The sequence below is a fragment of the Streptomyces zingiberis genome (assembly GCF_012034935.1).
In the GTDB taxonomy this organism is placed as follows: Bacteria; Actinomycetota; Actinomycetes; order Streptomycetales; family Streptomycetaceae; genus Streptomyces; species Streptomyces zingiberis.
The window spans coordinates 229871-345213 of record NZ_JAATEN010000002.1 but is presented as its reverse complement, the minus strand read 5'-3'; the positions used below and the strand labels follow the sequence as shown (position 1 = coordinate 345213).

The following is a 115343-nucleotide window of genomic DNA, read 5'->3' as shown; positions in this document are numbered from 1 at the left end:
GAACGAGGAGGAGAACATCGCGGCGGCCCTCGGGTCGGTCATGGGCCACTTCGAGGCGGTCGCCGTGGTCGACTCGGACAGCACCGACGACACCCGGGCGATCGCCACCAAGCTGGGCGCGGAGGTCGTGCCCTACCGGTGGGACGGCACGTACCCCAAGAAGAAGCAGTGGTGCCTGGACCAGGTGCGCCCGGAGATCCCCTGGGTGCTCTTCCTCGACGGGGACGAGCGGCTGAGCCCGGCGCTGCTGGCCGAGTTGCGGGACCTCTTCTCCCGCCCGGTGGAGGCCGCCGCGTTCGACATCCCGCTCGGCTACTGGTTCGGCGGGAAGCGGCTGCGCCACGGCTACACCATCGTCAAACGCGCCCTGATGGATCGCAACCGCGCCTACTTCCCGGTGCTGGGCGATCTGGACGCGCCGGGCATGGGCGAGCAGGAGGGGCACTACCAGCCGATCGCCGATCCCGTGCGGCGGTTGCGGTCCCCGATCGAGCACGAGGATCTGGACCCGGTCCGTACCTGGTTCGACCGGCACAACCGCTACTCGGACTGGGAGGCGTGGCTGGAGCTCCACCCGGCGGTGCGGGAGGAGATCCGGCTGGCCAAGACCCGGCAGGGGCGCCTGTTCCACCAGGCGCCGTTCAAGCCGCTGGTCTCCTTCGGCTACGCCTACCTCTACAAGCTGGGCTTCCTGGACGGACGGGCCGGCCTGGACTACGCCCTGGCCATGAGCTTCTACCGGTGGCAGATCGGGCTCAAGACCCGGGAGGGGCGCCGGACGGGCCGCACGGGCTGACAGCCGAGGCGGCCCGGGGGGCCGGGGGCGGGACCCGGCCACCGGCCCTGGCCACCCGCACTCCCTCGCCGGCCCGCCCGGCCCCGTCCGGGCGGACCCGGCGGAGAGGGGCTGGCGCGGGGCGCCCCGGCCCGCGATCAGCGCCGGTGGCCGGCGACGACCTCCTCGTACAGCCCGTGCAGATCCTCGACGACGGCGTCGATGGAGAACTTGTCCCGGATGAGGTTCCAGGCCGCGTCGGAGGCCTCCGCGTTGGCGGCCGGGTCGAGCAGTTCCAGGATCGCCTGGCCGACCAGCGGCCCGTTGTCCGCGTCCGGGCGGCTGTCCACCACGCGGCCGGCGCCGGCCGCGGCCACGTCCGGCGAGAGCCCGCCCGTGCGGGTGACCACCACGGGCAGCCCCACGGACATGGCCTCCAGGATGGAGACGGCGAAGGGCTCCACGATCGACGGCAGGACGTAGACGTCGGAGCTCCGCAGCCGCTCCATGACCTCGGAGTGCCCGAGCGGACCGACGTACTCCACGGAATCGGCCACCCCGAGCCGGGCCGCGAGGGCCAGCATGTCGTCGGCGAGCGGACCGGTGTCCGGTCCGGCCAGCACGAAGCGCGCGCCGGGGTACTTGGCGAGGACGACCGGCATCGCCGAGATGAAGTCCTCCGGCCGCTTGCGGGCCTGCACCCGGGCCAGGTAGAGAATGGTGGGCGGGCGATCCCCGGAGGTGGCGGGCCGGCGCTCCTGGGCGGGTACGCCGTTGACCAGCCGGTGGGTGCGGCGCAGCGGGCGGGGCACCGCGACGGCCTCGACGTCCTCCCGCTCGCTCTCGGTGAGGTGGAGCACGGCGTCGGCCTCGCGGAGCACCTTGCGGAGCCCGAGGAGGTCGACGAGTTGCGCGACGCGCTTCTCCGTCGGGTCGATCATGCCGTGCGTCTGCAGCACCAGCGGGGTGCCGGTGCGCAGGGCGGTGAGGGCGATGGGCAGGGTGACCAGATCCCGCATCAGATGGACGTGGACGAGGTCGGCACCGGCCACCATCCGGCGCGCGCGGGCCAGCATGGCCGGTGAGGTGATCCCGCTGACCTCGAAGGCGGGCAGGACGTGCCGGGCCTGGTACAGCCAGGTCGGCACCCCCTCCACGGAGTCGGGCAGCGGCCCGTCGAAGCGGTCGCCGAGCGCGGTGATCCGGGCGTCCACCCCGCGCCGCCGCAGACCGCGCGAGAGATTCAGCGCGACCCGGGTGGGCCCCCCGAAGTCGTGTGTGGGCGTGTGCAGCGTGACCGCGTGCAGGACCTTCACGTGGTATTCCTCCCCCCGATGCCCCCCGGCACCGTGGCGGTCAGCGTATCCGCGGGCCGCGCCGGCCCGCAGCCGTACGGGGAGGAAGCCCGCGCCGGGTCCGCGCGGGCCGCCGCGCTTCTAGACTGCTGGCCGGAGGGCGGGCGCCGGGTGGCGCCCCTGGGGGCCTCAACAGCCGTAGGACAGGGGGGACATGACCACCGACGCACCGGCCGCACCGGCCGGGCCGGCGGAGGGCACCGCTCCGGGCGGCGGAGGGGGGCCGGGGGCGCGCGAGGCGTCCGCGGAGGCCCGTCACGCCCCGCGCGCCGTGCTCTCGCGGGCGCTGTCCGTCCCGCTGATCCTCGGACTGGTCTTCGGGCTGCCGGCCGTGGTGGCGTCCCAGTACGGCGACGGGGTGCGGGACGAGGCGTACTGGTTGCAGCTCGCGCTCACCTGCTACACGGGCGCGCGGCTGTCCGCGATGGTGCTGACCGCGCGGCGGCGGCTGATCCAGGGCGCCTTCTGGCTGTTCTGCTACATCGCCATGGGGGTGGCGCCGCTGGCGCAGGCGGTGCTGGGCCGGACGCCCACCCCCGTCGTCGGGCCGCGGTCGGACACGGTGCTCGCGCTGGTGCTGGTGCTCTGCGGCTGTGTCGCCTTCGACGTGGGCGCGCTGCTGGCGCGGCACCGCCCGTCGCTGCGGATCCGCTGGTCACCGCCGACGGCCTCGGTGGGGCGCCGGCGGCTCTACCTGCTGGTCCTCTTCGCCTGTGCCTGCAGCGCGGTGTTCGTCGTCCAGCTCGGCGGGCCGGCGGTGTTCTTCAGCAGCCGGCAGGAGATCAGCGAGTCCATCGGGGCGAGCGCGTCGGGCGGCGCCGGGGACTCCAACGTGGGCTCGGCGTTCCTGCGCGGCTTCGGTACCGTGCCGGCACTGCTGGCCCTGCTGTTCCTGCTGCGCTGGATGGTCACCTCCAAGGTGCCCCGGCGGAGCCCGCTGGTGCTGCTGATGCTCGCCGGGCTGGTGGCCGTCAACGTCGTCGTCAACAACCCGATCTCCAACCCCCGGTACTGGTTTCTGACCGTGGCGTTCTCGATCCTCTTCACGGCCTTCCCGAAGAGCCCGGTGATGTACCGGACGTCCCTGGCGCTCGGGGTGATCGCGGCGCTGCTCCTCTTCCCGTTCATGGACCGCTTCCGCTACGACGAGGAGGGCCGCAAGGAGGTGCAGTCCTCCTCGTTCGTGGAGCCGCTGACCCTCAAGGACTACGACCAGATCGGCATGTTCGCCAACACGATCACCTTTGTCGATTCCGGGGCGGGGCACGCCTACGGGCGCCAGCTGACCGGCACCGTGCTCTTCTTCGTGCCCCGCTCGGTCTGGGACGGCAAACCGCTGGACTCCGGGGTGCGGGTCGGCCAGTGGATGGGGATGACCAACACCAACCTCTCCTCGCCGCTCTGGGCCGAGCTGTGGCTGGACTTCGGCTCGGTGGGCATGACCGGCGGCTTCCTGGGGCTGGGGTACCTCTGCGCCCGCGGTGACCGCCGGTACACCCTGCGTACGGTGGACGACGAGCGGCCCGGGAACATCATGGCCATCGTCATCCCTCTGATCGCCGGATACTCGTTCATCCTGCTCCGCGGTCCGCTGCTGCAGGCGGCGGGGCGCATCGGCATCGCGCTGTTCTGCCTGGCGCTGGTGACGACGTTCCGCTCGGACACCCGGAAGCTGCTCCGCTGAGCGGACGCGCAGGCGGGTCCGGGCGGTCCGGGCGGTCCGGGCGGGGCCGGACAGGGCCGGCGGCCGGGCGGGAGTCGCGGGGGCGGCGGCCCGGGTGCCCCGGGGCGGGGACGGTGGCGACCTGAGAGCCGGGGGTGACGATGGGCCGGGGCCGGGGTTCCCGGACCGCGCCAGGAGGGACAGGGCCCCGGGGCGGGAGGCAGGCCGGGGGCAGGGGCCCGGGCCGGGACGGGGGCCCAGGCGGGGGCCGGACGGGCGGGTGGTTCCCCCTTGACGGTGTGATGATCGCTCTTTTCGGGCGATCACCGCCGGAGGCCGGTGAACCGGCCGCCGCGGGGTGGGAGGGCTCTGCCGTCACCGTGCCGGCGTCCCAAGGCGCCGGAGAGGAGAATTCCATGCCTGCCACCCCCACCCGTGCCCTCGCGGCGCTCGCCCTGGCCGCGGCCGCTGCCCTGACGGCCGGTGTCACGGCCACCGCCGGAGCGGCGGCACCACAGCACCCCGCTCCCCCGTCGTCCCCCACCCGTCCCCCCACCGCCCCCGCGCCCGAGCCGCTCGCCCTCTCCACCGTCGCGGACGCGGAGACGGCCATGGGCGGAGAGTCCTTCGCCAACGCCTCGTACCGCTTCTTCGCCGCCCAGGCGCAGCGCGAGAAGCAGCCCGAGGCCGCTACCGCGTTCCGCCGGACCGCCCGTACCGAACTGTGGGAGCACTTCTCCGAGCTGGCCGAACTGGTGGACGCGGTCGGCGACGACGAGTCGAATCTGCGCAAGGCCATCCAGGGCGAGACCCACGAGGCCCGGGAGATGTACCCCGACTACGCGGACCAGGCGCGGCGGGACGGCGACGAGAACGCGGCGGAACTCTTCACCGAGATCGCCGCCGACGAGAACGAGCACCGCGAGGCGTTCACCGAGGCACTGGAGGCGATCACCGGGAAGGGCGGCCGCGTCCCCGCGCCGCCGACGGTCGACCCCGTCGAGGTTCCGGCGGGCGAGCCCCAGGTCACCTCACCCCGGACCCGGGCCAACCTGGAGGCCGCGCTGCACGGTGAGGCCCTCGCCAACGCCTCGTACCTGCTCTACGCCCGGCAGGCCGAGCGGAGCGGCAACCACGCGCTGGCCCGGCTGTTCCGGGGCGTGGCCCAGGTCGAGCTGCGTGAGCACTTCGCGTCCGAGGCCGCCCTCGCCGGCCTGGTCTCCGACACGAGGAGCAATCTGCGGACCGCGATCAGCGGCGAGCGCTACGAGTCGACCGTGGTCTACCCGGCCTACGCGGAGCGCGCCCGGCGCGCCGGGGACGAGGAGGCCGCGGCGCTCTTCACCGACATCGCCGGGGACGAGCGCCGCCACGCGGAACTCTTCACCCGGGTGCTGCGCGGCATCGGCCACCCCGGCCACGGTCACGGCCGGCACGGGAACCACCCCCAGGGCGGCACCGGGCAGGCCGCTGGCTGACCCCGCGCCGGGCTCTCCCGGCCCGTCACGCACGGAAGGCGCCCCGCCCGCCGCGGGGCGCCTTCCGCGTGAGACCGGGGCGCGGAGTCACCCGCCGGCCGGACCGGCCGGGGCCTGGGGCGCGGGGGGAGGCGTGTTCCGCAGCCGGATGGCGCGGGTCCAGGCCGCCGTGGCCTTGAGCGCCGAACCGAGGCACAGTCCCCAGGCGGCGCCGAGCACCCCGCCGAGCAGGTGACCGCCGATCAGGAAGCCGACCGAGAGCAGGGAGAAGACCACCTGGATCGGCAGGGTGGAGCGCGGGCTGAGCACCCGGAGGGTCAGCAGCGCGCAGGTGCCCAGGGCGATGGCCGCGTACTGCGCGCCGGTGGCGGGCAGCAGCGCGGCGGCGGCGGCCCAGGTGTCACCGAGCAACTGGCGCCCCGCCCCGTCCGGCAGCAGGACGAGCACCCCGGCCCAGCAGGCGGCGACCACCGCGAGGACGGCGGCCAGGACGGCGGTGGCCCGGACTCGTCCGGCGGTGGAGGCGACCCGGTTCAGCAGTGGCGGGCCGAACGACGTGGCGGCGTTGAACAGGACGTTCATCGGGCCGAAGAGGGCGACCGCGCCCCGCAGGGCCCCGACGGCCAGCGGGTTGGCGAAGACGCCGAGTCCGATGATCGCGAGCTGGCCGGCGGCGTTGCCGACGGCGAACTCCAGTACGAAACGGCGTCCGAGGTGGCCACGGCGGAGCAGCCGGCGCGGGTCGCCCTGGGCTCCGCGCAGCCGCGGCCGGAGCAGCGCGGCGCCCAGCACCAGGGCCGGCAGGGCGGACAGCCCCCACACGGCGATCAGCCGGCTCGGCTCGCTGCCGTCCGGCTGGAGGACCAGCGCGGGGACGACCGCCACGAGCCGCACCAGATCGGTGACCAGGGCGAGATGCGGCAGCCGGAGCACCGAGAAGCAGTAGCGGACCGCGTCCTGGGTCAGCACCACCGGCAGGACGAGGCCGAGCACCGCGAGCCCGCGGGCGGTCTCCCCCGGCACGAGGACGAGCGCGGCGGCCATGAGGGCGCCTGCCGCGGTGGACGCCACGGCGGTGAAGCCCACGGCGGAGCGGCAGGCCGAGCGGACGGCGGACGGGGCTCCGCGCTCCAGCACCAGCGCCTGCCCGACATAGGCGACGGTGAGGCCGAGCAGGACCGTGAAGACCGTGTAGACGATGGAGAAGACGGAGAATCCGGCGGCCGTGGAGAGCCGCGCCGCCATGATGAGGACCGCGATGTTGGTGAGCGCCGACACCCCCTGGTCGGCGACGGAACAGAGCACGGCGGCCCGGGTCCGCAGCCCGCCGTCCCCGGAGCGTCCCGGCGGTCCGTCCCCGGGCTCCGCACCGGACGGCCCGCCGCCGGCAGGCCCAGGGGTGGGCGCGGGCGCGGGTGCGGGAGTGGGCGCGGGTGCCGAACGCGGTCCGGGGACCGGACTCCGCGGGGGCGCCGGGCCCGGCCTGGGAGCCCGGCCCGGCCCGGGAACCGGACCCTGCCCGGGAGCCGGTCCGGCCCCGGAGGGGCTCTCAGCTCCTGACGACGACTCGGCCCCGGAGGACGACTCGGCCTCAAAAGCCGGGTCGGGCCCGGAGGACGGCCGGGCCCCGGAGGACGCCGGGTCCGGCCCGGGACCGGGTGGGTGATCGGTCACCGGTGGGCCGGGCCGGCGGGGAGGCCGCCGTGGCTCCCGGCACCGCCGCTCCCCGCCGCCCCGCCCGGGGCACCGGGCCGTCCCGAGCCGGACGGAGACGCTCCGGCCGTTGTACGGTCGGTGGCGGAGGCCGCGGAACCGGCACCGCCGGCCGGCTCCGGGACGGCCGCCCCGTGCTCCGTATCGGACGGGGCCGCGTGGCGCCGGCCGCGGCGCAGCGCCGGGACGCGGCTGCGCCGGGCGGACTCCTCGGAGTGCAGCAGCGCCCCGAGGACCGTGCCGCCCGCGCCGGAGACCAGCTCACGGACGCGGGCGAGGTCGTCACGGCGCACCTCGCGCGGGTCGCAGACCACGAGCACCCCGTCCACCCGGTCGGCCAGCGCGATCGCGTCGGCGTAGGAGAGCACGGCGGGCGCGAGGACGACCACCACGGAACCGGGGGTGTCGGCCGTGGCGAAGAGCTGGGTGGCGTGCCCGGAGGTCAGCGCGCGGGCGACGTTGCGGACCCGGCTGCCGGGGACGAGTTCGAAGGCGCCCGACTCCCCGGCGTCGATGGGGATCTGGAGCCCGCTGGGCCAGACGTTGTCCCCGCGGGCCGGCGGGCGGGCCCAGCCGGGGCGGATGCCCTCGGCCGAGCGCAGCCGCGCGGAGAGCTGCGGATTCCGCAGGTCGGCCTCGACGAGGACGACGTCCCGCCCCATCTCGACGAAACAGGCGGCGAGGTTGACGGAGGCGGCGGCCGCGGTATCCAGGGAGCCGCGCGGGGCGACGACCAGCAGCCGGCGGCGCTCGGCGAACTCCTGGTCGTAGGCGAGGCGGAAGGCCACCGAGCGGTACTCCTCGGCGACCCGGCCCTGGGCCAGCAGGGTGCGCGGCTGGCCGCGCCGGGGGCGGGGCAGCGTGCCGAGGACGGGCGCGCGCAGAGCGCGCACGACATCGCCGACGGACCGGGCGGTGGGGTCGAAGACCAGCCGCACCCAGGCGGCGACCAGGCCGACGCCCACGCCGACGGCCGCGCCCAGGCCCAGCAGCACGAGCAGGCCGGGCCCGGAGGGATCGGCGGGAGCGGTGGCGGTGCGCACCACGAAGCCCGGGGTGGTGTCCACCGCCTTGAGGCGGGTGATGCTGCTGTTGAGTTCGGAGATCCGGCCGATGACCCCGGACTGCACGGAGAGCGTGGTGTCCAGGGCGCGTCCGGCGCCGAGGCCCTCGATCTGCTCGGCGAGGTCGTCGCGCTGCTCCTTCAGCGGTTCGAGCTGCTCCTCGTACCCCTCGATCATGTTCTTGATCACGGATCGGGTCTGGGCGCGCCGGTTGTCGAGGTACGCCTGGGTGAGGACGTTCGCGGTCTTCGCGGCGCGGGCGGGGGAGTCGTCGGTGTAGGCGAAGCGGAGCACCAGCGTGTTGGGCGGGTTGGTGACCTGGAGTCCGTCCTGGAGGCGCTCCACCTCCTCCGGGTCGTCGGGCGCCCCCAGTTCCGCCGCGGCGCGGGCGGCGACGGCGTTGCTGAGCGCCGTCTGCCGCTCGGAGCCCATGCTGATGTCCTTCTCCGCGGAGCCGCCGCCCGGGGAGAACGGGTCGAAGGTGGCGGACCGGACCGTCACCTCACTCGTGGCGACGTAGGCGGAGCCGCCGGCCAGGCCGACCCAGGCACCGCCGAGCAGTCCGAGGACCACGCCGGCCACGATCAGCGCGCGGTAGCGGAGCAGCTGGCGGAACTGTTCGCGCAGCAGGTCCGGCTCGTCCTCCTGGGCCGGCCGGGCGCCGGGCTGTACCACCGTCATCGGGGGGTACCCCTCCCTCTCGCGGGTGTTCCCAGCGCCTCGTCGAGGAGGCCGGTGATCCGGGCCAGCCCCGCCGCGCGGCTGAGATGGGTGTCGACATAGGCCGGGCCGCGGGCGCCGAGCGCGTCCGCCCCCGCGGGGTCGGCGGCCAGGCGGCGGACGGCTTCGAGCAGTGCGGAGGGGTCCTCCGGCGGGACGAGCACGCCCGCGCCGGACCGCCGCACCTCCCCCGCGGTGCCACCCTCCGCGGCGACCGAGGCCACGACGGGCCGGCCGGCGGCGAAGTACGAGGTGAGCTTGGACGGTATGGACATGTCCAGGACGGAGGCGCGCTGGGTGACGGCGAGGACGTCGGCCGCCGCGAGCACGTCCGGGAACTCCGCCTCGCCGGCCGGGGGCAGGAAGCGCAGATTGGGCACGCCGCGGCCCAGCTCGGCCAGGCGCGCGCGCTGGTTGCCGTCGCCCATGAGGATGATGTCCACGCCGGGTTCGGCGCGGGCGGCCTCGACCAGCACCTCCAGCCCCTGCTTCAGCCCCATGTTGCCGGAGTGGAGCAGCACCGTGCGCCCCTCGGGCCAGCCCAGCCGGGCACGGGTGGCGGCGCGGGACGCGGAGGGGCGGGCGACGTGCGACCAGTTGGGGACCAGCCGGACGCGGTCCCGCGCCACCCCCATGGCCACCACCCGGTCGGTGAACGTCTCATGGATGACGCCGACCAGCGCCGCCCGGCGCAGCACCCGGCGCTCGACGGCGGCCGCGGCCGCGGCCGCGCGGCCGCCCCCGCGGATGCCGCTCTGCGCGGCGGCGGCCCCCATGAGGTCCTGCACCACGGGGACGTAGGGGACCCCGTGGCGCCGGGCGACGCGCGCGGCGAGGAGACCGCCGGCGAGGCTGGGCACCTGGGCCACCACGGCGTCGAGCCGCCCGGTGCGCGGCGGGGCGAGCAGCCCCCCGGCGAGGATCGAGGCCTCGTACACCGCCCTGCGCAGCGCCGTCTGCCGGGACGGGACGGTGTGGCGGCGGCGGTGCACCCGCACCCCGGCCCGTGTCTCCTCGCGGCGCCACACCCCGCGGTAGGCGGGGTCCACCCGCCAGGCCGGGTAGTGCGGCACCCCGGCGAGGACGTGGACCTCCCAGCGTCCCTCCGCCGCCCAGTGCTCGGCGATCTGCGTCGCGTACGGGCCGATACCAGCCTGTTCGGGCGCGTAGTTGGTGGAGACGAGCAGCACCCGCCCCGCCGCGTCCGTACCGGTGTCCGGCATGGCGCGTCCCTCCCCCCGGAGTCGAATCGGTCAAACCCTAGCCGTTCACCGCCGGGGCGCGCCCAGTCCCCGGTCGGGTTGATCCTTCGTCATGTGGCCCTGGCGGCAGCCCCGGTCCGGCTATCGTCGGATCGGCGCGCCGGGGGGCGCGACCGGAAGGGGGGAACCACCGTGACGACCGTGACCCACACCGTCGGTTACGCACCGGGTGTCTACGACCTGTTCCACGTGGGGCATCTCAACATCCTCAGACACGCCCGCGCCCACTGCGACTATCTCATCGCGGGCGTGGTCTCGGACGAGATGGCAGAACTGGCCAAAGGACGGCGGCCCGTGGTGCCGCTGGTGGAGCGGCTGGAGATCGTCCGTTCCATCCGCTTCGTGGACGCCGCCTTCGTGGAGACCGTGCCGGACAAGCTGGAGACCTGGCAGCAGGTCCGCTTCCACCGGATCTTCAAGGGCGACGACTGGCGGGGCACCCCCAAGGGGGAGAAGCTGGAGCGGGACTTCCGCACGGTGGACGTGGAAGTCGTCTACTTCCCGTACACCGTGCACACCTCCAGCACCCAGCTGCGGCGCGCCCTGGACACCCTGGCCCAGCCCGTCACCCCGGGCGTATCGCGCTCGGTACCCGGAGCTCCCGGAACCACTTCGCCATGAACGCCACGAGGAACAGCGCATGCGCGGCGAACAGGACGGTGTAGCCGGTGAGGAACACGGTTTCGCTGCCCAGCAGCAGGAAGACCGCGCAGAAGACGCCGTAGTCGACCGGGAGCAGCGCCACCGCGCGCAGCCGTGAGGGCGGCGCGGACGGCGCGGGCCCCGCGGGCGGCTCCCCCGGGCCCGGGCGCGCCGCCGGGACCTTCGGCCGGAGCTTGTCCGCCAGCAGCCCGCCCGTGAAGATCAGCACGGCGGCGAGCTGGAAGCCCAGCGGCACCAGCAGCCAGCCGGGGCCGGGCAGTTCGAAGAAGCGGTGGAAGGAGACGAGCACCGCGGCGTGCAGCGCGGTGATCTTGGCCGCGTCGACCACATGGTCCAGCCACTCGCCCGCCGCGCTGCTCTCCCGGCGGAGCCGGGCGAGCTGACCGTCGGCCGAGTCCAGCGCGAAGCCGACGACGAGCGCCGCCCACACGGCGGCGGCCAGCGCCCAGGACGGCGGGAGGACCGCGATCGCGGCCACCCCCGCGAAGCTGAACGCAGCGCTGACCAGCGTCACCTGGTTGGGCGTCAGCCCCGCCCGGTAGGCGGCGGCGGCGAGCACCCGCCCCGCCGGGCGGTTGATGTGGCGGGAGTAGAGCGACACCCCCTTGGCCGCCTTCTGCGCGCCACGCAACTCGCGCAGCGCGGCCGTGTATCCCATGGTCCCGGTCATCATCCCCCCGGATGTCCCCGTCGGTTCCCACCCCTCGTGGGCGGTCGCCCACGCACGGTGCATGATGGCACGCGCCGGCGACAGCCGCCGCCCGCTGTGGACAACGGCCGGCGCCACGCACCGTCCACCGGTGGGGCCGTGTCCTCGGAAAGCCCACGGGGAGGGCACAGGGAGAGGCGCGGCGCGCGACGGCGGACCTCCGCACACCCCCGGGCCGCCCGGCGGGGCGCGCCGGACCGCGCCCCGTACCGGAACCCGGCGGTCCCACCGGGGCGCGCCCCCGTCCTCACCCCGGCTCTCACCCCGTGAAGCCCCCGTGGAGAAGCCCTTCGGGGACACAGCCCCGGCCGGGGCCGTCGGTGGGGCCCGGTAGGGTGGCGCCGAATCGAGCAGTCCGAAGGAGCATGGAGCGCCATGAGACGCAGGTGGTCCGGTGTGACGGCGCTCCTGTCGGCCACAGCACTGCTGACGCTGACGGGGTGTGTGACGGTGCACGGCGAGCGTGCCGTGGTGCCGGCCGTGACGAAGGCGGAGGCCGCCAAGGCGCTCGCCCGGTTCACCGACGGCTACAACGAGGCGAACCGCGAACTCGACCCGGCCCTCACCACCCGGGTGGAGACGGGCGCACTGCTCACCATGGCCCAGGCAGATCTGAAGGCGCGCCGGGTGAAGAACCCCGACGGGCTGCCGGACTACCCGCCGCTCGAACTCACCGACGCGCGTTTCTCCGTCCCGCGGCAGGCGGGCTGGCCGAAGTTCTTCCTCGCCGACACCGAGAGCAACCGCGACGACAACCGCTGGCTGCTGATCTTCACCCGCAACCGGGCCGCCGACCCGTGGAAGGCCGCGTACCTCTCGATCCTCAGCCGGGACGAGGTGCCCGAACTCGCACTGGACGAGGAGGGTTACGCCGACCCGCTCACCGGCCCGAACGGCGCCGGCCTCGTCACGGACTGGCCGGAGATCGGCCGTTCGTACACCGACTACCTCCAGAAGGGCGAGCCGGCCGATCTCTTCGGCAAGGGCTACGCCACCACCACGCAACGGGAATTCCGCGAGCGGGAGGCCAGGACCCCGCGCTACTGGACCCAGTTCGCCGACCAGCCCGCCGAACCGCCGCAGTACCGGACGGTGGCGCTGCGCACCGCGGACGGCGGCGCGCTCGTCTTCTTCGCCGCCCACCACACGCAGAAGCAGACGATGGCCGAGGGCTTCACCATCAACAAGATCAACGACGCCAAGGCCAACGCGCTGCTGACCGGGAAGCCCGAGAAGCACCTCACGCTGGTACGGCTGACGCAGTCGGCGGTGAAGATCCCGTCGAAGGAGGAGGGCGGCACGGTGGTCTTCCTCAACCGGCTGGAGGGCCTGACCGCCGCGCGCGGCAGCTGAACTCCACGGAGATCCGCCGAGATCCGCCGAGATCCGCGGAGGCGGGACCGCTCGGCACCGGAAAGCCGGAGAGCAGGAGAGCGGGGAACGGGACCGGGACACCGGCAAGCGGAAACTCCGATGAGCGGACCGGACGGGAGCCCTTCCCGGAGAGCGCGCCTCCATGGCGGTCCCCTCCGTCCTGCCGCCCCGGCCCCGGGCCGCCCACACGCACCGGCCCCTCCTGCGCCGAACCGGCGGAAGGCACCCGGGGCCGCCATCGGCGCGGCCCGCTCCGGATCCGGCCGATCCGGCCACGGAAACCCGCTCCGGGAAGCGATCGAGACGGACCGCGCCGGGCGGACGTGGTGGACCGGGTGGGAACTCAGCGGCCGAGCGGCCAGGCCGGGGCCCCGAGGTCGGCGCCGTCCACGTCGGCGTAGCGGGCGCAGGCGTCCGTGAGGGACTCCAGCAGGGTCAGCGGGTCGGGCAGCGGCCGTTCCGGACCGCGCAGCCAGCGCACCGTCCCCCCGGCGGGGAGCTCCGCGGGCGGGACGAGCACGTAGCTGCCGCGGCAGTGCCAGCGGAGCCCGGGGTGTTCGTCCATCGTCTCGGGGTGGCAGTCGAGTTCACAGGGCCACCACTCGTCCTCGTCCTCCGGGGTGCCGCGGGTGGCGGTGAAGAACAGTACCCGGGCGAGGGAGCCGCCCCCGCCGCTCTCGGCGACCGGGCCGACCTCCACCCCCTCGGCCTCCAGCCGTTCCAGGGCCTGGTAGCCCGCCTCGGCGGGAACGTCCAGCACGTCGTGGTCGATCCCGGTGGCGGTGACGAAGTTGGCCGGGGGACGGGCGCGGAGCAGACGGCGGACGCGGTCGGCGTCGGTGGTGGCCTGGGTCTGCCAGGCGAAGGAGACGGGGTGGCGGCCGGGGGTGGGGCAGCCGATCCGGTCGCACGAGCAGCCGTACCCCTCCGGAAACGCGGCCTCGGCCAGCGGGAAGCCCGCGGCCACGGCCGCGAGCAGCAGGTTCTCACGCTCGGCGGCGGCCTCCTCGGCCGCCGCGGCACCACGTCCGCCGCCCCTCGGGCGACGACGCAGCCACTGGGAGAACCCTTTTTCGCGTTCCATCGAGCCCCTCACTTCGACCGGTGCGGTCAATGCTGCCACCTTCCCGGTCCGGAAGTGGCCGGTGTGCCCAACCGGGACGGCGGGCGTGACGTGGGTCATGGTGCGCCCTGGGCGCCGGCCTCCGTGCTGCCCGCGCCGTGCGCCCCCGCCTGCGCCGCTGTCCACCCCCGCGCTCCCCCGGGAGCCGAAGGTGCGGCGATGCCGTGGTGGAGGGGCACGGCGGGAAGGACCGAAGGGCGAAGCCAGGGGGCAGGGAGGAGACGGGGAGCCAGAGAGACAGGGAGACGGTCCCTCTCCCGGGCGGCGGGGCCGGGCCGGCCGAGGGCTAGTCCCGTTCCTCCTCCGGGGCCGGGCCGGGTTCCGCCGGGGGCCAGAGATCTCCCCAGCGGGTGTCCCGGGCCACGCGGTAGCGGGCACCCTGCCGCTTGGTGACCGTCTCCCGGCGCAGCGCGCCCTCCGGGGTGCACAGGTCCAGCAGCACCTGCCCCTTGCGGAGAAGGGGATGGCGGACGACCCGCGAGGGACCCGCGCCGTCCTCGCCGCTCCCGCCGCTCCCACTGGTCCCGCCCGCAGGCCCGCCGTCGCCGCCGGCCGTCACCCCGGCCCGTACGGCGGCGACGTAGGCGAACTTCTCGTCCTCGTGGCCCAGGGTGCCGCCCTTGACCCGGCGGTGCAGGGAGGAACGGCCGACGCGGACGGCGAAGTGGCACCAGTCCCGGTCCGGCTGGACCGGGCAGCCGGCGCTGTGCGGGCAGGGCGCGGCGATCCGCAGCCCGGCCTCGACGAGTTGCTCGCGTGCCACGCGGAGACGCAGGTGGCCCTCGGGTGTGCCCGGTTCGACCAGGACGACGGCACGGCCCGCGCGCGCCGCCTCGGCGACCACCGCGCGGCGGTCCCCGGCCGTCACCTCCCCCAGCAGGTAGGAGACGGTGACCAGGTCGCTCTCCGGCAGCCGCGGCCCGGCGCCGACGTCCGCGCGCCGCCACTCCACCTCGCGCGGGGCCTCCGGCCCGGCCGCGGCCACGAGTTCACGGCCGAGGGCAAGCGCCGGTTCGGCCCAGTCGAGCACGGTCGTGCGGCGGTGGCCGCCCGGGACGCCCCGGGCCTCCGGGGCGTCCGGCCACAGCTCGGCGGCCGCCCAGACCGCCGCTCCCGTGCCGCCGCCCACGTCGGTGTGGCTCGCCGGCGCCCAGCCGGGCACGGCGGTACGGAGGGCGGCGAGCGCGGAGCGCACCGCTTCGAAGGTGGCGGGCATCCGGTACGCGGCGTAGGCCACGGCGTCGGCCCGGTCCCGCAGCACCGGGGCGTCGGTCGGGGTGCGGCCGCGGTAGGCCGCGATGAGCCGCTCCACCGCCTGGGCCGCCTGCCGGGGCGGCAGCCCGTCGAGGAGGCGGGCGAGGGCGGCCCGCAGGCCGTCCCCGGCGGAGGCGGTCCCGGCCGGGGAGGAGGGGAAGGCGTGCATCCGGCCGATTCTAGTGGGGCGGGCGGGGTGGCCGTTCCGGCGGCGGGCGAGCCCGCTCAGGGCCCGGCCGGGCCCGGTTGCGTCTGGCGGGCCGTGGCCTGCCCCGCCGGGGGCACCGCCGTCTGCCCGGTCTCCCCGGCCGCCCCCAGCTCCGTCGCCCTCGTCCCCTCGGCCGGCGGCCGGGGCCGCCAGGGACGGCAGAGCAGCAGGAAGGCCGCGCCGGCCGCGAGCGCGCAGACCAGCTGGACGACGGCCATCGGCACGGCCGTCCCCTCCCCGGCGACGCCGACCAGCGGTGAGGCGATGGCTCCCGCGAGGAAGGTCGCCGTGCCCAGCAGCGCGGAGGCGGTGCCGGCGGCGTGCCGGGTGCGCATCAGCGCCTGGGCGTTGGTGTTGGGCATGGCCAGGCCCATGGCCGACATCAGGACGAACAGCGTGGCGGCCACCGGCACCAGCCCCACCTCCCCGAACACCCCGGCGGACAGCAGCAGCAGGGCGGTCGCGGCGGCGGTGATGACGGCCAGGCCGGCCGCCAGCGCCTTGTCCAGGCTGACCCGGCCGACCAGCAGGTGCCCGTTGATCTGGCCCACCCCGATCAGGCCGATGGAGTTCAGCCCGAAGATCAGGCTGAAGGTCTGCGGGGAGGCGCCGTAGATCTCCTGGATGACGAAGGAGGAGGCCGCGACGTAGGCGAAGAGGGCGGCGAAGGAGAAGCTGCTCGCGAGCAGGTAGCCGGTGAAGACCCGGTCGGCGAGGAGGCCGCGCATGGTGCGGAGCGTCTCGGGGAGGCCGCCGGCCGGCCGGCGGTGCTCCGGTGGCAGGGTCTCCCCCAGCCACCGCCAGACGACCAGGGTGAGCAGGGTGCCGACCACCGTGAGGACGACGAAGATCCCGCGCCAGTCGGTGATCCGCAGCACCTGCCCGCCGATCACGGGCGCGGCGATCGGGGCCACTCCGGAGATCAGCATGAGGGTGGAGAAGAACCGGGCCATCGCGTTGCCCTCGTACAGGTCGCGCGCGACGGCGCGGGCGATCACGATGCCCGCCGAGCCGGCCAGCCCCTGGATCAGGCGGAGCACGACGAGCGTCGTGGCGTCGGGCGCGAGGACGCAGAGCGCGGTGGCCACGACGTAGGCGACCAGGCCGGCCAGGAGCGGGCGGCGGCGTCCCCACCGGTCGCTCATCGGCCCGACGAGGAGCTGGCCGAGCGCCAGCCCCAGCAGACAGGCGGTGAGGGTGAGCTGCACGGTCGTCGCGGAGCTGCCGAGGGAGTCGCCGACGGCGGGCAGCGCCGGGAGGTACATGTCCAGGGACAGCGGCGGGACGGCCGTCAGCCCGCCGAGGATCAGCGTCACCAGCAGGCCCGTCGGGCGCCCGCCCGGCGGTCCGCTCCGCGCGCCGCCGCCCTTCCGGCCCGCCCCGGCCCGCGGGACCGGGTCCGTCGGCGGCCGGTCCCGCTCGTCTCGGCCGGTCCGCCCGGCACGGCGGGCACCCCGGGTCTCGGTCCGCCGGCTGCTCTCCCGCATGACACCTCTCCGTCGCTCGTTCCTCGTCGTTCCCGTCAGGTCTCGTGGACGCCCGCCGTCGCGGCGGCTCGCCCCTCCACCGGGTCCCGGCCGGCGGATGAAACCGCTCCCATATTCTCGCAGCACCAATCGACGGCCGACAGGCGGGGACGACGGTAATGGATCAGGTCAGATGGGGCATTCTGGCGACCGGTGGCATCGCGTCCACCTTCACCGAGCAGCTCGGGCGGATGCCGGACGCGGAGATCGCCGCCGTGGCCTCGCGGAGCGCGGGCACGGCCGCGGCCTTCGCCGAGCGCTTCGGCATACCGCGCGCCCACGGCAGCTGGGAGGCGCTGGCGGCCGATGACGGCGTGGACGTGGTGTACGTGGCCACCCCGCACTCCGCGCACCGGGCGGCGGCCGGGCTCTGCCTGACGGCGGGGCGCGCGGTGCTCTGCGAGAAGCCGTTCACGCTGAACGTGGCGGAGGCCACGGAACTCGTCGAACTGGCCCGGTCGCGGGACCGCTTCCTGATGGAGGCGATGTGGACGTACTGCAATCCGGTGGTGCGGGAGGCGCTGCGGCGGATCCGGGACGGCGCCATCGGCGAGGTGCGGGCGGTGCAGGCCGACTTCGGGATCGCCGGGCCGTTCCCGGCGGGCCACCGGCTGCTCGATCCCGCGCAGGGCGGCGGGGCGCTGCTGGATCTCGGGGTCTACCCGGTGGCGTTCGCGCAGCTCGTGCTGGGTGAGCCCGCCGAGGTGCAGGCGCGCGCGGCGCTCACCGGGGAGGGCGTGGACACCGACACCGGGATGCTGCTCGGCTGGGACTCCGGCGCGGTGGCCGTGCTGAGCTGCTCGCTCACCGCGCGCACCCCGACGACCGCCGCCGTGACCGGCACGGCCGGCCGGATCGAGTTCCCGCGCGGCTTCATCGACCCGCGCCTCTGTGTGCTGCACCGGCCGGGCCGCGAGCCGGAGGAGATCACCGTGGCCGGCGAGCTCAGCGGGATGCAGCACGAGGCGGCCGAGGTGATGCGCTGTCTGCGCGCGGGCGAGCGGGAGTCGCCGCTGGTACCGCTGGACGGCACGCTCGCGGTGATGCGCACGCTGGACACCGTGCGCGAACGGATCGGCGTCCGCTACCCCGGGGAGGGATGAGCCGCGCCTCCCGGGGAGGGGCGGGCGGACCCGCCGGGCGCCGGCCCGGAACCACGCCCGGAGGCGCGGGACGGCCGCGCGCGGGACGGCCGCGCGCCCGCCCAGCCCGCACCGCGCCCCTCCCCCGCGGGCACCCGGAGCCGCCGCCCGCGCGGGGGCGGCGGCACGGGGCCGGTTCAGAGCGCGGACAGGCCGGGTGCGCCGGCCCGGGTGACGAAGGACGCCGCGGTGGTGACGGGCGCCCCGGGGGTGGTGACCCGCGCGACGGTGCGGAAGTCGGCGCGGGCCCGCTCCTCGTCCAGCGTGACGGTGACGTAGCCGCGCCGGCCGTTGTAGAAGCGCATGTGGGGGTTGGCGGCCAGGTACGTGGCGTAGTTGGCGGGGCGGTCCGCGCCGTCGCCGCCGCTGCTGATCGAGGTGGCGACGAACTCGACGCCGGCCGTGCGGGAGTCCGGGCGGTCGAAGTCCCGCTTGATGTCGAACGCGTAGCCGACGTGCACGTCGCCGGTGAGGACGACGAGGTTCTCCACCCCGGCCGACTCCGCGCCCGCGAGGAGCCGTTCGCGGGAGGCGGGGTAGCCGTCCCAGGCGTCCATGGAGAGGGTGTAGGCGCCGGTGGTGTCGGAGCGCCGCTGCGCGAAGGTGACCTGCTGCGGCACGACGTTCCACCGCGCCCGCGACGCGCGCCAGCCGTCGATCAGCCAGCGCTCCTGCGCGGCACCGGTCATGGTGCGCGCCGGGTTCTCCGACTCCGGCCCCGGGCGGCGCCAGCCGTCGCCGTACGCCTGGTCGGAGCGGTACTGGCGGGTGTCGAGGACGTCGAACTGCGCGAGCTGCCCGAAGGTCAGCCGCCGGTACAGCCGCATGCCGGAGCCGTCCGGCCGCTGCGGGGCGCGCAGCGGCTGGTTCTCCCAGTAGGCGCGGTAGGCGGCGGCGCGGCGGATCAGGAACTCCCCGGGCGGGACGTCGTCCTCGGAGACGGACCCGGCGTAGTTGTTCTCCGTCTCGTGGTCGTCCCAGGTGACGACGTAGGGGTGGGCGGCGTGCGCGGCCCGCAGGTCCGGGTCGGACTTGTAGAGGGCGTAGCGCATCCGGTAGTCGTCGAGGGTGACGGTCTCCCGGTTGAAGTGCGCCGGCAGGGCGCGGCTCCCGGTGTAGCCGCGGACGCCGCCGGCGGAGTTCACCGCGTACTCGTAGAGGTAGTCGCCGAGGTGGAAGACGACGTCCAGGTCCTCGTCCGCCAGGTGGCGGAAGGCGGTGAAGTACCCCTGGTGGTAGGCCTGGCAGGAGACGGCGGCGAGCTTCAGCTCGCGGAGCCGGGCGCCGGCCGCGGGGCCGGTGCGGGTGCGGCCGGCGGGGCTGACGTAGTCGCCGGCGCGGAAGCGGTACCAGTGGACCCGGTCGGGTTCGAGACCGGCCACCTCGACGTGCAGGGTGTGGTGGTACTCCGGGTGGGCGGTGGCCGTGCCCCGCCGGACGACCTGCGCGAACCGCTCGTCGCGGGCGATCTCCCAGGCCACCTCGGTCCTGGCGGACGGCATCCCGCCGTCGGGCGTGTACGGTTCGGGCGCGAGTCGGGTCCACAGCACGACGGAGCCGGGGCCGGGGTCGCCGGAGGCGACGCCGAGGGTGAACGGGTCGGCGGCGAGCGCGCGGCGGGCGTCCAGATCGGCGGCCTGGGCGCTGCCCGGCAGATGGACGGCGAAGGCGAGCGCGGCGGCGGCCCCGGTGGCGGTGAGGAAGCGGCGGCGGCCGAGGTGTGCGGCGGCGGCACGCAGCTCCCGCTCGGGGAACGTTGAAGTCATCTGGCCCTCCCCTGACGTGGGTTGGTGTCAGGGAGATTCGAGCGCCACGGGGCGGCGCGGGGTTGTCGCGTGCACAACAGCCATATGGCCGTCGGATGAGCTTCGCGTACGGCCCTGGTCCCGCGGGCGACGGGACACGGGCGTGCGTACGGACGGGTGTACGCACGGACAGGTGTGCGGCCGGGACCCACGGGGCGGCAGGGACGGCCGGGAGCGCCGGGGCGGGCGGACCGGCAGGGCGGAGCGGTCCGTGGGCGGAGCCGTGGGCGGAGCGGTCCGTGGGCGGAGCCGTGGGCGGAGCGGTCCGGGGGCAGGGCCCCGCCCCCGTCGCGCGGAGGGAGGAGGTGGGCGACCGGGGGCGGAGCGGAGCGGGCCGCCGGGCGGGGGAGCGGCGACCCGTCGAACCGAGTGAACCGCGCATCGCGGACAAAAGACAGGGTGTGTACGGGAGGAGAATCCGACGCGCGGTTCACACCCCGTGTGCGCGGCCCGGCGATGGGGCGGCGGATCACGCCGGGGCGCGCGGGAGGCCCGCGGCGGGAGCGGCCGCCCCGGGTCCCGGGAAGATCTTCTTCCCGCAGCTCGCCCGACGCCCCGGGGATCGCGACGGGCGTCCTGCGCCGGAGCCGCCACCACCGGCACTTCCCCGGCCGGGCGGCTTCGGCGTCGCCGCACCGGCCCGGCACACCCTGCGCGCGGGCGCCGATTCCCCCGGATTCTCCCCGGAGGCTCCCCGCGATGCCGGAAGCCGCAGGAAGCAGCAGGTCAGGTGTACAGGCGGCGGACGAGTCGGCCTGTACGCCGGGTTCTGTCTCCCGGGGGCCTCGCGGCCCCTGGGGAGGCGGTCATCCATCTGGGACCGGCGTTGCCGCCGGCCTCGTGCGGTCCACCCGCGGACTCGGGCGGGCAGCCCTCGAACGTCCGCGCAGAGCCGTCCGGAGACGGCTCCTCTCGACCTTGCTCCGGGTGGGGTTTACCGAGCCGTCCGGGTCACCCCGGCCGCTGGTGGTCTCTTACACCACCGTTTCACCCTTACCGGGCGCCTCACGGCCCCGGCGGTCTGTTTTCTGTGGCACTGTCCCGCGGGTCACCCCGGGTGGGCGTTACCCACCACCCTGCCCTGTGGAGCCCGGACGTTCCTCGGCGGGATCCCGAGGATCCCGACGCGACCGCCCGGCCGGCTCGTCCGCCGTGGTGACCATGGTACCCGCCGGTGCGCCGCCGTCCCGTCCACCGCGGCCGGCGGGACGCGGGCCGTGGCCGCGGGACGTCGCGCGGTGGCCCCCGGGCCCGGGCCTGGCGGCCCCCCGCCGCCGGCCCACTCGCCGGCCCGCCGGCCCCCGCGGCACGCCGCTCACCAGCGCTTCCGCCCGTGGCGGGCGCCGGGGCCCGGCGAGGGAGGGGCCATTGTCAGACCCTGCGCCTACTGTGCTGAGGCACGGGGCCGGAGACACCGGTCCGGTGCCGAGGGCGGCGTGAGGTGAGCCTCGATGAGTGAACTCGTTGCAGCGCAGGGAGCGGCCGGTCCGGCCGTGGCGGAGAGGAGAGCCGGCGCGGAGCCGCGCGGCGGGCCCGGGGCGGCCGGTTCCGCCGATGCCGAGGAGCGGCTGGAGCGGCACCGGGTGGAGCTGACCGGCTACTGCTACCGGATGCTCGGCTCGGCGTTCGACGCCGAGGACGCCGTGCAGGAGGTGATGGTCCGGGCCTGGCGGAGTCTCGACCGCTTCGAGGGCCGGGCGGCGCTCCGTACCTGGCTCTACCGCATCGCGACGAATGTGTGCCTGGACATGCTGAAGGGATCCGGCCGCCGCGCCCGCCCCATGGACCTCTCCTCCCCGCAGCCCGCGACCGCCGCCCTGCCGGACGCGCTCCCCGAGTCGGCCTGGGTCGAGCCCGCCCCCGACGGCCGTGTCCTGGACGGCGCCGGCGACCCGGCCGAGGTGGCGGTGGCCCGGGATTCGGTGCGGCTGGCCTTCGTGGCCGCCCTCCAGCATCTGCCGCCCCGGCAGCGGGCCGTGCTGATCCTCCGGGAGGTGCTCGCCTGGAAGGCGAGCGAGGTCGCGGAACTGCTGGGCACCTCGGTCCCCTCCGTCAACAGTGCCCTCCAGCGCGCCCGGGCCACGCTGCGGGCCGCCGCCGGGGAGGACTCCGAGCCCGCCCGCCCGCTCGACGCCGGGCAGCGCGCCCTGCTGGAGCGCTATGTCGACGCCTTCCAGCGCTACGACCTCGAAGCCCTGACCTCCCTGCTGCACGAGGACGCCCGGCTCACCATGCCCCCGTACCCGCTGTGGCTGCGGGGCGCGGCCGAGATCCGCGCCTGGATGCTGGGCACGGGCATCGGCTGCCGCGGCTCGCGGCTGCTCCCCGTCACGGCCAACGGCAGCCCCGCCTTCGCCCAGTACCGCCCGGCACCGGACGGCGAGGGGTACGAGGCCTGGGCCCTGCAAATCATCGAGATCTCAGCCGGCCGGATCTCGGGGATCAACTCCTTCCTGGACACCGCCCATTTCTTCCCCCTCTTCGGCCTGCCCGCCCGCCTCGGCCCCGACGGCCTCCCCCTCCCCGGAGCCCTCCCCGGAGAGACCCACGGCCAGGACGCCGTCCAGGCCGAGCAGCCGCAGGAGCCCCAGCAGTTCCGGCCGCACGTTCCGCAGAGATAACCGGTGGCCGAGGCGGCGCGCGGTGAGCCGGAGCCGGGAGAGCGCCTCCACCGTCGCGAGATCCGGCCGGGTGACGGCGCCGGCGTCGCAGACCACGAGGAGGCCGCACTCCCCGCTGCCCGCCCCGCTGCCGTCACCACGGGCTCCCGCGCTCTCCCCGGGCCCTGGGCCCTCCCGGGCCCCCGGCTGCTCCCGGCCGCCCGGGTCTTCCGGCTCCCGGGAACCCTTCCGGGCCGCCCGGTGGTCACGGGCCGCCGGGACGGCCGGTACGGCGGCTGCCTGCTCAGGCAGCAGGGAGCGCAGCCGCGCGCAGAGCCCGGGTACGTCGTCACGGGTGAGGGTGGCGGGGAGCGTCAGTGTCAGTTCCACCGGACCGGGCGGTGGACCGCCGGGCGCGGGGTGGCCCGCGCCCGGGGCCGGACCCTCCCGGGTACGGTGCCGGGTCGCGGCCGGTGCGTCCTCGGAACGGGCCATCGCCTGCCTCCTGTAGCGGTCGTCACACCGCATCAGACCGCCCCCGTCCCGTGAACTCATCGCCCGATCGCGACCACCGGTCCCCAGAGGCGGCCCGGCTGGAGGAACTCTCCGGTCTCCAGCTCGCAGGAGAAGGGAGCGGGGAGGATGATCTCCTTGCCGTACGGCACGGTGCTCACCTGGCGGTAGTCCTCCCCTCCCGGCTCTCCGAAGAGCGTCACGGACCTCCGCTCACGGTCGACCAGGAGATACAGCGGGATGCCGCCGCGCGCGTAGCAGTACCGCTTGATCGTCCGGTCCCGGTCGGCGCCGGAGGACGTCACCTCGACGACCATGGCCACCCCGTCGCACGGCATCCAGGGCTCCGCGTCGTCGAACAGTCCGGAGTGGGCCTCGGCGAAGGTCAGGCCCGGGATGACGCGGTTCCGCAGACCCGGGCCACCGCGCGGCACCCGCAGCCCTTTGTTGCCGGAGACGTCCATGTCCACCGCCGAGCGCCGGGCCAGCTGCCTGGTGATCCGGCTGATGACAGCCTCATGGGCCCCGTCCGGGGGCGGCGTCACGACGATCTCCCCCTCGATCAGCTCGGCCCGGAAACCCTCCGGCGTCTCCAGGGCCAAAAAGCCCTCCAGCAGGAGATTCTCCCGCGTGAGCGGCTCGTGTTCATGTGCCGTGGCGCTCATGTCACGCACCTTCCGTGTCCTGCCACGACCGTAGGAAACGGAGGGGGCCGGTTCCCGCGCGCCGGAGTTCCTCACCCGATCGTGGCACCGGCCCCCGGCGGACGACCACGACGGAGGCCGGTGGGCGCAGGGTCTCCGGACGGTGGCGGGGACCCGGGAGCGTTTCCGGCCCCGAGGTGCGGGCGGTGGGGGGCACCAGGCAGTCTTGCGCCATGGACTACATACGCCTGGAAGCGTGGGTCGGCGGGGAATGGCTCGCCGTGGAGGCCGTCAGCGTGTCCGACGGTGAGGTCACGGACGGCGAGTCGCTGTCTCTGTCGTTCCCGCCCCAGCGCACGGAGTCCGGCTACCGCACGCTCATCTGGGAGCCTCTGGAGTGCTTCCTCCGCGAGTACCGGGACCGGCCGGTCGTGGTGGTCCCCGCGGGGGACGAGCTCCCGGTGATGTTCGGCCCCGGGGCCGCCGGGCCGTTCCGGCTCCACCGGGTGGCGGAGTTCTGAGCGGCCGGCCGTCCGGGGGAGGCTGGGCCCGGCCGCCGGTGGCGAGGCCGGCTTCCCCGCCTCGGCCCGGTCCGCGTTTCCGTCCGCTCGTCCGTACCGTTTCCGTTTCCGTCCGTTCTGTTTTCGTCCGTTCCGCGATTTCGCGAGGAGTGTTCGACCGTGCTCGTGCTGTTGCCGCCGTCCGAAGGTAAGGCCACCGGTGGGTCGGGCGATCCGCTGGACCTCGGCGGGCTGTCGCTGCCGGGGCTGTCGGCGGCCCGCGCCGAGGTACTGGAGGAACTGGTGGCGCTCTGCGCGGCGGACGAGGAGAAGGCGCGGGAGGTCCTCGGGATCGGGGAAGGGCTCCGTGGCGAGGTGGCGAAGAACGCCGCCCTCCGCACCGCGCCCACCCGGCCGGCGGGCGAGATCTACACCGGTGTGCTCTACGACGCGCTGGACCTCTCCTCGCTGGACGCCGCCGCCCGGTCCCGCGCCGGGCGGACGCTGCTGGTCTTCTCCGGGCTGTGGGGAGCGGTGCGGATCAGCGACCGCATTCCGTCGTACCGCTGTTCGATGGGGGTGAAGCTGCCGGCCCTCGGCGGACTGGGGGCGTACTGGCGGGGCCCGCTGGCCGAGGCCGTCCCCGGGGCCGCCGGTGAGGGGCTGGTGCTGGATCTGCGCTCGGCCGCGTACGCCACCGCCTGGAAGCCGAAGGGCGCGGTGGCCGGCCGGACGGCGACGGTGCGGGTCCTTCAGTCGAAGATCGTGGGCGGGGTGGAGAAGCGGTCGGTGGTGAGCCACTTCAACAAGGCCACCAAGGGCAGGCTCGTGCGGGATCTGCTGGTGTCCGGCGCGGAGCCGGCCGGTCCGGCGGAGCTGGTGGACGTGCTCCGCGAACTGGGGCACACCGTCGAGGTGCGGTCCTCCGCCGCCCCGGCCGGGGGCACGGCCCGGCCCTGGGCGCTGGACGTGGTGGTGACCGGCGTTCACTGACCGGCGTCCACCGACCCGCCGGAACGGGGGCCGGAACCGCACGGACGGAAACCGGCGGGCCCGCCCCCGGCGCGGCCGGCACGGGGCCCGTGCCGGCCGGCGTCCGGTCCGGCCCCGGCCGGTTCAGCGCAGGTGGTGCGTGTCGTTGAGCAGGCGCAGCGAGGCGTTGCCGTCCGCGTAGTACGCCACCACCGAGAGGGAGGCCGGCGCGAGCTCCATGTGGAAGAGCGAGCGCGCGGGGGCGCCCAGGGCCAGCCGCACCAGGGTCTTGATCGGGGTGACATGGGTGACCAGCAGCACCGTGCGGCCCGCGTACCGTGCGATGAGCTTGTCCCGGGAGAGGGCCACCCGGCGGGCCACCGCCGCGAAGGACTCGCCGCCGGTGGGCGCGGCCTGCGGTGAGGTGAGCCAGGCGTCGAGGTCCCGGGGGTGGCGCTCGCGGACCTCGGCGAAGGACAGCCCTTCCCAGGCGCCGAAGTCCGCCTCCCGCAGCCCTTCGTCGACGCGGACGTCGAGCCCGGTGCGGGCGGCCACGGCCTGAGCCGTCTCCTGGCAGCGGCGCAGCGGGGAGGTGACGATCGCCTGGACGGTGCCGCGCGCGGCCAGCGCCGCCGCGGTGGCCTCGGCCTGGCGGCGGCCGGCCGCCGAGAGCCCGGGGTCGTCGCCACCGCTGCCGGAGAAGCGCTTCTCCGGGGTGAGGTCGGTCTCGCCGTGACGCAGCAGGACGAAGGTCGCCGGGGTGCCGAGATCGGCGGGCGCCGCCCAGCCGGCCGGCGTGGCGGCAGGCGCCCCGGCCCGCTCCCCCGGCCCGCCGGCCCCGTCCAGGCCGTCCAGCCCGTCGAGCCCGTCGAGCCCGTCCAGTTCAGCCGGTTCGGCGGAGTCCGCGGCGGCCTCCGGCCGGGGGCCGCCCGCGAGCGCCGCCCGGGAGCCGGCGGGAGCCCACTTCTCCCCGCGCCGGCCCGCGTCCATGGCCTCGTTCGCCAGCCGGTCCGCGTGCTTGTTCTTCTCCCGGGGGATCCAGGTGTAGCTGACCTGGCCGGGAGCGGGGAAGACGGTGCGCGCCTCGGCGGCGAGCGGCCGCATGTCCGGATGCTTGATCTTCCAGCGCCCGGACATCTGCTCGACGACGAGCTTGGAGTCCATCCGCACCAGGACCGCGGCCTCCGGGTCGAGGGCGTGGGCGGCCCGCAGCCCGGCGATGAGCCCCCGGTACTCGGCCACGTTGTTGGTGGCGGTACCGATGAACTCGGCCGTCTCGGCGAGCGTTTCCCCGCTGGCCGCGTCCAGGACGACCGCGCCGTAACCGGCCGGTCCGGGGTTGCCGCGGGAGCCGCCGTCGGCCTCGACGACGAAGCGCCGCTTCCCCGCGTTCGGGGCGCCGGCGGGATGCACGGGGCTCACGGGCCTACAGCCCCGATTCCGGGGTGCGGACCAGGATGCGGCGGCAGTTCTCGCACCGCACCACCTGGTCGGGGGCCGCGCCCCGGACATCGTTCAGTTCGGTGATGTTCAGTTCCAGCCGGCAGCCCTCGCAGCGCCGCTGGTAGAGCTTGGCGGCGCCGACCCCGCCCTGCTGGACGCGGAGCTTCTCGTAGAGCTTGATCAGCTCGGGCGGCACGGTGGCGGAGACGGTCTCGCGCTCCTTGGTGACGGAGGCGGCCTCCCGGTCCAGCTCGGCCACCGCGGCGTCCCGCCGGGCGACGGCGTCCTCCAGCTTGGTCTCGACGGACTCCACCCGGCCGGTGAGCTCCGTGGCACGCTCCTGCGCGGCCTCCCGGCGCTCCATGATCTCCAGGACGACGTCCTCCAGGTCGCCCTGGCGCCGGGCCAGCGAGGCGATCTCGTGCTGAAGGCTCTCCAGGTCCTTGGGCGAGGTGACGGCGCCCGAGTCGAGCCGCTGCTGGTTCCGCGCGGCGCGCTGGCGCACCTGGTCGACGTCCTGCTCCGCCTTGGTCTGCTCGCGGGCGGTGTCGCTCTCCTCGGTCCGGGCGGCGACCAGCAGGTCGCGCAGTTGCGCGAGGTCGGCCTCCAGGCCCTGGATCTCGGCGTGTTCGGGCAGCGTCCGGCGCCGGTGCGCGAGCTGCGAGAGCCGGACGTCGAGGGCCTGGACGTCGAGAAGGCGGATCTGGTCGGCGGGCTCGGCGTTCAGTTCGGGGCTCCCGGGGTGTCGGTGGCGGGTTCGGAGGAGGCCGCACGGGCGGTCCAGGGATCGGTGACCGTGCGGGAGACATGGGTGCGCAGGCCCCAGCCGTGCCGGTCGGAGACCTCGTCGAGCTGGGCGGCGGCCTGCTCGGTCCAGGGCCACTCGGTGGCCCAGTGCGCGGCGTCCAGCAGGGCGGGGCCGGCGCCGCTGTGCAGGGCGTGCTCCCGCGCCTCGGACGCCGGATGGTGCCGCAGATCGGCGGTGAGATAGGCGTCGGCACCCGCGCGCCGGACGTCTTCGAACAGGCTGTCGCCGGAGCCGCCGCAGACGGCGACGGTGCGGACCGTCCGGCCCGGGTCCCCGGCCACGCGGATGCCCTGGGCGGTGGCGGGCAGCCCGGCGGCGGCGCGTTCGGTGAACTCCGCGAGGGTCTCCGGCTCGTCGAGTTCGCAGAGGCGGCCGAGGCCGCGGCGCCCGGCGGGGTCGGACGGATCGGGCACGAGCGGCCCGGTGACACGCAGGCCGAGCGCGCCGGCGAGGGCGTCGGAGACACCGGGGTCGGCGCGGTCGGCGTTGGTGTGGGCGACGTGCAGCGCCACGGAGCCGCGGATCAGGGAGTGCACGACCCGGCCCTTGAAGGTGGTGGCCGCGACGCTCGTGGTGCCGCGCAGATAGAGGGGGTGGTGGGTGACGAGCAGGTCGGCGCCGAGCCGCAGGGCCTCGTCGGCGACCTCCCGCACCGGGTCGACGGCGAACAGCACGCGCCCGACCGGGGCGTCCGGGTCCCCGCAGACGGTGCCCACGGCGTCCCACTCCTCGGCCTGCGCGGGCGGCCAGAGCGCTTCGAGCGCGGCGATGACTTCAGACAGTGCGGGCACGGGGGAAAGGCTACCCCGCGTCCCGGCGGGCGCGGCCCGGCGCCTTGCCCCGGCCCACCGGGTGGGACGTGCCGCGCCGTGACCACGGGCGCGGGGCCGGGGAGCGGGAGACCGCCCGGGGCACCGGCGCCCCGCCGCCGGGAGGCACGTCCGTCACGGCGCCGGGGCGGACGCCGCACGCCCGGGCGTGCCGGACGGGGGGCTGTCGGTGGCCGCCGGTAAACTTCCCGCAGGGGGCAGGCGCCGCTCAACACCTGGGCGCCGTGGGTTACTTGGCGTGTTCCGTGAGGTCTCCGGCGCCCTCCGGGTGCCCGGATTCCACGGCTTCTCAGGGTCTGCTTCTTCCCGGCGTCTCCATGTCCGACGGACACGGGGCGCGGGGCCGTGGCGCGGCGCCGTATGCGCGCTCGCGGGCGCGCCCCCGCAGAGGGAGAGCCGCGAGGCAGGGAACGTCATGGAGCTGTGCAGTTGCGCAGCCGTCAACGGGGTGAGGTACGACATGTTCGAAGTGAGGAGCGCGCCGGTCACGGCCCGCCGGGAGAAGAAGACCGTCCCGTCCGACGCCGGTCCGGGGCGCCACCGCGGCCCGGCGGCCCGGGAGGACGCCGAGGGCCCGGGGCGCGGGCGGCACCGCCGTCCCTCCCCCGGCCGGGAGGTCTGAGCGTCCGCTCCCGGCCGGGGTGAACGCGCGGCACGGTGGCCGCCGGCGTCGGCCGGCGGCCACCGTCGCGTCCGGGGCGGGCCCCTCGAAGGCCCCGTCCTCCGGGCGCCGCCCGCTCCGGGCTGGGGCGGAGCGAACGAGGCGCCCGGGACTGCGGGAGGCGGGACGGGCCGGGGGCGCGACCGGCCGCCCAGGAACGTTCACCGCGCGGCGGGGGCGGTCCTTCCGCTCCGGTACCGGATCCCCGCGCGGTGGAGGAGCCCCGAACGCGCCGGCGCCCTCCCGGCCCGTCAAGGGTGGACGGTTGACGCGGGCGGCCGGAGGACGCCGGTGCGGCACCCCGCCCACCCGGCCGCGGGACCCGGCGGGCCACGGCGGCGAACCGGGGCGGGCCGCCGTCCGCCGGCCCCCGGGGCCGTCACGCCCCGGCGGTAGCCGTCGGAGCAGCGGGTCCGGCCCGGTTTGCCGGAGAACCGTCAGGTCCGCAGATACGAGGCTCCGTTGAGGTCGAGAACGGTCCCCGAACTCCACTCCGCCTCCGGCGAGGCCAGCCAGCGCACAGCCGCGGCGATCTCCTCCGGCTCGGCGACCCGTTCGTACGGGCTCTGCGCGCGCAGCGCCTCCCCCGCACCCCCCTCCAGCCGCGGCGCCACCCGCTCCGTGGCGACGAAACCGGGTGCCACCGACGTCACGGCGATGCCGTACGGGGCGAGCGCGACCGCCAGAGACTGGCCGAGGGCATGCACGGCGGCCTTGGTAGCCGCGTACGCGGGCTGCTCCGGCTCGCCCCGGAAGGCACCCCGGGAGCCGACGTTCACGATCCGGCCGCCCGTGCCCTGCTCGATCATCATCCGCGCCGCCGCGTGCGAGAGATGAGCGGTCGCCAGCAGATTGACGTCCACATGGCGGCGCCACGCCTCCGCCCAGTGGGCCCGGTCGCTCCCGGCCGGCGGATGGGGGAGGCTCACGGCCGCGTTGTTGACCAGGATGTCGAGCCCGCCCAGCGCCTCGCCCGCGGCGTCGGCCAGGGCGGCGGCCGCGTCCGGCTCGGCGAGGTCCGCGCCGAGCAGCACATGTCCGGCGCCGTCCAGCGAGGCCAGGGTCCGCTCGGCGTCCGCGCGCCGGCTCCCGTGGTGGACCGCGACCCGGTCGCCTCCCGCCGCGAACGCGCGTGCCACGGCCCGGCCGATACCGCGCGAGGCCCCGGTCACCAGCACGCGCCGCCCCCGGCCGGGGAACGGCGGTACGGAGCGGGGGGCCGCGCCGGGACCGGGGCGGAGCCCGGGCGGGGACGCGGCCCCGGGAAGCGGCCCCGGGGCGGAGCCGGAGCCCTGCCCGGAGCCGGGCTCCCGGGGCGGTTCGGTGACGGCCATGGTGTTCCTCTCCTCGGTCTGCCGCGCGGTCGTGCGCTCCGTCTCCCCGCACGGCCGGCCGGGTGCCGGAGCCGTCCGCGATCCGGCCACGGGCCGGTCACAGGCCGTCCACGCTCCGGCCTCCGGTCGGCACAGGCCGGGAGACGGACGGTTCCGGGCGGCCACGCGCGGGCCGCGCGCACTCCCCCGCCGGCCGGGCGGCGGCCGGGCGGCGGACGGCGTGGCACCCGGGCGGCGCACCGGTACCGGCCCGGCGGGACCGGCCACGGGAGAACCACGGTCACGGGGGCGGTCCACCTTACGGACCCCGGGTACGCCGCCCGGCCTCCCCCTCCGCGGCTGAACGGCGCTCCGCCGCCCACCGGCCGGGCCCGGCACCCCCGGGGCCGGAAGCGCGCGCGGGCGGGGCGGGAGGCAGATGATCGCGCGCGGTGAGGAGAGTCCGCCGACAGCATGCGCGGCCGAGGCCCGGTGGCGGGCCCCGGACGGGCCGGGAGAGCGGGCCCCGGACGGGTCGGCAGACAGGTGGCCCGCGCGGGCCGGGGGCAGGAGGCACACGGGCCGGGACAGGACCCGGGCCGGGAACGGAGGCCCAGCGGGCCTGGACAGAAGGCCCAGCGGGCCTGGGGCAGGAGGCCCCACGGGCCCACCGGGCCCCACCGGCCTCGCCCACGGCGCCCTTCCGCCCGGCCCCCGCGCGGCGGACGCCGTGACAGCCCAGCCCCCGCCGGCCCGGCCCCCGCCCGCGCCCCGCCGCGGGCCGTCCGGCAGCATGGAACCCCCGGCGCGCCGGGGCCGGGCCCGTGCCCCGGGCCGGGGCCGGTTCCGCGCTCCGCCGGGCAGGCCACCGCACCGTCACCCGTGAGGCACCCGAACGTTGAGCACAGCGCCGCACCCGCCGCCGACCGCCCCCGCCCAGGAGGTCCTGGCGGCCTTCGAGGCGGCCCAGGGCTTCATGCCCGTCGACGAAGGACTCGCCCTGTACGCCGCGGCGGTGGAGGCGGCCGCCTCCGGCCTGCCGCTGCTGGAGGTCGGCACCTACTGCGGGCGGTCCACCGTCCTGCTGGCCGCCGCCGCCCGGGACGCCTCCACCGTGGCCGTCACCGTGGACCACCACCGCGGCTCGGAGGAGCAGCAGCCCGGCTGGGAGTACCACGATCCCGCGCTGGTCGACGCGGCCACCGGCCGGATGGACACGCTGCCCGCCTTCCGCCGCACCCTGCACGGCGCCGGCCTGGAGGAGCACGTGATCGCCGTCGTCGGCCGCTCGCCCCAGGTGGCGCGGTTGTGGGCCCGGCCGCTGGGGCTGGTCTTCATCGACGGCGGTCACACCGACGAGCACGCGACCGCCGACTACGAGGGGTGGACCCCGCATCTGGCACCGGGCGGGCTGCTGGTGGTGCACGACGTCTTCCCCGACCCGGCGGACGGTGGGCAGGCCCCGTACCGGATCTACCGCCGCGCCCTGGAATCCGGTGACTTCACCGAGGTTTCGGTCACCCGTTCGCTGCGTGTGCTCCGCCGTACCGGCGCGGAGCTCGCGGCCCGCCGATAGCATCGCGCCCGTGTCGAACGGCAGTCCCTTCCGCTCCTTCCCCGACGGCCCCGACGGCCCCGACGGCCCGGGCGCCCCCGACGGCGCCGCCGGCCCGGATCCGCACCGCACGCGCCGGAGTTCGGTGACCGCGATGGTCGTGCTGGCCGTCCTCATACCGGCCGGCTTCACCGGCTGGCTCCTCACGCGGCCGGGGGACGGCGGCGGGGGCGGGGACCCGGCCGGCGCCACGGCGCGCCCCTCCGAGTCCCGGCCGGCGGAGCGCGCCCCCGGGGCACCGCGCCCCTCGGACGTCACCCCCGGCCCGGCCGCGGGAGGGGACCAGCCCCTGGCCGGGCGGGTGGTGGTGGTCGACCCGGGCCACAACCCCGGCAACCGGGACCACCCGCGGGAGATCGCCCGGAGCGTCCCCATCGGCACCGGTTCCAAGGAGTGCGACACCACCGGCACGGCCACCGACTCCGGTTACGCGGAGGCCGAGTTCACCCTGGACGTCGCCCGCCGGATCCGTACGCTGCTGGAGCGGGACGGCGCGACGGTGCGCCTCACCCACGACGGCGACCGCCCCTGGGGGCCGTGCATCGACGAGCGCGCGGAGATCGGCAACCGGGCGGAGGCCGACGCCGTCGTCTCCGTCCACGCCGACGGCGCGCCGTCCGGCGCGCGCGGCTTCCACGTGATCCTGCCGGGCCGGGTGCGCGAGGGCGGGGCCGACACCACCGCGATCACGGGTCCGTCCCGTGCGCTGGGGGAACATGTGGCCGACGCCTACGCGCGGGAGACCGGCAACGCCCCCGCGGATTACATCGGCGGCGGCAGCGGGTTGGATGTACGCTCCGACCTCGGCGGGCTCAACCTCTCCACCGTCCCCAAGGTCTTCGTCGAATGCGGCAACATGCGGAACGCGCGGGACGCCGGGGAGTTCACCGACGCCCGCGGGCGCGCGCGGACGGCCGAAGGCATCGCGGACGGCATAGCGAGGTATCTGTCGGAAGCGGACTGAGACCGCCCGCCCCGCGCCGCCCGTCACCGTGCGGGACTGCGGCCGGGCGGCCCGCGCGTACGGAACGCCCACCGCACGCGCGCCGGAGGGGAACCGGGCGGCCCGGGAGGACCCGGGCCCGGAGACCGAACGGCGCCCTTACGAACCGATCCAGCTGGAGCACCTGAAGAAGCAGGAGGGGCAGGAGAAGCCGAGGAAACACAAGAAGCACGGGAAGCACGAGAAGCACGGAAGCCACGGTGTCCGCCGAACCGGGCGGAACCGGCCAGAACCACCAGATACGGAAACCGGGGGAAGAAGTGAGGAGCACGGCCAGGGGGACACCTGCGGTGACCCGCCGTCACACCCCGCACTCCACGGCGACGCGCCCATCCGTACGATGGGGGCCACCCCCGCTCCAGGCCGTCCGCGACTCCGCGGCAGGCACCCACACTCACGAGACGACGAAGGACCTGACGTGAACATCCGCTCCCTCACTCGAGGCGACGGCGTGGTGATCGGAGCAGCGGTGTTGCTGTTCATCGCCTCGTTCCTGGACTACTACACCGTCGACTGCGAAGGCGCGCTGTGCGACCAGCTCCCCGGGGTACCCAACGCCTGGGAGGTCGACCAGTTGATGCTGGTGCTCCCGGCGGTGTTCCTGCTGGGACTGATCGGCGCCGGTCTCGTGATCGCGGGCCGTTTCCAGCCGGAGGGCCGTAAGATCATCGGCCTCTCCCTCGGCGAGTGGGGCACGGGCCTGACGCTGGCCGCCCTCTGGAACGCGCTGTGGGGCGTCTTCCTCGCGCCGAAGGGCGCGGGCGTGGGCATCGGCGCGATCCTGGCGCTGATCGGCGCGCTGGCGCTGGCCGCGGGCACGATCCTGCCGGGCCGGGTGCCCGCGCTCAAGGCGCCCCTGCTGGGTGCCCCGAAGCCGCAGGCGCCCTCGCCCTACGGTCACGGCCCCGGCCAGGGTTACGGCTACCCGGGCGGCCCGCAGCCGGGTTACGGCTACCCCGGCCCGCAGCAGGCGGGACAGCCCGGCCCCGGCGCGCAGCCGTACGGCGGCCCGCAGCAGGGCGGCGCGCCCGGCGGCCCGGGCACTCCGGCGCCGGCGCCCGGCTTCTCGCCGTTCTGGTTCGCCGTGCCGGTGACGCGGCCGCTCTACGCGGAGGACGGCTCCCAGGCCCCGGTCGCGGAACTGGCCCCCGGCACCTGGTACCTGGCGGTCGAGCAGCGCGGGCAGGGTCTCGTCGCCCAGACGCAGGACGGCCGGCGCGGCGTCCTTCAGGACACCTCGGGCATCCAGCGCGGCTGACCGAGCGGTCCCGTTGCCCGGCCTCGTGGCCCCGTTCCCCACCCGGGGAGCGGGGCCACGGCCGTATCCGCCCCGGGTCCCGGCCGGTGACGGGCGGACGCGGGCACGGGTCCGGGTCCGCCGGAGCAGGCCGTGCGCCGCCGGGGCGGGTGGCGGTGTGCCCGGGGCCGCCGTGTCGCCCGCTCTCACCCCGGCGGACCCGGGCACACCGCGTGCCCTCCCCGGCCACGCGTCCTCCCCGGCCGCGACGGCCGCACCGGCCCCGGCAGCCGCGAGAACCGCCTGACCGGCAAGGGAGCGGCATGAACGGCGAGGGCCGGGCAAGAAGCCGGACATGAGTCCTAGAAGACGTTCAGGCGGCAGTTCAGCGGCCTCCGCCATCCGCCTGGTGGCGGACGTGGCCGCGGGGATCCTCGTGCTGTGGATCGTGATGTATCTCCTCGACGCGAACCGGGCCAACGACCTGGTCTCCTTCGTCCGGGAAGCCGCGCTGTGGCTCTCCGGCTGGGCCCAGGGCCTGTTCACGGTCGACCTCGACTGGCTCCAGGTCGTGCTCACCTTCGGTCTGCCGGCGCTGGTCTACCTGATCATCGGGCACGCGCTGGCCGCCCGGCTGCCCGGCCGGGCCTGAGGCCCGTCCGGCCGGGGCCGCGCCACCCCGGCCGGACGTCCCGCGGTCGGCCGCCGGGGCGCTCCCGAGGGTGCCGTCGGCCCCGTCTCCCGGTCCTGTGACCGGCCCCGCCGCCGCCCCGGCCCGCGCGCGTCCGGCCGCCGGGGAGCCCGCACGGGCCCGCGGGCCGCTACCGGCGTGACGGAGCACCGCGCTCCCCGCGCCGCACCGTGCTCAGCAGCGGTCAGCAGCAGTCCGGCTCCAGCCCGGAGGGCAGGCCTCCGCCCCCGAAGACGGCGGTGGTCGCGGTGTCCCCGCCGAGGGCGGCCACGGCCAGCAGCACCGAGCCGGCGGTCCAGGTGGTGCGCTCGGCCGGCCAGACGGTCTCGTCGGCGAAGACGTAGCCCGTCCAGTACATGCCGTCCGGAGTCCGCAGGTGGCCGATGGAGCGGAGGATGTCCACGGCGCGCTCCGGTTCGCCCATGGCCCACAGGGCGAGCGCCAGTTCGGCGCTCTCGCCGCCGGTGACCCAGGGGTTGGGCGACACGCAGCGGACCCCGAGCCCGGGCACCACGAACTCCTCCCAGCGCCCCTCGATGCGCGCCTTGGCCTCCGGGCCGGTCAGCGCGCCGCCGAGCACCGGGTAGTACCAGTCCATGGAGTAGCGGGACTTGTCCAGGAACCGCTCCGGGTGGCGGCGGATGGCGTGACCGAGCAGGCCGGTGGCCAGCTCCCAGCCGGGCTGGGGCTCCCTGAGGTGCTCGGCGGCGGCGAGTGCGCAGCGCAGCGCCTGGTGGATCGAGGAACAGCCGGTGAGCAGGGCGCCGGTGACGGCCGCGCCCGGCGCGGGCTCCCCCGGGCCGGGCGTTCCGCCGTCCGCGGGCGCCTCCCGCTTCCAGCCGATCTGGCCTCCGGGGCTCTGGAGTTCGAGTACGAAGCCGACGGCGGCGCGGACGGTGGGCCACATCCGGTCGAGGAACGCGTCGTCGCCGGTGGCGAGGTAGTGGTGCCAGACGCCCACGGCCACGTAGGCGACGAAGTTGGTCTCCCGGCCGCGGTCGGACGGCGCGGTGGCGTCGCCGTCGGTGTAGGCGGCGTACCAGGAGCCGTCCGGGAGCTGGTGCTCGGCCAGCCAGCGGTACGCGGCCTCGGCGCGTCCGTGCTCACCGGCTGCGTCCAGGGCCATGGCGGCCTCGATGTGGTCCCACGGGTCGAGGTGGTGGCCGCGGAACCACGGGATGGCGCCGTCCGCGCGCTGCTCGGCGAGGATCCCGGCGACGGTGGCCGCGGCCTCGGCCGCGGTGAGGACGCCGGGCAGGACGAGGTGCTCGGTGCGGCCGGGGCTCGTCACGCGGGGGCCTCGCCGGTCGCGGCGGTAGCCGGGGCGGCGGCCCCGCCGGCGGGGGCTTCCGCGGGTGTGGCGGCGGGTGCCGGGACGGCGGCCCCGGCGCTCCCGGAGGCCGTCCGGCCACGCGTGCCCTCACCGCCCGGCCCGGCGGGCCGGTCCGCCGGGTGCGGCTTGGTGGCGTAGACGACGAAGCTCTTGCCGACCAGCGGGTCGAGCACGCGTTCGGCGGTCCGGGTGAGCAGGGGGCGCTTCATGATGTCCCAGACCAGCAGCTTGTGATAGGCGCGCACCGGCAGGGCGCGGTCGTTGTCCACGCCGAAGGCGCACTTGAGCCACCAGTACGGCGCGTGGAGGCCGTGCGCGTGGTGACTGCCGTAGGGCCGCAGTCCGGCCTCGCGGATCCGGCCCAGCAGTTCGCCGGCGCGGTAGATCCGGATGTGGCCGCCCTCGACCTCGTGGTACGCGTCGGAGAGCGCCCAGCACACCCGTTCGGGCCCGTAGCGGGGGACGGTGACGGCGATACGGCCGCCGGGCCGCAGCACCCGGACCATCTCCGCGAGCACGCCCCGGTCGTCCGGGATGTGCTCCATCACCTCGGAGACGATGACGACGTCGAAGCTGCCGTCGGGGAAGGGCAGGGCGAGGGCGTCGCCCTCCAGCGCCGTGGCGGTGGCGCCGGCCGGGGCCTCTCCCGCCTCCTCCATGGCGGCGAACCAGGTGGCGACCTCGCGGATCTCCTCGGCGTTGCGGTCGAGGGCCACCACGTGCGCGCCGCGCCGGTAGCACTCGAAGGCGTGCCGGCCGGCGCCGCAGCCCAGATCGAGCACGCGGTCGCCCGCGGCCAGGGGGAACCGGGAAAAGTCGACGGTCAGCACTCGGGGTCTGCCTCTTTCGGTCGGGGGGAGGGACGTGCGGCGGTTCAGCCGCACGGGCGGCGGGTGCGGCGGCTCACCCGTACGGGCGGACGGCCCGGCGGTTCAGCCGCGGGGCCGTCCGGCTGCCCGGGAGGCGGCCCCCGGGGCCCGGCCGGGGCCGGCGGCCCGCTCCCCGGCCGCCCGGCGGTAGTGCTCGACGGTGCCCTCGGCGGCGCGGCTCCAGGTGAAGCGGGCGAGCACCCGTTCCCGTCCGGCCCGCCCGAGGCGGCCGCGGAGTTCCGGGCCGTCGTGCGGGTCGAGAAGCCGGCCGAGGGCCGCCGCGAGGGCGCCGGCGTCCGCGGGCGGCACGGCCAGGCAGGTCTCGCCGTCCTCCCCCGTGACCTCGGGGAGGGCGCCCCCGGTGGTGGCGACGAGCGGGGTGCCGGTGGCCATGGCCTCGGCGGCGGGCAGGGAGAACCCCTCGTAGAGGGAGGGGACGCAGGCGATCTGGGCACTCCGCACGAGGTCCGCGAGTTCGGCGTCGCTGATGCCCTTGACGAACTCGACGGCCCCGGTGAGGCCGTGGCGTTCGACGGCCGCGGCCACGGGCCCGTCCTCGGCGCGCCGGCCGACGACGACCAGATGCGCCGCGGGGTGCTCGGTCCGGAGCTTGGCCAGCGCCTCCACGAGGTGGACCAGGCCCTTGAGGGGCACGTCGGCGCTGGAGGTGGTGACGATCCGGCCGGGGACCTCGGCGATCGACGGGTCCGGGGAGAACAGCGTGGTGTCGGCTCCGATGGGCACGACGTGGACCCGTTCCGGCGCCACCCCCAGGTGGCCGAGGATCTCGTCACGGGAACTGGTGGAGACGGTCAGGACGGCGGGGAGCCGGCGGGCGACGCGCTTCTGCATCCGCGTGAAGCCGTACCAGCGGCGGACGGAGGCGCGGCGCAGGAACCCGGTGGCGGCGTCGAGGTCCAGCCGGCGGTCGACGGTGACGGGGTGGTGGATGGTGGTGACGAGCGGCGCGCCGAGCCGGGCGGGGCCGCCGAGCAGGCCGTAGCCGAGCGTCTGGTTGTCGTGGATGACGTCGAACTCCCCGCGGCGGGCCGCGAGGTGGCGGCGGGCGCGGAGGCTGAAGGTGAGCGGCTCGGGGAAGCCGCCGGTCCACATGGTGGCCACTTCGAGGGCGTCGATCCAGTCCCGGTACTCGCCGGCCCGCGGGGTGCGGAACGGGTCGGGCTGCCGGTAGAGGTCGAGACTGGGCAGCTCGGTGAGGGTCACGCCGCCGGGGGCGGTGGTCCCGGAGGGGGCGGGGACCTCGTCGAGGACGGGGTAGGGCTGGGCCCCGATGACCTCCACCCGGTGCCCGAGCGCGGCGAGTTCACGGGAGAGGTGCCGGACGTAGACGCCCTGGCCCCCGCAGAACGGGTTGCCCTTGTAGGTGAGCAGGGCGATCCGGAGGGGGCGGCCGCCGTCGGCCGCGAGAGGTCCGGCGGAGGGGCTCGGTGCGGCTGCCGGTGCGGCCTCAGGCGTCACTCTCGGGGCCCCTTCTGCTCACTTCGTCTCACTTCGGTGCCGGAACGGAACGGATCTCATTCCTCCGCGACCGGGTGCGGCGTCCCCCACCCATGGCAGAGCTACGAATCTACCGGCAGGTAGCAGACACGGCGGAGCCGGACCGGGTGATTCGCACCACGGTGCGGCCCGCACGGCACTCCGCGGGCCGGACGGGCAAGCAATAGCCAAAGCTTGCGTGCCTGTGAGCACTCGGGCACGGTGAGGTGCCGACGCGGTCGTCCACCGGCACCGCGAAGGCCGGAGAATCAGGTCCCGGGGGCATCCGGGGCATCCGGGGTGTCCGGGGCATCGGGGGAATCGGGGGAACAGCGGCATGGAATCCGGGCCGTGGCCCGTCCCTCGGGCTGCTTCCACGGTGGCCCCCGGGACACCGGCCGCATCAGGCGCCACTCCGGCCGCCCGGAACCCACCGGTCTCCGCCCCGCCTCCCGGGCGGACGGGCGGCAGGGAAGGCGCGCTGCCCGCCCGTCCCCGCCCGGCGAGCCGGGATCGCGCGGGCCCCGGCGGCGCCGGCGGCCGCGGGGACCTTCACGGCCCCGCCCATCCCGTCGGGCCTGCCGGCCCCGCCGGGAACATGGGACGGGCGGGACACGGGAAGGCGCACGCGGGGGGCACTCGCCTGAGCGGCGGGCCAAGAGAACGCGCCCGCCCATCCGCGTACATCACGATGCGTAGACCAAGTCCTTACACCAAGTGCGACCTCGGCCGTTCCGTGACGCCAGTTGTGGGAACGCGCTTGTGGACGAGTCAACTTCTCAGATGTTCCGACGAACACATCGGAGAAAGCCGGTGCACACGAGTCTGGAGGGGACGGGCAAGTGATCCGGGTACTTCTGGTGCACGACATCGGGCTTCTGCGCTCTGCGCTGGCCGCTCTGCTGGGGAAGGAGCAGGATCTGGAGGTCACCGCCACCACCTGGGACGCGTTCCCGGTGAAGGCGCGGTCGGCGCGACCGGACGTCTGCGTGGTCGACGCGGACAGCCCGGCTTCGGAGTCGATATCGGACGTACTGGAAAGCGCCGGGCGCTGTCCCGACGGCCGTGCGAGACCCGGGGCCCCGGGCTGTTCACGATGTCGCAGCGCGCTGCTCGCCCTGGTGACGGCCGGCCGGCCGGGTGCGCTCAGACGGGCGTTCGACGCCCGGGCCCTCGGCTACGTCAACAAGAACGGCACCCCGCAGAGATTACTGGAGGCGATCCGCAAGGTCGCCCGAGGCGAGCGGTTCGTCGACGAGTCGCTCGCCTTCGGCTTCATGCAGGCCGCCGAGATGCCGCTGACGGCACGGGAGTTGAGCGTGCTGTCGCTCGCCGCCGAGGGCCGGCCCATATCAGAGATCGCCAAGAGCCTGCACCTGTGCAACGGCACGGTCCGCAACTACATGGCCTCGGTGATCCGCAAGACGGGCGCCCGCAACCGCATCGACGCGGTAAGGATCTCGCAGAGCGCCGGCTGGGTGTGAGGGCACCGGACCCGCCGTACCCACCGGGGTCGGCGCTGCCGGTGCGTACCGGGGGGGTGAGGGGACGGCCGGACACCACCGGCGCCCGGCCCGCGCGCGGGCCTGCGTGACTGTGTGACCTACGGCCGATCCCCGGGCCCGGGGCCCGGGGCCCGGGGATCGCCGAGCGGCCGAGCGGCCGAGCCACAAGGGGCCGCGGCGACCACCTCCGGCTCGGTGAATCCGCCGAATCCGCCGAATCCAGCGAGGACGAGGCGACGGTGGCGCGCCGAGTGGTGCCGGGCCGGGGGGCCCGGCGGAGGGCCGTCGCTCTCCGCCGGGCCCCCGGAGCGCGGAGCGCGGCTCCGTCCTCACCGGCGCCTCCGGCCCCACCTCGATCGACACACGGGCCCGATCGGCGCCGCCTGATTCAACGCGGGCCCGATGGCCACCGCCCCGCTCGGTACAGGCCCGATGGCCACCGCCCCGCTCGGCGCGGCCCAGGTTCCCGGGGCCGCGAACACCTCGACCGCCCCGGCGGGACGGCCCGCCACTCGGCCGGTCGCCGCGGATCGCCCCGGAACCGGCGGCTCCGGGGCTTCTCGTGACCGATCGCCCGTCCGGCCCCACGACTGCTTGATAGCCTCGGCGGGCCAGTCGAGCCACACCTGAGGCCAGGGAATCCGGTGCGAATCCGGAACTGACGCGCAGCGGTGAGGGGGACGGGCGGGGCACGGCGCCACTGGGAGACCGGGAAGGCGTCCCGTCCGGACGAACCCGAGTCCGAAGACCTGCTGGCACCTCCGCGCCGCGGCGCGGAGGGACGTCCGTAGGCCGGCTCCGCGTACGAGCCCCGACCTCAGAGGCATGCCTGTGCTCCGTTCCCTCGCCTTTCCCCGCTTCCCCGCGCTGCTCCTCGCCTCCGCGCTGCTGCTCACCGCCTGTGGACCGTCCGGCGGCGGTGCCGCCCGGCCGGAGGGAACCGCCGCCGCCGGCTACCCCGTGACGCTGGACAACTGCGGGCACCAGGTCACGCTGGCCTCGGCGCCGGAGCGGGCCGTCTCCCTCGACCAGGGCACCACGGAGATCCTGCTCTCCCTCGGCCTCGCCGACCGCATGGCCGGTACGGCGACCTGGACCGACCCGGTGCCGAAGGACCTGGAGAAGGCGAACGCGTCCGTGCCGCGCCTCGCCGACGGCCGTCCGTCCTTCGAGTCGGTCCTGGACGCCGAACCCGACTTCGTCACCGCCTCGTTCGTCTCCACCCTCGGCACGGGCGGGGTCGCCACCCGCGAGCAGTTCGGGCGGCTGGGGGTGCCCACCTACGTCGCCCCCTCCGACTGCTCGGGCAAGGACAACGCCACCGGCGGCGACGGGTCGCGCGCCGAACCGCTCAGCCTCGACGCCGTCCACGGTGAGATACGCGACCTCGCCCGCGCGTTCGGCGTCGAGGAGCGCGGCGAGAGGCTCGTCGCCTCGCTGGACGCGCGGGTTGAGGCGGCCACCCGCGGACTGCGCGCCTCCGGTGTCTCCCTCATGTACTGGTTCGCCAACTCCCAGTCGCCCTACCTCGCGGGCTGCTGCGGCGCGCCCGGCGTCATCACCCGCGCCGTCGGCGCCGAGAACGCCTTCGGCGACACCCACGACGAATGGCCCCAGATCAACTGGGAGACGGTCGCCGACCGCGACCCCGACGTCATCGTGCTCGGCGACCTGACCCGCAAGCAGCAGACCGCCGAGACCGCCGCGGCCAAGATCCGCTTCCTGGAGACCCATCCGGCCACCAGGAATCTGACCGCCGTGCGGAAGCAGCGGTACGTCCTGCTGAGCGGGCAGGCGATGAACCCGACCATCCGCACGGTCGAGGGGATCGAGAACGTCGCGGCCGGTCTGCGCGACCTCGGGTTCGCCGGGTGAACGTCCGCTCGCTGCTGCTGACCGGCGGAGGGCTGGTGGCGCTGCTGGTGTCGATCGCCGTCGCCGTGACGATCGGCTCCGCCGACATCTCCACCGGCGACGTCGGGGCGTCGGTCGCGGCCCATCTCGGCCTCGGGGACAGCACCCTGGCGCCGCTGCGGGACGGGATCGTGTGGAACCTGCGGATGCCGCGCACCCTGCTCGCCGCCGTCTGCGGGGCGGGACTCGCCCTGTGCGGCGCGGTCATGCAGTCACTGCTGCGCAATCCGCTCGCCGACCCCTTCGTGCTCGGTGTCTCCTCCGGCGCGTCCACCGGCGCGGTCGCCGTGGCCGTGCTGGGCGTGGGGGGAGGAGCGGTGTCCCTGTCGGCGGGCGCCTTCCTCGGCGCGCTGCTCTCCTTCGGCCTGGTCCTGCTGCTCAGCCACAGCCTCGGCACCGACACCGACCGGGTCGTGCTGTCCGGCGTCGCGGCCCTGCAGCTGTTCTCCGCGCTGACCTCCTTCACCGTCCTGACCTCGGCGGACGCGGAGACCACCCGGGGGGTGCTGTTCTGGCTGCTCGGCTCGCTCTCCGGCGCCGAGTGGGGACAGGTCCTGCTCTGCGCCGCCGTCCTCACCCTCGTCCTGGCCGTCTGCCTCGGGTACGCCCGCACCCTGGACGCCTTCGCCTTCGGTGACGAGGCCGCGGCCGGACTCGGGGTCCGGGTCGCCCGCACCCGCCTGGTCCTGCTCTGCGCGACCGCGCTGCTCACCGCCGCCCTGGTCAGCTGCGCGGGCGCGATCGGCTTCGTCGGCCTGGTCCTGCCGCACGCCACCCGCGCCCTCACCGGCCCGGGCCACGCCCGTCTGCTGCCGGTCACGGCGCTGACCGGGGCCGTCTTCCTGGTGTGGGTGGACACCCTCGCCCGGACCGTCCTCGACCCGCGGGAGGTCCCGGTCGGCGTGGTGACCTCCCTCATCGGCGTGCCGGCGTTCGTCGCCGTCCTGTACCGCGGACGGAGGCGGACATGACCGGCCTGCACGCCGACCGCGTCGTACGGCGCGCCGGTGACCGGACCGTCGTCGACGGCATCACCCTCACCCTGAGCCCCGGCGAGACCCTCGGGCTGCTCGGCCCCAACGGCTCCGGGAAGTCCACCCTGCTCAGGCTGCTGGCCGGGGTCCTCGCCCCCGGTGCCGGAGTCGTGCGCCTGGACGGGCGTCCCCTTCCGGAGATCGGCCGCCGGGCCGCCGCCCGCCGTATCGCCACGGTCGAGCAGCACACCGACACCCGGACCGAGCTGACGGTCCGGGACGTCGTCGCCCTCGGCCGCCTCCCGCACCGCCGCGCCTGGACGCCCGGGACGGCGGCCGACGAGAATGCCGTCACCGAGGCGCTGCGGCGCACCGGGCTGACCGGCCGGGCCGGCCAGTCCTGGCACACCCTCTCCGGCGGCGAACGCCAGCGCACCCAGATCGCCCGTGCCCTCGCCCAGGAACCCCGCGAACTCCTCCTCGACGAACCGACCAACCACCTGGACATCCAGCACCAGCTCGACCTCCTGGACCTGGTCGCCGGACTGCCGGTCACCACGGTGATCGCCCTGCACGATCTCAACCTCGCCGCGATGTACTGCGACCGCCTGCTCGTCCTGCGTGACGGCCGCGCGGTCACGGAGGGCACCCCCGCCGAGGTCCTCACCCCCGCCCTCATCGAACGGGTCTACGGCGTCCGCAGTGAGGTCACCCACGGCCCCGGGCACCCCGTGATCCGCTTCCTCCGCCCGGCCCCCGGGGCCGCTCCGCACCGGAGAGGAGGGTGACGAGCGTCGCCCTACCGCGCCCTGGGGCGGGCGGGCTCTGCCGCCGGGGCGGTACCGGTCCTGCCGGCCCTGCCGGTCCTGCCGACGTGTTCCCGGACGCCGGCGGTGTGCCAGTGGCCCACCAGGTCGCGGTAGAGCTGCGAGCGGTCCAGCAGTTCGTCGTGGTGGCCGCAGACGGCGGTCACGCCGTCCATCACCAGGACCCGGTCCGCGCGCCGGGCGGAGCTGATCCGGTGGGCCACGGTGATGACGGTGCCGGGCCGTTCCGCGAACGCCCGTTCGGCGCGTTCCTCGGCCACGGGGTCCAGATGGCAGGTGGCCTCGTCCAGCAGGACCACCGGGGCCGGGGAGAGGTGCGCCCGGGCGAGCGCGACGAGCTGCCGTTCGCCCTGCGAGAGCCGGGCCGGGTCGAGGACCGCGCCGAGCCCGCCGAGCCGGCGCGCCAGCGGGCCCAGTCCCACCGCCGCCACCGAGGCGGCGATCGCCCCGTCGCCGGGGCCGGCCGGGCCACCGGGGCGGCCCGCGCCGGCGCCTTCCCCGTCCGGGTCGGGGTCGGGGTCGGGACAGAGATAGCGGAGGTTCTCGCGCAGGGTGCCGGAGAAGACGTACGCCTGCTGGGGGATGAGGACCCGCAGCCGGGAGGGTCCCTCCGCGGGCCAGGGCGCGGCGGGCCGGCCGAGGACGCGGACCTCGCCCCGGTCCGGGGTGAGCACCCCGGCGACGAGGCCGGTCAGCGTGGACTTGCCGATGCCGCTGGGGCCGACGACGGCCAGCCACTCCCCCGCTGCGACGGACAGGTCCAGATCGCGGAGCACGGGGCGCGCCCCGGCGCCGTAGGCGAAGGTGACGGAACGGAGTTCGACGGCGGGCGGCTCGGCAGGCGGCTCGGCGCCGGGCCGGTGACCGGCGGCGGAGGCGGCCGGTCCGGCGGGCGGCCCGGGGCGGGGCCCGTGCGGGGCGTCCGCCGCGGACCGCGCGCCGCCGGCCGTACCGCCCGGGGAGCGGCCCCCGGGACGGTACGGGGTTTCCGGCGGACCGTCAGGGCCTGCCGTGGTCCCCGGCGGCGCGGTCGAGGCCCCGGCCGGTACGTCCGGCGCGACGGCCACGGGCACGGTCCCGGACGGCGCGCGGGGCAGGGCGGCCGGGCCCCCGGCCGGTACGTCCGGCGGGACGGCCACGGGCCCGGACGGGGGCCCGGCGGGGACCCCGGGCACGGCGGCCGCGCGCCCGTCCGGGGCGGCCGGCGTCCGCGGAGGTGGTGCGTCTCCGCCCGTCAGGCGGTCGAGGATGACCAGCAGCCGGGTGCCGGCCGCGCCGAGCGCCGTCATCAGCGTGTGCAGCGCGGGCAGCAGGGCCTGCGTCAGATAGGTGAGGGCGCCCAGAAGTTCACCGGGGGTGAGGCCCCGGTCGAGCAGCCACGGCGTGGTGACGACCAGCAGCACCACGGGGAGCTGCCCGGCGACGCCGAGGGAGAGGGTGCGGGCCGCCGCCCACCGGGCCAGCGACCGCGCGGCCCGTACCTCCGCCAGGGCGAGGCGCCCGGCCCGCCCGGCCGCGTGCTCCTCGGCACCGCAGGCCACGATGTCCCGCACGCCGGCGGCGACGGCCCCGTACTCCTCGGCCAGCGCCTCGTCGGCGCGGAGGTAGTCGCGCTGGCGCGCGGCCATCGGGACCAGCGTGGCGAGGAACAGCGCCAGCCCCAGCAGCAGCGGCGGCACGACGACGAGCAGCAGCAGCGGGGCGAGCGAGGCGAGGCCCAGCAGGGCCCCGGCGGCGGTGAACAGGAAGGAGCGGGCGACCAGGACGAGCCCGGCGAAACTGTCCCGGGCGGTCTCCGTCTGATGGGTGATCCGGGAGACCACGGCGCTGTCGGCGCGCGCCGGGTCGGCCGCGGCCTCCCGCAGGGAGGAGGTGACCACGCGGCGCAGCAGGCCGTCCCGGAGCGGTTCGACCAGTCCCGCCAGGCCGCGGAAGACCCCGCGGTTGGCGAAGCCGCCGACGACGACCGCGACGGCGGCGACCGCCAGCCACAGCAGCCCGGTCCGGGTGTCCCCGGCGAGGAATCCTCGGTCCAGGGACTGGGCCACGGCGTAGCCGCCGAGGAAGGTCTGCGCCGACTCCAGCAGTGACCAGGCGCCGAGCGCGACCAGCACCCGGGGCCGGGCCGCGAGGAAGCGGCGGGCCTGCGGCGCGATCCGGCGCCAGGCGCCCCGGCCGGATTCCGGCGGGGCCCCGGGGGGAGCGGGGCCCGGATCCGGCACCGGGGCCGGTCCCGGGTGACGGACGGCGGTCACGGGGCGCTCCCCGGCGGGCGGGCGGCGGACGCCGGAGTACCGGCGGAGCCGGAAAGGGAGCCGCGGCCGGGACCGGGGCCGGAGCGGGGGCCGGAGCGGGGGCCGGAGGCGGCGGACGGGCCGTGCGGAACGGAACCGGAAGCGGCGGCGCGGCGGGGAGCGGCAGCCGGATCGGCAGCCGGATCGGAGCCGGAGAGACGCTCGGGGCCGGTGGCGGAATCAGCGGCGCCCCCACCCCGGCCGGGACCGGAGCCAGGGCCACGGGCCGTCACGGAATCCGGGGCACCGCCACCGCCGGACCCGGAGACGGGGCCGGAAGCGGGACCGGAGGCGGCGGCGCGGTCCGGGGCGCGGAGGGTTTCCGGCGGGGAGGGGGATTCCGGAGCGGCGGCGGGACCGGCAGCGGCCCCCCGGCCGGCGGCGGCCCCCGGAGCGGGGTCCGCGAAGACCGCCCGGTACTCCGGCCGCCGCCACAGCGTCCCGTGCGGCCCGACGGCGCGGATCCGGCCGTTCTCCAGCCAGATCACCAGGTCGGCGCGGGCCGCGGAGGACACCCGGTGGGCGATCACGAGCCGGGTGCCGGCCCGTACCTCCTGGGCCAGGGCCCGGGTCACTTCGAGTTCCGTGACGCTGTCCAGGCTGGAGGTGGCGTCGTCCATCACGAGCAGCCGCCCGGCGTGCGCGAACGCCCGGGCCAGGCCGAGCCGCTGGAGTTCACCGCCGGACAGCGGCGCGTCCGCGAGCGGGGTGGCCCAGCCGGCCGGCAGCAGCCGGACGAAGGAGTCGGCGTGCGCGGCGCGGGCGGCGGCCCGTACGGCCGGCCCGGGCGGTTCGGTGACGCCGTAGGCGACGGCCTCCGCCACCGTGCCGCCGAAGAGCGCGGGGCGCTCGAAGGCGTAGCCCACCTCGCGGCGGAGTTCGCTCCGGTCCAGTTCGGTGAGGTCCACGCCGTCCAGCAGGACGGTGCCGCGGTCCGGGTCCTCCAGCCGCCCGGCGACGGCCGCCAGAACGGACTTGCCGGCCCCGGAGCGCCCGACGACGGCGGCCGTGACGCCGCCCGGCACGGTGAGGTCCACGCCGTCCAGCACGGGGACGCCGTCCCGCTCCACGGTGACCTGGCGCAGGTCGAGCCGGCCGGGGCCGCCGGGCGGCAGGGTGCGGTGGCCGTGCCGGACGGCCGCCACCGCCAGCAGCTCAGCGGTACGGCGGGCCGCGGCCCGCCCCCGCACCAGGGCGTTGAGCTGCCCGGTCACCGCGCCGATCCCGGCGGCGAGCGCGGCGTAGCGGGCGGCGGCGAGGAGATCGCCGACGCTGAGCGCGCCCGAGGCGAGGCGGACCCCGCCGACGGCGACGACGGCCGTGGTGAGCAGCGGCACCAGGACCCCGCCCTGGGTGACGGCCCGTCCGTAGACCTGCCACATCCGCCGTCCCTGGGCGGCGAGTTCGGGCAGGGGCGCGAGCACCCGGTCGCGCTCGCGGCGCGCGGTGCCGGCGGCGGCGACGGTGCGGGCGCCGCCCAGCGCCTCGACCAGCCGGGTGGCGATCTCGCCCTGCACGCTCTGGTACCGCGTGACGCTGTCGGTGGAGCTGCGGACGAAGACGCGCAGCAGCAGCACCAGCACCGGCACCCCGGCGAGGAACACCGCGGCCGTCCAGGCGTCGACGAGCACGAGCGCGACGAGGGCGCCCACCGGGGTGAGCAGGGCGGCCGCGGCGCCGGCCACGGTGGCGGGGACGGTGCCGGCCTGGGCGGCGTGGCCGGTCAGCCGGGTGACGACGTCGCCGGGGGTGAAGCGGGCGGCGCCGCGCGGCCCGGCGGAGAGCAGATGCGCGGTGGCCCGGTCGCGCAGCCAGGCGGTGGCGCGGGCGCCGGTGAGCCCCGTCGCGTGGGCGACGAGCGCGTCGAGCAGCACCTCGGCCACGAGCAGGGCCGCGCAGAGGAGCACCCAGGGGCGGGCGCCGCTCTCGCGGGCGAGGAGCAGGTCGAGGGTGTGGCCGAGGACCGCGGGGAGTGTGACGGCCGCGGCGGCGGACACCGTGGTGGCCAGCAGGATGAGGAGGAGCCGGCCGCGGTCGCGCCGGGCGGCCCCGGCCAGCAGACGGCGGCCGCTCCGGGCGGGCGGCCCGGGTCGCGGCCCCGCCGGGGGCGGGACCGCGGTGGGGGGAACCGCCCCGCCCGGAGCGGAGTCGGGGCCCGGAGCAGATCGGGAGCCCGGAGCAGACCCGGTGGCCCGGGTGGAGCTGATGGCCGGGGTGGCCCCGGAGCCCGGGACGAACCCGCCGGCCGGAGCGGACCCGGTGGCCGGAGCAGACCCGGAGCCCGGAGCAGACCCGGTGGCCGGGGTGGACCCGGTGGCCGGGGTGGACCCGGTGGCCGGGGTGGAGCCGGTCCCGGTGTCCCGGGCCGAGCCGGCGCGGGCGGTGGCCGGAGCCGGGCCGGGCCGAATGGGGTCGGGGTCGGGAACGGGGGCGGGAGCGCCCGTCGTGTCCGGGGCGGCGGGCGCCGGGGGCCGGCCGGTGTGGGGGGTGGGGGTTCCGATGGTGCGGGAAGCGGTGGAACGGTGACCGGAGGAGGGGCCGGTGGAGGCGGGCCGATCGGTCATGCCTGCGAGTCCTCCCCTCCTCGGCGGTCCGGCGCCTGACGGGCCGCCGGCGGCCCGGCGCCCGGGGGCGCGGGTGGGGCCGCCGGGTCTCGTCCGGCACCGCGGTGCCGCGTACCCTGAGCGGGGCGGTCCCGGGCGGATTGGCGCCGCCCGGGACCGCCTGTCACAACCGGCCCTGAGGTCAGTTGCAGGTGGTGACGCTCAGCGAGCTGTCACCGCAGAGCAGCAGCGACGCGCGGGAGCCGGTGGTGCCCAGCTCGCCGGTGTTCTCGTCGGCCGGGGTCTCCATGGTCTGCAGGTCGAGAAGCGACATGGTGATGTCCTTTCACTCGTTGTCCGTGGGGACGGGATTTTCCTGGGTACGGCCTCCGGCGGAGACCGGCTCATGGGGCCGCCGCGGCAGCGGCGGCAGGAAGGGCAGGTGCACGGAGCGGTCGTGCAGCGCGGTGCCCAGGGCGAGCAGGCACCCGGCGGTGCCCGTGGCGAGGTCCATGGAGAGGCGCATCATCTGCTCCCCGGGGAAGGCGAGTTCCCCGCGGAGGTTCATGGCGCCCCAGGTGAGCGAGGAGATCTGGCGGCGCAGCGCGGCCCCGTCCGTGCCGGGGCCGCCGGCGGTGGTGCGGGCCAGGTACAGGACCATGCCGGCCGCGCCGCGGAAGAGCCCGGGCTGGGCGTAGAACTTCGCCTGCGCGGCCTGGACGATCTCCCGGCGGGAGCGGTCGAACTCCTCGTCGTGCCGGTGGGCGAGGTAGTCGTCGAGGACCATGCCGATGCCGACGCTGCCGGCGCCCAGGTAGGGCATGGTGCGCCTGCCCTCGTCGACCTGGAGCGCGCCGCCGGCTCCCCGGACGCAGCGGGCGAGGTCGGCGCGGAGCGCGCCGGCGGCCAGGTCCAGCAGCGCCGTGTCGCGGGTGCGTTCGTGGAGGCGGAGGAAGAGCAGGGCGCGGCCGGCGCCGCCGTGGAGGAGGCCGGCGCGGGGGACGCCGCCGCCGGTGCGGCCGGTTCCGCCGCCGGTCGCGGCGGGCGTCCCGCCGTCCCGGGCGGACCGCTCGGCGATCAGCCGGGCGGCGCGCAGCGCGGCGTCACCGAGGTCCGTCTCGCCGGTGGTGGCGGCGAGCGCGTCCAGGGCGAGGGCGATGCCCGCGAGCCCGCTGTGCAGGTCGGGCGCCATGCCCGTCCAGTCCTCGGCCGTGATCAGGCGGGCGAGTTCCAGGGCGCGTTCGCGGTGGCCGAGGCGGTCCAGGGTCCAGGCCACGCCGGCGAGCCCGTCGTAGAAGCCGAGCGGGGTGCCGGGGGCGGGCCGCTCGGTGCGGCGCAGCAGCCACTCCTCGGCCTCCGGGTGGTGGCCGCCGCCGGTCTGGGCCAGGGCGTCCAGCACCCCGGCCGAGCCGTAGCCGTAGGAGAGCCCGCCGCCGGTGCGGAACTGGGCGATGTCGCCCGGGAAGAAGCGGTCCTCGCGCTCCGGGGTGGCGGAGGCCAGGATGGCGCGGACCAGGGAGTCGCGGCTGCGCGGCCAGTCCCCCGGTTCGGCGGGGAGGTAGCGGGAGCCGGAGCCGGCCGGGGTGGTGGCGGTCGCGGCCGGTGCCGGGCCGTCCGGCCGCCGCGCGGTCCCGGCCGCCGGGTCGCGGAGGATCTCCGCCACGGCCTCACCGAGCCAGGCGCGGTCCACCGGGAACTCGCGGGCCGCGATCTCCGCGAGATGCGCGGCCTTGGCCCGGTCGACGGCGAACAGGCTGGTCAGCGGCAGGAAGAGGGCGATCCGCAGACAGGCCAGGGCGTAGCGGTCCACGTCGAACCCGCGGTGCCCGCGGGGGGCGACGAAGCCGGGGTTGGCGACGACCTGGCGGCGGCCCTCGTCGATGTGCGCGGCGGCCTCGAAGTCCAGCAGAGCGACGGAGGTCTCGTCCTCGGAGACCATCACGTTGAAGAGGTGCAGGTCGTTGAAGACCACGCCGCGGGCGTGCACCGCCTCGACGGCCTCGGTGACCATGGCGTGCATCCGCACCGCCCAGTCCGTGTACTCCGCGAGCCGCTCCGGGGAGGGATCGGCCTCGATCAGCGGGTGGCGGCGGGCGAAGAAGGTGTTGAGGGGGCGGCCCTCCAGGTGCTCCAGCACCAGGAAGTGGTGGTCGCCGAGGACGAAGGAGTCCCGTACCTCGGGGGTGTACACCAGGCCGGACAGCCGTTCCAGGGCGGCGCGTTCGCGCTCCAGCCGGGTGACGGCGTCGGCGCCGTCGGCGGCCAGCCCGGCGTGCGGGCGGGCCTCCTTCAGCACGACCTTCTCACCGGTGCGGGTGTCCGTCCCCGCGTAGACCCCGCCGCCGTTGGAGAAGTGCAGGGCCTTCTCGATGCGGTAGGGGAGGTCTGCGGTACTCGTGGCCCGGCGGGCGTCGAGGTGCGGCGCGAGGCAGGGCGGCGGGTCCACCCAGTCGGGCAGGTGGAAGGCGGGGTCGCGGCGGTCGGGGACCAGCCGGCCCTCGCCGTTCTCGACGGCGGGGCGGAGCACGCCCTGGTCGTCGTAGCAGTGGCGCTCGGTGAAGCTGCCGTAGCGGACGTACACGGGGCCGGCGCCCCAGCGCAGGTCGCTGAGGATGTAGGGGCCGGGCTCGCCGTCGAGCAGCTCGCCGAGGTCCGTGGCGAGGGTCTCGAACTCCCGCTCGTCGCGCGGGTAGACGGTGATGAACTTGCCGCTGGCGCCCCGGTCGGCGTACTTGGCGTTACGGGTGTGGAGCAGGTAGCGGCTCGGGATGAACTTGAACGCCACCCCGCGCTCCACGCAGTGGTCCCAGACCTTGGTGAGCACCTTCTCCGCATTGTCCAGGCAGGCGGAGACGTGGATCTTCCAGCCCTGGGCGGGCAGCCGGGTCTCCTTCGGCCGGAACGCCAGCCAGTCCCCGGCGCTGTGCCGCTGCCAGCCCTCGGGGGCCTCGCGGCCGGCGTGCTCGTACCGGCTCGCGGCGATGACGGCGGCGCCCTCCGGGGCTGAGCCGGCGTTCCCGTTCCCGGCGGCGAGGCGGTGCGGGGCGTCGTAGAACGTGCGATCGGCGTCACAGAAGACCGCGTAGCCCAGATCCATGGCGCTCCTCCCCCCTGCGTCCCGCGGACCGGATTCCGGTGCCGCTCTCGGCGACAGGTTCGAGATTGTCACCGGCGAGGGTGACGGAACAGTCACAGGTGTCATGAGCCGACTGTGCGGAACTCATGAGTAGGTTATGGCCGTTCGATGAACGTTCGACCGTCCCGCGGGGGTGGTGGGCGGACGGGGCGCGCGGCCGGGGCCGGCGGGCCGCCCGGATCGGGGCACGCCCCGGAGCGGTGGTTTCGGCACGGACACCCGTTCGAGGCCTCCCAGGGGTCCGGTTATGGTGTCCTTCGACAACTTCATCCGCGCCTGACAGGGGAAGACCGGTGGGAATCCGGCGCTGACCCGCAACCGTGAGGACCGCCGCGCGTGCGGCGGGACGAGCCGGAGCACCTGTCCGGGCGCGAACTGGCTCCCGCCCGCCGGCGGAGCGCCCGCCCGGGCGCCCGGCCGCGGGTGGCACCGTCGAGGTATGCGGAAGACGAGCCCGGTGTGCCCTCCGTGCGGGATCCGCGCGTCCGGGGTCGGCCGTGCCCGGCCGCCGCCCGGCCAGGAGAACCTCCCCACCGAAAGGCACCCGACCCATGGACGTACGCCGCGCCACCGCGGTCCTGGCCGCGACCGCCGTACTGGCCGGGCTCACCGCGCCGGCCGCCGCGGCCGCCCCGGCCGCCGCGCCCTCCCCGAAGCCGGCCGCCGCGCTGTACGGGGAGAAGGACCCCACCTACGACGGCGTGTGGCGGCAGTCCACAGCCCTGCTCGCCCAGCACACCGTGGGCGTCACCCCCGCCCCGGCCGCCGTGGACTGGCTGGCCGGGCAGCAGTGCGCGTCCGGCGCCTTCGCCGCGTACCGCGCGGACCCGGCCGCGGCCTGTGACGCGAAGACGCCGGTGGACAGCAACGCCACGGCGGTCGCCGTGCAGGCGCTGGCCGCGCTCGGCGGCCACCGCGCGGAGGTGCGGAAGGCCACCGGCTGGCTGACGTCCGTGCAGAACGAGGACGGCGGCTGGGGTTACCTCCCCGGCGGCCCGAGCGACACCAACTCCACCGCCGTCGTCGTGGGCGCCCTCGTCGCGGCGGGCGAACGGCCGGAGAAGACGCTCTCGGCGGAAAAGCGTTCGCCGTACGACGCCCTGGCCGGGCTCCAGGTGGGCTGTGACGCCCCGGCCGGCGAGCGCGGCGCGTACGCCTACCAGCCCGACGAGAAGGGGACGTTGCGGGCGAACGCCGACGCCACGGTGGCCGGCGTGCTGGCCGGGCACGGCTCGGGGTTCGCCGTCGCGCCGGAGGACGCTTCGGGGAACGCTTCAGGGGACGCTTCAGGGGACGCTTCAGGGAACGCTGCCTCCGCCGGGGGCGGTGCCGAGCCGCTGGACTGCTCCGGGGGGAACGCCACCGGCGACCGTGCCCCTGAGGAGGCCACCTCGGCCGCCACCGCCCACCTCATCCGCCTGCTGGCCGAGGACGGCCATCTCACCTCGGCCGCCCCCGGCGCCGACAAGCCCGTGCCGGACCACGCCAACACGGCCGAGGCCGTGCTCGCCCTGACGGCGGGGGGTCAGCGGAAGGCCGCGGAGGCCCCGCTGGCCTGGCTGGAGAAGAACTCCGCGGAGTGGGCGAAGGGCAACCCGGCCGGCCTGGGCATGCTCGTGCTGGCCACGCACGCCACGGGCGGCGACCCGCGGTCCTTCGGCGGCACCGACCTGGTGGCGGACCTCAACGCCACCGGCCCGGAGCCGGCGGCCACCGACGGGGCGGCGGGCGCGGAACCGGCCGGCGCCACCGCGCGGGAGGCCGGCGACGGGTCCGGCGGCGCCGAGCTCTGGTGGCTGCTGGGCGGCGGAGTGCTCGCGGGGCTGCTCGCCGGGGGCGCGCTGATGCTGTCCGGGCTGAGGAAGCGGTCGTGAACAGGGCTCCCGCGCACCGGGTTCCCGGGGGCGGGGCGTGCGCGGAGAGGGTCCGGGTCCCCGGCGTCCCGGTGCACGGGGTCCCGGCGCACGGGGTCCCGGCGCACGGCGTCCCGGCGCACGGCGTCCCCGCCGGCGGGGCCCGCGCCGGAGGAGCGCCCCGGCACGGCGTCCGGCCGCCGCGCGGGCGAACGCCCGGCGCGCGGCCCCCGGCCGCCCGGCGGCGCGCCGCCTTCCGTGGCCGGACCGCAGCACGCCCGGCGGCCGTTCTGCTCTGCGCCGCCCTCGTCTGGATCTGCGGGGCCTCCCCCGCGCAGGCCCAGGGGTACCGGTACTGGTCGTTCTGGCAGGGGCAACAGGAACAGCAGGGGCGGCAGGGGAACGGCGCCGGGTGGGCGTACGCCACCGAGGGGCCCGCGACGGCGCGCCCCGGCGACGGTGACGTCGCCGGTTTCCGCTTCTCCGTCAGCGCCGACAGCGGTGACGCCGCGCAGCCGCGCGCCGCGGCCGACTTCGACGCCGTCTGCGGCTCCGTCCCCGCCGCGGAGGGGCGCAAGCGGGTGGCGCTCGTCCTGGACTTCGGCACCGCCGCGGACGCGCCGGACGGCGAACGGCCGCCCCGGCCGCGTACGGAGTGCGCCACCGTGCCGCGGGACGCGACGGCCGGTGAGGCGCTGGCCGCCGTCGCCGAGCCGCTCCGCTACGACTCGGCCGCGCTGCTGTGCGCGATCGCGGGCTACCCGGAGCGGGGCTGCGGCGAGCAGGTGGCCGGTACGGGCGGCTCGGACGGCACGGGCGACGGCGAGGGAGACGGCGCCGGGGAGTCCGGGAAGGCGGACGGCGCCGGCGGCGGGGAGGAAGGGACCGGGGACGACGGGACCGGGGGCGGTCCGTCCGCCGGCCTGTTCGCGGGCCTCGCCGTGCTCGCCGCCCTCGCCGCGGGCGCCGTCGTGCAGACCCGCCGACGCCGCGGATGAACGCCGGCGAGTCCGGAACGCCCGGGGTGCCCGGCCCCGCGTCCGGTCCCGTGCCGGAGGACGTGACGGCGGCGGTACGGGGAACGGGAGCCGCCGGGGGTGCCTCCCGGGAAGGACCGGACCCGGGCGCCGCCGGGAACCGGCGGGGGACACCGCCGAGCCCGCTGCCGGAGCCACCGCCGGATCCGCGCCAGGAGACACCGCCGGATCCGCGCCCGGGCCGCCGCACGGACCGCGAACGGCACGGCCCCGGCGCGCGGCTACCGCGCCGGGGCGCCGATGGGGCCGCCGAGTCGGCCGGGGAAGAGGGCGAGGAACCGGCCCAGGAGCGGGAGGAGCGGGCCGGCCCGGAGTCCCGCCATGGGTGGCTGCGCCGCGCCGTCCGGGCCCCGCGCTCCTCGCGGAGCAACGCGCTGCACGCCGGGGCCTGGTGGCTGTGGGCGCTGGGGCTGGCGACCGCCGCGTCGCGGACCACCCATCCGGTGCTGCTCTGCCTGCTGGCCGCCGTCGCCGGTTACGTCGTCGCCGCCCGCCGCACCGATGCCCCCTGGGCCCGCGCCTACAGCGCCTTCCTCAAGCTCGGCCTGGCGGTCATCGCCATCCGGCTGGTGTTCTCCACCGTGCTGGGCTCGCCGATCCCCGGCAGCCACGTGCTGTTCACGCTGCCCGAGGTGCCGCTGCCGGAGTGGGCGCGCGGGGTGCGGATCGGTGGCCGGGTCACCGCCGAGGGCCTGGCCTTCGCCTTCTACGACGGGTTGCGGCTGGCCGTGCTGCTGGCCTGCCTGGGCGCGGCCAACGCGCTCGCCAACCCGGCCCGGCTGCTGAAGTCGCTGCCGGGCGCGCTCTACGAGGTGGGGGTCGCGGTGGTCGTGGCCATGACCTTCGCCCCGAATCTCGTCGCGGACGTGGTGCGGCTGCGCGCCGCACGCCGGCTGCGCGGCCGTCCGGACCGGGGCGTGAAGGCGATCCTCCAGATCGCGCTGCCCGTCCTGGAGGGGGCGCTGGAGCGGTCGGTGGCGCTGGCGGCGGCGATGGACGCGCGGGGTTACGGCCGCACCGCGCGGGTGCCGCGCGCCGTGCGGCACACCACCACGGCGCTGACGCTCGGCGGTCTCCTCGGCGTCTGCGCCGGCACCTACGGTCTGCTGGCCGCCGAGGGAGCCGGGTTCGGCCTGCCGGTGCTGGCGCTGGGGCTGACCGCCGCGCTCGGCGGGCTGTGGCTGGGCGGCCGGCGCTCGGTCCGCAGCCGCTACCGGCCGGACCGCTGGGGGCTGCGGTCCTGGCTGGTGGCGGGGTCGGGCACGGCGGTGGCCGCGCTGGTGATCTGGTCCGCCTCGGCCGACCCGGCCGCCCTGCACCCCTCGGTCTCCCCGCTGGTGGTGCCGGAGCTGCCCCTCTGGCCCGCAGCGGCGGTCCTGCTCGGCCTGGTCCCGGCCGTGGTGGCGCCCGCCTCGGCCGGGGCTCCGGCGCGGGACGGCCGGCGGAGCTCCGCCGCCGGCCCGCCTCCGCCCGAGGCGGAGCGGGCGGAGCCGGATCCCGCCGTCCCCCGCCCACCCCGCGCCGGAGGCCCCGCCGTCCCCCGCCCGTCCCGCGCCGGAGACCCGGCCGGCGCCCGTTCCGTCCGCCGGGCGGGGGCCGGGCGCACCGCACCCGCCGGCCGTCCCGCCGGCCCGCACCACCCACCGGAGGAGTCCCCGTGATCCGGTTCGACGACGTTTCCGTCCAGTTCGAGGGGGCGGCGGGCCCCGCCCTCCGCGATGTCCGCCTCACCGTGCCCGAGGGCGAGTTGTGCCTGCTCATCGGGGCGTCCGGGACGGGCAAGTCCACCCTGCTGTCCACCGTCTCCGGCCTGGTGCCGCACTTCACCGGCGGCACCCTGCGCGGCCGGGTCACCGTCGCCGGCCGCGACACCCGCACCCACAAACCGCGCGAGCTGGCCGATGTCGTCGGCACCGTGGGGCAGGACCCGCTCGCCCACTTCGTCACGGACACGGTCGAGGACGAACTGGCGTACGGCATGGAGTCCCTGGGGCTCTCGCCGGCCGTGATGCGCCGCCGGGTGGAGGAGACCCTCGACCTCCTCGGGCTGGCCGCGCTCCGCGACCGCCCCCTCGCCTCCCTCTCCGGCGGCCAGCGGCAGCGGGTGGCGATCGGGTCCGTGCTGACGCCGCACCCGGAGGTGCTCGTCCTGGACGAGCCGACCTCCGCACTGGACCCGGCCGCCGCCGAGGAGGTGCTCGCCGTCCTCCAGCGCCTGGTGCACGACCTGGGCACCACGGTCCTGATGGCCGAGCACCGGCTGGAACGGGTGGTGCACTACGCGGACCGGCTGATCCTGCTCCCCGGGCCGGGCGAGCCGCCGCTGGTGGGCACCCCGGCGGAGATCCTGGCCGTCTCCCCGGTGGCGCCGCCGGTCGTCGCCCTGGGGCGGCTCGCGGGCTGGTCCCCGCTGCCCCTGTCGGTGCGGGACGCACGCCGCCGGGCGGGGGCGCTGCGGGAGGCGGTGGCCGGCGCCGCCCCGGCCCCGGGGGCGTCCCCGTCCCCCGGGGCCGCCGCCGACGCGGGGGCCGCCGCCGCGTCCGGGGAGCCGCCGGCCGGGATCTTCCGGCTGTCCGTGCGGCGCGGCCGGGCCGAGGTGCTGCGCCGGATCGACCTGACCCTGCGGCCCGGCGCGGTGGTGGCCCTGATGGGACGTAACGGGGCGGGCAAGTCGACGCTGCTGAACACCCTCACCGGGCTGCACCGGCCGGCGAGCGGCACCGTGCTCGCCGGGGGCGCCGTACCGCACCGCACGCCGCCGCGGGAGCTGATCCGCGCGGTGGGGCTCGTCCCCCAGGAGCCGCGCGACCTGCTCTACGCGGACACGGTCGCGGCGGAGTGCGCGGCGGCGGACGGGGACGCGGACGCCGCTCCGGGCACCTGCCGGGCACTGGTCACCGCGCTGCTGCCGGACGTCCCCGACACCACCCACCCGCGCGACCTCTCCGAGGGACAGCGGCTGGCCCTGGCGCTGGCGGTGGTCCTGACGGCGCGCCCGCCGCTGGTCCTGCTGGACGAGCCGACCCGCGGCCTGGACTACGCCGCCAAGGCGCGGCTGGTGGAGATCCTGCGCGGGCTGGCCGCGGACGGGCACGCCATCCTGCTGGCCACGCACGACGTCGAACTGGTCGCGGAACTGGCGGAGCGGGTGGTGATTCTGGCGGAGGGCGAGATCGTCGCGGACGGCCCGGCCGCCGACGTGGTCACCGCCTCCCCCGCGTTCGCCCCGCAGGTGGCGAAGATCCTCGCCCCGCTCCCCTGGCTGACGGTCTCGGAGGTCGCGCGGGCGCTGGCGGCGGAGGGGCCGGGCGGCAGCGACGCGGGAGGCCTCCGATGAGCCCGGCGGCGCGCCGGGTGCGGGCCGTCCGGCTGGGGCCGCGTTCGGTGGTGGCGCTCGCCCTGGCCGGCGTGGTCGGGGTGATGGCCTTCGGCTGGCCGCTGCTGGCCGACCCGGCGTCGGGGCTGGCGCACTCCGGGGACGCGCCCTGGCTGTTCGCGGCGGTGCTGCCGCTGCTGGTGGCCGTCGTCGTGGCGACCGTCGCGGACACCGGCCTGGACGCCAAGGCCATCGCCATGCTGGGCGTCCTGGCGGCGGCCGGGGCGGCGCTGCGCCCGCTCGGCGCGGGCACGGCCGGTCTCGAACCGATGTTCTTCCTGATGGTGCTGAGCGGCCGGGTGCTGGGGCCGGGGTTCGGCTTCGTGCTGGGCGCGGTGACGATGTTCGCCTCGGCGCTGCTGACGGGCGGGGTGGGCCCCTGGATGCCGTTCCAGATGCTCTCGATGGGCTGGGTGACCATGGGCGCGGGGTTGCTGCCGGGCGCGGAACGGCTGCGGGGCCGCGGCGAGCGGTGGCTGCTGGCCGCCTACGGCGCGGTGGCGTCCGTGCTCTACGGGACGGTGATGAACCTCCAGGGCTGGCCGTACATCGGCGGCCTGGCGACCGGTATCTCCTTCGTCCCCGGCGACCCCGTCCACGAGAACCTGGTGCGCTTCGCCGCCTACTGCCTGGCCACCTCGCTGGGCTGGGACCTGCCACGGGCGGTGCTGACCGTCGTGCTCACCCTCACCCTCGGCTCCACCGTGCTGACCGCGCTGCGCCGGGCCACCCGCCGGGCCGCCTTCGAGGTCCCGGCGGTCTTCCAGGACGGCGGCGGTCCCGCGCCCGGGCGGCGCTGAGCGGACGCACCGGGGCGGGCCCGGAAGCCGGCGCCGGGGCGGGCCCGGAAGCCGCCCGGGCCCGGCCGCCACGGGGACACCCGGGCCCGCCGCACCACGGCGCGCGCTCAGTCCCGGCCGGCCGCGCCCTTCCGCCCGGCGCCCGCCACCGGCCCGCCGGCCGGCGCGGTCACCACCCCGGCCGGCGGCTCCGGCTCCCGCTCCGGTTCCGGCGCCTGGGCCTGGGCCGGCGCCTGGGCCGGGGCCTGTGCCGGGGCCGCCTCAGGTCGCGAGGCCGGCTCCTGCTCCGAGGCCGGTTCCGCCTGTGCCGGGACGCGGCCGGCGCCGTCCGCCCCCGGCACCCCCCGCGCTTCCGCCCCCGCCCCCGGCTCGTCCGCCCGGCCGTCCGCACCGTCCGGCCGCGCGCCACCCGCCCCTTCCGCCGGGTCCCGGCCCTCCCGGCCCTCCCGGTCCTCCCGGCCCTCCCGGGCCTTCCCGGCCGCCCCCGCCGCGCGGTCCTCCGCGACCGGCCCGAGGAGCAGCCACCGCAGCCCGAAGCCCGCGGCGACCACGACCACTCCCCCGGCCGCGTCCAGCAGGTAGTGGTTGGCGGTGCCGACGATCACGACCGCCGTGAGCACCGGGTAGAGCGCCCCCAGCAGCCTCGGCAGCAGCGCGGGCGTCAGCCGCCAGACCACCACCGCGCACCACAGCGCCCAGCCGAGGTGGAGCGAGGGCATCGCCGCGTACTGGTTGGAGATGCCGGTCAGCGCGCCGAAGTCGGGGTTGTCCAGGTCCTGCGGGCCGTGCGCGGTGTCGACGAACCCCAGACCCGGCATCAGCCGCGGCGGGGCCAGCGGGTACGCCCAGAAGCCGATCAGGCCGAGCAGGGTGGCCAGCGCCAGTGTCGTCCGCCCCCACCGGTAGCGCGCGGGGCGGCGCCAGTACATGTAGCCCAGCAGCGACAGCGGCACCAGGAAGTGGAAGGTGGAGTAGGCGACGTTCATGCTCTGCTCCAGCCAGCCGGTGCGCGCCACCAGGAGGTTGAAGGAGAGTTCGATGTCGATGCCGAGCGCCCGTTCGATCCCGAGGATCTGCCGGCCGTGGCCCTCCGCCAGTTCCCGGCCGCCCGGCGCCTCCGAGCGGACCCAGGAGTACGCCCAGTAGCCGACGCGGATCAGCAGCAGCTCCAGCACCAGGTTGGGCCGGAACAGCGGCCGGGGCCAGGAGCGCAGCAGCGGCACGCGGCCGGCGCCGGGGACGGGTGGCGCGCAGGCCCCGGGGACGGGCCGCCGCCACGCCGGGTCGGCCCGGCTCAGGAACGGCACCGCGCAGGCCGCCGCCAGCGCAGCGAGCAGCGGCGCGTTCTCCCCGATGACGCCCGCCCAGGCGACGTTCGGCAGCAGGGCGTCCCGGTGCAGCGTCATCACCAGGACGACGGCCACGGGCCAGACCAGCCGGTCGGCGCGGCGCCGCCCGACCCGGCCGGCGGCGGCGAGCAGGATCCACAGCTGCTGGTGCTGCCAGGCGGTGGGCGAGACCACGACCGCGGCGCAGCCGGCCACGGCGACGGCCGTCAGCCACTGCCCGTCGGCGGCGAGACGGGCCGCGCGGCGCAGCCCCACCACCACGACGGCCGCCGCCGCCAGCAGGAACAGGCCGATCTCCAGCGGGCCCTGGAGACCCAGCCGGAGCAGCAGCCCGTGCAGGGACTGGTTGGCCGGGGCGTCGGGGGACGCGCCCAGCCCGGCGCCCGCGGCATGGCGCAGCCAGTAGGTCCAGGAGTCCGCCGGGGAGGCCGCCCAGGCGAGCGCGGAGCAGACGGCGAAGGTCCCGGCGGTGGTCGCCGCGGCGCGCCGCCGGCCGGCCGCCCACAGCAGGGCGGCGAAGAGCAGCACGGTCGGCTGGAGCGCGGCGGCCACACCGGTCAGCAGCCCGGCGGCGCGCGGCGAGCGGCCGGGCAGGAAGGCGAGGAGCACCAGCAGCACGGGGAGGATGCTGGTCTGGCCGAGGGTGAAGGTGTTCCGCACCGGCACCGAGACCACCAGCAGCACGAGTACGGCCGGTGCCGCGAACAGCGTCGCGCGGCGGGAGAGCGGGCCGGGCAGCAGCCGGACCGTCACCAGGCCGAGCGCGACGACCAGCAGCAGCGTGGCGAAGGTCCAGCCCACCCCGAGGCTCTGCTCGGCGGCGCGGGTGAGCGGCCGGAGCGCGAGCCCGGCGAACGGGGTCCCGGTGAAGGCCGAGTCCCCCGGCCCGTACAGCGAACCGCCCATCCGCAGCACGCCGTTCTCCCCGAACCAGGTCTCCAGGTCGGTGAGCCGGCGCTGCGGCGGCAGCGCCAGTACGGCCGCCGTCTGCCGGGCCGCCAGCAGGGCCACCACCAGCCACAGCGCGGCGGCCGCCAGGACCGTCCGCGGCGCCGCCGGTTCCGTCCCCGTGCGCAGCGCGCCTCTCCCCGTGTCCGCCACCGTCCGCCGCTCCCCCTCCGCCCGCCCCGCGGGCGCCCGTTTCCTCACCGGTCATCCAGGTGTTCAGACGCAGGAACACCGGCGGTCACCTGACCGTCACCCACGCCCTGGCGAAGACTAGCCCCGATCTTGGGCCGGGGCGGGCGGGTTTGTCCGGGTGTCCCGGGTGCGCGGGACGCGGCCGGGGCCCGCGCGGGGCGTGGGAGAACGGAAGGCGGGGCGCACCGGAGCGGTTCACGCTCCGGCACGCCCCGCGTGCGGTCGGGTCAGCTCAGGACGGTTCGGTCAGCAGGGCACGGTCGGCACCGGCTGGTACCGGAGCGCCGCGTTGTTGCTGGAGGGACCGTAGGACGCGTTCCCCGGGAACACGGCCCGCCAGACGCTGGTGGTGATCAGCGAGGCCGAGACCGGGACGTTGGTCAGCGTCGCGACCCCGCCGGCGTCGGTGACGGCGGTGCCGAGGATGACGGTGCCGGTGGTGGGCGTGGCCTGGAACGTCACCGTCTGGCCGGCGATCGGCAGCCCGGTGGTGGCGCTGCGCAGGGTGGCGGTGAGCACCGGGATGACGAACCCGCCGCCGGAGCAGAGCCGGATGGTGGCCGTCTGGGCGTTCAGGGTGGTCGGGACGGTGGGCTGGACCGGGTTGACGATCGCCGAGGTGGTGCCGATGGACCCGGCGAAGCAGCCGTTGCCGGCGTAGGCGGCGGTGACCACGGTGGTGCCCACCGGGAGTGCGGCCGTGGTCGCGGTCGCCACGCCACTGGCGTTGACCGGCGCGGTGATCGAGATGCCGCCGGGGCCGGGGGTGGTGAAGGTGACGTTGCCGCTGATCGTCTGCGAGCCGGAGACCGGCGGCGTGACATGGGCGGTGAAGGTCACCGTCGAGCCCTGGTTCGACGGGTTGGGGGAGACGGTGACGGTCGTGGTGGTGGGGACCTGGTTGACGGTCACCGGGGTCAGCACCGAGCTGGAGGGCAGGAGGGTGGGGTCGGTGGGCGTGTAGATCGCGACGGCCTGGTGGGTGCCCACCGTCAGCCCGCTGAAGACGGCGCTGGCCTGCCCGGAGCCGTTCACGGTCACGGTCTGGGACGGGCCGTCGGAGGTGACGACGAAGGTCACCGTCCCGGTGGTGACCGGGGTGAGCCCGGCGAGCACCGTGGCGGTCAGGGTGACGCTCTGCCCGCAGAGCGCGGGGCTGGGGTTGACGGTCAGGGTGGTGGTGGTCGCCACCGGGACGACGTAGGTGAAGTTGGTGGCGCTGGTGCCGGTGCCACCCGGGGTCGTCACCACCACCGGACCGGAACCCGTGCCGGGCGCGGTGACCGCCGTGATGCTGGTGGGACTGTTGACCACGAACGAGGTCACCGGGATCCCGTTCACCGTCACCGCCGTGGCACCCGTGAACCCGGTACCGGTGATCGTCAGTGTCGTGCCACCGGTGGTGGGACCGGAGGCTGGCGAGAAGGTGGTGACCACGGGAGCCGCGATGTAGGTGAAGTTCGTGGCGCTGGTGCCGGTGCCACCCGGGGTCGTCACCACGACCGGGCCGGAGCCCGTACCGGGCGCGGTGACCGCCGTGATGCTCGTCGGGCTGTTCACGGTGAACGAGGTCACCGGAATCCCGTTGACCGTCACCGCCGTCGCACCCGTGAACCCCGTACCCGTGATCGACAGCGTCGTGCCACCGGCCGTCGGGCCGGAGGACGGACTGAACGTCGTGACCACCGGAGCCGCGACGTAGGTGAAGTTCGTGGCACTCGTCCCCGTGCCACCCACCGTGGTCACCACCACCGGGCCGCTGCCCGTACCCGGCGCCGTGACCGCCGTGATGCTGGTGTCGCTGTTGACGGTGAACGAGGTCACGGGGATGCCGTTGACCGTCACCGCCGTCGCACCGGTGAACCCCGTACCGGTGATCGTCAGCGTCGTACCACCGGTGGTGGGGCCCGACGCCGGCGAGAAGGTGGTGACCACCGGAGCCGCGACGTAGGTGAAGTTGGTCGCGCTGGTGCCGGTGCCACCCGGGGTCGTCACCACCACCGGACCCGAACCGGTACCGGGCGCCGTGACCGCCGTGATGCTCGTCGGGCTGTTCACGGTGAACGAGGTCACCGGAATCCCGTTGACCGTCACCGCCGTCGCACCCGTGAACCCCGTACCGGTGATCGCCAGTGTCGTGCCACCAGTGGTGGGACCGGAGGCGGGCGAGAACGTCGTCACCACGGGGGCGGCGATGTAGGTGAAGTTGGTGGCGCTGGTGCCGGTACCACCCGGGGTCGTCACCACCACCGGACCGGAACCCGTGCCGGGCGCGGTGACGGCGGTGATGCTGGTGTCGCTGTTGACGGTGAACGAGGTGACGGGAATGCCGTTGACCGTCACCGCGGTCGCGCCGGTGAACCCCGTACCGGTGATCGTCAGCGTCGTGCCACCGGCCGCCGGACCCGAGGACGGAACGAACGTCGTGACGACAGGCGCCGGCACATACGTGAAGTTCGTCGCGCTGGTGCCGGTGCCACCCGGGGTCGTGACCACCACCGGACCCGAACCGGTACCGGGCGCCGTGACCGCCGTGATGCTGGTGTCACTGTTCACGGTGAACGAGGTCACGGGAATCCCGTTGACCGTCACCGCCGTCGCACCCGTGAACCCGGTACCGGTGATCGACAGCGTCGTACCACCGGCCGCCGGACCCGAGGACGGAACGAACGTCGTCACCACCGGAGCCGCGATGTACGTGAAGTTGGTGGCGCTGGTCCCCGTGCCACCGGCGGTGGTCACCACGACCGGGCCGGAGCCGGTACCGGGCGCCGTGACGGCGGTGATGCTGGTGTCACTGTTGACGGTGAACGAGGTCACCGGAATCCCGTTGACCGTCACCGCCGTCGCACCCGTGAACCCCGTACCGGTGATCGACAGCGTCGTACCACCGGCCGCCGGACCCGAGGACGGAACGAACGTCGTCACCACCGGAGCGGCGACATAGGTGAAGTTCGTGGCGCTCGTCCCCGTACCACCGACGGTCGTCACCGCCACCGGGCCGGAACCCGTACCGGGGGCCGTCACCGCCGTGATGGTCACCGGGCTGGTCACGGTGAACGAGGTCACCGGAATCCCGTTGACCGTCACCGCCGTCGCACCCGTGAACCCGGCTCCGACGATCGACAGCGTCGTACCGCCCGCCGTCGGACCCGAGGACGGTGAGAACGACACCACCAGGGGAGCCGCGACATAGGCGAAGTTCGTCGCGCTGGTCCCCGTACCACCCGGAGTGGTGACCGCGACCGGACCGGCACCCACTCCCGGCGCGGTGACCGCGGTGATGCTGGTGTCGCTGTTCACGGTGAACGAGGTCACCGGAATGCCGACCACCGTCACCGCCGTGGCACCCGTGAACCCCGTGCCCGTGATCGACAAGGTGGTGCCGCCGGTCGTCGGGCCGGTGGCCGGGGTGAACGACGTCACCGACGGAACCGGCAGGTAGGAGAAGTTCGTCGCGCTGGTTGCCGTACCACCGGGGGCCGTCACCACCACCGGGCCGGAGCCGCTGCCCGCCGCCGTCACCGCCGTGATGCTGGTGTCACTGTTCACGGTGAACGAGGTCACCGGAACACCGTTGACCGTCACCGCCGTCGCACCCGTGAACCCCGAACCGGTGATCGACAACGTCGTGCCACCCGCCGTGGGCCCGGAGGACGGCGTGAACGTCGTGAGGGTGGGAGCCGCCGCGTACGTGAAGTTCGTGGCGCTCGTGCCCGTGCCCTGCGGGGTGGTGACGACAACCGGGCCGGAGCCCGTGCCGGCCGCCGTGACCGCGGTGATGCTGGTGTCGCTGTTGACGGTGAACGAGGTCACCGGAACACCGTTGACCGTCACCGCCGTCGCACCGGTGAAGCCCGTACCGGTGATCGTCAGCGTCGTCCCGCCCGTCGTGGGCCCGGAGGACGGCGTGAACGTGGTCAGGACCGGCACCGTCAGCACCGTGACCGTGGCCGCGGTGTAGTTGGCCACCAGGATCTTGCCGTTGGGGGCGATCGCGACGCCGTACGGCACGGGGCCGGCCGCCACGTTGTAGAGCACGGCGTCGGTGGTGGTGGAGATGACGACCAGGACGTTGCCGGTGCTGTCGCTGACGTACGCGCGGCCGTCGGCGGAGATCGCCACCGCGGTCGGGGCGCCGCCGACGCTGATGGTGCTGCTCACCGTGTCGGTGGTGGTGTTGATCACCGAGACGGTGCCGTTGGAGGAGTTGGCCACGTACGCCTTGCCGGTGGTCACCGCCACCGCGGACGGCCCCGATCCGGGCGCCAGCGCGATCGTGGCCGTGACGGCGCCGGTCGAGGCGTTGATCACGGACACGTTGTCCGAGCCGCTGTTGGTGACATAGACCTTGCCGTCGGTCGCGGCCACGCCGAACGGCAGCGAGCCGACCGCGATGGGGTAACCGGCCCCGCTCACCAGCGTGTCCGTGAGCGTGTCGATCACGTAGACCTGGTTGCTGAGGAAGCCGGACACGAACGCCCGGTTGGTGCTCGCCGAGACGGCCACCCCGAAGGGGCCACTGCCGACCGGGAGCGTGATGGTGCCGGTGATCGTGTTGGTGGCGGTGTTGAGCACCGTCACGGTGCCGCTGCTGAAGTTGGTCACATAGGCCTTGCCGTCGGTCACCGCCACCCAGTTCGGCCCGATCTGGGGTGTGAGGGGGATGGTGGCGAGTACGCCGTTGGTGGTGGTGTCGATCACCGACACCGAGTTGGCGCCGTAGTTGGCGACGAACGCCCTGCCGGTGGTGGTCACGGCGATGCCGAAGGGGTTGGTGCCGACCGGGATGGTGGTCGACGACAGAACGCTCACGTCACCGGCCGCCACGGCCTGGGCGGCCTCGCGGGGTGAGAGCCCCGCAGCCTGCAGAAGTTGCTGGACGTGCCTCTCCATCTCCATGGGATCTCCCTGAGGGTCGGGGGTGCCCCGGACCCGGCCGCGGCCACCGCGCGGTAACGGTTCACCGCGGCTCGCGCGGTCCCGCGTAGCTCGGGTCCGGGCGCACAAGGAGCGGTCCGCGGCCCCTCCCCGAACCCGGGGAGAAGCCCGCCGCTCCAGACGCTCTGGTTGATCCCCATGACATAGAGGGGCATAACCGGAACAGCGTGAGAAGCATCGACCATCAGATGCATACCTCTTATATGACGCGCGGTTCCCCGCCACCCGCGGTCGCCCAGCGCACCACCCCGCCGCGGAACTGCGCCGGACGGCGCGGCGCGGGAGCCACCGCCACACCCACCACGGGTGACGCCCACGCCGGACACCGAGCACGCCGAGCACGCCGAGCACGCCGAAACCCCGGAAGCCGAGGGCTTCCGGGGTTTCCGAGGTGGACCGTTCACCGGCCCGGCACGACGAGCGGCTCGGCGCCCGCCGGTGCGGACCGCCGAGGCGCGTCAGACGCGCAGCAGCCGCTCCGTCAGATCGCGGTACTCGCGCAGCGCCGTTCGCAGCTTCTCGGTGTCGGCCGCCGGGCCGGTGCCACCGTCACCGCTGTCACCGCTGTCGGCGGCCCGGCCGTTGCCGTGCTCCCAGGAGGAACGGAGCGTGCGGCGCTGGGCGTCGAGGGCGCGGGCGATGTGCTCGGCCACCTCCTGGAAGACGGCGTCGGCCTGGCGGACCGCTTCCTCGGGGCTGTCGACGAAGCCCGTGACCGTGCGCTGGAGCCGCTCGGAGAGCTGGTCGCTCTCCCCCCGCGGCAGCAGCGGCCCGGACTGCCCGGACGCGCTCCCGTGACCACCGGTGGAGGCGCCCGTACCCGTGCCGGTGGCGCTGCCGGCGCCGTGGACGCCGGACGACTCGTCGTGGCGGGCCGCCCCCTGGCCGGTGGCGCCGCCGCTGCCGGGACGGCCGGAGCCGTCCCCGCGTCCCGTGGTGTCCAGGTACTCGGCCGCGTCCCCGTGGCCGGGGGTACCGGTGCTCCCGGATGTGCCGGGTGCGGAGCCGCCGGCGCCGGCGCCGGAGTGGCGCGGTGCGGAGCCCGCCGGGTCGCCCGGGTAGGAGGGGGCACCGGACGGAGGGGCGCCGGCCGGTGCGGCCGTGTCCCATCCGCCGTCCGCGCCGCCCGTCCGCGCCGGGGCGCCGCCGGGGGCGGAGCCCGCCGCGGGGGAGGCGGCCGGGGCGCCCGAGGTGGCCTGCCCGGCCGGGTCCGGCGGGGTCGCGATCCCCGCGGGGTCCTGGTGGCCTCCCGGGCCGCCCGGAGCGCCGGAGACCGGGACGTCCGCGCCGGCGGAACCGGGCGCGCCGGCCCCCGCGGGGACACCGCTCCCGGCACCGGCGCCGGGGGTACCGGCCGCCGCGCCGTGGCCGGTGACGCCGGGGGCGTCCGTCACCGCTCCGCCGTGCCCGGCGCCGGGCACGGGCCCGGAGGCGGCGGGTCCGGCGTCACCGGGCCGCGCACCGGCGTCTCCGTGCGCCGGGTCCGTCTCCCGCTTGTTCCGCTTGCCGGGAAGTTCCATCACGCCTCGCCCTTCGTCGTACCGGTGCCGGTGGTGCCACCGGTGGTGGTGTGGGTGGCCCCGAGGGGCCCGTGCAGACGGTCGCCGAGCTTCTGCCGGTCGTGGCCGCCGGTGGCGGCGTGCCCGGCGCGCCGTCCGGCGCCGCGCTGCTCGCCGGCCCGGTGCCGGACGTTGTCCTGCGGGTGCCCGGCGACCAGTTCCTCGAAGAGGGCGCGGGCATGGACCAGCGCCTCGCGCAGTTCCTCGGTCTCCGCCCGGCCGTCACGCGCCCGGCCCGCGACGGCGTGCACGTGGCGGTAGCCGTCGACCTGGTGGCTGTGGTGCACGGAGAGGGCCGCCACCTGCTCGTCGTGGTCGTCGGCCGGGAAGCCCCGCTCCCGGACCACCTCGCTCAGCAACTGCTCGGCCGCGGCGACCGCCTGCACCGGCGAGTCGACGAACTGCTCCTGCACTCCGGCCCAGCGGGCCACGTACTGTTCGCGGGCCTCGGCGCTCAGCGGACGCGTCCGCAGGTCGCCGTGGTGCCGCAGCCGCTCGGAGAGTTCCTTCTCCGCGGCCTTCCGGTCGCCCTGGTGACGGCTCACCGTGCGCTCGTACTCGGGTCCGAACCGGCGGCGGAGGCCGGCGCCGCTGCTCTGCAGGACACGCGGGGCGAGCACGAGTGCGAGGATGACGAGGGCCGCCACGGCCAAAATAATGATCACGCCTGTGGACATGTCGTGCCTTTCGCGGAGCTCCCCTCGAGCGAGGCTTTCATCACGGCGTGTTGCCGCCGGCCCCCGCCGCAAACGCCGTCAACCCGCCCGGCGCGCACGGAACTCCGTGGCCCGGGCGCCCCGCGGAGCCCTTGGGAGGACGGCCGTTCCTCCCGCGCCGCCCCAGCCGCGGGCCCACCCTCCCACCGGCCCGGAGTGGCTGATCGGGGGTCAGGCTGTGGGGAACATGTGGAGGTCTGGATAATCGCTCCCACTGCGAAGGAGGGGACGACATGGCGCCAGAGTGCCCGGAGTGCGGGAAGGGGCGGCGGAACGACGGCCGGCCCGGTTGCGGGTGCGCTGCGCGCGCCGTCGCCGCGGCGGCCGATTTCGACCCGCTGCGGATCCGCCCGTACGTGGAACTGCGCGAGCCCGAGGACGATCTCGGGCCGGAGGGACCTGGGGCGCGGACGGCCGAGGGAGGCCCGGCGGGCCCGGCGGACGCCACCCGCGTCATACCTCTCGGTGAGCTTCGCGGAGGAACCCCCGGGGGAGGCCCCGGGCTGAGCCCCGGAGGAGGCGGCGGGGCCGGTGGTCCGTCCGGGCCCCCGTCCGGCTCCCCCTCCGGCCGTCCGCCCGGCCCGGACCGCGCGGACGGGACCCCGGCCGCCGGCACCGCGGCCTTCCGCCCCGGGGAACCCCCGGCCGCCACCGGCTCCGCCGGCCCGGACCGGCCGGAGGGAGCCGACCCGGCCGCGGTGACGTCCGCGATCCCCCAGGTGCCCGCCACCGGGCCGCCCGCCGTCCCCGGCCCCGCCACGCCGGGCGGGCCGGAGCGCCCGGACGGGACACCGGGGCCGGACGGGACACCGGGGCCGGACGCACCGGGAACCCCGGAAGACCCGGCGGCCACCCGGCAGTTCACCCCGCTGACCCCCGTGGTCGCCGGGGCGGACCACCCCGGGCCGGCCCCACGCCCCGAGGATCTGGGCCTCTTCGCGGAGGACGCGGCCCGCTCCGGGGGGTCGTCCCCGGCGGACGGCGGACCGGCGGAGCGGCCCGGCCGCCGCCGTGCCGCCGTGGCGGCGGGGGCCGTCGCCGTGGTGGCCGCCGTCTGCGCGGGGCTGCTGGGCACGGGACTGCTCAACGGGGACGGCGCGGAGGAGGACCGCGCGGGGACGGAGGAGATCACTCTCGCCCCCACCGCCGAACTCCCGCCGTCGGGCGACCGGGAGACGGGGCCCCGCACCTCCCCCTCCGCCGCCACCGGCTCCACCGCGCCCCCGTCCTCCTCGCCGGCCGACGGCTCCACGCCCGACGCGCCGGACCCCGAAGCGACCGGCGAGCCGTCCGGCCGGGCCCCGGCGCCGCCGCCGGCCACCGCGGAGTCCGGCTCCGTCTCCGAACCCGAGGAGGAGACCGGGCCGTCGGCTCCCGAGGGGGACGAGGAGGAGGACGGCCCCGTGCTGCGGAACGGCATGTCCGGCGCGCAGGTGCTGGAGATGCAGAAGCGGCTGAACCAGGTGATCTTCTTCCGCGTGGACGAGGACGGCAGCTTCGACGACGAGGACGAAGAGGCCGTCGAGCAGTACCAGCGCTGGTACGGCGTGCGGGACGACCCCGCCGGCGTGTACGGGCCCGCGACCCGCGCCTCCCTGGAGGGCCGGACCCGGAAACCCTGACGCCCGTCGCGGACACCCCGGCCGGCCCGGGCACCTGGCCGGTCCCGGCTCCCCGTCGGTCCCGGGCGCCGGGCGGTCCCGGGTGCCGGGCGGTCCCGGCTCCCCGCGGAGGTCACCGGCGGCCACGGCCTGCCACCGCCCGCCCCGAGCGGCCCCGGCGGCCCGGCCCGGGTGGCCCTTCTCCCCGCCACCGGCCCGCACCCGGTTCCCGGGCGCGCCGGACCGCGCGCGGCCCCGTGCGCCCCGCCCCGCGCCCCTTTCCCCGCCCCCCTGCGCCGCGCCCGCCCTCCCGTGACCAACGGGAGGGCGGGCGCTCTGGCGTTCACGCCCCCGGTTTTGTATGGTTGTGGAACAAAGTGGTTCCGCCCGTTCACCCTGACCGGCGGGCGGGACCGACTTTGTCCCCGGTACAGCTCTCCGCGCCCGCAGCCCCACCCACGTCTGGAGCCCGCATGACGGCCGGCCGCCCCGTGACCCTCTCCGCCCGTGCCGTCCTGCTCGACATGGACGGCACCCTCGTCAACTCCGACGCGGTGGTGGAGCGGTGCTGGCGCCGCTGGGCGGCGGAGGTGGGCCTCGACGGGGACCACGTCATGCGGCACGCGCACGGCCGCCAGGGGCAGGCCACGATGGCGCTGCTGCTCCCCGGCCGCCCCGCGGAGCTCAACGCGGCGGACAACCGCCGGATGCTCGCCCAGGAGACCGCCGACATGGACGGTGTGGTGGCCGTCCCCGGCGCGGGCGCCTTCCTGGCCGCCCTGGCGGAGCTGCCGCACGCCCTGGTCACCTCGGCCGACGAGGGACTGGCCACGGCGCGGATGGCGGCGGCCGGGCTGACGGTGCCCCCGGTGCGGATCACCGCCGAGTGCGTGGGCGCGAGCAAGCCCGACCCGGAGGGGTTCCTCAAGGCCGCCGCCGAGCTGGGGTTCGACCCGGCCGACTGCGTGGCCTTCGAGGACTCCGAGGTCGGCATCGCGGCGGCCCGCGCCGCCGGCTGCCCCGTGGTGGGCGTCGGCGCCCGCGCGGCCGCCGGCTCCCCGACCGCCCTGGTGGACGATCTGACGGCGGTACGGATCACGGCCGGCGGCGACCGGCTGCTGCTGACCCTGCCCGTGGCGCCCGCGGAAGCGTGAGACGCGCCGGCGGCTGAAGCCGCCGCACGGAAGGCCGGCCCTCGCCCCGCCGGCCGGCCCCGGCCCCGGTGGTGCGGCCGGGAAACCCCAGGCCCCGGTCCCGCGCCCGGGGAACCCCCGGGCCCTCCCCGTGGCTCCGGGACGGACGCGCGGCCGTCTCCCGCGCCGCCTGCCCGGCCCCGCACCCCGGCGCCGGGAAGCCCCGGCCACCGGCAGGAGCGGACCCTTCCACCCCCGCCCGGCCGTGAACCGGCCGCCCGATATGGCGCGTTCACGGCTGGCGGGCGGCGGCCAAGCCTTCTACAGTGCGCCCTGGACCGCCCCGGGACACGGGGCCCACGCCCGCCGGCGGTCCCGCGCCTCACGTACCCGGCTCCCGCCGGTGCGGCACCGGCGGGACGGAAGCGGGAGCCGCGCGGCGCGCGGCCCCGGAGCGGCACACCGGGGCCGTCAGGGGAACCACCGGGAGAGACAGTTGGAGACAGTGCTGGTGCACCTGCCGGCGACCCCCGCCGGGGAGGCCCGCACGCTGTCGCTGCTCCCGGGGGAGCTGGCCCGCTTCGGCCGGGGCATCCCGCAGTATCCGGTGGACATCGCGCTGCCCGACCCGGCGGTGCCCCGGCTCGCCGGGGAGATCCTGGCCGTCGACACCCACTGGCAGCTCAGCAATCTCAGCGCCGGCGCCGGACTGCTGGTGGAGAATCCCGAGGGCGCCGGGGAGTTCATCCGCGTCTCCCCCGGGCGGCTGGCCGCGCCCATCCCGTTCGAATTCAGCCGTGTCGTGCTGGCGACCGCCACCGGGACCATCGGCTTCCAGGTCTATGCCCCCCACCACACCTACGTGGAGGGCGGTGCGGAGGGCGCGGGGCACGGGCACCGCACCCGCGCCGCGTTCTCCCTCGACACCGGCGCCACCTATTTCAAGGTGCTGGTGGCGCTCTGCGAGCCCCGGCTGCGGGACGCCTCCACCGTCGGCGTCCCCACCACGGCCAACGTCGTCGCCCGGCTCCGGGCGCACCCGGACCACGCCCGCATCACCCCGAGCGCCGTGGACTTCCACATCGACTACCTCGCCGGGACCAAGCTCCGCCTCAGGCCGCCGTCGGACCCGGACGCCACCGGGGCCAGCTGGAAACGCGAGACGCTGGTGTCGACCGCGGTGCGCTTCGGGCTCGTCGGCGAGGAGCATCTGTCCCTGCTGCCGGCGCGGCGGCCCGCCGCCGCCCCGGAGACCTCCCGATGACCGGGGGGACCGGGGAGGCTCCGGACCGGCCCGGCTCCGCCCCGGAGCCCGCCCCGGGCGGAACGCCCGCGCCGGATGACACGGGCTGGGCGCTCTCCGTGCCCCGGGGGTACCGGGTGGGGGCCTGGGAGGTCACCGCGCCCGTCGCGGCCGGCAACTGGGGCAGCGTCTACGCGGCGCGCCGGAGCCCGCCCGCGGACGCCCCGCCCGCCGGGGAGGACCAGGTCCCGGCCGGCGGGGACCGCGGGGACGCACGGAACGGGACCGGCGAGGGTTCCGCCGCGCCGGCCACCGCGGCTCTGAAGTTCATCGCCACCACCGCCCTCGGCCCGGGCCGCTCCCATGAGCTGCGCAAACTCGCCGAGAAGGAGGCGGAGTTCAGCCGCCGGGCGGCTCATGACCGGCTCATCCGGGTCCTGGAGACCCATGTCGTGACCGACGCGGACCGGCCCCGGCTGGACGGCGCCGTCGTCCTGGTGATGGAGCGGGCCGCGCACAGCGTGCAGGATCTGCTCGACTCCGCCGCCGGCGCCGGTCCGCTCCCTCAGGCCGGCCGGATCGTGACCCAGATCTGCGAGGGTCTGGCCCACCTCCACGCGGCGGGATGGGTGCACGCGGACCTGAAGCCCGCCAACGTCCTGATCATGGACGACGGTTCGGTGCGCCTGGCCGACTTCGGCCTGGTCTCCCGGATGGACGGCACCCACGGCTACGCCCCGCCGCTGGGTTCGCCCGACTACCTCCCGCCCGAACGCTGGCGGGACAGCCTCGGGGAGCACGGGGTCACGGTCCGCCCGACCGCCGACATCTGGGCCCTCGGCGTCACCGCGCACCAGATCCTCACCGGCGGGCATCTGCCGTTCCCGGGAGCCACCGCCGGGGCCCGCACGGCGGCCGCGCAGGAGTACGCCGCGGGCAGGGCGCCCCTGCGTCCGCACCCCGCCCTCGGCGACGGCTGGCGGGACTTCGTCACCCGCTGCCTCGCCCCCGACCACGCCTCCCGGGCCGCGGGCACCGCCGGGGACCTCGCCGGCCAGGCCCGTGGCCTCTCCGCCGCGGGCCCCGCCGGCCGCAGGCCGCTCTCCCGGCGGTCGGTGCTCACCGCCGCCACGGCCGCGGTCGTCCTGGGCGCGGGGGCCGGCGGCGGCTGGTGGCTGACGGGACGGGAGGACACCGGCGAGGAGCGGCCCACCGCCCGGATCACCGTGTACAACGTCGAGACGGCGTGCCGGACCCGCGCCGACGAACGGCTGCGCGCGTGCAGCATGGGGCTGGCCCTGGACCCGTGGAGGAAGTACGAGGCGGGCAACGTCTCCGAACACCGGATCCACCACGACGACGTGCTGACGGCCGACTGCGTGGTGTACGACGGCGACCGCGTGGCCGACGAGACCGGGGTGGGCACGCGGCGCTGGTACCGCGTGGCGGTCGCCCGGGAGCCGTCCGGGTACGCCTGGTTCCCCGCCGTGCGCACCAAGGAGGAGCCCACCTCCCTGCCCACCTGCGCGGCGCGCCCGTCGCCGAGCCGCTCCTGAGCCGGCCCCGGGGAGCGGCGGAACGGCCGTGGGCGCCCCGGCGCCCACCGGGGCCGGCGAACGCCTGTCAGCGTGCGGGCCGCGCCCGGGCCACCGCTGCGGTGTGCGATTCCTGGGAGGCGAGGACCGCGGGCATGCTGGCCTCGATGTGGCCGATGAAAGCCAGGAGATGGTCGGCGGTGGTCTCCCCCAGGGGCGTCAGGGAGTAGCTGACGCTCGGGGGCATCGCGGCGAGGACCTCACGGCTGACGAAGCCGTCCCGCTCCAGGGCCTGGAGCGTCTGGGCGAGCATCTTCTCGCTGACTCCGTCGATGCGCCGGCGCAGGGCGTTGAAGCGCGCGGGCCCCTTGCGCAGGCCGGCGAGGACCAGGACGCCCCAGCGGCCCGTGAGGTGATCCAGGACCTGACGGGAGGGGCACTGCTTGGCGAAGACGTCGAACTCCAGCGCGGCCGCTCGGCGCTCGTCCTCGGCGGACAGCTCGTTCATGGGGACCTCCTCATGCTGCACGGTACCTTCCGGCGCGGCACGGCGTAAAAGTTGGCACTAACTAATGGTTAGCGTACGCTGAGGAATCCGGGCCGCCGCCCGGCCTGTCTCGGCACATGAAGGAATCAGCCATGATCGTTGTCACCGGCGCCACCGGACACTTCGGCCGCCAGGTCATCGTCCACCTGCTCCGGCGCGGGACACCCGCCGACCGGATCGCCGCCGCGGTGCGCACCCCCGCCAAGGCGGCGGACCTCGCCGAACGGGGTGTCGAGATCCGTCTGGCCGACTACGACCGGCCCGAGACCCTGCTCCCCGCCTTCACCGGCGCCGACAAGCTCCTCCTCGTCTCCTCGACCGGCCCGGACGACGCGCGGATCACCCAGCACCGCGCGGCTGTCGAGGCCGCGGCCGAGGCCGGTGCCGGGCTGCTCGCCTACACGTCGGTGGCCGGAGCACCCACCAATCCGCTGGGCCTGGCGCGCGTGCACCGCGACACCGAGCAGGCCGTCGCCGGCTCCGGTCTGCCCGCGGTGCTGTTGCGCAACGGCTGGTACACCGAGAACTACACCGCGGCGCTCCCCGGGGCCGTCGAGCGCGGCACCCTCGTGGGCAGCGCGGGCCAGGGGCGGATCGCCTCCGCCGCCCGCGCGGACCTCGCCGAGGCCGCCGCCGAGGTCCTCACCCGTGACGACCAGGCCGGAAAGGTCTACGAGCTCACCGGGGACACCACCTGGTCGCTGCCGGAACTGGCCGCCGAGGCCGCCGCGCGGTCCGGCAGGCCGGTCACCTACACGGACCTGCCCGCCGAGCGGTACCGGCAGATCCTCGCCGAGGCGGGGCTGCCCGGCTTCGTCGCCGAGCTCATCGTCGATGCCGACGTGCAGGTCTCCCGCGGCGCGCTGGCCGGCGTCACCGCCGACCTGAGCGGGCTCCTGGGACGGCCCGCCACCCCGCTGTCCGCCGTCGTCGCCCAGGCCCTCGCGGCCTGACAGCCCTCACGGGGCACCGCCTGCCCCCGCGGACACAAGGAACGGAACCGTCATGCGCGTAGACATCTGGGTCGACGTCATCTGCCCCTGGTGCTATATCGGCACCGCCCGCTTCGGGAAGGCACTGGCCGGCTTCGCCCACCGCGACCAGGTCGAGGTCGTCCACCGCTCGTTCGAACTCGACCCCACCCGCGACAGGACGCACGTGGAGCCGGTGCGGACGATGCTGGCGGACACGTTCGGCCCCCAGGGCCCCGCCATGGAACAGCAGGTCGCGGCCACGGCGGCCGCCGAAGGGCTCGCCTACCGGACCGACCGCGAGGTCGGCAGCACCCTCGACGCCCACCGCCTCCTGCACCTCGCCGGGGCCCGCGGTCACCGGAGCCGGCTGCTGAACCTGCTCTTCGAAGCCAACTTCGCCGAGGCACGGAGCATCTTCACCCCGGAGTCACTCCTCGGCCTCGCCCTCACGGCCGGACTCGACGAGGCCGAGGCGCGCGGTGTCCTGGACGACCCCGGCGCCCACCTCGACGCCGTACGCGCCGACGAACGGGAGGCCGCCCGCCTCGGAGCGACCGGCGTTCCCTTCTTCGTCATCGACCACCGGTACGCCGTCTCCGGGAGCCGCCCGGCCGAAGCCTTCGCGGAGGCGCTGGACACCGCGTGGAGCGGGCGCCCACCCACCGGGGACGCACCGGCGTGAACCCCGGGCGGTCCCGGCCGCGGGTGCTCCCCCGTCCCCGGGCCGGCCGCCACCGCCGCCGTGCGGGACGGTCATGGGCCGACCCCCGTCAGGCCCAGGACCGTCCCCGGCCGGTGTCACCGCCGCGCGGGCCGGTGCGCGGGTGCGCCGGCACCCGCCGCGGGAGGGCCCGCGGGGCGGCTCGTCCCCCGTCCGGTGCGGCCCCGTCCGGCCGGCCCCGCCCGGTCCGAGGGGCCCGGCACGGATGGGGTCCTCCCCGTCGGGGACCCACCTTAGGGACGGGCCGCCGGGGCGCGGCACCTGTGAGTTCGCAGGGTCCCCGGCCGGCCCGGGGGGCCGGGGCGGGCCCGGGCGGGGGACGAGCCGGCCGCGACGGCGGGACCGCTCGCCGTCCCGGCGGCGTGCGCCCCCGGGCGGTCAGCGGCCCCGCGTCCCGGCACGCGGGCGCGCGGGACGGTCGCCGGTCACTCGCCGAAGAAGTCCCCCAGGGCGGCGGCGAGCGGTCCGGGAGCCTCCTCGGCCATGTGATGACCGGAGCCGATGCCGTGGCCGCGCACGGCGTCCGCCCGCTCCATCCAGTCCCGCCAGATCGCGACCGGGTCGCCGTGGAGCTCTTCGAGGTCGTCCCGGAGGGACCACAGCACCAGGGCGGGGCAGCCGACACGCCGTCCGGCGGCGCGGTCGGCCTCCTCGTGGCGCCGGTCGACGGTGAGCCCCGCCCGGTAGTCCTCCAGCATGGCGCGGACGACCTCCGGGTTCCGGACGGCCGCGCGCCACTCCTCGTGGTTCTCCCGGCCCATGACCTCCGGGTCGCCGTGGTACCAGCCGTCGGGGTCGGCGGTGATGACGCGTTCGGGAATCCCGGGCCGGGCGAAGAAGAACCAGTGCCACCACCGGGTGGCGAACTCGGGGGTGATGCGCGCCAGATGTTCGCTCAGGGGCAGGGCGTCCAGGAACGCCACGCGGGAGACCGCCCCGGGGTGGTCGAGGGCGAGGCGCAGCGCGACGGGGCCGCCGCGGTCGTGCCCGGCGACGCCGTACCGCGCGTGCCCCAGCGCGCGCATGACCTGCGCGAGGTCCCCGGCCACGGCGCGCTTGGAGTGCGCGGAGTGGTCGGCCGCGGGCGCCGGCCCCCGGGAGCGGCCGTAACCGCGCAGGTCGGGGCAGACGACCGTGAACCCGCGGGCCACCAGGGACGGGGCGACGCGGTGCCAGGTCGCGGAGGTTCTGGGGTGGCCGTGGAGGAGGAGCACGGGCGGCCCCTGCCCGCCGTGGCGGACGGCGATGGACGCCTCGCCGGTACGGATCACCACGTCTTCGAACTGTTCGAACATCGCCTCAGCATTCCGTACCCGCCGGGGCCCGGAAAAGGGCGGCGCCGCCGTCCGGAGCGGCGGCGGGCCGGCCCGGCACACCCGCCCGGGGGCCGGACCGGCGGCCGCACGTCAGCCGGTGACGGCCTCGTAGAGGCTGAAGACCGCGAGGGCCACCATCACCGCGGCGGCGATCCTCGTGATCAGCCGCACCGGGACGTACTTCATCAGCGTGCGCCCACCGAGGATGCCGATGCCCGCGACCGCCCACAGCGCCAGCACCGCGCCGATGCCGACCGAGAGCGGGTCGTCGTAGCGGGCGGCGAGGTTGGCGGTCATGATCTGCGTGAGGTCGCCGAACTCGGCGGCCAGGATGAGCGCGAAGCCGGCCCCGGAGACCTTCCAGAAGCTCTGGCCCGTGGGCTCGGGCGCCTTCTCCTCCTCGTCGTCCCCGCCCTTGCGGAACAGCAGCACCGCCGCCCCGGCCAGGAAGAGCACCCCGACCACGGCCTGTACCAGCCGCTGGGGGAGCAGGGTGAGCACACTGCCCGCGGCGACCGCGAGCACGACGTGGAGCAGGAAGGCGGCGGCGACGCCCGCGAAGACGTACGAGGCGCGGTAGCGGGTGCCGAGGAGGAGACCGGCCAGGGCGGTCTTGTCGGGCAGTTCGGCCAGGAAGACGACGCCGAAGACGATGGCGATCGTGGTGATGCTGAGCACGGGTGTTTCCCCTGTCGGTCGGTGCACGCGGCCCGACCGGGCGGAGCCTGGCTGTTCCAGGGGTCGCTTCGGCCGGGCAGCGTCGGACAACGCTGCGGCCGAAGGTCTCGCTGGCGGGGCGCGCGAGCGCGCGTCCGCCTCCGGGCGCCGGCCCGGCCGCGCGAGGCGGACGGGCAGTGTGTCGACGGTCCGGCGAAGAGCTACTCCCCTTCAGACGCACCCAGGGTACGCGAGAGGGCCCGGCTTCCCCAAAGAGGACCTCCGGGGCGGGCCCGGGCTGCGGCTCGGGCCACTGCTCCGGCTCCGGTCCGGCTCCGGGGTGGGGGGGTGCGCCGGGTGGCTCCGGCGCACCCGTCCCCCCGGCCGCCGTCCGGCTCGCACGGCTGTGCCCCCGTTCGTCCGCCGGAGGTTCCGGGCCGGGGGCACGAGGCTCTTGATCTGACGTGCTCATGTCGTCAACCTGTAACCCGGCGCCCCTCCCCAGGACATCTGGCGGCGGCAGCCTGCGGTCGTCCCCCACCGGCCCACGTCCCCCCATTCACGAGGGAGTCCCCATGTCCCGTACGTTCCCGGTCACGGCCTCGCGCGGCACCGTCTACGCGCGTCGAACCGCGATCGCCGCCACGGTCACCGCGCTCGCCGCCACCACCCTGCTGAGCGCTCCGCCCGCCCAGGCCGCGCCCCCCACCCCGCCGAGCGCCGCCACCGCCCGCACCAACCTGGCCTCGCTCACCGTCCAGGCGGAAGGTTCCAGCAGCGGCTACAGCCGTGACCTGTTCCCGCACTGGAGTTCCCAGGGCGGGAACTGCAACACCCGTGAGGTGGTGCTGAAGCGGGACGGCGAGAACGTGCAGCAGGACACCGCGTGCGCGGCGGTCAGCGGCACCTGGCGCTCCGCGTACGACGGCGGTGTGTGGACCGCCGCGTCCGACGTGGACATCGACCACGTGGTGCCGCTCGCGGAGGCGTGGCGCTCCGGCGCCGCCTCCTGGACGACCAGCCGCCGGCAGGGTTTCGCCAACGACCTCACCCGGGCCCAGCTCATAGCCGTCACCGACAACGTCAACCAGGCCAAGGGCGACAAGGACCCCGCCGAGTGGATGCCGCCGAGCAGCGGCTACCACTGCATGTACGCCCGGATGTGGGTCCAGGTGAAGCACTACTACGACCTCACGGTGGACTCCGCCGAGAAGACGGCGCTGAGCGGCGTCCTCAACCGCTGCTGACCGGAGCGCCGGCGGCCGCGAACGGCTGACGGGGGCCGGCGGCGCGGTCCGCCGCCGGCCCCCGGGCGCCTCCCGGCCGCCCCGGGCCGGGCGCCGGCCGCGGCGGCGCCGGAAGCGTCCGCCCGGCCTCCCCGCCTCCCTCCGCGTTCCGTACCGTTGCGGGACGAGCGGAGGGAGGCGGTCACGTGACCGGACTGCGGCTGGGACCACTGCTGCGGTACGTCGACGAGGACAGCGCCACGGTGTGGGTCGAGACCGACGGCCCGTGCGAGGCGCGGGTGCGGTGCGCGGACGGCGCGGGCGGGGCCGCGCGGACCTGGCGGGTGGCCGGCCACCACTACGCCCTGGTGACGGTCACCGGGCTGACCCCGGGCAGCACCACCGGGTACGGGGTGCTGCTCGACGGCGTCCCGGTGTGGCCCCCGCCGGGTGAGGACGCGGGCCCGCCCTCGGCGATCCGCACCCTGCCCCGGACCGGGGGCGCGGACGCGGAACCGGCCACGCTCCGCGTCGCCTTCGGCTCCTGCCGCTGGGCCGCGCCGCCCTCGAAGGGCGCCGGCAGCGCCCTCGGGCCGGACGCGCTGGACACCCTCTCCCTCCGGCTGGCCGCCGACCCGGACGCCGAGCGCCCGGACGTCCTGCTGCTCCTCGGCGACCAGGTGTACGCGGACGAGACCTCCGACGGCGTCCGCCGCCGCATCGCGGCGCGGCGCTCCCTGGACGAGCCGCCCGGCAGCGAGGTCGCGGACTACGAGGAGTACACCTACCTCTACGACGAGTCCTGGTCGGACCCGGAGCTGCGCCGGCTGCTGGCCACCGTGCCGAGCTGCATGCTCTTCGACGACCACGACGTGATCGACGACTGGAACACCAGCGAGGCCTGGCGGGCGGACATGGAGGCGACCGGCTGGTGGCGCGAGCGGGTGCTCTCCGGCCTCATGTCCTACTGGGTGCACCAGCACCTGGGGAACCTCTCCCCGGCCGAACTGGCGGCCGACCCCCTCTTCACCGCGGTACGGGAGGCGGAGGACGGCACCGCGCTGCTGCGGCGGTTCGCGGCGGACGCCTACGCCGACCCCGGGCACACCCGCTGGAGTTACCGCCGCGACTTCGGCCGCACCCGGCTGCTCATGGTGGACACCCGCGCCGCCCGGGTCCTGCCCGAGAAGCGGCGGGCGATGCTCGACGCGGCGGAGACGGACTGGCTGCGCGAACAGGCGCTGGCCGACCCCGGCTCCCGCGACCACCTGCTGATCGGCACCTCGCTGCCCTGGCTGCTGCCGTCCGCGATCCACGACGCCGAGCAGTGGAACGCGGGGCTGTGCGCCGGGGAGCGCGGCGCCCGCTGGGCGCGCCGGGGGGAGCAGATCCGGCGGGCGGCGGACCTGGAGCACTGGGCGGCCTTCCCGGCCTCGTTCGACGCGCTGACGGAGCTGGTCGCCCGTGCCGGGAGCGGTCCGGAGGCGCCGGCCACGGTCTGCGTCCTCTCCGGTGACGTCCACCACGCCTATGCCGCCGAGCCGGAGTGGCCGGACGGACCGGAAGGACCGGAGGGGTCAGGCGGGACGGGCGGGGCCCACCGGGCCGGCCGGGCCGATGCCCCGCGGGGTCCGGACGGGACCGCGGGGACGGAGCCCGGGGACCGGGACGGCGGTACCGGGGGCCCGGTGACCGCGCGGCCCTCGGCCCGGGTGCTCCAACTGACCTGCTCACCACTGCACAACCGCGTCCCCGGCTACATGAAGCTCGGTTTCCGCTTCGGCTGGAGCCGCGCCGGGCGGTGGATCGGGCGGCTCCTGGCACGCCACGGGCGGGTGCCGCGCCCGCCGGTGAACTGGCGGAAGACGGGCGGCCCCTGGTTCGGCAACCAGGTGATGACCCTGACCCTGTCCGGCCGGGAGGCGTGGCTGACCCTCCAGCAGGCCGAGCCGGCCGAAGGGCCCGGGCCACAGAGGCAGCCGGAGGCACCGGCGGGGACGGGGCCGGCCGGGCGGACGCGCGTGCCGGAGGCACCGGGAACTCCCGGTGTGCCCGGCCCCGGGGCGCGGCTCACCACCGTCACACACCACCGGCTGCGCTGAACCCGGGGCACGGCGGAGCCGTACCGCCGGGTCACCGGGCGCGGGGCCGGGTGCGGGGCGGCCGCGCCGGCCCGGCCCCTCCGGCCGGCTCCTCGCCGCCGGCCGGAGGGGCCGCCGCCCGTCAGCCGAGGGGCACCGTGTAGCAGGCCACCCGGGCGCCCGCGTCACCGGCCACGCCGTCCTTCGTCTCGGTGGCGTGCTCGTGCAGCACCACCGACCGGGCCTGGCCGGGCCGGAAGTGCCAGCGGTGGCGGGTCTCCGCCATCCCGGTACCGGTGGCGTCGGTGGTGAAGTCCAGCCACACCTCGTTCCGCGGGTTGGCGTACCGGCGGCTGGTGGAGGGCTGGTTCGGGTCGGGGCGGTTCTGGTAGTGCGGACCCGCGGTCTCCGGGTTCTTGCCGCAGGGCCGGGTGTGGACGTGGGCGCCGTAGGTACGGCCGGGCTGCACGCCCGTCACCTTCAGCCCCACGCGGGTCCCGCTCGCGTCCGCCCGCCGGGCCACGGTGATCCGCGCGCCGGGCGGGACGGCGGCCGGGTCGTAGGTGACCGCACCCGCGCCGCGGAACCCGGCGGGTGTCACGAACGAGCCGGTCCGGCTGGTGTCCTGACGCCTGATGCTGCCGGTGAACAGCAGTTCCTGGAGGGTCGCCCCCGTCCCGGACAGATCCGTGCCCGGGCCGCCGTCCCCGGCGCCGTTCATGCGCTCCGGGGAGGTCGGTGAGGCCGAGGGGAGCAGGGCTCCGGCCCAGGCGCCCAGCGGCCCCTCGTCCGGGAGCGCGGCGGAGCTGCCGCCCGGCGCCCGGTCCGGCCCGGGCGCGGCGCCGGCCGGCAGCGCGCCGGTCAGCGTCAGGCCCAGGGCCACCAGGACCGCCGGGGCCATCCGGCGGGCGGCCGTGCGCCGCGCCCGCTGCGGGCCGGACGCGGCACGGGTCCTCCGCGCCGGCCGCCCCGTGTGCGCCTCCTGCGCCGCCTGCGTGACCTGCACGCCCTGTGCCGTCTGCACCGTCATCGGGTCTCCTCACGTGTTGTTGCCGGTCGATCGGTGTACGGAGGCCATGCCTTCCCGGTTTGGGTGGTTTTGAGATCCCTCGCAGGCATGGAGATGGAGGACGAAAGTTGACCCAAAGGCTGATGAAAAGACCGGTGTTGGCGCCTGCTCCGGCGCCCCGGGCGGACCGCTTCTCCGCATGCACCCCTCCCCGCGTGCCCCCTCCCCGCGCGCCGCCACCGCCGCCGCACCGCCGCCGCACCCCCCACCGCCCTCACCCACCGGCCACCACGGGGCCGCCCGGCGGACCCGGCCGGGGAGCGGCGGGTGGCGGGTGGCGGGTGGCGGGTGGCGGGTGAGGTGGCGTACCGAGACGGACGCGAACTCGCGGGCCGGCGCCGGAAGTGCCGGGCAGGCGGGTGGGCGGGCAGCCGGGTGGGACGGTCACGCGCTCGAACCGCACCGGCCCGGCCCACTCCCCGCGGATCCGGACCCGGCAGCCCTCACCCCGTGGCGCCACGCCGGACCACCGATGGCATCCCGGCCCGCCACGGGCCGGGGCACGCGGCCGCCACGAGACCGCGCCCGGCGGGAGCGGAGCGGCCGGGTCGGCCGGGTGGCCGTGCGGTGGCCACCCGTTCGCGTGGCCCGGATCGCCGGGGCGCCGGGCGGCTTCTAGCGTTCCCCCGAGGCGCGTTCCGTCCGCACACCGGAGGCGGCCCGGCCGGACGCACCGCGGAGGTGACGCGCCGGACCCACGCCGACGTACCGGCGTCTCCGGGCACCGGACGCGCGGCACCGGAAGGGAACGCAGCAGAAGGAGCGCCATGGGCACCATCCGTCTCCCGGCCCCGACGGCCCCCGCGGCCCTCATGCTCCTCAGGGCCGCGACCACCGCCGTCGCCGCGACGGTCGCCGTCCTGGGTGCGTCCCCGCTCGCCCCGGCGTCGGCCGTCCCTCCGCCGCCCCCGGTGCGGGCCGCGGCGCCCGGCGCGGTGGACGACACCCCGCCGGGTCCCGCCGCCGAGGCCGAGCCGTCCTCCGTCGCGCCCGGCGGCACGGTCCGGCTCCGGGTCACCGGCTGCGGCAGCCGCACCGGCACCGCCACGTCGTCCGCCTTCGGGACGGTCCGTCTCCTCCCCGGCGACCTGCGGGCCGGCCATCTGTTCGGGAGCGCCACCGTGCACACCTACGCCCGGCAGGGCGGCCACCGGGTGAACGTCCGGTGCGGTGGCCCCGAGAGCCGATCCACCTCGGTGCGGATCACCGTCTCGGAGGAGGCCGCCGAGGCCGGGGCGGGAGCGTTCCACGGCATGGGCGCGACGGCGGCCGGCGCCCTGATGGCCGCGGCGGGCGCCGCCCTCCTGCTGCGCCGCCGCGCCCGGACGGCCACCCGGGCGGCCACCGGCGCGGACGCCCGGCGGCCCGCGGGACGCTGAGCGCCGCGGCCGGGAAGCCCGGCCCGGGCACGCGCGGCGCCCGGGGGCGGTGTGCCGCGAAACGGAACGTCACCACGTACACGGACACGGTCACCGGACGCCCGGGGGAGCGCACGAGGCGCGGAGGAGGCCACCGGCCGGGACCGGGGAAACGGCGCCGCGCCGGGCACCGTTCGCGCCGCCGCGCCGGCCCGGCCCCCGACACCGGGCCGACGCCGGCCACCGCGGGGCCAACGCCACCCGGAGCCCGTCCCCCGGCGGATGCGCTCCCGCCCCGGTCAGCTCGCGCGGCTGCGCTTCTTGGCGCTCTTGGCGCTCTTCGTGCTCTTGGCGCTCTTCCTCGACCCGGACGTCTCCTGGCCGTCCTCGGAGCCCTGGGCCGCGCCCTTCCCCGCCGTGGTCTTCTTCGCGGCGGCCTTCTTCGCGGTGCTCTTCTTCCCCGTGTTCTTCTTCGCCGTCCGCCCACGGCCCCCGTCCCCGCCTCCTTCGCCGCCGGCCTCCTCCCCTTTCCTCTCCCCGTCGCCCCCGTCGCCCCCGTCGCCCCCGCCGGCCGCCGCCTTCCCGCCGCGGCCCTCCCGTGCGGCGCGGACGCTGTTTTCCAGGGCCGCAATCAGGTCGATGACCTTGCCCTCCTCCGCCTGCTCCCGGGCCGCCTCCGGTGCCACACCCTCCAGCTTGGCGGCGACCAGCGCCTCCACGGCCTCCCGGTACTCGTCGTGCAGCGCCTCCGCGTCGAGTTCGCCGAGGGTCTCCATCAGGGTGTCGGCGAGGTCGAGTTCCGCGTCGCGGATGCCGACGTCACTCTCCGGCGCGATCCCGGACGCGGGCCGGATCTCGTCCGGCCAGAGCATGGTGTGCAGCGCGAGGGCGTCCTCGACCACCCGGAGCATGGCCAGGGTCTCGCGGCCGCGGAGCGCCAGCTTGGCGATGGCGACCTTCTCGCTGCGGATCAGGGCCTCGCGGAGCAGGACGTACGGCTTGACGGCACCGCCCCCGTCGGCGCCGAGGTAGTAGGCGCGGTCGAGCTGGAGCGGGTCGATCGTGTCACCGGGGACGAAGGCCAGGATCTCGATGGTGCGGGCCGTGGGCAGCGGCAGGGCGGAGAGGTCCTCGTCGCTGAGCGGCACGGTGGTGCCGTCGGCGGCCTCGAAGGCTTTGGTGATCTCGTCCCCGGAGACCTCCTTCTCCTCCAGCTCGCACACCTTGCGGTAGCGGATACGCCCGCCGTCGGCCGCGTGGACCTGCCGGAAGTGGACCGAGTGGCTCTCGGTCGCGCCGAAGACCCTGACCGGGATGGACACCAGGCCGAAGGAGATCGACCCCTTCCAGATGGATCGCACGCTTCCCACCTTTCCTGCCTTTATGTGATGATCTACTCTATGCCGGTCATCACGGAGGTGGAGGGGCGGCGGCTGGCGCTGAGCAATCTGGAGAAGGTGCTCTATCCGGGCGGTTTCACCAAGGCCGAGGCCCTGCACCACCACGCCGCCGTCGCTCCCGCCCTCCTCCCCCACCTGCGCGACCGCCCGCTGTCCCTGCTGCGCTATCCGGACGGCGTGACGGGCGAGCACTTCTTCGCCAAGAACGTGCCGCCCGGTACCCCCGTGTGGGTGACCACCCACGAGGTACCGCGCTCGGCGGAGAAGACGGCGCGGCAGATCCTGGTGCAGGACCTGCCGACGCTGATGTGGGTGGCCAACCTCGTCGCCGAACTGCACACCCCGCAGTGGAAGGCGGCGTCCCCCGCCCTCGCCGACCGGCTCGTGTTCGACCTCGACCCCGGGGCGCCCGCGACCGTCGTGGAGTGCTGCCGGGTGGCCCGCTGGCTGCGCGAGCGGCTCGCCGGTGACGGGCTGGAGGCGTACGCCAAGACCAGCGGCTCCAAGGGCCTGCATCTGCTGGTGCCGCTGGAGCCGCCCGCCCCCTCCCGCGAGGTGACCTCCTACGCGAAGGCGCTCGCCGTGGCGGCGGCCCGCGCGCTGCCACGGCTCGTGGTGTACCGGATGTCCCGCTCGCTCCGGCCCGGCCGGGTCTTCGTCGACTTCAGCCAGAACGCCGCCGCCAAGACGACCGCCGCCCCCTACACCCTGCGGGCCCGGGAGACCCCGACCGTCTCGGCGCCCGTCGGCTGGGCGGAGGTCGAGGCGTGCACCGCGCCGGACCAGCTCTCCTTCGAGGCGGACGCGATGCCCGGCCGGCTGGAACGCCACGGGGACCTGCTCGCGGGGCTGCTCGACCCCGGGCGGGGACGCCCCCTGCCGGCCCTCCGCGAGCCGTAACCGCCGGCGGCGGGGCCCTTCAAGCTACTGCGCCCTTCGCCGCGCGTTCGACCGAACCGGCATCACCCCTCGCCAGATGTGGAGCGACCGAGTGCTGGACGAGGCCCAGCAGACTGCCGACCCAGTACATCTGGTGCACCTGTTCGGCATCCATCCCGGAACCGCTGTCCGCTACGTGCACGCCGCCCACCCCGACAAGGCACTCCCCACAATCCGTTGACAAGCCCCCCACACACGAGGTCGGCCGCTACCTCGCCAGCCCGACAAGCGGATGCCATCGACACTGCGCAGGCCTCAGAGCCTGACGCTGAAGCTCCTGCAGATCGTCAAGTGGCTGGAGATGCTGGTGGTGCGCCGGCACGGGCCGGTACTGCGGGTGGACCGTCCGCGCGGAGTGACGCAGGGGTGGGCGGAGCGCGTTCAGGGCGGAAAGGTGAGCTCGTCCTCCAGTGCCGCGCGCGCGCCGCGCAGGGCGAGCCGGAGCTGGTCCGGTGCACGGCGGACCTGGGCCAGAAGGAGGCCGCCCTGGATCGCCGCCATGGTGAGGTCGGCCAGCTCCGTCACGTCCGCGTCCGGGCGCAGCTCGCCGGATTCCTGCATCCGGTGCAGCCCCGCGATGAGGGGGGCCTCCCAGCGCGCGAAGGCGTCCACGAACGCCTGCCGGGTGAGGTCGTCCCGGCCACTGAGCTGGCCGGCCAACGAGCCGATCGCGCAGCCGCCCACCGCGTCCTGCCGCGTCCCGTTGGCGACGATCGCGTCGAACCAGCGGTCGATGCCGGCCAGTGAATCGACGTCCAGGAGCAGCGGTTCCTGCGCGGCCAGCACCGTGTCCACGGTGGAATGGATCACGGACCGGATGAGGTCGTCGCGGTCGTCGAAGTAATGGTAGAGCTGGCTGCGGCCGACCCCCGCGGCGCGTTCGACATCGTCCAGCGTCACCGCCGCGACGCCGCGCCGCTGAATGAGGTCTGCCGCCGCTTCGAGGATGCGCTCCCGGGTCGCGCGACCCCGTGCGGTGGCCGGTGTGTGTCCCATCAGGCTTATTCCCTGTCTGTACCTCACGGTACAGAGATTCTGTACTCGCTGATACAGTGTGCCGCAGAGTTTCTGTACTAGGCGATACATTTCGCGGCGGTGAGGGGGAGATGTACCCGGCAGGAGCGCGTGAGCTGCCAGGCCATTCACCTCGCCACCGCCACGGTTTCGCAGCTCGCAGCTCCGGCTGCGCCCGGCCGGCAACCTCCGCCCCGTCCAGGACCGACCCGCGCAACGACAAGGAAGACCATGTCCCCTCACCGATCCGCCGGGCTGCGGCGGCGCGCCGCCACGCTCAGCCTCGCCGCCACGCTCGCCGCGGTCGCCATGACCCCGGTGGCGTCCGCGACCCCGGCCCCCACCACGGCCCCGGCCATCGCGCCGACGTCCCCCGGCCTCACTGCCGGCACCCGCCTGGACAACGTACGCGTCCTCGTCCACTTCGACCGGGCCGCGGGCCAGGTCGCCGAGAGCATCGCACCGGAGCCCGGCGGCAGCGTGGTCATCGGCATGATCCAGTCACGCCAGGTGGTGCGGGTCGCGCAGGACGGAGCCGTCCGGGTACTCGCCACCATGCCGCTGCCCCCGGACGGCGGCACCACTGCACCGGTCGTCGGCACAGCAGCTGTCACCGGGGTCGCCCGGTCGGACAGCGGCGCCGTGTATTTTCTCTACTGCGCCGGGCAGGGCGGCCTGACCGGGATCTGGCAGGTCCGGCGCTCCGGTGAGCCCCGGCTCGTCGTACCGCTGCCTGCCGACACCTTCCCCAACGCACTGGTCATCGACGGCAAAAGGGACCGTTTCATGGTCACCGACTCCGCCGGCGGACGGATCTGGCAGGCCCCGTTGAGCGGCGGAGCGGCCACCGTGTGGTCGGCAGACCCGGCACTGGCGCCCAGTGCTTTCTTCGGCGCCAACGGCATGAAGATCCACGACGGCGCCGTATGGGCCAGCAATTCCGACCACGGCACCATCGTCCGTATCCCGGTGGCCAGGAACGGCCGCTCCGGCCGCGCCGAGGTCCGGGCCACGCAGCTGGAGGGCATCGACGACTTCGACTTCACCGGCAGGGGCTCCGAGATCCTCGCCGCGTTGAACCAGGCCGGCAAGCTCGTGCGCGTAGGCGCCGACGGCGCTCATGAGACCCTGCTGGACGCCAAGGACGGCATGCAGGGAACCACGGCCGTCGCCGTACGAGGCCATCGGGTGTTTGTGACCAACGGTGCCAACCTGGCCGGGAACGACCCGACCCTGATGCTCGCGGAGCTGAACCGGCGCTGACACGGCTTGGCTTGGCGGGATGGGCCATCGCCCTGTGGTCCCTCCCGTCGGAAGCTCTCCACTGCGACGGGCCGCGCCTGGGCCCCAACTCCGCAGCCCAGCAGCCTTGTGGGTATGCCGACCAACCCGCCCGGCGGCCTCGGGCCCGTACCCGTCGCCGTCTACTCCTGCGCCGCCACCCCCACCGCCCTCGGTGAGAGCCAGGAGCGGGGCCGCTACTACGCCGACGCCCGGCACTGGCACGTCGCCGGCGTCTGGTCCGACCCCGCCCCGTTGCTGCCGCTCATGGAGCGGCCGGGCTGGCAGGCCGTCACGGCCGCCCTGTCCGCCGGAATGATCCGCGGTGTCGTCGTCAGCGGCCTGACGCATGTCGCTGACGACGCCGCCCAGTTCGCGGCGCTCGGCGTTCTCCTCCGTGACCGGGGAGGGTTCCTCGCCGACGCGTCGAGCGGCGTCCCGACCCGTCGAACCCCCGACCAGGCCCGTCGTCGCCGCGACATCGCGGACGCGGCCTCCGGCTGGTTCACGCAGCCAGGCGCGTACGAGGAGGACGGCTCGTGAGCGCCCAGCGTGCCTGGGTTGGTGACCTCGTGCGGGACGGCGACGGCCGGCGGGCGATCGTCACCGACGTCCGCGCCGGCGGCACCGTGTGGGTGCTGCGACCGCCGACCGGCGGTGGCCCCCACTGGGAGACCGACGACCCCGACAGCCCCGAAATCCTCGCCCGCTCCGAAGCCAGGGATGCGCCGTGAGCGAACGAGCTCGCTGCCGGCCCTTCCGTCACGCCCGTGCACCACGCCCGAAAGGCGAAGTCGCCGTGTACGCGTTCGGCCTCTGCATCGACCAGCAGTACCTCGTCCCCGGCCTCGCCGCCCTCGCCGGCCTGGCCGGCAGCCTCATCCCGGCGGCCCGCCGCGAAGCTGCCGTACGGGTGCTCACCCTCGACCTGACCCCGTCGCAGGCACTCCTCCTCGCCGACCTCGCCAAACGGGCCGGCTTCGGCTCCTTCGGCCTCCGTCGATGCGCCCCTCTGCCGTCCTCGCGCTTGGCAGACGCCTCGTACATCACCGTCACCACCCATCGAGGAGTGACCGGGAGTGACCTCCGGCTCGATCTCCTCCCTCCACCACCCGCCTCCGATGTGATTTTCCCGTACGGCGTTTCCGCCCCGCCACACACCGGGAATCACACCACTGCCGACACGCCGAGATCCACCGAAGTCGGTTGGCGCGCAGACGAGTTGGCTACTGCCCCCTGTCCCCGGCGCGACCGCCCGCTCGTGACGCACCCCTTCCTCCCAGCAGTCGGAAGGACTCCCCATGGCCACACCTCTCTCCGCGAGCCGGCTACTCGCAGCGATCAGGGCCGAAGGCTGCAAGGTCGTCGAGTACCGGAGCTGGAGCACCCACAACCGCAACCACATGGGCGCGTGGGGGCCGGTGCACGGCGTGATGATCCATCACACGGTCACCTCCGGCACCGACTCCTCCGTCGCCCTCTGCTACGACGGGTACAGCTCGCTGCCCGGCCCCCTCTGCCACACCGTCGGGGCCAAGGACGGCACCCTCTACATGGTCGGCAACGGCCGGGCGAACCACGCCGGTCTGGGCGACGACGACGTGCTGCGGGCCGTCATCGCCGAAACGTCCCTGCCGGCCGACAACGAGGCCAACACCGACGGGAACCGCCACTTCTACGGCATCGAGCTGATCAACCTCGGGGACGGGCGGGACCCCTGGCCCGAGGCCCAGGTCGACGCCGCCGCCCGCTGGGCGGCCGGCATCTGCCGCGCGCACGGCTGGACCGAGCGCTCCGTCATCGGTCATCTGGAGTGGCAGCCGGGGAAGATCGACCCGCGCGGCTTCACCATGAACAGCTTCCGGTCGCGGGTGCGCACCCTGCTCTCCCGCCCGCCGGGGGACGACAGCAGCGATCCGGAGGACGACCAAGTGCCGAACTTCCTCAGTCTGGGCATGTACCAGGAGTTCACCATGGACCCCGGGGTCTGGTACTCGGTGCCGTGGGACCAGGAGTGGTCCGACCCCCTGAAGCACCACGCCGAGGGCGGGCGCACCTTCGCCACGAACTGCCAGTACAACGGCGTCGCCTGGCTCCGGGTCCGGGGGCTCACCCCGGGGCGGGAGTTACAGGTGCGGCTCGTCGAGGACGACGCCTCGGGGGCGACGGTGCAGACCCACCCGATCGGTGAGGGTGTCGGCACCGGCGGCTCCACCTTCCTGGCCTTCCCCTTCTCCGGGAAGGCGCGCGCGGACCGCCGCGTCAAGCTCCAGATGACGCACTTCGGCGAGGCACCGGTGACCGTGGAGAAGAGCTTCCTGAAGGCGCAGGTCTGGCCCAACTGACCTCCGGCCCGCGCCGCCGTGGCCGTCATACGCCGGCCTTGCCACGCGGTGCCACCGTCACGCGGGACCGCCGTCACGAGCGGTGCCGTCGTCATGCTGAGCCGCCGTCACGCGGTGGCCCTGGGGCACGGCGTCCCGCCCGGGGCACGTCCTCGGGCGGGAGGCGTGCCGTCCCGCCGCCCGCCGCCCGTCGGTCCTTGCCGGCGGCGGTGTCCGCAGCGGCCTGGGCCCGCCTCCGGCGCCGGGCGCCCCCGGGCCGTTGTCAGTGGCCCCCCTTAGGTTCCTGGCAGTGGGACCCGCCGGAACGGCCGCGGGTCATGCCGAGGAGGGGACCGCCATGTCTGCCGTGGCCGCGGAGTCGTCGACATACCTGGAGCTGTCGCAGGAGAGCGGCGCGCACAAGTTCTACGAGGTGGCCGTGGCCGACCGGGTGGTGACGGTCCGCTACGGCCGGATCGGCACCTCCGGGCAGACGCAGACGACGGCGTTCCCCACCCCCGAGAAGGCCCGGGCAGCCGCCGCGAAGAAGGTCGGGGAGAAGATCCGCAAGGGGTACGCCCCGGCCGTCGCCGGGCAGCGCGCCCCGCGGCCGGTGACGAGGCGCCAGGTGACCTCGGCCCCGTCCACCGCCCGTGCCGTGGCGCCGGTGCTGTGGCGGTTCGCCACCGGTTCCGCCGCGTTCGGCATCCACGTGGACGAGGACCGCTGCTGGGTGGGCAACCAGGCGGGCGATGTCTACACCCTGGACCACGAGGGCGGCGTCCTCGCCCGCTTCGCCCTGCCCGACGGGGTGAAGTGCCTGGTCGCCGACGACTTCTGGATCTACGCCGGCTGTGACGACGGCAAGGTCTACGACCTCTCCTCGAAACTGCCGTTCGCGGCCTACGACATCGCGGCGGACGTCGACATCTTCTGGCTCGACATCCACCAGGGCATCCTCGACGTCTCCGACCGCGAGGGCCGGCTGACCGTCATCGACCACGAGGACGAACACCAGTGGGCCCGCCGCAGCCAGGGCGAGTTCGCCTGGATGGTCCGCGCCGACGACCGGGCCGTCTACCACGGCCACAGCCGGGGCGTGACCGCGTACGCGCCGGACGGCGGAGGCGAGCTCTGGCACACGCCGACCCGGGGCGGCGTCCTGTTCGGCTGGCAGGAGGCCGACGTCGTCTACGCGGGCACCTCACACCGCGTCATCCAGCGGCTGGCGAAGTCGACCGGCGCGATCGAGGCCGTCTACTCCTGCGACCACTCCGTGTACTCGTGCGCCGCCTCCCCGAACGGGCAGTACGTCTTCGCCGGGGACTCCGCGTCGTCCGTCTACTGCTTCGACCGGAACGGCACCCGGCTGTGGAAGCTGGACACGGGCAGCGGCTCCGCGTTGTCGATGCAGTACCACGACGAGCGGCTGTACCTGGTGACCGCCAACGGCTCCCTGGTGTGCGTGGACGCGAGCGAGGAGGCCATCGCGGCGGCCCAGCGCGGCACGGTCCCGGAGGCCCGCGACATCAAGCTCGCCGCGGCCCGGAGCGTGCCCGCCTACGCCCCGGCGACGGCCGTGGACGCCGTGGCCACCGTGGAGCGCGCCCCCTCCGGGACGGTGGTGGTCGAATGCGTCCAGGACGGCGGCCGGCTGCGGGTGCACGTGGTGTCCGAGGGCTACGACACCTCGTGGAACGTCCAGTTCCCCCGTGCGATACGCCGGCCCGGCGCGCGCTATGCCGTGGACGCGCTGCACCCGGCGCCCGGTGGCTTCTACCGGGTCCGCGGGGACATCCGGCGCATCCTCTGACGTTTGCCGGTGACCCCGTCGGCGACCCGGCCGGCCGGGCGGGACCGTCCGGGCCCCTATGGCCCGCGGGATGGGGGCGGGGACGCGCGACGGCTCCTCGGCGGGCTGCCGGCGCGCAGGGGACCCGCCCGCGAGCGGCGGCCACCGGCGGCCGCCGGCGCGGCTCGGCCCCGGAGCGCGGGGCGGGGCCCGGCAACGCGTTCGTCAAGGCCGGGCAATGTCCCGCCGCTCCGGCGCGCTCGGTTGAACTGCGGCAACCGGCACCCCGTACAGAGGGCAGCGGGCCCGGGGCCGTCACCGGCCCAGGGCACCGCCAACGGTCAACGCGTTCCGCACGGAAGGACCCCGGGTTGTCGCCCTCAACTCGCCCCAGCCAGCAACCGGACCCCCGCTCCACCCCGACCGGGGAGGATCCCGCCTCCGGCAGTCCTCCGACGGCCTCCCGCCCCGGGCCGGAGTCCGGTCCGGAACACGGCAGGACCGCCGACGCGGCGTCCGGTGAGGACGCGCGGACCCGGTCCGGGTCCCCGGCCGCGGCCTCCCCGCTCTCCGACTCGGGCTCCGGCGACTCGGGGTTCGTCGACTCGGGCTCCGGCGACTCGGGCTCCGGCGCCAGGGGTTCCGCCGGCGAAGGCTCCACCGGCGGGGGCGACTCCACCGGCACGGCGGTGGGTGGCGCCGCCGGGGCCGTGACCGGGCCCGCCGGAGGGAGCGGTCACCCCGGAGGGAAGGGAGAGGACGGCGGGAACGGCGCGGGCGGAGGGGGTGACGGCCTCGCCGGTGACGACGCGGCCGGTCCCGGCCCCGGGGACGGTGAGCCGGCCCGCGGCGCGTCCGGCGAACCCACCTCCGGGGACGGCGGTTCGTCACCGAGCTGCCTGGCCGACGTGGTGGGCGCGGCGGGCGGAGCCCACGCGGAGACCCTGCTCGCCGGTGGGCCCCCCGGGGAGGGCACCGCGGTGGAGGAGCACGAGGCCGGGAGCGGGACGGGAGAGGAGCACGAGACCGGGCCCGGAAACGGGAACGGGGCGGGAGAGGCGGAGACGACCGGGGGGAGGGACGGGGGGTCCGGCACCATCGCCGGTTCCGGCGCCGCCGCCGAAGACGCGCCCCCGGCCGCCTCCGCCGCGTCCCCCGATTCCACCGCTCCCCTTGCTCCCCCCACGTCCACGGGCAGCTCCTCCACGGGCAGTTCGTCCACGGGCAGTTCGTCCACGGGCAGCTCCTCCACCGCCGGTGCTCCGGCCCGCCGTGGCCTGCGTGCCCGGCACCCCGTCGCGGCGCGCCGGTGGTCGCGGACCGTCACCGTTCTGGCCGTCGTGCTGGTGTTCGCCGCCCTCGTCATGCCGAACGGGCTCAGCCGCTTCTCCCCGCAGGCGTTCACCCGCATCCCGGGGGAGGCGGTCATAGCGGCCGCGATACTCCCGCTGCTGCGGCCCCGGGCGCGCCGGGTGGTGGCCGGTCTGCTCGGGGCGGGCCTGGGCCTGCTGCTGATACTGAAGTTCATCGACATCGGCTTCTACTCGGTCCTCGACCGCCCGTTCGATCTCGTTCTCGACTGGATCCTCTTCGCCGACGGCCGTTCGTTCCTGAAGGACTCGATCGGCCCGGCCGGCTCCGCCGCCGTCACCGTCGGGGTGGTACTCCTCGCCGGCGGCCTGCTCGTGGCCATGGTGCTGGCGGTACTGCGGCTGGGCGAGCTCCTGGCCCGCCACCGCGCCACGGTCTCCCGCGCCACCTTCGTGGCCGCGATCGCCTGGATCACCTGCGCGGCGATCAGCCTCGACATCGCCGGCACGCCGGTCGCCACGACGGCGGCCAGCAAGCTCGTCCGGGACCGAGCGCACCGCGTCGGCGCGGGCATCGAGGACGAACGGAAGTTCGCGAAGGTGGCCGCCGTCGACGACTTCCGCGACACCCCGCCCGACCAGTTGCTGACCGCGCTGCGGGGCAAGGACGTCATCTTCGCCTTCATCGAGAGCTACGGCCGCGTGGCCATCGACGAGAACGAGAAGATGTCCGCGGCGCTCGACCCCGCGCTCAGGGAGGGCGGCGAACGGCTGCGCGAGGCCGGGTTCTCCTCCCGGAGCGCCTTCCTCAAGTCCCCCACGACGGGCGCGGGCAGCTGGCTGGCCCACTCGACGCTCTGGTCCGGCCTGTGGGTGGACAACCAGCGGCGCTACCGCACGGCCACCGCGAGCGACCGCATGACCCTCACCGGCGCCTTCGCCCGTACGGGCGCCTGGCGGACCGTCGGCATGATGCCCGGCGTCACCCGTGCCTGGCCCGAGGGCGACTTCTACGACTTCGACAAGATCTACGACTCCCGGGAGATGGGCTACAAGGGACCCAAGTTCAGCTGGTCACCGGTGCCCGACCAGTACACGATGTCCGCCTTCGAGCGGCTGGAGCGCTCCCGGAAGGACCGCGACCCGCTGATGGCCGGGGTCATCCTCGCCACCAGCCACAACCCCTGGGCGCCGCTCCCCCGCATGATCGGCTGGGACGAGGTCGGCGACGGCTCGGTCTACCACGCCGTCAAGGAGGAGGGCCGCGACCCCGAGGAGGTGTGGCGCGACCCCGAGGAGGTGCGCACGGAGTACCGGCGGGCCGTCGAGTACTCCGTCGACAACCTGGTCTCCTACGTGGAGGAGTACGGCGACGACGACACCGTGCTGGTCTTTCTCGGTGACCACCAGCCGGTGCCGACCGTGGCGGGCGAGGAGGCGAGCCGTGACGTGCCCATCACGATCGTGGCCCGGGACGAGGCCGTGATGGACCGCATCTCCGGCTGGGAGTGGCAGGACGGGCTCAAGCCGGGGCCGGACGCGCCCGTGTGGCGGATGGACACCTTCCGCGACCGCTTCCTCACCGCCTACGGCCCGGACGGGAAGCCGGGCGACCCGCCGGCGGGAAGGGAATGAGTCCGGATGACGTGATGCGCTGAGACGGGGGAGCCGGAGAGACGAGTGAGGCCGCGGGGCGCGCCCCGCGGTGGGGCCCCGGGCGGACGCGATCCACCCGGGGCCGCTTCCGTGTGCGGCGCTGCGGCGGCGGTAGCCATGCGCTGTCCGGCTGGGGGTCCGTCACCGGCCGAGGGCACGCCGGACGGGACTGAGACGGGAGCGGGAGCGGGAGCGGGGCGTGTGGGAACGGAGTCGGGCGGAGCGCATGGAGGACGCCGGCCGACGGATGGCGGGCGGCGGGCGGCGGGCGCCGGCCGGGGAACGGTGCACGGAGGTGGTGCGCGAGGAGCGGTGCGCGAGGAACTGTGCACGGGCATGATGCGCGAGGAATGGCGCACGGGCATGGTGCGCGGGGAACAGTGTGCTGGGGACGCTCGCTCCACACGTCTCACCGGTGACAGGTACCCGTCCCGGCGGGGCGGCTCGGCCTGCCCGGGGCGTACCGGCCCACCCCGGGCGGCGTACCGGCCCACCCCGGGCCACGCGGGACTCTCCGTCCTGCGCCCCGTCTCCGCCCCCGGGCGGCCGGCCGAACTCGTCGCCGGGCGACTCTCCGCCGGCGGTGCCGGTAGGTCCCGGTTCACCCCGTCTCCGTACGGAACTCCTGCCCCTCCCCGGCCGGGCAGCCGCCCGGCGGGTGCGCACCGCCGTGTCGTCCGGTGCGGCCCCGGCGCTCCGCTCCACCGGGAGCGGCGCGCCGGGGCCGGGTCCCGGTCGGAAGGTGGCCGGGCTCCTGCCCGGGCGGAGACCGGGGCGAGAGCGGCGGACGGCAGTGTCCGGAGGGGGCGTCCGGAGGGGGTCTCCAGAGGGACGTCCAGGAGGGGGTCTCCAGAGGGACGTCCAGGAGGGGGTCTCCGGAGGGACGTCCGGGAGGGGGTCTCCGGAGGGACGTCCGGGAGGGGGTCTCCGGAGGGACGTCCGGGAGGGGGTCTCCGGAGGGACGTCCGGGAGGCAGGGGCCGGCCGTTCCTCAGCCGGCCACCGCGCCCGCGCGCCCGCGTCCCCGCTCCCGGTGGGCCGGCCCGCCGGACGGCTCCGGCCTCCGGGCCGGCTGGTGGGGCCGGGCCTGCCCGTGCTCCCGGGCCCGGCCCCGTTCGCGTTCGCGTTCGCGTTCGGGAGCGGGAGCGGGAGCGGGGGCAGGGCCGCCGTCACGGTCCCGGTCGTGCCCCCGCGCCCGGTCGTCCGCCGTGGACCGCAGCCGCCACAGCGACCGGACGTCCCGGGCGAAGGACCACACCAGCAGCGCCAGCGCCGTGCCCACCACCGCGTACGCGGCCGTGGACGGCAGCGTCCCGGAGGCGGCCACCAGCAGGACGACGCCCTGGAGCGCGGCCACGGTCTTCCGCGCCATGCTCGGCGGCAGCGGCCCGTTGAGCCAGGGCAGCGCCCGGCCGGCCGCCACGAAGGCGTAGCGCATGGCACCGATGAGCAGCACCCAGGCGCCGAGGGACTGGGCGAGGTAGGCGCTGAGGACGAGGATGAGGAAGGCGTCGACCTCCATGTCGAAGCGGGCCCCCAGCGGTGACTCCGTCCCGGTGCGCCGCGCGACCTGCCCGTCCACCGCGTCCAGGATCAGCGCGACAGCGGTCAGCGCGGTGAGCACGGCCACCGGCGCCGGGCCCGTGAAGGAGTCCGCGACCAGCGCGGTCACCCCGCCGACGAGCGTCGTCCGGGCCAGTGTCACGGCGTTGGCCGCGCCGAACGGCCGGGGTGGCCAGGAGCGGAGCAGCGCCCGGGAGAGCAGGAACCAGGTGACGGCCGTGAACGCGAGGCCCGCCGGCCATCCCGCGGGCCCCAGCCCCACGGCCGCGCCGAGCACGGCCAGGAGGAGGAGCTGGGCGCCCGCGCCCACGGATGTCTCCTGGCGCAACAGGCGTGGGGGGAATGTGTCGCTCAGGGCCACCGTGCACCTTCCGGCTGTGTGACAAGTCGTCGGACGGCCGCGTACCGTGTGCGCGGCCCGTGACCATCAGAACGGGAGCCGCCTCCCGAGCGTTCAAGCCCGCGCCCGATCCCCCGGCCGCCCCGGGGCCCCACCCGGCCGTTCCCCGACGGGCCCGCGCCCGGCTCCCGCCCGTATCCGCTTCCCGGACACCCCGCCCGAGACCGTCACCGGACCCACGCCCGCGACCGTACGCGCACGCCGCCGGGTCCACCGCCGGGGCCACGGACGAACCGTCCGGTCCCCACCCCGTTTCCCGCTGGAGGACGCACGATGCATCCCCGTTCCGCCCGGGCCTTCTGGGTCACCTCCCCCGGCCGCGGCGAGATCCGCGGCGCCGCCCTGGACCCGCCGGGCGACGGCGAGGTGCTGGTGCGCGCGCTGTACTCGGGGGTGAGCCGGGGCACGGAGAGCCTGGTCCTCCGCGGCGGCGTGCCGGAGAGCCAGTACCGGGCGATGCGCGCGCCGTTCCAGGAGGGCGAGTTCCCCGGCCCGGTCAAGTACGGCTATCTGAGTGTCGGGGTGGTGGAGGAGGGACCGGAGCGGCTGCTGGGCCGCACGGTGTTCTGCCTCCATCCGCACCAGACGCGGTACGTCGTCCCGGAGAGCGCCGTGACGCCGGTACCGGAGGGCGTGCCGGCCGCCCGGGCCGTGCTGGCGGGGACGGTGGAGACGGCGGTGAACGCGCTGTGGGACGCCCCGCCGCTGATCGGCGACCGGATCGCCGTCGTGGGGGCGGGGATGATCGGTGGTTCGGTCGCCGCGCTGCTGGCCCGCTTCCCCGGGGTGCGGGTGCAGCTCGTGGACGCGGACCCGGGGCGGGCGGCGGTCGCCGGGGCGCTCGGCGTGGACTTCGCGCTGCCGGCGGACGCCCTCGGCGACTGCGACCTCGTCGTGCACGCCAGCGCCAGTGAGGCCGGGCTCGCGCGCTGCCTGGAACTCCTCGCCCCGGAGGGCACGGTGCTGGAGCTGAGCTGGTACGGGGACCGGCGGGTCTCCGTGCCGCTCGGGGAGGCGTTCCACTCCGGGCGGCTGGTGCTCCGCGGCAGCCAGGTGGGGACCGTCGCACCGGCCCGGCGGTCCAGCCGCGGTTACGCCGACCGGCTCGCGCTCTCCCTGGACCTGCTCGCCGACCCCGTCTTCGACGCGCTCGTCACCGGCGAGTGCGGCTTCGACGAACTCCCCTCGGTGCTGCCCCGGATCGCCGCCGGGGAACTGCCGGGCCTCTGCCACCGCGTGCGCTACGACCCGCCGGGGGACGGCGCCTGACCGCCCGCGGCCGGGACGCGCGGGGCCGGCCCGGCCGCTCCGGTGGTGCGGGAGGACGGGAGCCCCACCGGCGACGGCACCACGGCAGCCTCTCCGGAACGCCGCCGAAACCGCTCCGCACTCCTCCTCCCGGGCGGTGAACAGGAGTTACGCTCCGGCCGTACCACAGGGCACGGCCCGGCCCCGGGCCGGCGCCGGCCCCGTCGCGCCCGACCTGGAGGTCCCTCGTTGTTCAGCGTCACCGTCCGCGAGCACATGATGATCGCTCACAGTTTCCGCGGCGAGGTCTTCGGGCCCGCCCAGCGCCTCCACGGAGCGACCTTCCTGGTGGACGCCACCTTCCGGCGGCCGGACCTGGACGCCGACAACATCGTGGTCGACATCGGCCTGGCGACCCGTGAACTGGGCCAGGTGGTCGCCGCGCTGAACTACCGCAACCTCGACGACGAACCCGAGTTCGCCGGCGTCAACACCTCGACGGAGTACCTGGCCAAGGTCATCGCCGACCGGCTCGCCGAGCGCGTGCACGCCGGAGCGCTCGGCGAGGGCGCACGCGGCCTCGGCGCCATCGGCGTCACCCTGCACGAGTCGCATATCGCCTGGGCGAGTTACGAGCGGCCGCTGTGAGCCGCCCGGCTGCCCCTGTGAAGGGCGCGGAGGCCCTGATGAACCCTACGGACACCCCCGTCAAGAACCCCCACCCCGCCTCGGTGCCCGCCGCCCCCGCGGCGGTGGCCACCCCGATCCCCCCGACCGCTCCCGCGGCCGCGACCACGGCGGTCACCGCCCCCGCGCCGCCCACGCCGTCGGTACGGGTGATCCTGCCCGGTGGCGTCGACGACCCGGCGGCGCCGAGCGGCGGCAACGTCTACGACCGCCGGATCTGCCGGGACCTGCCCGCCGCCGGCTGGCGGGTGGCGGAGCACGCCGTCCCCGGGACCTGGCCGCGGCCCGGCACGGCCGCCCGGGAGGAACTCGCCCGCGTGCTGCGGGAGACCCCGGACGGCGCGCCCGTCCTGCTCGACGGGCTCGTCGCCTGCGGCGTCCCCGACATCGTCGTCCCCGAGGCGGCGCGGCTGCGCCTGGCGGTGCTGCTGCACCTGCCGCTCGGCGACGAGACCGGGCTCGCCCCGGAGACCGCCGCCGAGCTGGACGCGGCCGAACGCGACACGCTGCGCTCCGTGGACGTCACCGTGGCCACCAGCCACTGGGCCGCCCAGCGGCTGGTGCGCCACCACGGGCTGGCGCCCTGGCGGGTGCACGTCGCCGCGCCGGGCGCCGACCTCGCGCCCCTCGCGCCGGGCAGCGAGCGGGACGGCGGCCCGCCGCACCTGCTGTGCGTCGCCTCGGTGACGCCACGGAAGGCGCAGCACCGGCTGGTCGAGGCGCTCGCCGCGGTCGCGGACCTGCCGTGGACGTGCACCTGCGTCGGCGGGCTGGACCAGGACCCCGGATATGTCACACGGCTCCGGGAGCTGATCGCGGAACACGGCCTGACGGACCGCGTCCGGCTCACCGGCCCGCGCCGGGGCGAGGAGCTGGAGGCGAGCTACGCCGCGGCCGACCTCACCGTCCTCACCTCACAGGCCGAGACCTACGGCATGGCCGTCACGGAGGCGCTCGCCCACGGCGTGCCCGTGCTGGCGACGGCCGTCGGCGGGGTGCGCGAGGCGGTGGGCCTGGCGCCCGACGGCAGCGTGCCCGGCGCCCTCGTGCCCGCGGGCGACACCCCGGTCCTCGCCGCCGCGCTGCGGCGCTGGCTCTCCGGGCCCGACGTCCGGGAGCGGTGGCGGGCGGCCGCCCTGCAACGGCGCACCGCGCTCGCCGGCTGGGACACGACCTCGCGGAGCCTGGCCGACGCGCTGGCCCAGCTCCGCCCCGGACCGAGGGGGACGGCATGACGGAGACGAGCAGGGGGACCGGCGCGGGGACCGGGACCCCGCACCCCGACGCCGCCGGCCCCGGCACCACCGCCCCCGGCGCCACCGGCCACGGTCGCGCCACCACCGGGGATCCCGGCACCGGACCCGCCGTGGATCCCGCGCGCGCCGCGGCTGCCCCGTCCGGGGCGGACGCCACCCCCACCGGTGACACCTCGCCCGAGCCCCCCGCCCGCTACGCCCCCGAGTGGCTGGCCCTGCGGGAGAGCGCCGATGCCGCGGCCCGCAACCCGGACCTCCTCACCCCGCTGCGGCGGTACCTCACCGGCTCCGGCGGCGGCTCCGGCACCACGCCGGCCACGCCGGCCGCAGAGGCGGCCACGGCACCCCTCTCCCCCGACGGCCTGGTCGTCCGCGACCTCGGCTGCGGCACCGGCTCCATGGCACGCTGGCTCGCCCCGCGCCTGACGGGCCGTCAGTCCTGGATCCTCCACGACCACGACCCGATCCTGCTGGCCCTGGCCGTCGCCCGGATGCCGGAGGCGGCGGCCGACGGCGCCCCGGTCCGGGCGGCTGCCCGGCGCGGCGACATCTCCCGGCTGACCGCCGAGACTCTGGCCGGCACCTCGCTGGTCACCGCCTCCGCCCTGCTGGACCTGCTGACCCGGGAGGAGGTGGCGGCCCTGGCCGCCGCCTGTGCGGGCGCCCGCTGCCCGGCGCTGCTGGCGCTCTCCGTCGCCGGCCGGGTGGCGTTCGACCCGGCCGACCCCCTGGACGGGGACCTCGCGGAGGCGTTCAACGCCCACCAGCGCCGCACCGTGGACGGCCGCCGGCTGCTCGGCCCGGACGCCGTCGAGGTGGCCGTGGAGGAGTTCGCGCGCCACGGCATGACGGTGCGGACGGCCCCGAGCCCGTGGCATCTCGTCCCCGGTGGCTACGGTGCCGCGCTGGCCGCCGAATGGCTGCGGGGCTGGGTCGGCGCCGCCCGCGAGCAGCGGCCGGAGCCGGCGGCGGAGGCCGAGGCGTATCTGGAGCGGCGCCTGGCGCAGTGCGCGGCGGACGAGCTGCGGGTGACGGTCCACCACACCGACCTGCTGGCGCTGCCGCCCGGGGAGACGCCGTGACGGCGACGGGCCGCGCGCGGCTGGGGGCGCTCGGCGGGGCCGCGGTGCTCGCGGTGCTGCTGTGGCAGCTGGGCACCGGCGCGTTCGTGGACGGGGTGCGCCGGCTCGACGCGCCGGTGCTGCTGGCCGCGCTGGGCCTGGGGCTGCTGACCACGGTGTGCAGCGCGTGGCGGTGGTGCCTGGTCGCGCGCGGTCTGGGCATCCGGCTGCCGTTCGGCCGGGCCGTCACCGACTACTACCGCTCCCTGTTCCTCAACGCGGCGCTGCCCGGCGGCGTCCTCGGCGATGTGCACCGCGCGGTCTCGCACGGGCGCAGCTCCGGCGACGTCGGCCGGGGCGTCCGGGCGGTGGTCCTCGAACGGCTCGCCGGGCAGGGCGTGCTCGTCGCGGCCGGAGTGGTCTTCCTCCTCGTCCTGCCGTCCCCGGTGCCCGCGGCGCTGGACGGCGCGGCCGGCCGGCTCGGCGCTTCACCGGGCACCGTGCTGGTCCTCGCCGTGGCGGCCGGGGCTGCGGCCTTCGCCGTGGTGCGGCTGCGGCGCGGGCCACGGGGCGAGCGCCGGCTGCGCGCCGTGCGCGCCCTGCTGGGCGAGGCCCGGCGGGCGCTGCTCTCCCGCCGCAACGGCCCCGGGGTCGCGCTCTCCTCGGCCGTGGTGCTGACGGGTTATCTGGCGATGTTCCTGCTCGCCGCGCGCGCCGCCGGGGCCACCGCCCCGGCGGCCGAGCTGCTTCCGCTGCTCGTCCTGGCGCTGCTCGCCATGGCGCTACCGCTGAACGTGGCGGGCTGGGGCCCCCGGGAGGGCGTCACCGCCTGGGCGTTCGGCGTCTCAGGGCTGGGCGCTGCCCAGGGGCTGACCGTCGCGGTGGTGTACGGGCTGCTCAGCCTCACCGCCAGCCTGCCCGGTGTGCTGGTGCTCCTCGTCCGCTGGGGTGCCGGGCTGCGCCGCCCGCAGGTCGAGTTCGAAGAGGGTGTCCACGCCGAGACGGGCGCGGCGGACCGGGGGCCGGAGCGCGTCCCGCATCCGCTCCGGGCCCGGGAAGCGCAGCCCGGGCACGCCGTCGCCGAGCAGCACGGGCGCGACGGTGACGTAGAGCCGGTCGAGCGCGTCCTCGTGGAGGAAGCGGGAGACCGTGACGCCGCCGCCCTCGACGAGGACCCGGCCGAGCCCGCGCCGGGCGAGCGTCCGCACGAGGTTGCGCGGGGCGAACGCGGCCCGGTCCGGGAGGACCAGCACCTCCACGCCCTCCGCGAGCCCGCGGGCCCCGCCGTCCGGCGCGCCGTCCCCGGCCGCGCCCGCACCGGCCTCACCACCGTCGGCGGGTTCTTCCGCGTCCCCGGCCGGCGACCGGCGCTCCTCCCCCGGGCCGCCGCCGTCCCCGGCCGGGCCGACCACCCACAGGGTGGGTGCCGCCCCGTCGGTGAACACCCGCAGCCCGGGGCGTACCCGGCGGTGCGGGTCGAGGACGACGCGCACCGGGTGGGCGCCGGAGCAGGCGCGGACGGTCAGCCGGGGGTCGTCCGCCGCGGCCGTGCCGGCGCCGACGAGGACCGCGTCGGCGAGCGCGCGCATCCGGTGCAGATGGGCCCGGTCCTCCTCACCGGTGACATAGTCGGCGTCGCCGGTACGGCTCGCGATGAACCCGTCGAGGCTCTGCCCGAGCTGGGCGAACGTCAGCCGTGGACCGGCCAGGCACAGCGGCAGGTAGCGGCCGGCCAGCTCCTGCGCCGCGGACGAGGCGCCCTCCTCCTCCCGCCACCGCCAGGGCCCGCCGGCACCCCGGACGAGACCGGCGGCGCGGGCCTCCGTCTCGGTGCGGACGGACCGCAGCCGGTCCCAGGCCGCTGATGCGCCGAGCACACCGGCCGGGCGCGCCACGCCGCTCACCGCGTCCCCCGCCCGGCGTCCACGGAGGCCGGCGCCGCGCCGGGCCCGGGTGAGCCGGGCCGGCCGTGCGGGCCGCCGGCCGCGGCCGTGGTCCGGCCGAGGGCCGCCGGCGCCGCGGAGGTTCCGTGCCCGGCTTCCGCTGGTTCCGCGGCCTTCCCGGCTTCCGCGGCTTCGACTGTTTCCCCGGCGAACAGCGCGAGACAGTCGGCGAAGGAATCCACCAGACCGGCGAGCAATTTCCTTCCCTTTTCCGCGGAGGCCAGTGACGGCCGGCCGATCACTCCGGATTCCGTATAGGGCCGCATACCGAGAGTGAGCAAATGCCGCCGTTCGTCGGCGAGGTGATCGGCGGTCTCATATCCAGGACGGAGGAGTTCGGGTTGGTCGTGCAGCAGGATGGACGTCTCCACTTCCCCGGCGTGCATATCACTGCGCGAGGAGGTGCGGATCTCCGCCCCCTTCCGCGCCGCGTCCCAGTCCTCCGGGCCGGGGAAAAGCGCCATCCGCGTTCCGCTTCCGGCCGACTCCTGGACGACATTGCGCAGGACGTAGTTTCCCCCGTGGCCGTTGACCAGGACGAGACCGCGCACGCCGGAACGGCGCAGCGAGGCCGCGACATCCGCCACCACCGCACAGAGGGTCGCCGCCGACAGGCTCACCGTGCCGGGCCAGCCGGCGTGCTCGTGGGAGCAGGAGAGCGTGATCGGCGGCAGGCACTGCACCGGGTACACGGCGGCCAGCTCCCGGGCGACGGCGCAGGCCACGACGGTGTCCGTGACCAGCGGCAGATACGGCCCGTGCTGCTCGAAGCTCCCCACGGGCAGCAGGGCGACGGCCGCGCCCGCGGCCCGTACGTCCTCCGTGGTGTCCGCCGGCAGCAGGCCGGAGGCCGGCAGCCGCTTACCCGAACGCGTCATCCCCTGATCCCCTCTCACTTACCCCCGCGCACCGCGCGATCGCGGCACACGACCGGAACGCCGATGCGTGCACGGGGCTGTTCCGCACGGATCAACAAGAGCAGACTACGCGGAAAAGATCCACCCGGGGCGGCGAATCGGCGTCCCTGCGGGACCGATTGACACTTTCCCCCCGCTTTTCCGTACCAACGCGAGAGACCGACCGTTAGGATTGAACCATGACAGATAGTGATGTCGCTTACCGTGACGGCACTTCCATCGCATCCGGCGTGGAGCGCGTGGCGCAAGTCCGGCTCTCCACGGAGCACGGCGAATTCCTCGCCGTCGGCTATCTGGACCGCATCCGCGGCGACGAGCAAATAGCGCTGGTCCATGGTGACGTCGAGGGTGAGGGAACCCTCACCCGGCTCCATTCGGAGTGCCTCACCGGCGACGCCTTCGGTTCCCGGCACTGCGAGTGCGGCGACCAGCTCGGCGCCGCCCTGCGGGCCATCGTGCACGAGGGCCGCGGCGTTCTGGTCTACCTCCAGGGTCACGAGGGCCGGGGCATCGGGCTGCTGGCCAAACTGCGGGCGATGGCCCTGCAGGCCGAAGGGCTCGACACGGTCGAGGCCAACCTCGCCCTGGGCCTCCCGGCCGACGCCCGCGACTACCGCGTGGCCGCGGACATCCTGCACGACCTGGGCGTCCGTTCGGTGCGCCTGATGTCCAACAACCCCCTCAAGCGGGAGGCGCTGGTGCGCCACGGCATCGCCATCACCGAGCAGGTCCCGCTGCTCATCGAGCCGCGCGAGGAGAACCTCGCCTACCTGGTGGCCAAGCGTGAGCGGTTCGGTCACGACCTGCCCCACCTGGAGGCCGCCGCCAAGCCTTCCTGAGCAGGCACCCCGCCGGTGGCACGGCGCACGCGGACCGGGCGGAGCCGGCCGGGCCGCCGGGAACGCGGGACCGCCGCGGCGGAAAGACGTGACGCACGGGAGGGAGGGCGCCGGGAGAGAAGGGAAAGGGCACCTGCGGTACGGACCCGGACGGGCCGCCCGGCGGTGACGCCGGCGCACCGTCCGGGACCGCGTTCCGCGCGCCCGGCGGCCACGCCCCCGCCGCCCCGGCGCCACCTCCCCCGCTCCCGCCCCCTCCGGCTCACGCCCCCGGGCCCCTTCCGCGTCCCCCTCCCACTTCCCGCTCCCCGCTTCCCGCCCGCGGGACCCGGCCTCCACCGGGCTCCGAACCGCCCGGGCGAGTTCACGCCCGGGCGGAACGACGCTCGCCACGCCCACGCGCCGCGCTGCCGCCGGGGCCCTGTGACCCCCTTGCGGAACACCCTCGGCTTCCCCGACCCCTTCGCCCTCCCCTCCCTACCGGCGGGCATACGTCCGCACGTTGCGGGAAGCCCAGGCTCTCCGCACCCCCACGCCATACACAGGGGCACCAACGCGCACTTCTGACCGCCGTCAGCCATCTGGAGTAAGGTTCCCGTGTCGGAGCGTGACCGCTCCCGCACGGGAACGATTCGGCCTGCCCGGATCCCTGCGCGTGACATCGGCACCAGAGGAACGGCATCTTCCGTGCTCTATGCCCACCCCCAGCACTCCACGCCCATGACCTCCACGGCCGGGCACCACCCTCTCGGCGGGCCGGCCCGCCGCCCGAGCCGGGACCAGGGGCGGTGACCCAGTGGTCGGTCGTGAACTCAAGCCGTCGGAGCATCCGAAGAAAGAGGTCCGGCGAGTACTGGAGAAGTGGGCCGCGCGCGGCTGGTCACTCCACCAGGACGGCCACTGGGGCCGGCTCTACTGCCCCTGCGGCGCACGGTGCACCGCCATCCCTGTCTCGGGCACGCCGCAGAACGCGGGTACGCACGCCCGCAGGATCGACCGTTTGGCGTCCCGCTGCCCCCTGCCGTCCGACGACCCGGGGCGCAGCCTCACGGGACGGGATCGCGATTAGTAGCAGTAATTTATGTCAGCTTTTGCCCAGGTTTTCCTGTTGACGGATGACAACAGCTCTGCGAAGGTGAGGACCGGACTAGGGGGTCACCATGGACTACGACTTCACCTTTGTCGTTTCGGGAGTCGACGTCGACGACGAGAGTGCCGTCGACGCCCTGCGCGACAACTGTGACGCTCTGCTGGCCAGGGCGGGTGGCCACGATCTGCTGAGCGTCACCTGGTCCGGCCCCTCCGCCCTGGAGGCCGCCATGGCCGCCGTCTCGGCCGTCCGCCGAGCCGTGCCGCGGTTGCGGGTGTGCCGGCTCGACCGGGACCTGGTCGGGGTTCACGAGATCGCGGACCGCACCGGGCGGTCGCGGCAGAACGTCAGCCAGTGGATCGCCGGCACCCGGAAGTCCCGGGAAGAGCCCTTCCCCCCGGCCGAGGGCACGGTCGGCCGTTCGCTTGTCTGGACCTGGAGCGAGGTCAACCGCTGGCTCGCGCTCCACGGACTCGACGACGGCGCCGTCCACCCCAGCCGCGAAGAGGCGACCGAGATCGACTTCGCTTTGAGCAAGCACCTGGCCCCCCCTTGAATTCCGGTCGGCGGACACGCCCGGCTTCGAGGAGGGCCGCGGCAAGGTCATCGCCGAGCTGCGCAACCAGGCTCCCCAGAGGATCGCCTGCTTCCTCTCCGGCCTCGATCACACCACGAGCGCCACCGGAAACCACGTACTCATGGTGGCCGACCAGCACGAGCCTGCCCGCGGCGTGATGGAATTCGTGTCGCGCGTCGGCCATGACGTCATTCTCGTCACCCTGATCGACCAGCTCTCCGCCACGGTCCTGTCCACGCGCCCGCCCGAGGGCCCGCGGGAGGTCGTCACCGTGGCGGAAACCGCGACGGTCGGCGCGTGGCTGCGGATGGTTCAGGAAAAGCCGCAGGCCGCTTTCACCCTGGAGAACGCCGAGCAGGCTCGGGAGGCGCCGGCTCCCATCCGCCGCCGTATGGCCGTCGCCGCCTAGGGCCGGGCCACCCGGGCCGGGACCGACCGGTGAGTGGCCGTGAGCGGCCTGGGCTCGGCGGAGTCGGCCGTAATCCTCCGTTCTCAGGCCGGAGTTCCCGGCCGGGCGGCCGCGCCCGGCCCGCACGCGGCGAGTTCTCCGGGGCCCGTCACCGGACCGCCCCCGCGTGCGGAAAACGCTGACGCATTCCCGGGGCTGACGGAAGAAATGTCTTCATCTCTTCATCGAATAAGGAGAGATCAGCCGCGCGCCCTGTCAAGTCGTCGTCCCGGCCGATTCCTTCACTGCTCCAGGAGAGTGAACTCCGGCTGTAGGCATTGAAATCCCTTCCCGAAGAGGCGTGATTGGTAGCAGCCTCATCGGCCTCGGCGGAACGATCCGGGGGGATTCCGCCCGCGCACCATTCCACGGGCCGCAACCGAAGGAGGAAAGCGGCGATATGACAATGCTTTCAGGAACAAGGTGCCTCATCCCGCGACGGCGGGACCGGAAGGCCGGCCGATATCATCGGCAGGGGAAACCCCGGGGATCGCTGAGCGTGGTGGCGGTGCTGGCGCTCGTCGTCGGCGCGGTGCTGGTGCCGGCCCCGTCGGCGAACGCCGCCACCATCACGGTGTGCGCCTCCGGTTGTGACTACACCACGATCTCGGCCGCGATCACCGCGGCGAGCGCCGGCGACACGATCACCGTGGGCCCGGGCACGTACAACGAGCAGATCACCATCGACAAGTCGCTGACGGTGCGGGGCGCGCAGGCGGGTGTGGATCCCTCCCCCACCGGCCGGCCCGGTGGCGAGTCCACCATCAGCAGCACCTACGCGGTGACCATCGCCGCGAACAACGTGGTCTTCACGGGCTTCGAGGTCCGGGACTTCCGCCAGGGCGTCCGCTCCACCGGCACCTGGAGCAACATCGAGATCTCGTACAACTGGATCCACGAGCCGACCACCACCACGGACCTTCTCGGCATCCTGCTCGAGCCGGCGCTGCTGACGGGTGTGACGATCACCCACAACATCGTTCACACCGAGGAGACCGGCGACTCGCTCGCCGCGATCGGTATCTCCTCCTCCGGCCCGACCCCCGAGATCGACGACCTCGAGATCTCGTACAACGACATCGGGAACTCCCTCTACGGCCTCTTCGACGGCGCCGATCCCGCGGTCTACAAAATCAACGGCTTCTCGCTGACCGGGAATTACTTCCACGACAACGAGTCGAACCTCAACATCGGGAACATCCTCAACGGAACCGTCACCGGCAATGTCTTCGCGGACATCGGCGGCAGCATCGGCATCGACACCGGCACGATTTCCGGGAACTCGTTCATCGACGGCGGGAACCTCAGCCTCTGGGGCACGGAGTTCGGCTTCTGGCGGCCCTCCCGGAACCTCGTCGTGGAACACAACGACTTCACCGACGAGGTGTTCGGCCGCGGCCTGCGGGTCCGTTCGGGGGCGATCGCGTCCACCATCACCGTGCGGGCGAACGCCTTCCGCGACTCGGGCATCCCGCCGTCCGGCGACCCCGACAACGATCCCACCGGGTACATCCTGCTCAACCAGGGAACCGGCACGCTCAACGCCGCCTACAACTGGTGGGGCAGCGCGTCCGGGCCGGCCGGCAACACCGGTGGCATCTCCGGTTCCGTCATCACCGCTCCGTGGATCGCCTCGTTCGTGAACGATCCGGCCAAGGGAGCGCCGACCACCTGGCCGCTGACCACCCTGGGGCTCACCGGCCCGGTCGGGTTCTGGCCGCTGGTGGCGACGCGGACCACCATCGTCTCGAAGTCGCCGAGCCGGACCGTCGTCGGGCAGCCGGCGACCTTCACCGGCACGGTGAGCCCCAACGGGCTCGGCGGCGTCACCTCGAACCTGCCGGTCCTTCCCGGCCAGGTCACGGTGACCGACGGCGTGGCGAGCTGCACCGACACCACTCTCACCGCCACCGCGACCCTCAACGTCTACCAGTTCAGCTGCACCCTGGTGCCGACGCGGGCGGGGCTGCGGCTCTTCACGGCGACCTACAAGGACACCTCGGTGGACTCGTTCTACCGTTCCTCCTCCAGCACCCTCCGGACACAGGTCTACCTGCCCTGACGGGCCCGGAGCACCTCAGGCCGGGGCGGTGCGGAGTCCAGGGCAGCGCTCCGTACCGGCCCGGGCCGGGGGACGCCGGTGCCGGCCGCGTCCACGCGGCCGGCACCGGCCGGTTCCGGCGGAACCGCCCGCGGTGTGCGGGCACCCGCCCCCACACGGCACCGCCGAGGAAGGCCCCCGCGTGGCGGGGGCCTTCCACTGCGCGCGGCCCCGGGACGCCGGTCTCCGGGACGGGGCACGGTGATCGTCCAGGGGGCCCGCCCCGGCCGGGGCGGACCTCACCGGCGACGGGGCCGGTGCCTCAGCTCACGTTGAGGCTGGAGTTCCCGCTGCTCTGGTAGCCCTCGGTGGCGAGAACCATGTAGTAGCGGAAGTCACCCATCGGCATCCCGGCCCGGGACCACGCGTCGAAGTGGGTTCCGGTGGTGATGGTGCCGCCGACCTTCTTCTGCTGGCGGACGCTCCAGTACTGGTTGAAGGTCTTGGTGCCCTCGACGGAGGGCGCGTTGTACCGCGTCGTCTGGTAGATGTCGTACGTGCCGCCGTCGCTGCTGACCGTGCCGCGGTGCTGGCCGGTGGGCCGGTAGTTGCCCCAGCTGTCGACGATGTAGTACTCGACGAGCGGGTTCGAGGTCCAGCCGTAGAGGCAGAGGTAGCCGTTGCCGGACGGGTTGAAGCTGCCGGAGTAGCTCACCGTCCTGCGGCTGCCGTTGCTCCAGCCCTTGCCGCAGACGAAGTTGCCGCAGTTGGTCCACTGGGTCCGGTAGCTGCCGCCGTTGGCCAGGGTCATCGAGACCTGCCCGCCGCCGTCGGTCCAGAACGTGTAGTAGTAACCGCCGTTGTTACCGGTCTGGTTGGTGGTGATGGTGGTGTCGGCGTGCGCCGTGCCAGGGAGCACCAGCCCGGAGGCCAGGGCGACGGCTCCGGCACCGGCACCGCCGATCAGGCTCCTGCGGCTCAGCCGGGGACCGGGGGTGTTGTTCTCGTGCATGTGTCCTCCTGGTGGGGGTGACGGAGGCCAGGCAGCGCGCTTCACCCCGGCGGGCCTTGCGGCGGCGAGGGGGACGACGGCCGGAGGCCGGCGCTGTGCGACGCGGCGCGACCCGGCCTGGTCGTGGTGCGGTCGGCACCGGCCGCGTCGCGCGTGTACCTGGAACGACAGTGGTGGAGGTCTGTCGATGCACGACAGTGTTGAACCGGCCCCCTCGGTTGTCAATGGTTTCCGCAAGCATTACGGAACGCCCGCCCCGCTCCCAGCATGCTTTAAGTCAGCGTTAAGCCTGTTCAGAGGGTTGCGCAAGCCGTAGCACACCGGCGCGACCGACTGACGCCTCGGCAGTTCATCGATTTCCGGACGCCAATTACCGGAAAACTTCCGAACCCTTCCGATGTCACGCCCGGACGGCACCGGACCCAGCACGGCGCCGGACGCGACAAGGACCGGACACCCCGGAGCGGCCCGCCATCGGGACCCGGCCGGCGGCCCGTCGGCGAACACCCGGCCGGCGAAGGGCGGCACAGGGCCGGCGGCACACGCAAGGACGGAGACAGGGGCCGCGAGGCGGGGCGGCGAACCGCGCGGGCCGAAGATGCCCGCGGAAGCGGGGCCGGCCGGACCGGCGGCTGCCGGGCGAGAAGACGATCACCTTTGCGGGCAGGAACACGCCGTTCACGGCGTGACCCACCGAAAGCTGACGGGCCGGCCCCGCCTCACCGATGTTGCTGCATTGAATGCGTTGTTGCAAGTTGTTCGCAGAAAAGCCGTAAGGTGTCCCAGGACGATCACTCTCCGGAAGGAGTCACCCTCCATGGGCACCTACGCGCTCCCCGACCTCCCCTACGACTACTCCGCGCTCGCCCCGGCCATCACGCCGGAGATCCTGGAACTGCACCACGCCAAGCACCACGCCGCGTACGTGAAGGGCGCCAACGACACCCTGGAACAGCTCGCGGACGCCCGCGACCAGGACCGCATCACCCCCACCGGCCTGGTGGGCCTGGAGAAGACCTTCGCGTTCAACCTCTCCGGGCACGTGCTGCACTCGATCTTCTGGGAGAACCTGTCCCCCGACGGTGGCGACCGCCCGGAGGGCCCGCTCGCCACCGCCATCGACGAACACCTGGGCGGATTCGAGGCGTTCCGGAAGCAGCTCACCACGGCCACCACCTCGGTGCAGGGCTCGGGCTGGGGCGTGCTGGCCTGGGAACCGCTGGGCCGGCGGCTGATCGTGGAACAGGTCTACGACCACCACGGCAACGTCGGCCAGGGCAGCGTGCCGCTGCTGGTCTTCGACGCCTGGGAGCACGCCTACTACCTGCAGTACAAGAACGTCCGTCCCGATTACGTCACCAAGCTGTGGGACCTGGTCAACTGGGCGGACGTGTCGGCCCGTTACGCGGCCGCGGCCGGCGCCTGAGCACCGTTCCGGGCGGGGCCCCGGTGCGGGGCGGCACGCCGCCCCGCACCGGGGCCCCGCCCCCTCACCGTGTCCCGGACAACGGAGGGACCGGGCCCGGACCTGCCCGGACGCCATCCGGCCTGTCCGGGACACCCCTACCTTGTTGACCAGCGCGGACAGCGCTTCCCAAACTCATGGCGATCTCATCCGCTCCCCGCCGCCGGCCCGCTTCATGGGTGCTCAGGACGGCGTGCGGAGCCCTCCATGACGCGCCCGGCGCGTCCGACGTAACGGAAGAGGATCCGCCATGAGGAATCGTGTGACGTTCGCCGCCTTCGCCCTGGTGGCCACCACGCTGTCAGCCCCGGTCGGCGCCGCGCCGACGGCGTTCGCCGCCGAGCCGCCGAGCGCGGTGCCCGCGGGGATCATGAGCTGTACGCACCCGCACCGCAATGTCGACCCCTCCAGCGGTGAGGCCAAGAACACCGAGGTGCTCCGGCGCAGCGGCCCGCACTCGACCTGCGGCAGCAACCCCGTCCGCAGCGTCGTGCTCGACTACCACTGCTCGACCAACAACGAGTCGGGCAACAAGTGGACCTACGTGACGGTTCGCAGCACCGGCGCCTCCGGCTGGGTCTACAGCGAAAACCTCAAGGACGGCGGGAGCAACTACGAGTGCTGAGCCCCCGCGGGGACGGCGACCGGCGACCGGCGGACGGGACACCCGGGCGGGGACCCCGGCCGCACGGCTGTCCCGCGTGACCTCCCGTCCCAGCCTTCCCGGAAGCCGGCGGCCACGGGGGACGCCGTGACGTGAGTGGCCGGAGAGCGGCACAGGTTTCGGCCTGCCGTTCTCCGGCCACGCGTCGTGCCACCGCGACCGCCGCTCACACCGGGTCCGCCGCTCACACCGGGTCCGCCGTCACCCCCGGGGCGGCCGGGGAAGCAGAGCGGAGGCCCCGCCGGTGGCCGGCCGGTACGCCAGGACGGCCCCGCGCCCCGGCCGGAGACGGAGGGGCCGGCCGGGACGGAGGCGACCCTGGGACCTCACAGGTATCCCGGACCCGTTCCTCGCCCCTAACGTCCCGCTCCGAGGGCACACCACCGGTGCGGCCCCGCCGATCGGAGCGGAACGCGAGCCATGGTGCCCGCGGAGGGGCCGTTCCGATGAGCGTGAGAGACGGGGGATCATGCTGTTCGGCGATCGTTTTCCAGTGGTCCGGGCCGCCAGGGGTACGGCGGCCGTCGCGGCGGCGTTGCTCGCGGTCCTCGGCCTGGCCGGCTGCGCGGTGACCGATTCCGCGGCACCTCATGAACCGGCGGCGAACGAGAGCCGGTTACGGGAACTGACCACCCGTGAGGAGATCCTGGTCGACCGGGCCGAGCAACTGCTCGTGAAGGCATGCATGGAGCGGGCGGGCTTTCGGTTCTGGGTCACGCCCGTGGAGAGCGCCGACCACCGGAAGGGCTCGGGTTTCGTCCTCGACGACGTCCGGTGGGCCCGGGAGTTCGGCTACGGCGGACAGCTCAGGCGGGACGCGGAGAAAGCCCGGCGCGACGGCCCGAACACCACGTACGTGAACGCGCTGACCCCGCGGGAACGCGGCCGTTACCGGGAGACGCTCGACGGCACACCGTCGAAGGGCATGCTGTCCGCCGCTCTGCCCGGGGGCGGCACCGTGGAGACCCCCCGGGAGAGCTGCCAGGCCAGGGCGAAGGACGAACTCTACGGCGACTTCGAGACCTGGTTCCGCGCCGAGAAGGTCGCCACCAATCTCACCCCCCTGTACGTCCCGGACCTCTCCGCGGACAAGCGGTTCACCAGGGCCCTGAGCGCCTGGTCGGCCTGTATGGAACGGAAAGGACGCAGTTACGCCGACCCGTTCGAGGTCCGCGAGGACCTCGGCCGGCTCACCGCGGGCCTGAGTGGCACCGCCGCCCACGGCGTCGAAGTGGACCTCGCGGTGGACGAGGCCGCATGCGCCCGGTCCTCCTCACTGGCCGATACGGCCCGCACGCTGGAGGACGAGTACCGCGCGAGGAAGACCCGCCGCTTCAGCGACGACATCGCCACCTTCCGGCGCATGCGGCTGACGGCGTCGGACCGCGCCCGGGACATCGCGCGCCGGTGACCTGACGTCCCCCCGCGGATCTCGCTCCTTCCCCCGTCTCCCTTCTCCCTTCTTCTTTGAGCCTTCCGGCCTTCTCCCCTCGCCCCTCGCCGGCCCTACCCGGCGAGCCCGAATCTTCCGCAGTGACCGATCTGCGGGACACCTCTGTCCACCTCACCCATCAGGAGGATCCATGCGTAAGACCATCGCCGCACTCGCGGCCCTCGGTGCCGCGTCACTCGGGGTACTCGTCCCCGCCGGTACCGCGCAGGCGTCCACCGCGTGCGACAACGCGTGGCGCGCGCTGCCCGCCGGCTACATGGCCGCGTACGAGAACGCCAACTGCGGCGGCGACCTCCTCGGCCGGACACCGGGCGAGGACTCGAACTGGGGCAACAGCCAGGGCGCCTTCCAGGGCAGCGACACCAACAGAGCGAGCTCGGTGCTGAACGCGGGGACCACCGACACGGCCTGGACGGTGGTCCAGTTCTTCAACGGAACGGGCACCGGCTGGACCGGCGGGTACAGCTGCCTCAAGCGGAGCGAGTTCTACGCCGACAACCTGACCGACGACTACTTCACCAGCGGTCACGTCGTCAACGACAACATCAGCTCACACCGCTGGGTGCGCACGGGGGACTGCAGCAGGTTCATGACCTGACCTGACCCGACCGGCCCGGCGAACGGTGACGGACCCGTGCCCCGCCCCCCTCCGCGGGGCGGGGCACGGGTCCGTCACCACACGATGGGGACGGGCCGCCCGATACCCACCGGGCAGGCTCCGTTTCGTGTCACCGCCCAGCTCTTCGGAATGGGGCCGTCCACTCCCCCGTCACCCCGGCCCCCTGGGGAGGCAGCGCCTGCAATACCACGACACTCCAGTTGACGTCAGCGCGTCCCTGGAGATCAGGCTGGGAAATCACCGCCGTCACGTCAAGTCCCACCGCGCGCCCCAGGGAAAGCACTTCAGAGATCGGGACATCGAACATCCGCCGACCGGAGGGGAGCGGACCATGGCGGAGAGTGATAACCGCTCGCCCCCTTGGAGCGAGCAGCGATCGCAGACGCCGCATGGCGGCTTCGCGTTCCTCCGGTTCGAGGTGCATCCACACGGCGACGATGAGAATGAGATCGAACGGGCCGTGAAGCCCTGATAGGTGCGGCAGGGCATCATCGATCCACCGGATGGGGCTCTCGGCGTGCAGTTGCTGCCCGATTTCCCGAAGCTCCGGAGTCGGT

At 75.5% G+C, this 115343-nt stretch carries 87 protein-coding genes, 1 other RNA gene, 3 pseudogenes and 1 riboswitch (2 of these 92 running past the window's edge); of the genes and pseudogenes, 53 read left to right on the top strand and 38 right to left on the bottom strand.

All coding sequences use genetic code 11. The features are described 5' to 3' along the window. Window positions 1-796: the 3' portion of a glycosyltransferase family 2 protein gene (locus HCK00_RS03650; RefSeq protein WP_168100255.1), read on the top strand. It extends 41 nt beyond the left edge of the window; only the last 796 of its 837 coding nucleotides appear in the window; its start codon lies beyond the left edge, outside the window; it ends in the stop codon at window positions 794-796. A 137-nt stretch (window positions 797-933) separates the two neighbouring features. Here HCK00_RS03650 and HCK00_RS03645 read toward each other — a convergent pair whose 3' ends face one another. Beyond that, entirely contained in the window at window positions 934-2091 is a 1158-nt protein-coding gene (locus HCK00_RS03645; protein ID WP_168100254.1) for a glycosyltransferase, read from the bottom strand. 193 nt (window positions 2092-2284) lie between these two features. Between HCK00_RS03645 and HCK00_RS03640 the strand changes: the two genes are divergently transcribed. Further along, on the top strand, window positions 2285-3814 hold the full coding sequence (locus tag HCK00_RS03640) for an O-antigen polysaccharide polymerase Wzy family protein (protein ID WP_240965197.1): 1530 nt from the start codon (window positions 2285-2287) through the stop codon (window positions 3812-3814). Window positions 3815-4209: 395 nt separating this feature from the next. Beyond that, window positions 4210-5271 carry a ferritin family protein gene (locus HCK00_RS03635; protein ID WP_240965196.1) on the top strand — a complete coding sequence of 354 codons (1062 nt, stop codon included), beginning with the start codon at window positions 4210-4212 and terminating at the stop codon, window positions 5269-5271. An 87-nt stretch (window positions 5272-5358) separates the two neighbouring features. Here HCK00_RS03635 and HCK00_RS03630 read toward each other — a convergent pair whose 3' ends face one another. The 3 genes from HCK00_RS03630 to HCK00_RS03620 form a co-directional block, all read right to left on the bottom strand. Next, window positions 5359-6594 (bottom strand): MATE family efflux transporter, encoded by a 1236-nt coding sequence (locus tag HCK00_RS03630; protein ID WP_168100400.1) that lies wholly within the window; start codon window positions 6592-6594, stop codon window positions 5359-5361. 347 nt (window positions 6595-6941) lie between these two features. Beyond that, window positions 6942-8729, bottom strand: coding sequence for a lipopolysaccharide biosynthesis protein (locus HCK00_RS03625; protein WP_168100253.1), 1788 nt, complete (start codon window positions 8727-8729; stop codon window positions 6942-6944). Next, a complete protein-coding gene (locus HCK00_RS03620; RefSeq protein WP_168100252.1) occupies window positions 8726-9991 on the bottom strand; it encodes a glycosyltransferase in 1266 nt (421 codons plus the stop codon). Before HCK00_RS03620 ends, HCK00_RS03625 begins: the two co-directional genes overlap by 4 nt. A 180-nt stretch (window positions 9992-10171) precedes the next feature. Between HCK00_RS03620 and HCK00_RS03615 the strand changes: the two genes are divergently transcribed. Next, window positions 10172-10651, top strand: a complete 480-nt coding sequence (locus tag HCK00_RS03615; protein ID WP_168100398.1) for an FAD synthase family protein — start codon at window positions 10172-10174, stop codon at window positions 10649-10651. On the opposite strand, the gene HCK00_RS03610 is transcribed toward HCK00_RS03615, so the two are convergent. Next, window positions 10596-11351 carry a CDP-alcohol phosphatidyltransferase family protein gene (locus HCK00_RS03610; RefSeq protein WP_240965195.1) on the bottom strand — a complete coding sequence of 252 codons (756 nt, stop codon included), beginning with the start codon at window positions 11349-11351 and terminating at the stop codon, window positions 10596-10598. The genes HCK00_RS03615 and HCK00_RS03610 overlap by 56 nt on opposite strands. A gap of 426 nt (window positions 11352-11777) precedes the next feature. On the opposite strand from HCK00_RS03610, the gene HCK00_RS03605 reads away from it, so the two are divergent. Beyond that, window positions 11778-12755 (top strand): SCO2278 family lipoprotein, encoded by a 978-nt coding sequence (locus tag HCK00_RS03605; protein ID WP_240965194.1) that lies wholly within the window; start codon window positions 11778-11780, stop codon window positions 12753-12755. 364 nt (window positions 12756-13119) lie between these two features. Here HCK00_RS03605 and HCK00_RS03600 read toward each other — a convergent pair whose 3' ends face one another. The 3 genes from HCK00_RS03600 to HCK00_RS03590 all read right to left on the bottom strand — a co-directional run bounded on the left by HCK00_RS03600 (window position 13120) and on the right by HCK00_RS03590 (window position 16848). Beyond that, window positions 13120-13860, bottom strand: coding sequence for a bifunctional DNA primase/polymerase (locus tag HCK00_RS03600; protein WP_168100251.1), 741 nt, complete (start codon window positions 13858-13860; stop codon window positions 13120-13122). Between the two features lie 325 nt (window positions 13861-14185). Further along, a complete protein-coding gene (locus HCK00_RS03595; RefSeq protein WP_168100250.1) occupies window positions 14186-15322 on the bottom strand; it encodes a small ribosomal subunit Rsm22 family protein in 1137 nt (378 codons plus the stop codon). 56 nt (window positions 15323-15378) lie between these two features. Further along, the gene (locus tag HCK00_RS03590; protein ID WP_168100249.1) at window positions 15379-16848 is read right to left on the bottom strand and encodes a multidrug effflux MFS transporter; all 1470 of its coding nucleotides are present in this window, start codon (window positions 16846-16848) and stop codon (window positions 15379-15381) included. Window positions 16849-17006: 158 nt separating this feature from the next. Between HCK00_RS03590 and HCK00_RS03585 the strand changes: the two genes are divergently transcribed. Continuing rightward, on the top strand, window positions 17007-17990 hold the full coding sequence (locus HCK00_RS03585; RefSeq protein ID WP_168100248.1) for a Gfo/Idh/MocA family protein: 984 nt from the start codon (window positions 17007-17009) through the stop codon (window positions 17988-17990). Window positions 17991-18166: 176 nt separating this feature from the next. Here the strand turns inward: HCK00_RS03585 and HCK00_RS03580 are convergent, their stop codons facing one another. Beyond that, window positions 18167-19795 carry an alkaline phosphatase D family protein gene (locus tag HCK00_RS03580; protein ID WP_168100247.1) on the bottom strand — a complete coding sequence of 543 codons (1629 nt, stop codon included), beginning with the start codon at window positions 19793-19795 and terminating at the stop codon, window positions 18167-18169. Between the two features lie 781 nt (window positions 19796-20576). Further along, an RNA gene (gene rnpB / locus HCK00_RS03575) (RNase P RNA component class A) lies at window positions 20577-20980 on the bottom strand. 305 nt (window positions 20981-21285) lie between these two features. Between rnpB and HCK00_RS03570 the strand changes: the two genes are divergently transcribed. Next, a complete protein-coding gene (locus HCK00_RS03570) occupies window positions 21286-22455 on the top strand; it encodes a sigma-70 family RNA polymerase sigma factor (protein WP_168100246.1) in 1170 nt (389 codons plus the stop codon). On the opposite strand, the pseudogene HCK00_RS27310 reads toward HCK00_RS03570, so the two are convergent. Beyond that, a pseudogene (locus HCK00_RS27310) lies at window positions 22447-22929 on the bottom strand (hypothetical protein); the annotation flags it as partial. The gene HCK00_RS03570 and the pseudogene HCK00_RS27310 sit on opposite strands and share 9 nt — an antisense overlap. A gap of 56 nt (window positions 22930-22985) precedes the next feature. Further along, a complete protein-coding gene (locus HCK00_RS03560) occupies window positions 22986-23612 on the bottom strand; it encodes a Uma2 family endonuclease (RefSeq protein WP_168100245.1) in 627 nt (208 codons plus the stop codon). 212 nt (window positions 23613-23824) lie between these two features. On the opposite strand from HCK00_RS03560, the gene HCK00_RS03555 reads away from it, so the two are divergent. Together HCK00_RS03555 and yaaA are read left to right on the top strand one after the other, a co-directional pair. Further along, window positions 23825-24112 (top strand): hypothetical protein, encoded by a 288-nt coding sequence (locus tag HCK00_RS03555; RefSeq protein ID WP_168100244.1) that lies wholly within the window; start codon window positions 23825-23827, stop codon window positions 24110-24112. Window positions 24113-24271: 159 nt separating this feature from the next. Further along, a complete protein-coding gene (gene yaaA / locus HCK00_RS03550; RefSeq protein ID WP_168100243.1) occupies window positions 24272-25084 on the top strand; it encodes a peroxide stress protein YaaA in 813 nt (270 codons plus the stop codon). A 123-nt stretch (window positions 25085-25207) separates the two neighbouring features. Here the strand turns inward: yaaA and HCK00_RS03545 are convergent, their stop codons facing one another. The 3 genes from HCK00_RS03545 to HCK00_RS03535 are packed head-to-tail and all read right to left on the bottom strand — an operon-like array spanning window position 25208 to window position 28105. Next, window positions 25208-26485 carry a bifunctional RNase H/acid phosphatase gene (locus HCK00_RS03545; protein ID WP_311765120.1) on the bottom strand — a complete coding sequence of 426 codons (1278 nt, stop codon included), beginning with the start codon at window positions 26483-26485 and terminating at the stop codon, window positions 25208-25210. 4 nt (window positions 26486-26489) lie between these two features. Next, entirely contained in the window at window positions 26490-27233 is a 744-nt protein-coding gene (locus HCK00_RS03540) for a zinc ribbon domain-containing protein (protein WP_206319917.1), read from the bottom strand. Further along, window positions 27230-28105, bottom strand: coding sequence for a Nif3-like dinuclear metal center hexameric protein (locus HCK00_RS03535; protein WP_168100241.1), 876 nt, complete (start codon window positions 28103-28105; stop codon window positions 27230-27232). The genes HCK00_RS03540 and HCK00_RS03535 overlap by 4 nt, the downstream gene beginning before the upstream one ends. 454 nt (window positions 28106-28559) lie before the next feature. On the opposite strand from HCK00_RS03535, the gene HCK00_RS03530 reads away from it, so the two are divergent. Continuing rightward, on the top strand, window positions 28560-28766 hold the full coding sequence (locus tag HCK00_RS03530) for a hypothetical protein (protein ID WP_168100037.1): 207 nt from the start codon (window positions 28560-28562) through the stop codon (window positions 28764-28766). 476 nt (window positions 28767-29242) lie between these two features. On the opposite strand, the gene HCK00_RS03525 is transcribed toward HCK00_RS03530, so the two are convergent. After that, window positions 29243-30139 carry an SDR family NAD(P)-dependent oxidoreductase gene (locus tag HCK00_RS03525; protein WP_168100240.1) on the bottom strand — a complete coding sequence of 299 codons (897 nt, stop codon included), beginning with the start codon at window positions 30137-30139 and terminating at the stop codon, window positions 29243-29245. An 877-nt stretch (window positions 30140-31016) separates the two neighbouring features. On the opposite strand from HCK00_RS03525, the gene HCK00_RS03520 reads away from it, so the two are divergent. The 4 genes from HCK00_RS03520 to HCK00_RS03505 all read left to right on the top strand — a co-directional run bounded on the left by HCK00_RS03520 (window position 31017) and on the right by HCK00_RS03505 (window position 34625). Further along, entirely contained in the window at window positions 31017-31694 is a 678-nt protein-coding gene (locus tag HCK00_RS03520; RefSeq protein ID WP_240965193.1) for a class I SAM-dependent methyltransferase, read from the top strand. Window positions 31695-31704: 10 nt separating this feature from the next. Further along, the gene (locus HCK00_RS03515) at window positions 31705-32697 is read left to right on the top strand and encodes an N-acetylmuramoyl-L-alanine amidase (RefSeq protein ID WP_375781906.1); all 993 of its coding nucleotides are present in this window, start codon (window positions 31705-31707) and stop codon (window positions 32695-32697) included. 457 nt (window positions 32698-33154) lie between these two features. Continuing rightward, entirely contained in the window at window positions 33155-33994 is an 840-nt protein-coding gene (locus HCK00_RS03510; RefSeq protein ID WP_168100239.1) for a hypothetical protein, read from the top strand. Between the two features lie 334 nt (window positions 33995-34328). Continuing rightward, window positions 34329-34625: a hypothetical protein gene (locus tag HCK00_RS03505; protein WP_168100238.1), complete on the top strand. Its 297-nt coding sequence runs from the start codon at window positions 34329-34331 to the stop codon at window positions 34623-34625. Window positions 34626-34848: 223 nt separating this feature from the next. Here the strand turns inward: HCK00_RS03505 and HCK00_RS03500 are convergent, their stop codons facing one another. The 3 genes from HCK00_RS03500 to HCK00_RS03490 form a co-directional block, all read right to left on the bottom strand. Beyond that, window positions 34849-35955, bottom strand: a complete 1107-nt coding sequence (locus HCK00_RS03500; RefSeq protein WP_168100237.1) for a prenyltransferase/squalene oxidase repeat-containing protein — start codon at window positions 35953-35955, stop codon at window positions 34849-34851. After that, on the bottom strand, window positions 35952-36827 hold the full coding sequence (locus tag HCK00_RS03495) for a class I SAM-dependent methyltransferase (RefSeq protein ID WP_168100236.1): 876 nt from the start codon (window positions 36825-36827) through the stop codon (window positions 35952-35954). The genes HCK00_RS03500 and HCK00_RS03495 overlap by 4 nt, the downstream gene beginning before the upstream one ends. A 102-nt stretch (window positions 36828-36929) precedes the next feature. Next, on the bottom strand, window positions 36930-38345 hold the full coding sequence (locus HCK00_RS03490) for a glycosyltransferase family 4 protein (RefSeq protein WP_168100235.1): 1416 nt from the start codon (window positions 38343-38345) through the stop codon (window positions 36930-36932). A gap of 860 nt (window positions 38346-39205) precedes the next feature. On the opposite strand from HCK00_RS03490, the gene HCK00_RS03485 reads away from it, so the two are divergent. The 4 genes from HCK00_RS03485 to HCK00_RS03470 all read left to right on the top strand — a co-directional run bounded on the left by HCK00_RS03485 (window position 39206) and on the right by HCK00_RS03470 (window position 43544). Next, window positions 39206-39847 (top strand): response regulator transcription factor, encoded by a 642-nt coding sequence (locus HCK00_RS03485; protein ID WP_311765119.1) that lies wholly within the window; start codon window positions 39206-39208, stop codon window positions 39845-39847. A 616-nt stretch (window positions 39848-40463) separates the two neighbouring features. Then, window positions 40464-40639: riboswitch (cobalamin riboswitch) on the top strand. Between the two features lie 54 nt (window positions 40640-40693). Continuing rightward, window positions 40694-41743, top strand: coding sequence for an ABC transporter substrate-binding protein (locus tag HCK00_RS03480; RefSeq protein ID WP_168100234.1), 1050 nt, complete (start codon window positions 40694-40696; stop codon window positions 41741-41743). Next, window positions 41740-42753 carry a FecCD family ABC transporter permease gene (locus tag HCK00_RS03475; RefSeq protein WP_168100233.1) on the top strand — a complete coding sequence of 338 codons (1014 nt, stop codon included), beginning with the start codon at window positions 41740-41742 and terminating at the stop codon, window positions 42751-42753. Before HCK00_RS03480 ends, HCK00_RS03475 begins: the two co-directional genes overlap by 4 nt. After that, window positions 42750-43544, top strand: coding sequence for an ABC transporter ATP-binding protein (locus HCK00_RS03470; RefSeq protein ID WP_168100232.1), 795 nt, complete (start codon window positions 42750-42752; stop codon window positions 43542-43544). Before HCK00_RS03475 ends, HCK00_RS03470 begins: the two co-directional genes overlap by 4 nt. 11 nt (window positions 43545-43555) lie before the next feature. On the opposite strand, the gene HCK00_RS27305 is transcribed toward HCK00_RS03470, so the two are convergent. The 4 genes from HCK00_RS27305 to lanKC all read right to left on the bottom strand — a co-directional run bounded on the left by HCK00_RS27305 (window position 43556) and on the right by lanKC (window position 51517). Further along, the gene (locus tag HCK00_RS27305) at window positions 43556-45739 is read right to left on the bottom strand and encodes an ATP-binding cassette domain-containing protein (RefSeq protein WP_446459013.1); all 2184 of its coding nucleotides are present in this window, start codon (window positions 45737-45739) and stop codon (window positions 43556-43558) included. A 95-nt stretch (window positions 45740-45834) separates the two neighbouring features. Beyond that, entirely contained in the window at window positions 45835-47934 is a 2100-nt protein-coding gene (locus tag HCK00_RS03460) for an ABC transporter transmembrane domain-containing protein (RefSeq protein ID WP_375781908.1), read from the bottom strand. Between the two features lie 688 nt (window positions 47935-48622). Beyond that, window positions 48623-48754, bottom strand: a complete 132-nt coding sequence (locus HCK00_RS03455) for a SapB/AmfS family lanthipeptide (protein ID WP_168100230.1) — start codon at window positions 48752-48754, stop codon at window positions 48623-48625. A 12-nt stretch (window positions 48755-48766) separates the two neighbouring features. Next, window positions 48767-51517 carry a class III lanthionine synthetase LanKC gene (gene lanKC, locus HCK00_RS03450; protein ID WP_168100229.1) on the bottom strand — a complete coding sequence of 917 codons (2751 nt, stop codon included), beginning with the start codon at window positions 51515-51517 and terminating at the stop codon, window positions 48767-48769. 590 nt (window positions 51518-52107) lie between these two features. Between lanKC and HCK00_RS03445 the strand changes: the two genes are divergently transcribed. The 5 genes from HCK00_RS03445 to HCK00_RS03425 all read left to right on the top strand — a co-directional run bounded on the left by HCK00_RS03445 (window position 52108) and on the right by HCK00_RS03425 (window position 58622). Next, window positions 52108-53430 (top strand): SCO2321 family membrane protein, encoded by a 1323-nt coding sequence (locus HCK00_RS03445; RefSeq protein ID WP_168100228.1) that lies wholly within the window; start codon window positions 52108-52110, stop codon window positions 53428-53430. 269 nt (window positions 53431-53699) lie between these two features. Continuing rightward, on the top strand, window positions 53700-54407 hold the full coding sequence (locus tag HCK00_RS28110; RefSeq protein WP_168100391.1) for an SCO2322 family protein: 708 nt from the start codon (window positions 53700-53702) through the stop codon (window positions 54405-54407). 368 nt (window positions 54408-54775) lie between these two features. Further along, window positions 54776-56107 (top strand): CbiQ family ECF transporter T component, encoded by a 1332-nt coding sequence (locus HCK00_RS03435; RefSeq protein ID WP_168100390.1) that lies wholly within the window; start codon window positions 54776-54778, stop codon window positions 56105-56107. Then, window positions 56104-57783, top strand: coding sequence for an ABC transporter ATP-binding protein (locus HCK00_RS03430; protein ID WP_168100227.1), 1680 nt, complete (start codon window positions 56104-56106; stop codon window positions 57781-57783). Before HCK00_RS03435 ends, HCK00_RS03430 begins: the two co-directional genes overlap by 4 nt. After that, complete coding sequence (locus HCK00_RS03425) at window positions 57780-58622, top strand: ECF transporter S component (RefSeq protein WP_168100226.1); 843 nt, start codon at window positions 57780-57782, stop codon at window positions 58620-58622. Before HCK00_RS03430 ends, HCK00_RS03425 begins: the two co-directional genes overlap by 4 nt. Window positions 58623-58729: 107 nt before the next feature. On the opposite strand, the gene HCK00_RS03420 is transcribed toward HCK00_RS03425, so the two are convergent. The 4 genes from HCK00_RS03420 to HCK00_RS03405 form a co-directional block, all read right to left on the bottom strand. Then, the gene (locus HCK00_RS03420; RefSeq protein ID WP_375781904.1) at window positions 58730-61072 is read right to left on the bottom strand and encodes a bifunctional glycosyltransferase 87/phosphatase PAP2 family protein; all 2343 of its coding nucleotides are present in this window, start codon (window positions 61070-61072) and stop codon (window positions 58730-58732) included. Window positions 61073-61357: 285 nt separating this feature from the next. Continuing rightward, on the bottom strand, window positions 61358-66013 hold the full coding sequence (locus HCK00_RS27290; RefSeq protein WP_168100225.1) for a beta strand repeat-containing protein: 4656 nt from the start codon (window positions 66011-66013) through the stop codon (window positions 61358-61360). A gap of 497 nt (window positions 66014-66510) precedes the next feature. After that, window positions 66511-67575: a hypothetical protein gene (locus HCK00_RS03410; protein ID WP_168100224.1), complete on the bottom strand. Its 1065-nt coding sequence runs from the start codon at window positions 67573-67575 to the stop codon at window positions 66511-66513. Further along, the gene (locus tag HCK00_RS03405; RefSeq protein WP_168100223.1) at window positions 67572-68288 is read right to left on the bottom strand and encodes a hypothetical protein; all 717 of its coding nucleotides are present in this window, start codon (window positions 68286-68288) and stop codon (window positions 67572-67574) included. Before HCK00_RS03405 ends, HCK00_RS03410 begins: the two co-directional genes overlap by 4 nt. 737 nt (window positions 68289-69025) lie before the next feature. Here HCK00_RS03405 and HCK00_RS28360 point away from each other — a divergent pair. The 4 genes from HCK00_RS28360 (at window position 69026) to HCK00_RS03385 (ending at window position 73860) form a co-directional block, all read left to right on the top strand. Beyond that, window positions 69026-69949: a peptidoglycan-binding domain-containing protein gene (locus tag HCK00_RS28360; RefSeq protein WP_168100222.1), complete on the top strand. Its 924-nt coding sequence runs from the start codon at window positions 69026-69028 to the stop codon at window positions 69947-69949. A gap of 452 nt (window positions 69950-70401) precedes the next feature. Further along, the gene (locus HCK00_RS03395; RefSeq protein WP_168100221.1) at window positions 70402-71082 is read left to right on the top strand and encodes an HAD-IA family hydrolase; all 681 of its coding nucleotides are present in this window, start codon (window positions 70402-70404) and stop codon (window positions 71080-71082) included. 475 nt (window positions 71083-71557) lie between these two features. Then, on the top strand, window positions 71558-72325 hold the full coding sequence (locus HCK00_RS03390) for a serine/threonine protein kinase (RefSeq protein ID WP_168100220.1): 768 nt from the start codon (window positions 71558-71560) through the stop codon (window positions 72323-72325). Beyond that, entirely contained in the window at window positions 72322-73860 is a 1539-nt protein-coding gene (locus HCK00_RS03385) for a serine/threonine-protein kinase (RefSeq protein WP_168100219.1), read from the top strand. The genes HCK00_RS03390 and HCK00_RS03385 overlap by 4 nt, the downstream gene beginning before the upstream one ends. 67 nt (window positions 73861-73927) lie before the next feature. Here HCK00_RS03385 and HCK00_RS03380 read toward each other — a convergent pair whose 3' ends face one another. Continuing rightward, window positions 73928-74347 (bottom strand): winged helix-turn-helix transcriptional regulator, encoded by a 420-nt coding sequence (locus HCK00_RS03380; RefSeq protein WP_168100218.1) that lies wholly within the window; start codon window positions 74345-74347, stop codon window positions 73928-73930. 131 nt (window positions 74348-74478) lie between these two features. On the opposite strand from HCK00_RS03380, the gene HCK00_RS03375 reads away from it, so the two are divergent. Together HCK00_RS03375 and HCK00_RS03370 are read left to right on the top strand one after the other, a co-directional pair. Continuing rightward, window positions 74479-75339 carry an NAD(P)H-binding protein gene (locus tag HCK00_RS03375; protein ID WP_168100217.1) on the top strand — a complete coding sequence of 287 codons (861 nt, stop codon included), beginning with the start codon at window positions 74479-74481 and terminating at the stop codon, window positions 75337-75339. A 52-nt stretch (window positions 75340-75391) separates the two neighbouring features. After that, window positions 75392-76042 carry a DsbA family oxidoreductase gene (locus HCK00_RS03370; RefSeq protein WP_168100216.1) on the top strand — a complete coding sequence of 217 codons (651 nt, stop codon included), beginning with the start codon at window positions 75392-75394 and terminating at the stop codon, window positions 76040-76042. 464 nt (window positions 76043-76506) lie between these two features. Here HCK00_RS03370 and HCK00_RS03365 read toward each other — a convergent pair whose 3' ends face one another. Next, a complete protein-coding gene (locus HCK00_RS03365) occupies window positions 76507-77376 on the bottom strand; it encodes an alpha/beta fold hydrolase (protein ID WP_168100215.1) in 870 nt (289 codons plus the stop codon). A 111-nt stretch (window positions 77377-77487) separates the two neighbouring features. Further along, window positions 77488-78075, bottom strand: coding sequence for a TMEM165/GDT1 family protein (locus HCK00_RS03360; protein WP_168100214.1), 588 nt, complete (start codon window positions 78073-78075; stop codon window positions 77488-77490). A gap of 554 nt (window positions 78076-78629) precedes the next feature. On the opposite strand from HCK00_RS03360, the gene HCK00_RS03355 reads away from it, so the two are divergent. Continuing rightward, a complete protein-coding gene (locus HCK00_RS03355; protein ID WP_168100213.1) occupies window positions 78630-79301 on the top strand; it encodes an HNH endonuclease family protein in 672 nt (223 codons plus the stop codon). Between the two features lie 185 nt (window positions 79302-79486). Beyond that, window positions 79487-81382 (top strand): alkaline phosphatase D family protein, encoded by a 1896-nt coding sequence (locus HCK00_RS03350; protein ID WP_168100212.1) that lies wholly within the window; start codon window positions 79487-79489, stop codon window positions 81380-81382. Window positions 81383-81503: 121 nt separating this feature from the next. Here the strand turns inward: HCK00_RS03350 and HCK00_RS03345 are convergent, their stop codons facing one another. Next, on the bottom strand, window positions 81504-82391 hold the full coding sequence (locus HCK00_RS03345; protein WP_240965192.1) for a superoxide dismutase family protein: 888 nt from the start codon (window positions 82389-82391) through the stop codon (window positions 81504-81506). A gap of 806 nt (window positions 82392-83197) precedes the next feature. On the opposite strand from HCK00_RS03345, the gene HCK00_RS03340 reads away from it, so the two are divergent. Further along, window positions 83198-83809, top strand: coding sequence for a hypothetical protein (locus tag HCK00_RS03340; protein ID WP_168100211.1), 612 nt, complete (start codon window positions 83198-83200; stop codon window positions 83807-83809). A gap of 278 nt (window positions 83810-84087) precedes the next feature. On the opposite strand, the gene ku is transcribed toward HCK00_RS03340, so the two are convergent. Then, window positions 84088-85149: a non-homologous end joining protein Ku gene (gene ku, locus HCK00_RS03335; RefSeq protein WP_168100210.1), complete on the bottom strand. Its 1062-nt coding sequence runs from the start codon at window positions 85147-85149 to the stop codon at window positions 84088-84090. Between the two features lie 39 nt (window positions 85150-85188). On the opposite strand from ku, the gene ligD reads away from it, so the two are divergent. After that, window positions 85189-86088, top strand: a complete 900-nt coding sequence (gene ligD / locus HCK00_RS03330) for a non-homologous end-joining DNA ligase (RefSeq protein ID WP_168100209.1) — start codon at window positions 85189-85191, stop codon at window positions 86086-86088. 91 nt (window positions 86089-86179) lie between these two features. After that, window positions 86180-86308 carry a transposase family protein gene (locus HCK00_RS27280; protein ID WP_240965191.1) on the top strand — a complete coding sequence of 43 codons (129 nt, stop codon included), beginning with the start codon at window positions 86180-86182 and terminating at the stop codon, window positions 86306-86308. 200 nt (window positions 86309-86508) lie between these two features. On the opposite strand, the gene HCK00_RS03325 is transcribed toward HCK00_RS27280, so the two are convergent. Then, a complete protein-coding gene (locus tag HCK00_RS03325) occupies window positions 86509-87123 on the bottom strand; it encodes a TetR/AcrR family transcriptional regulator (RefSeq protein WP_168100208.1) in 615 nt (204 codons plus the stop codon). Between the two features lie 249 nt (window positions 87124-87372). Between HCK00_RS03325 and HCK00_RS03320 the strand changes: the two genes are divergently transcribed. The 6 genes from HCK00_RS03320 to HCK00_RS27275 all read left to right on the top strand — a co-directional run bounded on the left by HCK00_RS03320 (window position 87373) and on the right by HCK00_RS27275 (window position 95483). Continuing rightward, entirely contained in the window at window positions 87373-88404 is a 1032-nt protein-coding gene (locus HCK00_RS03320) for an SMP-30/gluconolactonase/LRE family protein (protein WP_168100207.1), read from the top strand. A 114-nt stretch (window positions 88405-88518) separates the two neighbouring features. Beyond that, complete coding sequence (locus HCK00_RS03315; protein ID WP_168100206.1) at window positions 88519-88965, top strand: recombinase family protein; 447 nt, start codon at window positions 88519-88521, stop codon at window positions 88963-88965. Continuing rightward, window positions 88962-89156 carry a hypothetical protein gene (locus HCK00_RS03310; protein ID WP_168100205.1) on the top strand — a complete coding sequence of 65 codons (195 nt, stop codon included), beginning with the start codon at window positions 88962-88964 and terminating at the stop codon, window positions 89154-89156. The genes HCK00_RS03315 and HCK00_RS03310 overlap by 4 nt, the downstream gene beginning before the upstream one ends. Window positions 89157-89723: 567 nt before the next feature. Next, entirely contained in the window at window positions 89724-90767 is a 1044-nt protein-coding gene (locus tag HCK00_RS03305) for an N-acetylmuramoyl-L-alanine amidase (protein WP_168100204.1), read from the top strand. Window positions 90768-91104: 337 nt separating this feature from the next. Further along, window positions 91105-92559, top strand: a complete 1455-nt coding sequence (locus HCK00_RS03300; RefSeq protein ID WP_168100203.1) for a WGR domain-containing protein — start codon at window positions 91105-91107, stop codon at window positions 92557-92559. 350 nt (window positions 92560-92909) lie between these two features. Beyond that, a complete protein-coding gene (locus tag HCK00_RS27275) occupies window positions 92910-95483 on the top strand; it encodes an alkaline phosphatase family protein (protein WP_240965190.1) in 2574 nt (857 codons plus the stop codon). Window positions 95484-96494: 1011 nt separating this feature from the next. On the opposite strand, the gene HCK00_RS03290 is transcribed toward HCK00_RS27275, so the two are convergent. Further along, complete coding sequence (locus HCK00_RS03290) at window positions 96495-97427, bottom strand: CDP-alcohol phosphatidyltransferase family protein (RefSeq protein WP_168100202.1); 933 nt, start codon at window positions 97425-97427, stop codon at window positions 96495-96497. A 312-nt stretch (window positions 97428-97739) separates the two neighbouring features. On the opposite strand from HCK00_RS03290, the gene HCK00_RS03285 reads away from it, so the two are divergent. From HCK00_RS03285 to HCK00_RS27265, 5 genes and pseudogenes are all read left to right on the top strand, one after another. Next, on the top strand, window positions 97740-98735 hold the full coding sequence (locus HCK00_RS03285; RefSeq protein WP_168100201.1) for a zinc-dependent alcohol dehydrogenase: 996 nt from the start codon (window positions 97740-97742) through the stop codon (window positions 98733-98735). A 228-nt stretch (window positions 98736-98963) separates the two neighbouring features. After that, window positions 98964-99362 (top strand): 6-pyruvoyl trahydropterin synthase family protein, encoded by a 399-nt coding sequence (locus HCK00_RS03280; protein WP_168100200.1) that lies wholly within the window; start codon window positions 98964-98966, stop codon window positions 99360-99362. 38 nt (window positions 99363-99400) lie between these two features. Next, window positions 99401-100636 (top strand): glycosyltransferase family 4 protein, encoded by a 1236-nt coding sequence (locus HCK00_RS03275; protein ID WP_168100199.1) that lies wholly within the window; start codon window positions 99401-99403, stop codon window positions 100634-100636. After that, window positions 100633-101739 carry a class I SAM-dependent methyltransferase gene (locus HCK00_RS27270; RefSeq protein ID WP_240965189.1) on the top strand — a complete coding sequence of 369 codons (1107 nt, stop codon included), beginning with the start codon at window positions 100633-100635 and terminating at the stop codon, window positions 101737-101739. Before HCK00_RS03275 ends, HCK00_RS27270 begins: the two co-directional genes overlap by 4 nt. Next, window positions 101664-102665: pseudogene (locus tag HCK00_RS27265) on the top strand (lysylphosphatidylglycerol synthase transmembrane domain-containing protein); the annotation flags it as partial. The gene HCK00_RS27270 and the pseudogene HCK00_RS27265, both read left to right, overlap by 76 nt. On the opposite strand, the gene HCK00_RS27260 reads toward HCK00_RS27265, so the two are convergent. Together HCK00_RS27260 and HCK00_RS03265 are read right to left on the bottom strand one after the other, a co-directional pair. Further along, window positions 102564-103595 (bottom strand): RibD family protein, encoded by a 1032-nt coding sequence (locus HCK00_RS27260; RefSeq protein ID WP_311765138.1) that lies wholly within the window; start codon window positions 103593-103595, stop codon window positions 102564-102566. The pseudogene HCK00_RS27265 and the gene HCK00_RS27260 sit on opposite strands and share 102 nt — an antisense overlap. A gap of 176 nt (window positions 103596-103771) precedes the next feature. Further along, a pseudogene (locus HCK00_RS03265) lies at window positions 103772-104539 on the bottom strand (creatininase family protein); the annotation flags it as partial. Window positions 104540-104757: 218 nt separating this feature from the next. Between HCK00_RS03265 and ribA the strand changes: the two are divergent. From ribA to HCK00_RS03250, 4 genes are all read left to right on the top strand, one after another. Further along, window positions 104758-105417, top strand: a complete 660-nt coding sequence (gene ribA, locus HCK00_RS03260) for a GTP cyclohydrolase II (RefSeq protein WP_168100196.1) — start codon at window positions 104758-104760, stop codon at window positions 105415-105417. Between the two features lie 1160 nt (window positions 105418-106577). Beyond that, window positions 106578-107063: a helix-turn-helix transcriptional regulator gene (locus tag HCK00_RS27255; protein ID WP_240965188.1), complete on the top strand. Its 486-nt coding sequence runs from the start codon at window positions 106578-106580 to the stop codon at window positions 107061-107063. 142 nt (window positions 107064-107205) lie between these two features. Further along, entirely contained in the window at window positions 107206-107493 is a 288-nt protein-coding gene (locus HCK00_RS27250) for a hypothetical protein (RefSeq protein WP_240965187.1), read from the top strand. A gap of 538 nt (window positions 107494-108031) precedes the next feature. After that, window positions 108032-109594, top strand: a complete 1563-nt coding sequence (locus HCK00_RS03250; protein ID WP_168100195.1) for a right-handed parallel beta-helix repeat-containing protein — start codon at window positions 108032-108034, stop codon at window positions 109592-109594. Between the two features lie 301 nt (window positions 109595-109895). Here the strand turns inward: HCK00_RS03250 and xynA are convergent, their stop codons facing one another. Further along, on the bottom strand, window positions 109896-110585 hold the full coding sequence (xynA, locus tag HCK00_RS03245; protein WP_168100194.1) for an endo-1,4-beta-xylanase XynA: 690 nt from the start codon (window positions 110583-110585) through the stop codon (window positions 109896-109898). An 817-nt stretch (window positions 110586-111402) separates the two neighbouring features. Between xynA and HCK00_RS03240 the strand changes: the two genes are divergently transcribed. From HCK00_RS03240 to HCK00_RS03225, 4 genes are all read left to right on the top strand, one after another. Further along, window positions 111403-112011: a superoxide dismutase gene (locus tag HCK00_RS03240; RefSeq protein WP_168100193.1), complete on the top strand. Its 609-nt coding sequence runs from the start codon at window positions 111403-111405 to the stop codon at window positions 112009-112011. Between the two features lie 289 nt (window positions 112012-112300). Then, on the top strand, window positions 112301-112675 hold the full coding sequence (locus HCK00_RS03235) for an SH3 domain-containing protein (protein ID WP_168100192.1): 375 nt from the start codon (window positions 112301-112303) through the stop codon (window positions 112673-112675). Window positions 112676-113183: 508 nt separating this feature from the next. After that, the gene (locus tag HCK00_RS03230) at window positions 113184-114125 is read left to right on the top strand and encodes a hypothetical protein (RefSeq protein ID WP_168100191.1); all 942 of its coding nucleotides are present in this window, start codon (window positions 113184-113186) and stop codon (window positions 114123-114125) included. A gap of 172 nt (window positions 114126-114297) precedes the next feature. Then, window positions 114298-114765, top strand: a complete 468-nt coding sequence (locus HCK00_RS03225) for a hypothetical protein (protein ID WP_168100190.1) — start codon at window positions 114298-114300, stop codon at window positions 114763-114765. Between the two features lie 130 nt (window positions 114766-114895). On the opposite strand, the gene HCK00_RS03220 is transcribed toward HCK00_RS03225, so the two are convergent. Next, a protein-coding gene (locus HCK00_RS03220; protein WP_168100189.1) for a class I SAM-dependent methyltransferase crosses the window boundary here: on the bottom strand, window positions 114896-115343 show its 3' portion. Its footprint extends 206 nt past the window's final position; the window shows 448 of its 654 coding nt (coding positions 207-654); the start codon falls outside the window, past its right edge; the stop codon is at window positions 114896-114898.

Coding starts and splice junctions, on each gene's coding strand:
- lanKC (WP_168100229.1), bottom strand. CDS start 51,517: ATGGATCTGGGCTACGCGGTCTTCTGTGACGCCGATCGCACGTTCTAC.
- HCK00_RS03530 (WP_168100037.1), top strand. CDS start 28,560: ATGGAGCTGTGCAGTTGCGCAGCCGTCAACGGGGTGAGGTACGACATG.
- HCK00_RS03300 (WP_168100203.1), top strand. CDS start 91,105: ATGTCTGCCGTGGCCGCGGAGTCGTCGACATACCTGGAGCTGTCGCAG.
- HCK00_RS27255 (WP_240965188.1), top strand. CDS start 106,578: ATGGACTACGACTTCACCTTTGTCGTTTCGGGAGTCGACGTCGACGAC.
- HCK00_RS03570 (WP_168100246.1), top strand. CDS start 21,286: ATGAGTGAACTCGTTGCAGCGCAGGGAGCGGCCGGTCCGGCCGTGGCG.
- HCK00_RS03340 (WP_168100211.1), top strand. CDS start 83,198: ATGGGCACCATCCGTCTCCCGGCCCCGACGGCCCCCGCGGCCCTCATG.
- HCK00_RS03555 (WP_168100244.1), top strand. CDS start 23,825: ATGGACTACATACGCCTGGAAGCGTGGGTCGGCGGGGAATGGCTCGCC.
- HCK00_RS03240 (WP_168100193.1), top strand. CDS start 111,403: ATGGGCACCTACGCGCTCCCCGACCTCCCCTACGACTACTCCGCGCTC.
- HCK00_RS03305 (WP_168100204.1), top strand. CDS start 89,724: ATGGCCACACCTCTCTCCGCGAGCCGGCTACTCGCAGCGATCAGGGCC.
- HCK00_RS03470 (WP_168100232.1), top strand. CDS start 42,750: ATGACCGGCCTGCACGCCGACCGCGTCGTACGGCGCGCCGGTGACCGG.
- HCK00_RS03580 (WP_168100247.1), bottom strand. CDS start 19,795: ATGACTTCAACGTTCCCCGAGCGGGAGCTGCGTGCCGCCGCCGCACAC.
- HCK00_RS03635 (WP_240965196.1), top strand. CDS start 4,210: ATGCCTGCCACCCCCACCCGTGCCCTCGCGGCGCTCGCCCTGGCCGCG.
- HCK00_RS03585 (WP_168100248.1), top strand. CDS start 17,007: ATGGATCAGGTCAGATGGGGCATTCTGGCGACCGGTGGCATCGCGTCC.
- HCK00_RS27290 (WP_168100225.1), bottom strand. CDS start 66,013: ATGGAGATGGAGAGGCACGTCCAGCAACTTCTGCAGGCTGCGGGGCTC.
- HCK00_RS03525 (WP_168100240.1), bottom strand. CDS start 30,139: ATGGCCGTCACCGAACCGCCCCGGGAGCCCGGCTCCGGGCAGGGCTCC.
- HCK00_RS03285 (WP_168100201.1), top strand. CDS start 97,740: ATGCATCCCCGTTCCGCCCGGGCCTTCTGGGTCACCTCCCCCGGCCGC.
- HCK00_RS03230 (WP_168100191.1), top strand. CDS start 113,184: ATGCTGTTCGGCGATCGTTTTCCAGTGGTCCGGGCCGCCAGGGGTACG.
- HCK00_RS27270 (WP_240965189.1), top strand. CDS start 100,633: ATGACGGAGACGAGCAGGGGGACCGGCGCGGGGACCGGGACCCCGCAC.
- ligD (WP_168100209.1), top strand. CDS start 85,189: ATGCCGGTCATCACGGAGGTGGAGGGGCGGCGGCTGGCGCTGAGCAAT.
- HCK00_RS03445 (WP_168100228.1), top strand. CDS start 52,108: ATGGACGTACGCCGCGCCACCGCGGTCCTGGCCGCGACCGCCGTACTG.
- HCK00_RS03370 (WP_168100216.1), top strand. CDS start 75,392: ATGCGCGTAGACATCTGGGTCGACGTCATCTGCCCCTGGTGCTATATC.
- HCK00_RS03560 (WP_168100245.1), bottom strand. CDS start 23,612: ATGAGCGCCACGGCACATGAACACGAGCCGCTCACGCGGGAGAATCTC.
- HCK00_RS03505 (WP_168100238.1), top strand. CDS start 34,329: ATGAGTCCTAGAAGACGTTCAGGCGGCAGTTCAGCGGCCTCCGCCATC.
- HCK00_RS03605 (WP_240965194.1), top strand. CDS start 11,778: ATGAGACGCAGGTGGTCCGGTGTGACGGCGCTCCTGTCGGCCACAGCA.
- HCK00_RS03275 (WP_168100199.1), top strand. CDS start 99,401: ATGAACCCTACGGACACCCCCGTCAAGAACCCCCACCCCGCCTCGGTG.
- HCK00_RS03355 (WP_168100213.1), top strand. CDS start 78,630: ATGTCCCGTACGTTCCCGGTCACGGCCTCGCGCGGCACCGTCTACGCG.
- HCK00_RS03405 (WP_168100223.1), bottom strand. CDS start 68,288: ATGTCCACAGGCGTGATCATTATTTTGGCCGTGGCGGCCCTCGTCATC.
- HCK00_RS03395 (WP_168100221.1), top strand. CDS start 70,402: ATGACGGCCGGCCGCCCCGTGACCCTCTCCGCCCGTGCCGTCCTGCTC.
- HCK00_RS03235 (WP_168100192.1), top strand. CDS start 112,301: ATGAGGAATCGTGTGACGTTCGCCGCCTTCGCCCTGGTGGCCACCACG.
- HCK00_RS03595 (WP_168100250.1), bottom strand. CDS start 15,322: ATGCACGCCTTCCCCTCCTCCCCGGCCGGGACCGCCTCCGCCGGGGAC.
- HCK00_RS03380 (WP_168100218.1), bottom strand. CDS start 74,347: ATGAACGAGCTGTCCGCCGAGGACGAGCGCCGAGCGGCCGCGCTGGAG.
- HCK00_RS03620 (WP_168100252.1), bottom strand. CDS start 9,991: ATGCCGGACACCGGTACGGACGCGGCGGGGCGGGTGCTGCTCGTCTCC.
- HCK00_RS03480 (WP_168100234.1), top strand. CDS start 40,694: ATGCCTGTGCTCCGTTCCCTCGCCTTTCCCCGCTTCCCCGCGCTGCTC.
- HCK00_RS03455 (WP_168100230.1), bottom strand. CDS start 48,754: ATGTCGCTTCTCGACCTGCAGACCATGGAGACCCCGGCCGACGAGAAC.
- HCK00_RS03320 (WP_168100207.1), top strand. CDS start 87,373: ATGTCCCCTCACCGATCCGCCGGGCTGCGGCGGCGCGCCGCCACGCTC.
- ribA (WP_168100196.1), top strand. CDS start 104,758: ATGACAGATAGTGATGTCGCTTACCGTGACGGCACTTCCATCGCATCC.
- HCK00_RS03590 (WP_168100249.1), bottom strand. CDS start 16,848: ATGCGGGAGAGCAGCCGGCGGACCGAGACCCGGGGTGCCCGCCGTGCC.
- HCK00_RS27250 (WP_240965187.1), top strand. CDS start 107,206: ATGGTGGCCGACCAGCACGAGCCTGCCCGCGGCGTGATGGAATTCGTG.
- HCK00_RS03640 (WP_240965197.1), top strand. CDS start 2,285: ATGACCACCGACGCACCGGCCGCACCGGCCGGGCCGGCGGAGGGCACC.
- xynA (WP_168100194.1), bottom strand. CDS start 110,585: ATGCACGAGAACAACACCCCCGGTCCCCGGCTGAGCCGCAGGAGCCTG.
- HCK00_RS03315 (WP_168100206.1), top strand. CDS start 88,519: ATGCCGACCAACCCGCCCGGCGGCCTCGGGCCCGTACCCGTCGCCGTC.
- HCK00_RS03625 (WP_168100253.1), bottom strand. CDS start 8,729: ATGACGGTGGTACAGCCCGGCGCCCGGCCGGCCCAGGAGGACGAGCCG.
- HCK00_RS03345 (WP_240965192.1), bottom strand. CDS start 82,391: ATGACGGTGCAGACGGCACAGGGCGTGCAGGTCACGCAGGCGGCGCAG.
- HCK00_RS03610 (WP_240965195.1), bottom strand. CDS start 11,351: ATGGGATACACGGCCGCGCTGCGCGAGTTGCGTGGCGCGCAGAAGGCG.
- HCK00_RS03325 (WP_168100208.1), bottom strand. CDS start 87,123: ATGGGACACACACCGGCCACCGCACGGGGTCGCGCGACCCGGGAGCGC.
- HCK00_RS03365 (WP_168100215.1), bottom strand. CDS start 77,376: ATGTTCGAACAGTTCGAAGACGTGGTGATCCGTACCGGCGAGGCGTCC.
- HCK00_RS03600 (WP_168100251.1), bottom strand. CDS start 13,860: ATGGAACGCGAAAAAGGGTTCTCCCAGTGGCTGCGTCGTCGCCCGAGG.
- HCK00_RS03375 (WP_168100217.1), top strand. CDS start 74,479: ATGATCGTTGTCACCGGCGCCACCGGACACTTCGGCCGCCAGGTCATC.
- HCK00_RS03225 (WP_168100190.1), top strand. CDS start 114,298: ATGCGTAAGACCATCGCCGCACTCGCGGCCCTCGGTGCCGCGTCACTC.
- HCK00_RS03425 (WP_168100226.1), top strand. CDS start 57,780: ATGAGCCCGGCGGCGCGCCGGGTGCGGGCCGTCCGGCTGGGGCCGCGT.
- HCK00_RS03385 (WP_168100219.1), top strand. CDS start 72,322: ATGACCGGGGGGACCGGGGAGGCTCCGGACCGGCCCGGCTCCGCCCCG.